The following is a 112410-nucleotide window of genomic DNA, read 5'->3' as shown; positions in this document are numbered from 1 at the left end:
GCTTCCGCGCCTTGAAGGAAATGTGGTACGAAGCCGGTGCCCAAGTCGCCCATTTCGCCGACGCCCGCTTTTGAGAACCGAGGTTGAACCATGACCATTTCTGCACTTGATCTCGCCGCCGAGACGAAAAAACTGCTCACGGAACTGGGCGTCAGCGCCGACCGCTATATCGGCGGCACGCTTCGCGTTACCTCTCCAGTCACCGGTAAGGAGATCGGTGCACTGAAGGAGCACTCTGCCTCAGAAGCAAAGGACGCCATCGAGGCGGCGCACAAGGCATTCCTCGAGTGGCGGGCCGTTCCGGCTCCGAAGCGCGGCGAACTCGTGCGCCTGCTCGGCGAAGAGCTCCGCGCGGCAAAAGCCGCTCTCGGCCGGCTCGTCTCGATCGAGGTTGGCAAGATCACCTCCGAGGGGCTCGGCGAAGTCCAGGAAATGATCGACATCTGCGACTTTGCCGTCGGCCTGTCGCGCCAGCTCTATGGTCTTACCATTGCAACGGAGCGCTCCGAGCACCGGATGATGGAAAGCTGGCACCCGCTGGGCGTCGTCGGCATTATCTCTGCCTTCAATTTTCCGGTCGCTGTCTGGTCGTGGAATGCTGCCTTGGCGCTGGTTTGCGGTAACTCAACAGTGTGGAAGCCTTCGGAGAAGACGCCGCTGACGGCGCTTGCCGTTCAGGCGCTGTTTGAGAAGGCATTGAAGCGGTTTGTCGCCGAAGGCGGGGCCGCGCCTGCGAACCTTTCGACGTTGCTCATCGGTGGACGCGATGTCGGGGAAGTGCTTGTCGACCATCCCAAGGTGCCGCTGGTCTCGGCGACGGGGTCGACGGCCATGGGCCGCGTTGTCGGTCCCCGCCTGTCACAGCGCTTTGCGCGATCGATCCTCGAACTCGGCGGCAACAATGCCGCGATCATCTGCCCGACGGCCGATCTTGACCTGACGCTGCGTGGCGTTGCCTTTTCCGCCATGGGGACCGCCGGTCAGCGCTGCACGACGCTGCGCCGCCTGTTCGTTCACGAGAGCGTCTACGACAAGCTCGTTCCGCGCCTGCAGAAGGCCTATGGCTCGGTTTCGATCGGCAACCCGCTGGAAACGGGGACGCTTGTCGGGCCTCTCATCGACAAGCATGCCTTTACGAACATGCAGTCGGCTCTCGAGCAAGCGAGGGCCGCCGGCGGCAAGGTTACCGGTGGCGAGCGCGTCGAAAACGGTGCCGGAGACGCTTTCTATGTCCGTCCGGCGCTCGTTGAAATGCCCGCACAGAGCGGTCCTGTCGAGCATGAGACATTTGCGCCAATTCTCTACGTGATGAAGTACACGGATTTCGATCAGGCGTTGGAGCTCCATAACGCGGTGCCGCAGGGGCTTTCTTCTTCGATCTTCACGAATGATATGCGTGAGGCTGAAACCTTTGTTTCGGCGCGCGGTTCCGATTGTGGCATTGCCAACGTCAACCTCGGTCCGTCGGGAGCCGAAATCGGTGGTGCGTTCGGCGGCGAGAAGGAAACCGGCGGTGGCCGCGAGTCCGGCTCGGATGCCTGGAAGGCCTATATGCGCAGGGCGACGAACACAGTCAATTACGGCAAGACACTGCCGCTTGCGCAGGGCGTAAAGTTCGACGTCGAATGATCATTGCCTGCATTGCAGCCGAACGGGTGATGACATAACACGTCATCACCCCTTTTCTTTTCTGCAGGTCGCCATGCATTTCACCCTAGCTGCGGCGGAAACGCTGGTTATCGAAGCCTTGACGCGCAATCGTGTGGACGAGGCCAATGCGCGATCGGTTGCCAGGGCTCTCGTTGCCGCCGAGGCGGCCGGACAAGGCGGCCATGGCCTGCGCCGCGTCGAGGCTTACGCGAAGCAGGCCAAGGCGGGCAAAGTCGACGGATTTGCCAAGCCGCGGCTCGAAAGGCTGTTTCCCGCGGTCGTGCGGATCGACGCCTGCCACGGCTACGCCTATCCGGCCTTCGATCTCGTAGCCTCGATTCTCCCGGAGATTGTCGGGCAGCAGGGCATCGCTTTAGCGGCGGTTCATCGTTCCCACCACGCCGGCGTCCTCGCCTTGACCGTCGAGCGGTTTGCGGAAATGGGGTTTGTCGCTCTGATGGTTGCCAATGCCACCGCGTCCATGGCCGCCTGGGGTGGGCGCAAGCCCGTCTTTGGAACGAATCCGATCGCGTTCGCCGCGCCGATCCCGGCAGCCGACCCCCTCGTCATTGATCTCGCGCTTTCGCGCGTTGCCCGTGGCAAGGTGATGGCAGCACGCCAAAAGGGTGTCGCTATTCCTGCGGATTGGGCTTTTGACCGAAATGGCCAGCCGACGACGGATGCGGCTGCGGCACTCGAGGGGACGATGGCACCATCGGGAGAAGCCAAGGGTGCCGCGTTGGCGATGATGGTCGAATTCCTTGCCGGCGCGCTGACAGGGGCCAATTTCTCCTTCGAGTCCTCCTCGCTTTTCGACGATAAGGGTTCGGCACCCGGCCTCGGGCAGATGCTTGTTGTCATCAACCCGACCGCCAGCGGTGGAAGTGGTGTGGCCGAACGATTGGCCGCACTTGTAGACGAGATCTCGTCAGACCCCGGCGTCCGGCTTCCCGGGCGTCGGGGTCAAACGGCACGGCAGCAGGCCCTGGAACACGGCATTGACGTGGAAGACGAGGTCATTGCCGCGATCTGCGCGCTCTAGAACGATTCTAATGTTGATGAACTGTTTCAAGTATTTGTGATGCTTGTGCCGTCACTAAAACTTGAAATACCAAATCAACAAAAATATACGGGCTCCAACATCCCGGGATCTCGGGTGAAACACCATGGAGGGCTTCATGAAAACTTCCCTTAACCGCCTTTCCGGCGCGCTGGCGTTTGCCGCTTCGCTCGTTGCCGCAACTTCGCTCGCCACTGGCACCGCTCTGGCGCAGGAATCTGAAGGCATTGTCGTCTACAATGCTCAGCATGAGAGCCTTGGGCGCGAGTGGATCGATGCCTTCACAAAGGCAACCGGCATCAAGGTAACGATGCGCCAAGGCGGCGACATGCAGCTCGCCAATCAGATCGTTCAGGAAGGTGATGCGTCGCCGGCCGACGTTTTCCTGACGGAGAACTCTCCAGCCATGACGCTGGTCGATGCAGCTGGCCTCTTTGCGCCGGTCGACAAGGAAACGCTGGCTCAGGTCCCCGAGCAGTATCGCCCGTCTGACGGCATGTGGACCGGCATTGCTGCTCGTTCAACGGTTTTTGCTTATGACAAGACGAAGCTGACTGAGGACAAGTTGCCGAAGTCGCTGCTCGACCTCGCGGATCCGGCCTGGAAGGGTCGTTGGGGCGCTTCGCCGGCGGGCGCTGACTTCCAGGCGATTGTCAGCGCTTTGCTCGAACTCAAGGGTGAGGAAGCAACGACGGCTTGGCTCAAGGCGCTCAAGGAAAACTCCACGCCCTACAAGGGCAATAGCGTCGCGATGAAGGCGGTCAACGCCGGCGAAGTCGAGGGCGCGGTCATCTATCACTATTACTGGTTCGGCGATCAGGCGAAGACTGGTGAAAACAGCAAGAACGTTGCCCTGCACTACTTCAAGAATCAGGATCCGGGTGCTTTCGTCAGCATCTCCGGCGGCGGCGTTCTGAAGTCGAGCCAGCATGCCAAGGAAGCTCAGGCCTTCCTGAAGTTCGTTACCGGCAAGCCCGGCCAGGACATCCTTAAGAACGGCACGTCCTATGAATATGCCATCGGCAAGGATGCGGCATCGAATGACAAGCTCGTTCCGCTGGCTGACCTCAATGCACCGAAGGTCGATGCGGCCAAGCTGAACAGCAAGAAGGTGACGGAATTGATGACAGCCGCTGGCATCATCTAGTCTTTCTGTCAGAGGCCCTGCGGGTCAAAACTGTTGCTTTTGGCTCAAGAAAAACGTAGGGCATGACGAAATCGGCAACCGCCTATCATAGGCGGTTGCCTTCCTTTTTCAGCGTATGAAGGCGCGGCCTTGCTGCAGGACAACAGATTGCTTGTTCCCGGTCATGAAAGGCCGATGGCGCGGTCGGTGGCGGGAATAGATCGGCTGCGTGCACGTCTGCCCCACGCTGCCGTCATCTTTTTTGCCTCCGTTGTGGCGCTGTTCAGTCTGGTGCCGCTCGGTTTCATAGGCTGGATAACCTTCGATGTCGGTTGGCAGACCGTCAAGGAATTGGTGTTCCGCGCGCGCGTTGGCGAGCTGCTCGTCAACACGGTGCTGCTGGAAGCATTTACCATTCCACTGTCGATCGCTCTTGCCGTGACACTGGCCTGGCTGGTCGAGCGGACGGATATACCCTTCGCGCGGCTGTGGTCGTGGCTGGCGGTTGCGCCGCTCGCGGTGCCGGCCTTCGTCCATAGCTACGCGTGGATCAGCCTCGCCCCCGGCATGCGCGGGCTGCAGAGCGGCGTCTTCGTTTCCGTGCTTGCGTACTTCCCGTTTCTCTATCTGCCGGTCGCCGCTGCCCTGCGCCGGCTTGACCCCGCGATTGAGGACGCCGCTTCTTCCCTTGGCCTCGGGCCTTGGCGTTTGTTCTTCCGCACCATCCTGCCACAATTGCGCTTCGCCATCTGCGGTGGTTCGCTGCTGATCGCGCTGCATCTGCTGTCGGAGTACGGTCTCTTCGTGATGATCCGTTTCGACACCTTCGCAACGGCGATCGTCGATCAGTTCCAATCCGCCTACAATAGCCCGGCTGCCAACATGCTGGGTGGTGTTCTTGTCGGCTGCTGCCTGTTTCTGCTCGGCTTGGAAATCCTGCTGCGCGGCAACGAGCGATATGCCCGTGTCGGATCCGGCTCGGCGCGGCCGGCGGATCGCCGTCGGCTTGGCTGGTTCATAGTGCCGGCGATCGTACTTCAGGTGGGTCTCGCGGCTTTGACGCTCGGCGTTCCCTTGGTGACGCTGGTGCGATGGCTCTATCTCGGTGGGCTCGGGGTCTGGCGCGTCGACGCGGTCGGCAATGCGTTTGTGCAAACTATCGTTCTCGCGCTTGCCGGCGGCGTGCTTGCGACGATTGCTGCCGCGCCAATGGCTTGGCTTTCCGTCCGCGCGCCGGGACGGCTGCAGCGCCTGCTCGAGGCTTGCCACTACTATGTGGGCTCGTTGCCGGGCGTAGTTGTCGCATTGGCGCTGGTGACGATTACGGTCCGTCTCGTTCTGCCCCTCTATCAGACCTTTGCGACCCTTGTTGCTGCCTACATCCTGCTGTTTCTGCCGCGTGCCATGGTGGGCCTGCGCGCCAGTATCGCGCAGGCGCCGGTGGAGCTGGAGCGTGCCGCAATGGGCCTTGGCCGCACGCCCGCCCAGGCAGTGAGGCAGATCACCATGCGGCTGGCCGCGCCGGGTGCGGCGGCCAGCGTCGCGCTTGTTGGTCTCGGCATCACCAACGAACTCACCGCGACGTTGATGCTGGCGCCGAATGGAGTGGAAACGCTTGCGACGAAGTTCTGGTCGCTGACCAGCGAGATCGACTACGTGGCAGCGGCGCCTTACGCATTCATGATGGTCGTGCTATCGCTGCCGCTCACCCTTCTCCTCTATGCCCAATCGAAACGGACTGCCGGACAATGACGCTGCTTACGATCGATCGCATCAGCAAGCGCTACGGACATGTTCAGGCATTGCAGAACATTTCACTCGATGTCGCCGCCGGGAGCCGCACGGCCGTGGTCGGGCCTTCGGGGTCGGGCAAGACGACGCTGCTGCGCATCATCGCCGGTTTCGAGCAGCCTGATGACGGCCGTGTGACGCTTAGCGGCGAGCTTCTGGCGGACGGTCCGGTGGTGGTGCCCGCGCACAAGCGAGGCATCGGTATCGTGTCGCAGGATGGCGCGCTGTTTCCGCATCTGAGCGTCGCCGACAATATCGGTTTCGGCTTCGAGCGCGGCGCGCCCGATCGCGAACGACGCATTATCGACCTGCTCGATATGGTCGAGCTTGACCGCAACATGCTCACCCGCCGGCCGCACCAGCTTTCCGGCGGCCAGCAGCAGCGCGTGGCGCTTGCCCGCGCGCTCGGTCGCAAGCCGCGCCTGATGCTGCTCGATGAACCGTTTTCGGCTCTCGATACCGGTCTGCGCGAGAGTATGCGCAAGGCCGTCGCGCGCGTTCTCCAGTCGGCGGGCATCACGACGATCCTCGTCACCCATGACCAGGCGGAAGCGCTGTCCTTTGCTGATCAGGTCGCCGTCCTGCGAGAAGGCCGGTTGATCCAGGCGGGTTCACCGCAATCGGTTTATTTGCAGCCCATTGATCGCGAGACAGCTCTTTTTCTCGGAGACGCGGTTATGCTTCCGGCCATTGTTCGCAATGGTTTTGCCGATTGTGCGCTCGGCCGCGTCGCTGTCGACGGCAGCCATAAAGGCAAGGTCGAGATCATGCTGCGGCCCGAACAGATCAGGGTCGTTCCCGATGAAAGCGCGCAGACCTATCGCGGACGGGTCGTGGAGGTCGAATTCGGCGGGGCGACCTGCACCGTCGCGGTGTCGCTTGAAGGCGTCGCCCTTCCGCCGATCATGGTCAAGACGTCGAGCGTGGCGCTTCCGGAGCGCGGAGATCATGTTCGTCTCGACATCGCCGGCAAGGCGCACGTTCTCGGAAGTCGCTGATCAGGCGATCTTCAGTTCGGAACTCTCATCTTCCGATAACCAGCCACCGCTAAATCCTGCTAGCTCAAGACCGCGTCGGATGACCGGTGAACGGCGCACAAGGCCCCAGATGAAGTCCGAGCGATCATTTTCGATCGTCATGACCAGAAGACCCTGATCGATGCCGACGCAGCGGTCGTCGACCCAGCCTTCAGGCCGCTTGGTCTTGACGGTCGGGTTGAATCCACCGGGGAAGCGATCCTCGTAGAGCAGGTTCGGATAGGTCGATATCAGGGCGCGAAGGCCATCGAGCGACGCTTGGCGGTCATATGGGAGCGATGCGAGTGCTGCCCAGGGTGCGATCGTGCCGTCATCTGGTCCGAGCGGTGCGCCACGCGCTGCATAGCCGAGTACGCGCGGATGGCGACCGCCACGCATGTTAGGGGTCGGAGGCGGGCCGTCCGAGGCAGACAGCCCCCAGATGTCCTTGCTGTAACCGACAAAATGGCCGGGATTGCGCTGCGCATAGTCCCGCTGCACGGCGATCGATACCTGCGTGTTGCGGAAATAATCCCAGTTGCGCTCGGCCATTGCCTTGTCCTGGATTCCGCGGAAATCGATCCAGGCATGCGAGAAAAGATGAATGAAGAGCGGGCCGGCATAGACATAAGGTTGATCGCCGAAAAGCATCCACGAATAGCTCGCGGTAAAGGCATCATAGCTCGACGCCGGGATTGGATGCGTCGGGGAAGCGAGCGCCAACGTATAAAGCAGGATCGCTTCGTCGTAGCCCTGCCAGCGCCAGCGCAGGAAGCCACTGCCCGGCTTCCAGCCCATGCAGACGGTCTGGCCTTTGTTCAGCGCCCAGTGCCAGTCGATTCTTTCGTAGACCAAACTCGCGAGCCTACGAATCTCCGTTTCGGCTTCGGTGTTGCGGTCGAAATAGGCCGCGGCGGTCAACATGCCTGCCACGAGAAGCGTGGTGTCGATCGTCGACAGCTCGCTGTTCCAGGCGCGGTGGCCGGTGTCCATATGCAGGAAGTGATAGAAGAAACCGCGATAGCCGATCGCGTGCCGCTCGCGACCTTGGTGGCCGTTGGCAAAGAAACAAAGCGTCTTCAGCGTGTAGTCGATCGCTTCGGAGCGCTGCATCCAGCCACGCTCGACAGCGACGGCATAGGACGACAGGGAAAAGCCGACCGCGGCGATGCTGCAGGGAACGCCCGCGATGGACGTGTCCGGGACCAAGCCGTTGTCCGGATTGTAGTGCTTCGGGAAATAATTAAATGCGCCTTGCTGAAGCCTGTCGATCAGCGCGGCGTCCGTTTCCTCGGTCCGTTGTAACATACGTGCCAAGCCCAACTTGTTGTCCAGTCCCCGGTTCAACATGGTGAAGCGCGATCCGCAAATCAATCATTTTTGAAGGCGTTGCGACTGAACGACCCATCAGGTCGTTCTGGTCTGCTACCGACCCAAGGGCATTTCCACCCCGCGCCAAGAAGCGGTGGCAGCAAGCCACTGCCGCGTTCGTGTCTCCGGATCGGGGCTCAGGGTAATATCCGTCACGACGGCAGCGCTGTCGGCGCCCCGAGACAAAACGCCCTCGATTCGATCGACGTTCAGCCCGCCGATAGCGACGAGCGGCAGGTCGCCGATGCGCGCTTTCCATATGCGGAGGCGCTCAAGTCCCTGCGGCGACCACTTCATTTGCTTGAGGATGGTCGGATAGATCGGACCGAGCGCGACATAGTCCGGCTTTGCCGCCATCGCTGTCTCGAGCTCGGCATCGTTGTGGGTGGACAGCCCGAGCTTCAGGCCGGCCGCTCGAATGGTGCCGAGATCGGCCGCTTCCAGATCCTCCTGACCGAGGTGGACGAAATCGCATCCTTCATTGATAGCAAGCTGCCAGTAGTCGTTGACGATCAGTTGGCAGCCATGTGCGGCGCAAATTGCCTTTGCGGTTCGGATTTCGGTGCGCAGCTCGGCCGGTTCCTTATCCTTGATCCGTAGCTGCACAAGCTTGACCCCGAGCGGCACTAGCCGCGCGATCCATTCGGCACTGTCGACGATAAGATAGAAGGGATCGAGCTTCATGCAAAGACGGCCTTTCCGATGATGGGTGTCGACGGAACAGCAACATCGCGTGGTTCGAGCATGCCCGCACCGAAAGCCTCGTGGCCGGAGTCGATCGCCTTGGCAAATGCATTGGCCATGGCAACAGGGTCGCCCGCACCGGCGACGGCGGTATTCAAGAGGACGGCATCGAAGCCGAGTTCCATGACTGATGTCGCGTGCGACGGCCGGCCGATGCCGGCGTCGACGATGAGCGGAACGTCAGGAAAATGTGCGCGCATGGAACGCAGAGCAGAGAGGTTCAGCGGTCCCGCGGCGCTGCCGATCGGGGCGCACCAGGGCATCAGCACCCGGCAACCCGCTTCGAGCAGCTTCTCCGCCACCACGAGGTCGTCAGTCGTGTAGGGGAAGACCTTAAAGCCTTCGGCTGAAAGGATGCGTGCGGCCTCCACCAGGCTGAAAACGTCTGGCTGAAGCGTATCGTGGTTGCCGATCACCTCCAGCTTGATCCAATTGGTGCCGAACAACTCGCGCGCCATCTTGGCTGTCAGCACGGCCTCTGAAACCCCATGACAGCCGGCTGTATTCGGCATAACGCGAACGCCAAGCGCGCGGATCATTTCGAAGAAGGCACCACCGCTTCGTCCGCCGGCGGTCTCGCGGCGAAGCGAGACGGTGACGATCTCCGTTCCTGACCGTTTGACGGCCCCTGCAAGGATCGCGGGTGATGGATATCGTGCGGTACCGAGAAGCAGACGGGAAGAGACTTCAGTGTCGTAAAGTGTCAACATGGTCAGCCCCCTTGCATCGGCGACAGGATTTCGATCCTGTCATTGTCGCTAAGCGCGTGGTCGGCACGATCCTCGCGGTGGACGATTTCGCCGTTTACGGCGGTCGCCAACCAGTCGCCTTCGTATTCCATCAGCGTCAGCAACTCCGACAACGTCGCGGCAATCAGGTCGTGTTGCTCGCCATTGACGATCAATCTCATCGGTTACTTCCTCCTATTTCGGTTCGGGAGAAGACAAGGTCCGCGGCCTCCTCCGCCATCGCGGGTGCCAGCAGGAAGCCGTGGCGATAGAGACCGTTGAGCACGACAGCATCACGCTCGCGGGTCGCTCGGGGAAAATTGTCGGCGAACGCCGGTCGGACGCCGACCCCGGTTTCGACGACGGCCGCGTCCGCAAAGGCGGGATGCACGGCATAGGCAGCGTTCAGCAGCTCCATCATTGAACGTGCCGAGATCGGGCCGCCGAACTCTGTCTCGATCATCGTGGCGCCCACCATGAAGAGGCCATCTCCACGAGGAACGATATAAACCGGGAAACGAGGGTGGAGCAGGCGGACCGGTCGGCTGAGGTGAACCTCAGGAGTCTCCAGATAGAGCATTTCGCCGCGAACGCCGCGAAGTCCGTTCGTTTGCCCGATGCGCGCTGCGCCTGTGCAATCGATGATATCATCATGGTCGGTGCTTTCGGTCACTTGGGCAATGAAAGTGACACGCCGGGCGGTGAGCTTTTCTCGCAGCAGACCCAGCACGCGCCTTGGATTGAGATGGCCCTCGAGCGGGAAGAAAAGCGCGCGCCGGAAGCGGCCTGCCAGAGCTGGCTCCAATGTGGCGATTTGCTCTTCGCCCAGCCATTCACGGCCGCTTGTGCGATCGGCGAAGCGATCGAGTTCGCCCTGGTCGCGTGCAGGGGCAATGACCAGCGTTCCGTTCCGGTGTACCTCGCCCGGCAGCATCACGTCCCACCGGTCGATGGCATCGCGGCCACGCAGCAACACGGCTTCGTCGGCGCTTTCTCGCTCACACCAGGGCGCGAGCATGCCGCCAGCGAGCCAGGAGGCTGTCTGGCTGGGGCCTTGACGCGGATCCACAACAGTGACGTCGGCACCGCGAACGCTGAGCTCGTGCGCGACCGCGAGGCCGGCAACGCCGGCCCCTTTGACAAGGACATGCATCTCAGTCACGCGACTGGTCGACGGTGTGGATCGGCATATAGAGATCGCCGCCCTCGCGGTATTTTGCCGCCATGGCGTCGAGTCCTTCCTTCTGTGCCTCGGCGCGGATGTCGTGCGAGATCCGCATCGAGCAGAATTTCGGGCCACACATCGAGCAGAAGTGCGCCACCTTGTGGGCTTCCTTCGGCAGCGTTTCGTCGTGGAAGCTGCGGGCCGTCTCCGGATCGAGCGACAGGTTGAACTGATCCTCCCAGCGGAATTCGAAGCGGGCGCGTGACAGGGCATCGTCGCGCACCTGAGCGGCCGGGTGCCCCTTTGCGAGATCGGCGGCATGGGCAGCGATCTTGTAGGTGATGACGCCGGTCTTCACATCATTGCGGTCCGGAAGGCCAAGGTGCTCTTTCGGGGTGACGTAGCAGAGCATTGCCGTGCCGAACCAACCGATCATCGCAGCCCCGATGCCCGAAGTGATGTGGTCGTAGCCCGGCGCGATATCTGTCGTGAGCGGCCCGAGCGTATAGAAGGGCGCCTCGCCACAGACGGCGAGCTGCTTGTCCATGTTTTCCTTGATCTTGTGCATCGGCACATGGCCGGGGCCTTCGATCATGACCTGGCAATCCTTGGCCCAGGCGATCTTTGTCAGTTCTCCGAGGGTCTCTAGTTCTGCGAATTGCGCGGCGTCGTTGGCATCGGCGATCGAACCCGGACGCAGGCCGTCGCCGAGCGAGAACGAGACATCATAGGCGCGGCAGATGTCGCATATCTCTTCGAAATGCTCGTAGAGGAAGCTTTCCCGATGGTGATGAAGACACCACTTCGCCATGATCGAGCCGCCGCGCGAGACGATACCGGTGACGCGGTTGACGGTCAGCGGGATATAGTGAAGCCGTACGCCGGCGTGAATGGTAAAGTAGTCGACGCCCTGCTCCGCCTGCTCGATGAGGGTATCGCGATAGACTTCCCAGGTCAGGTTCTCGGCAATGCCCTCGACCTTCTCCAGCGCCTGGTAGAGCGGAACGGTGCCGATCGGCAGCGGCGAGTTGCGGATAATCCATTCGCGGATGTTGTGGATGTTGCGGCCGGTGGAGAGATCCATGACGGTATCGGCGCCCCAACGAGCGGACCAGACCATCTTCTCGACCTCTTCCGCCATGGAAGAGGTGACCGCGGAGTTGCCGATATTGGCGTTGATCTTCACCAGGAAGTTCCGGCCGATGATCATCGGTTCGGATTCGGGGTGGTTGATGTTGGCGGGGATGATCGCCCGACCCGCAGCCACTTCCTGCCGGACGAATTCCGGGGTGACGTGATCCGGAATCCGGGCGCCGAAGCTCTCGCCGTCACGCGTGAGCTTTTCCGCCTGCGCCTTGCGGCCGAGATTTTCGCGGATTGCGATAAACTCCATCTCCGGCGTGATGATGCCGGCGCGGGCGTAGGCGAGCTGCGTGACGGCCTTGCCGTCCTTGGCGCGGAGTGGCTGGCGCTTGGCGGGGAATTCCGGCGTCAGCCGTTCGCCGCTGGCGAAGCCGTTATCCTCGGGGCGCACCTGGCGGCCTTGGTAGGCTTCGACATCGCCACGTGCGAGCACCCAATTCCGGCGCAGTTCCGGAAGCCCCTGCTCGATGCGGATGTCAGCGCCTTCAACCGTATAGATCCCTGAGGAATCGTAGACCGTAACCGGCGGTTCTCCTGATGTCGGGTGCACGCTGATCTCCCGCATCGGCACGCGGATATCGGGATGGATGTCCCCCGGGATGTAGAGCTTGCGGGATGCCGGCAGCGGGCCTGTTGTAACGGTCGGGGTGATGTTCTTTGCGGCAATATTCATGGTTTGAGGCTCCAAGTTTTAGGTTTGGAGACCCAGTCCTCAGCCGGAATGATGAAAAGACGCCGGCACCGATTCCACGCGAGAATCCAATGCCTTCGAGCGCTTGCACCGTCCCTACGCCAGTATGAACTGGATCAGGTTCAACGGGTCACTGCGCACGATAGCAGTATCTCAGCCCCTTGCCGGGACCCCCCTGGTGAATGTCAAAAGGTTAGAACCAGAGCAGCAAAGCTGTCAAGCCGACTGCCGCAACCTACATGGAAAGGTCCAGAGCGCGGCCTTCGAAGAGGCGGCTCTGCGAACCCTCAAGATGCGCCTTCATCAAAGCCCGCGCGTCTTCCGCACGGCCTTCGACGATGGCGAGGTAAATCTTGTTGTGCTCCTCGTAGACCTGCTCAAGGCCCTGACGCGGACCAAGGAGCGATAGGCCGTGAAGGTGCATGCCAACGGCGATATGAGCCTTCAGGGCGTCGATCGAGGCCGTGTAGTAGTGGTTATTGGCGGCTTCCGTGACGGCACGATGAAACGTGAAGTCGGCGTCGGTACGATGGAGCTGATGGCTGGTCGCCTCGCGCAGATCGGCGAGTGCAGCGGCAATTTTCTGGATCGCCGCTTCGTCACGACGCTTGGCCGCAAAATAAGCGGCAGCGGGCTCGATCGTCAGGCGAAACTCGTAGCAGCGCTGAATGTCGGCAATTGTCTTGACCGGCGAATACGAAAGCTGCGTCGTTGGTGAGCCGTGGGCGCTGACGAAGGTGCCTGCGCCCTGACGGGCATAGACGATCCCTTGATCGCGCAACCGCGCCAAGGCATCGCGCACGATTGGACGCGAGACGCCCAGCATCGATGCGAGCTCATGCTCGCCGGGCAGACGCGAATCCGGTGGATAGTTTCCGGAACGAATGCGCTCCTGCAACTGGTCGAAGACCCGATCGACCAGCTTGACGGCCTTGCCACGCTCCGGCTTGGCTGCCGGGGTCGTCTGGGCATTTGCCGATACACCGTTTGCTTCGTCCACTTTCATTCTCCCCGCCGGCATCGCCTATGCCGCCTGATTCTGTGCAATCAGTCTTAGCAAACTATCAGAATTCCCAAAGCCCCCCGACTTCACCGCACAGTGCAGATGCAGGCCGTCGGATGTGTTTACATCAAACCATGGAATCCCCGCTTCGATCTCGCCCTTCGGCCTCAGGGTTCGAATTCCAAGTTCGCGAAATACCGCCAGCGCCGTATCGCCCCCACCGACCATCAGCATCTCCGGGCTCGTTGCGTCTATGACTGATTTTACGCCTTTCGCGAAGCGGTCGGCAACTGCTGCCGCCTCGCTGGTGATTTCGCCTGTGCAGCGCAGAAGGATTGGCAAGCCAAATCGTGCTTCGGGAGGCAATGCTCCCATGGGCGCATCGATGGTCGAGACTAGGCCACCGGAACTTTCCAGTTTGGCCATCTGCGCCGCCGTGATGGGATCGCGCGAGCCGAAAGCAAAAACCGTCCGGGATGACGTCGCAAAGGGATTGTTTGCGCTATTCGGTTGGCCGATCTTGCGGGCAAGTGCACTGCCGATACCTCGGGCACCGACGGCTAGGGTCCTTCTCCAGTCATATGCATCAACCACCCGGTCGAGATCGCTGTCCGTTTCGGCGTCGCGGACGGTCACTTGATGGTCGCTCGTCTCGAAGAGAACGGAGATTGGCAGCGCCTCACCGACGCCACGGCCGACCACGTGGCCGCTGCGGGTCAACCGCTCCTGATCGGGAATGGCGGGTGACACGACGATCGCCTCGTGACCGAAGACGGCAGCCAAAGCTGCGCTTTCCGCTGCAACATTCCCCTTGAGCCGGGAGTCGATCTTTTTCAGAACGATCTGAGGCGAGGCGGCAAGAAGGGCCTTCGCCGCAGCGCTGACCTTTCTTGCCGCTTCCTCCTCCGGGAGAGCTCTTGAAGCCGTGTTGACGACCGCGACCTCGCAATCGGTCGCAAGCGTTTCCGGTATGGCTCCGACGTCGATCGCGACAGCGACGGAAAGTCCGGCGTCGACGAAGGGGGTTCCCGTGTCGAGCGCGCCGGTCAAATCGTCAGCGATGATCGCGACCTTTAGCGTCATACAGTCTGTCCTGTGTTGACGGCGTGGCAGGCGACAAGGTGGCCGGGTTTGGCTTCCTTCCACTCCGGCACGACCTTGCTGCACACGTCCATGGCGATCGGGCAGCGCGAATGGAAGCGGCAGCCGCTCGGTGGGTTGAGCGGGCTCGGCACGTCGCCCTGCAGGATCTGGCGCTTGCGCGTGCGTTCCAGCTCCGGATCCGTTTCCGGAACGGCAGAGAGCAGCGCCTTCGTGTAGGGATGCAAAGGGTTTTCGAACAGTTCCTCGCGCGTCGAAAGTTCCGCCAGGCGGCCGAGATACATGACACCGACGCGGGTGCTGATATGGCGCACGACGGCCAGATCATGGGCGATGAACAAATAGGTCAGGCCATATTTTTCCTGCAGATCGAGCAGGAGATTGATGATCTGCGCCTGGATCGAGACGTCGAGCGCCGAGATCGCCTCGTCGCAGACGATGAATTTCGGCTGGCAGGCGAGTGCGCGAGCGATGACGACACGCTGCCGCTGGCCGCCGGACAGCTCATGCGGATAGCGCTGTGCAAAGCGGGTGGGCAGGCCAACGTCGGTCAGCAGTGTGGCGATCTTGTCCTTGAGCTCCGCTTTGGTGCAAAGCTTGTGAAAGAGGATCGGCTCGCCGATCGCCTCACCGATCGTCATACGTGGATTGAGCGTTGAATAGGGATCCTGAAAGACGATCTGCAGGTCGCGGCGGAAGGGCCGCATTTGCTTTTCATCCATCGTCGCCAGATCCTGCCCCTTGTACAAGACCTTGCCTGATGTCGCCTTGTAGAGGTTGAGGATGGTGAAGCCGGTCGTCGACTTGCCGCAGCCGGATTCACCGACCAGCGAGAGCGTCTCGCCTTCCATGATGTCGAGATTGACGTTATCCAGCGCATAGACCGTCGCCGAGCGCTCGCCGAAGGCGCCGAGCTTGACGTGGAAATGCTTGACGAGGTTTTCGACCTTTAGCAGCGGTTGAGCACCCATCACGCAGCCTCCTGCATTTTCTGGACGACGAAGCAGGCCGTGCGGTGGTTTCCGGCGCCTGATAGCGGTTCGAGTTTCGGCACGCGCTCGTGGCAGACGGCTTCCGCCAGCGGACAGCGCGGTGCAAAGGGGCAGCCCTTGGGGCGGCGGCCCGGCTCCGGCGGCGTGCCGCCGATGGAGCTAAGCCGGCTTGCTGGCGCATCCGACAGCTTCGGGATCGAGGCCAAGAGGCCACGCGTATAGGGATGACTCGGCCGGGCATAGAGCTCGTCGACCGGTGCATCCTCGACCACGGTGCCGGCATAGAGCACGGCGACGCGATCGACGAGACCGGCGATCAGCGCCAGGTCATGGGTGATCCAGACAACCGACATACCGAGCTTGGCGCGCAGGTCCTTCACCAGGTCGACGATCTGCGCCTGGATGGTGACGTCAAGCGCCGTCGTCGGCTCGTCCGCGATCAGCAGTTTCGGATTGCAGGCAAGGCCGATCGCGATCATCACGCGCTGGCGCATGCCGCCGGAAAGTTCGTGCGGATAGGCCTGCAGACGCTCTTCCGGACCGGGAATACCGACGAGGCGCAGCAGTTCGACGGCGCGAACGCGAGCCTCTGCCTTCTTCATGCCGCGGTGATAGATCAGCGGTTCGCAGATCTGGTCGCCGATGCGCATGACTGGGTTGAGCGAGGTCATCGGATCCTGGAAGACGAAGCCGATATCGCCGCCGCGCACCTTGCGCAGTTCCTTATTCGACATCTTCTGCAGGTCCTGGCCGTCGAAGCTCGCCGACCCCTTGGTGACCTTGATCTTGTTCGGCAGTAGCCGCATCAGGCTCAGCATCGTCAGGCTCTTGCCGCAGCCGGACTCGCCGACGACGCCAAGCGTCTCGCCCTTGTTGACGTGAAGGTCGATGCCATCGACCACGACCGCCGGGCCGTTTCTGCCGTCGATTTCGACCGTCAGGCCGCGGACATCGAGCAGTTTCTCGTTGGATCGCGTCGTGTTCATCACTTGGAACCCCGCGGATTGAGTGCGTCGTTGAGGCCATCGCCGAGGAAGCTGAAGGCAACCGAGGCAAGGCCGAGAACGGCGGCCGGGGCGGCCAGCAGATGCGGGTAGTGCTGCCAGACGCGCAGGCCATCCGAGATCATGTTGCCCCAGCTTGGGGTCGGTGGGTTGACGCCGATGCCGAGGAAGCTGAAGGCGCTCTCCAGAACCATGGCAGTGCCAAGGCCGGCGCTGACGGAGACAATCAGCGGACCAAGCGCATTTGGAATGACGTAGCGCTTCATGATGATCCAGTTCGAAAGGCCGAGTGCCTGGGCGGCCGTGATATAGGGCCGGCTGCGGATCGACAGTACCTGGGCGCGAACGAGACGCGCATAGGGCGGCCAGGAAATCAAGGCCATCGAGCCGAAGACCAGAATGAAGTCGACCCAAATGGTCTGGCGATAGAAGGGATTGAGCGTCGCCAGATACTGCGCCTCCATCCATTTGGTGATCGGGGACTTCAACGATGCATTGATGACGACGACGAGGAGCAGGTTCGGCACGGACATGGTCATGTCGGTCAGCCACATGATGACGCGGTCGAACGGATTGCCGAAGAAGCCAGCGATGGCGCCGAGAATCGTGCCGATCAGAACCGCGATGACGGTGACAATGACCGCGACCAGGAAGGCCGTGCGGGTGCCGAAGACGACGCGGCTGAATACATCGCGGCCGAGATCGTCGGTGCCGAAGAGATGCTGCAGCGACGGCACGGCGTTGCGGGCCTGCAGATTCTGGCTCAGGTAGTCATAGGGCGTCAGATAGGGGCCAAAGATCGCGGTGAAAGCAAGGATTGCCACGACGATCAGGCCGAAGACGGCAAGCTTGTTGCGCTTCAGGCGATGCCAGGCGTCGCGCCAGAGGCTGACGGGTGCCTCTTCCTGAGCTGCGACGGGAGAGAGAGGGATGGCGGACATGGTCAGCGGCTCCTTCTTGCATCGTTGGCACGCGGATCAAGCAGCGGATAGAGAACGTCGACCAGAAGGTTCGAGATCATCACCAGGAAGGATCCGATGAGCGTGATCGCCAGAATGACGGGGTAGTCGGAATTGGTCAGTGCCTGCACGGTCAGGCGACCGAGGCCGGGAAGACCGAAGACGAGCTCCACGAAGATCGCGCCATTGACAATGGTAATCATGATCAGGCCGAGCTGGGTGACAACGGGAGTGAGCACCGGGCGCAGGATATGACGCAGTGCCACGACCATTTCAGGTACGCCCTTGGCGCGGGCCGTGCGGACGAAATCCTCCGACAGTACTTCGATGACGGCGGCGCGCGTTTGGCGGACGATCAGCGCGATCGGCTGAAATGAGAGCACGATGAGCGGCAACAGGATGCGCACATCGAAAACCCCACCCCAACCATACGGCACCTTGACCATCGGCAGCAGCACGATAAGGCCGACCATCAGCAGCGGGCCGGCGACATAGGCCGGGATCGCCCACAGAAAGAGCGCGCTGCCGAGGATCGTATAATCGAGGCGGCTGTTCTGGTTCATTGCGGCGATCATGCCGAGCGGAATGGCGATGATGGTCGTCAGGATGATGGAACAGAGCGCCAGCTTGAAAGAAACGGGGGCCGCAGCCGAAACCATTGCCCAGACCGAGCGACCGGAGGTCAGCGAATTGCCGAACTGGCCGTGCAACAGGTTCCAGATGTAAAGGGCGAACTGCTCGATGAAGGGCCTGTTCAGGCCGGCACTTTCGCGGATGGCTTCGATGCGCTGTGGATTATAGGCGACATCGCCGGGTGCGCGCAGAAAGATCAGCTTGATCGGGTCGCCGGCGCCGTAGAATGCCAGCGCGTAGACGGCCAGCATCACGATCAGAACGGACGGAATCCAGATGGCAAACCGGGTCAGCACGTAGCGTAACAAGGTCATCTCCCACCGGTTGGCAGACACCTTTCCGCATCAACGCGGACATGCGATGTCTTCTTGAAACTTGCGCGAAGGCCTTGCGGTCTTCGCGCGGTTGCTAATGTGCCCGAGGGCTATCTATTTCAGAGTTTCGGGCCGGCTCAGCCGATCGAAATGTCCCAGGGCGCCACGACCTGCCAGTCGAGGTTTTTTTCCATTCCCTTGACATCTTTGGTGGCCCAGCGGGACATCGCTTGAGAATACCATGGAATGAATGCCCAATCGTCGCGGAATGCCTTCTGAGCATCCTGGGCGAGCTTGACGCGCTGCGGATCATCGACGGCTTTCGTCGCGGCTTCGGCAAGTGCCGCATCGACCTTGTCGTTCTTGTAGCCGCCAAGCTTGTTCTGCGCGTTCGACGAGGTCGAGGCGATACAGCCGGCGAGATAGGAAACGGCATCGGGAACACGGGTGCCGACGTCATCGCGGAAGATCTGGACAGCATTCTGGTCCGGACCTGCATAGGAGTCCTGCTGCGGCTTCATGTCGACCGCCGTGATGCCAAGGTTCTGGCGCCACTGCTCGGCGATGAACTGGGCCGCAGCCTCGATGGCAGGGGCCGAAATGCCGACGAAGAGGATCTTCGGCAGCCGCTCGGGACCACCGTAGGTCGATTCGGCAAGCAGCTTCTTGGCGGCTGCAGGATCGTATGGATAGGGCTCGAAGCCGGAATTGTCGGCACCGGGCACAGAATTCAGGATCTGGTCGGCCTTCTTATGCGGGCCATCCGGATAGGAAGCCTTGAAGAGGCCGTCGCGATCGATCGCCATGATCAGCGCCTGGCGAACCTTTGGATCGTCCATCGGCGCGCGGGAAACGTTGAACCAGAAGTGCTGGCTGGTCGGGATCAGCGGGCCGGCGGAGAATTCAGGGCCGAGGTCCTGGATGATCGTCGAGGTGACCAATTCCGTGTGGGCGTTGAATTCGCCGGACTTGATCAGCGACGTCGCGGTGACGTTGTCTTCGATCGAGGTGATTTCGATGCGTGAGAGCTTCGGCTTCGGGCCAAAGAAGTTCTCGTTCGGCTCGAACACCAGCTTGCCGGCATCGATGTCGATGCTGGTCAGCTTGAACGGGCCGGAATAAACGGCGCTATTGTCGGGCTTGTACCAGTCGGTCACTTCCTCGCCGTCGCTGCCGCGCGACTGCGCGGCCTTGGTGATCGGGACAATGTGGTTGGCCAGGCGCATGAAGAAGATCGGATCGACGTCAGCCAGCGTCACGACGACAGTGCCTTCATCAGGCGTGGCGACCCCCGTCAGCTCGTTGCCGGAACCGGCGCCGATTTCCTTGTAGCCCTGAACCTTGCTCAGCACCTGGTCGGCGCGCTGGCTCTTGGTATTGGGCATGGAGGCGACTTCCCAGGATCCCTTGATGTCGGCCGAGGTGATCTTGCTGCCGTCGGAGAAGACAGCCTTGGGATCGATCTTGAAGGTCCAGACCTTGTTGTCTGATGATTCCCAGCTGCTGAAGACGTATGGCTTGATCTTGCCTTCGCTGTCGAAATACATCGGCGAGGCCCACCAGATCGAATTCCAGCGGAACGGAACGCCACCACCGCGCAATGGCGACCAATCCTGGTTGAACGCCGGATTAGCGACCTTCAGAACCTGGACGTCGTCGGCAAGCACGATGCGTGCGTTCATGCCGAAGACTGTAAGGCCGACGCCGGCGGCGAGGCCAAGCTTCAGCGCTTCGCGACGCGACATCTGCGCGTTCTGCGCAATATTCCCTTCATTGCGATCAGTCATCGTGTCCTCCCATGACAAAATCAGTGACGGCACCACTTTCACTCTGTTCCCGAAAGTGCGTCACGACATGGCGCAGACACTCGCGCGATAATGTAAATATGTCAACACAAATTAATGTTCTCTGCCTGCGTCAAAGGGAACGAAATATTTTCTGTAATTTTTTCAATATGTTAAAAAATCGCAACTGAAGCTCTCTGTATTGTCATATTGACAACACGGCTTCAGAGGATGAAGAAAACGCCAGCTTGCGGGTCGGATTTCCGGCCGTTGCCGCCTTTTTCGCGGCGTTCATCCGAGGAGGACGATATGAGCAATCACAAGATTACAGGCGTATTTAGCGCCGCCGCGACGCCACTCAATGCGGATGGCAGCCCCGATCTCAGCCTTTTCACCGAGCACTGCCAGCGACTGTTGCGGGAAGGGTGCCATGGCGTCGCCCTGCTTGGCACGACGGGTGAGGCAAATTCCTTCTCTTCCGCCGAGCGCCGGGCAATCCTCGAGGCGGCGCTCAAGGCAGGGGTGCCGGCCGACAGGTTGCTCCCCGGGACTGGTGTCGTTGCCATTCCTGAAACCGTCGAATTGACCAAGCACGCTCTTTCACTCGGTGTGACAAAGGTCGTGATGCTGCCGCCCTTCTATTATAAGGGCGTCTCCGACGACGGATTGTTTACCGCCTACTCGCAGGTTCTGGAAAAGATCGCCGACGCCCGGCTGCAGGTCATTCTCTATCACATCCCGCAAGTCTCGGGCGTTCCGCTTTCGATTCCGCTGATCGGCAGGTTGATAGAAGCCTTCCCCGACACGGTCGTTGGAATCAAGGAATCTGCTGGCGATTTCAATAACATGCAGGCGATCGTCGCAGCCTATCCGGGCTTCTCCGTGCTGGCGGGCGCCGATCCGCTGCTGTTGCCGCTGCTGAAGGCTGGAGGCGCGGGCTGCATCACGGCAACCTCCAATCTCGTCGCGGATTCGCTGCGCACCGTATACGACAAGGTGCATGACGAGACGCAGGCCGGCGCAGTCGAGGCCGCTCAGGCCCGCATCAACGCCTATAGAACGCTTTCCAATTCCTACGTGCAGATCCCGACCATCAAGGCCATGGTCAGCCTGAAGACCGGCAACGCTGCCTGGAAGCGCACGCGTGCGCCCCTGATGCCGATCAGTGATGCTGACTATGCCGCGCTTTCCGAAGCCTACGCCAAGCTGCCACAGGGAGCGCGACCATGAGCTCCACAGCTTTACCACCCGAGGCCGTTCCGGCGCTGATGACCGGAGAGATCGTCGCGAACGCGAACGGAAAGGGGCGCGCAGATGCCTATTTGCCCTCCCCTTGCATTCAGAACCATGCCGCCAACCTCGCCTTTCTGCCTGACGGCACGCTCACCTGCGTTTGGTTCGGTGGCACGATGGAGGGCATGGGCGACATTTCCATTTACATGTCGCGGCTTGCTGCGGATGCCAATGTTTGGTCGCAGCCGGAGAAAATGTCCGATGACCCGACCAAATCCGAGCAGAATCCTCTGATTTTCACGGCTCCCGATCAAAGAGTCTGGCTGCTTTACACCTCGCAGACCTCGGGGAATCAGGATGGTTCCATTGTCAAATGTCGGATCTCCGAGGACGGTGGCAAAACGTTTGGAGCGGTCCGTGTTCTCTGCGACATCCCAGGCACCTTCGTTCGCCAGCCGATCATCGTCAACGAGGCCGGCTCCTGGCTCCTGCCCGTCTTTCGCTGCATTGGAGTGCCCGGCGAACGCTGGACTGGCGACGTGGATACGGCAGGCGTGCTGATCTCCGGCGACCAAGGCGAGAGCTGGGACCTGACCGAGGTCCCGGACAGCATTGGGGCGGTCCACATGAACATCGTGCCGACCGACGACGACTGTCTTGTCGCCTTCTATCGCAATCGGTTCGCCGAATCGGTCTTGTCCAGCCGCTCGAGTGACGGTGGCGAGCATTGGAGCGCGCCGCAGCCGATCGATCTTCCGAACAACAACTCTTCAATCCAGGCGACAAGGCTTAAAAATGGCGTGATAGCAATGGTTTACAACCATTCCAATGCCTCGACGTCGGACGCCCGGCGCCAGTCGCTTTACGACGAGATCGAGGGCGACGAGGAGATCAAGGTGGCACCGGCGCCGGCTATCGAACGCCGCAAGGCCGTCTGGGGCGTTCCCCGCGCGCCGCTAAGCCTCGCCTTCTCCAACGACGGCGGCGCCAGCTTCCCACGTCGTATCGACCTCGATACCGGCGATGGATATTGCCTGAGCAACAACTCGAAAGACTCGGTGAACCGCGAGTTTTCCTACCCTTCGATTGTTCAGGGGGCCGATGGCAGCATGCATATTGCCTATACCTACTATCGCCGAGCCATAAAATACGTCCGGCTTTCGGCAGACGCGATCGCCTGAGGTCTTCACCAGGTTGTCAGTTGGGAACCTCATCGATCCGACGCGGCTTCCTCAGAGCATGAGGCGCGTCGGATTGGTGCCTGTTTTGACAACTTTCGTGGCATTCTTCCAAGGATTGAGTGTGGTCCCCGCCTTGGTGTCATCAAACAACGGATCGTATCCGTTTGTTTGATTATTTCAGTAAGTTAACTGATGCGCGAGCGTTGCTTTTGTGCGCGGTGATTAGCGAAAACGCAATTTATTTCGGCACTTGTGAATGTGGTCGCTTGCCAAATACAGGATCATTGTATAACAAATTTACATCTTGTGCGACCGAGGCGTCGCTAGCAATCGCAGGGGGAGGACTGGTCCGGTGGTTAGCTTGGATTCGCCTATCACAATCGTTCGACCGCATCTGATCGAGTTCGGCGTCGGTACGGCGGAGCGGCTCGGCAAGTGGGCGAACGACAGGGGCTATCATCGGATCCTCGTCATTTCCGATGCCTTCAATGCGACGCGTGTCGATGCGCTTGCCCTCAAGGGCAAGGTCACGGTCTTTGCCGATGTGACGCCCGAGCCTGACATTGCCAATCTCGACAAGGTGCTAGCGGCGGCGAATGCGGCAGATGCCCAGCTTGTTGTCGGCTTCGGCGGCGGGAGCGCGATGGATCTTGCCAAGCTCGCGGCAGTGCTTGCCGGCTCATCGCAAACGCTTCATGAAGTTGTCGGCCCGAACAAGGTCCAGGGGCCGCGCCGCGTTGCTCTTGCGCAAGTGCCGACCACATCAGGCACGGGAAGCGAAGCCGGTATCAGGGCTCTGGTCACCGACCCGAAGACGAAGGCCAAGCTCGCGGTCGAGAGCATGCACATGCTAGCCGATATCGCGGTTGTCGATCCAGCGTTGACCTTTAGCGTGCCAGCGCGCACGACCGCGGCGACGGGCGTTGATGCCATGGCGCATTGTGTCGAGGCGTTCACCAATCGCAAGGCGCATCCGATGATCGACCTTTATGCGATCGAGGGCACGCGGTTGGTCGGAAAGTATCTTGCCCGTGCGGTCAAGGACGGATCCGACGCCGAAGCACGTGCGGGTCTCTCACTTGCTTCGCTGTATGGCGGCTTCTGTCTCGGACCGGTCAACACAGCCGGTGGTCACGCGCTCGCCTATCCGCTCGGGACGCGCTGGCACGTGGCGCATGGCGCGGCAAACGCTCTGATCTTTCCGCATGTCCTCGCATTCAACACCCCGGCCGTGCCCGAAAAGACCCGTGCCGTCATGGACGCGCTTGGCCGCAGGACCTCCGACGAGATCGCGTCTGTGTTCGATGCCGCCTATTCCTTCTGTGCCGAACTCGGGATTGAGATGAAGCTCTCCGGCCTCGGCGTTCCGGAAAGCGATCTGGATGCGATGGCCGAAGATGCCTTTGCCATCCGTCGCCTGCTCGACAATAATCCGCGCGACCTGTCGCGCGCCGATATCCGCTCGATCTACGGAGCCGCCTTTTAAAGCGCGTTTCCATTCAAAGAGGACCGTGAGTGATGGACAGAAATGCGAAAGTCGCCGTGACGCTCGGCGATCCTGCGGGCGTCGGCCCCGAGGTGATCGTCAAGGCGCTCGCCACGATGCGGGAGCAGGAGCGACGTGATTTCGTCATCGTCGGCAATACAGAGGCGCTCGAGCGCGCCAATCGAACGGCAGCGACCGGACTTTCCTTTGCGCCGGTCGATGCAGTGAGTGCCGGCAAGATTGCAGTCGACGAAGTGGACCTCGGCGCACCGCTGCCCGAAATCGGCAAGGTCAGCCCGGTCGCAGGCGATGCCTCGGTTCGCTATATCAGCCGCGCGGTTGATCTTGCGATGTCAGGCGACGCCGATGTGATCGTCACCGCACCGATCAACAAGGAAGCAATGAATCTTGCCGGCCATCACTATGACGGTCATACCGGCCTGCTGGCGCACCTGACGGGCTCCAAGAGCTCGTTCATGTTGCTCGCCTCAGAGCGGTTGAACACCATCCACGTCTCTACCCATATCTCGCTGAAGGGCGCGATCGAGCGCGCGAAGACCGAGCGTGTGCTGGCAACGATCGAGGCAGGACACGATCACTTCATGCGCCTTGGCAAAAAGGCGCGCATCGCAGTCGCCGGCCTCAATCCGCATTGCGGCGAAAACGGTCTGTTTGGCACCGAGGATACCGAGTTCCTGGCCCCGGCCGTCGAGCTGGCGCGAGCGAAGGGGATCGATGTCGTTGGTCCGATCTCGGCGGACACGGTCTTTGCACGCGCCTATAGCGGCGCTTTCGATCTCGTCATCGCGCAGTATCACGACCAGGGCCATATCCCGATCAAGCTCATCGCCTTCGACACGGCGGTCAACGTCTCGCTCGGCTTGCCGATTGATCGCGTGTCGGTTGATCACGGCACGGCCTTCGATATTGCCGGCACGGGCAAGGCGAATCACGTGAACATGCTTTCGGCCATCGCCTATGCACGGCTGATGGCGCGGTCTCCACGCCAACGCGCGGCCTAACGCTTCGGGTGCTTGCCGCATTGTCAGCGGCACAAGCGTTGCGCCGCTGACAATTTGCTCGGTGGAGGAGATGAGCGATGGAAAAGACTGTTGTCATTCTCGGTGGCGAACTGGCGCCGGAAGGTCGGTCGCTTCTGGAAGAGGCCGGGGCAAGCGTCATTGCCACGCCGCCCTATATCGACCGGCAAGCTGTCATCGAAATAATGAAGACCCACCGACCGGATGCCGTCATCGTGCGATTGCTGACCGATCGTCTCGGGCCAGATGAAATGCAGGCGGGCGGAAAGCTCCGGCATATCGCCAAGCACGGCGTCGGAACGAATGACATCGATGTGAAGGCGGCCGCAGCGCTCGGCATTCCGGTGTCGATGACCACGGGCAGCAACGGGCACTCCGTCGCCGAGCACGCGCTTGCATTGATCATGGCGCTGGTGAAGGATCTGCCGCACCAGGATGCACTGATCCGGGACGGCATCTGGGACAAGAACCAGTACAAGGGGCGCGAGTTGCGTGGCCAGCGGCTTGGCCTCGTCGGTTTCGGCTTCATCGGCCGGGCGCTCGCGAAAATGGCTGGCGCGATCGGCATGACCGTCTCGGCCTTCGATCCGCACGCGCCAGACAGCGCTTTTGGCGATGAGGTCGGCCGCGAAACAGATCTCGATACGCTTCTTGCGAATTCCGATATCGTCAGTCTGCACTGTCCGTTGACACCTGAGACGCAAAATCTGATCGACGCCCGCGGCATCGGCTTGATGAAGCAGGGCGCATTCCTGATCAACACGGCGCGCGGCGAAGTCGTGGATGAGAAGGCATTGATTGCCGCCCTCGAAGAGGGGCGCCTCGCCGGAGCCGGCCTCGACAGTTTCGCCGTTGAACCGCCTGGTATCGACAATCCGCTGTTACAGCTCTCGAACACGCTCGTGACACCGCACGTCGCTGGCGTCACGCTCGATGCCAAACGCACCGTTTCGATCATGTCGGCCGAGAACGTGCTGACGGCGCTCGATGGTGGGACGCTTCACCCGCGCTTTCTGGCGCGCTGACCCGGTCTATTGCCGGCAACTGATGGAGAAAGCTATGGGCGAGACATCCGACCTCCGCTACGCACCAGATGGGCTGCGCCAGTTTGCGCTGGCACTGTTTGCTGCTGCCGGGCTCGAGGAAGAGAAAGCGGCCGCCGTTGCCCATTATCTCCTTGAAGCCGATCTGATGGGACACACGACGCATGGTCTGGCATTGGCAGGCTGGTATCTCCAAAGTATCGCCGATGGCGTGATGAAGAGTGAAGGCGTGCCTGAGGTGGTGTCCGACCGCGGGCCTGCCATCGCGTGGCAGGGACGCCGCCTTCCCGGTGCTTGGCTGACATCGGAGGCCGTGAAGCTTGCCTGCGAGCGCGCGGCGACTTACGGCACAGCGACGATCGCGATTGCGGACAGCCATCATATCGGTTGCCTTGCCGCCTATCTCACCATCGCCACCGATCGCGGCTATATGGTCAGCATCGCAAGCTCCAGCCCATCGGGGGCGCAGGTCGCTCCTTTCGGGGGACGAAAGGGTGTCTACACGCCGAACCCCGTCGCCCATGGTATTCCGACGCCTGGCGATCCGATCCTGATCGACATCAGCGCCTCGATCACAACGGTCAATATGGCGCAGCGTCTAGTTCGCGAGGGCCGGCAATATGATCATGAGTGGCTGATGGATGAAAACGGCGAGCCCAGCCGTGATCCGCGGGTGATTGAACGCGGCGGTACGCTCATGCCGGTCGGAGGGCTCGATCACGGCCAGAAGGGTTACGGTATGGCACTTCATGTCGAAGCCTTCACACAAGGCCTTGCCGGTCTTGGCCGTGTCGACGAGCTGAAGGGTACGAATGCCGCTGTCACCGTCCAGGTTTTTGATCCTGATGCCTTTGGCGGTCGCGATGCCTTTCTGCGGCAGACCGGCTGGCTCGCCGACGCATGCCGCAGCAATCCGCCCAGGACGGGCGTTGCCCGCGTTCGGCTGCCGGGTGAGAATGGATTGGCGCGCAAGCGCAGCGCCCTCGCTGAAGGGCTCGTGCTCCACCCTAGCATCATGACATCACTGGCGCCGCATGCCGAACGGCTCGGGCTGGCCATTCCCTAGTTCCGAGCGCTCATCCTAGCTGGACAAAAGCACGTGGAGAGTTCGATCGCATCGTTTCGATCGGCGCTGCAAGCCGCTAAATGTTTACAAACCGTAAACATCGCGAGGGATGAGATGAGAAGCTTTGCAGCAGGCCTGACCGCGGCTCATTTGGAGCAAATGCTGGCGCCCTACATTGCTGACCGGCAGGCGCAAGCGGATCGCGACAATGCCGAGCGCGGAGACGAGCGCGGCGCCGCTCCGACCAAGAAAACCGCGGAGAATGCCTGGACGTCGCCTCGCTATTGAAACCCCGCTGACCACTTTTTGGGGTCTCAAGAACCGACGATATTTGTCGTGCTATAAGCTGACCCGAGATTGCTGCCGCCGCATACCGCGCGCTTCATCCCGCGACGTCTGGCCACATCAAGCGCCCAGCGCTTCAGACTGGAAAAGCGCCCGCGTCAGCATTACGTGCACGGACTCGAACAATGCGGTTCTCACCATCGCATCGCCAACCTTGCGGGTTTCGCTCATACCTCCGTCACGCTATGTAGCTCTGCCCTTCTCTGGAATGGCCCCATCGGCGCCGCGGCCCAAACGTTCAAGCAACGCCTGCGCCTCCGCGATCTCGGGCATCTCCGCCGTTGGCGAAAAGCCTGCGAGTGCACACGCGAGGACCTCGCGTGTGCCGGCGGCGCGGGCGGTCGATTGGTAGAGCTTCGCCAGCCCTAGCGCCGCCTGCAGTTCCAAGCTCCGCGCCCCCTGGGCTTGGGCGACGGCGATGGCATCGCGAAACGCTTGCTCCGCCGCCCGATTGGCAGGGTCAAGCCTGAGCAGAATCTCGCCGCGGATGCGATGTAGCAAGCTGTCCGACCAATGCTCCCCCGTTTCGCGTGCAAGTGCTAGCGCGCCGTCGATTCGGCTCAATGCGCGCTCCCCCATCTCTGCCTCGATCTCGGCAAGCAGAGCTTGGTAGAGCGGTACATTGAACTTGCTTCCTTGGTCTGTTAGGTCCGTCAGGCCTTCCTGCAACTCGCTCACACCGGCCCCGCGATCTCCCAGCCGAGCAGTCGCCCATCCGTGATACATTTTCCCCCACGCCCCATATCGTGTGATCCCATGGTCTTGGCTGAGTTTGACCATGGTTTTTGTCAGCGACAGCACGGCTTCAACGTCGCCGCGAACGGCCTCAAGCAGAGCCCGGCGGCCGCAAATGAATCCTTCCGTTGTAGCATGTTGCGATTGAATTGCGCCGGCGACCGCCTGATCGATTAGCTCCTGCGCCTGCCCCACGTCGCCCAGCAACCAGCTTGCTTCTGCAAGATAGGACGTGGCGAGGACACCAACGTCCGAGCCGAACCGTAGCTTGGCCTCGCGATGCCAGCCGGGATCGTAAATTTTCAACGCCTCCTCAAGGTGCGCTCGCGCCCCAGCGGGATCGCCCTGCGTCGCTATAGTCGAGCCTAAGCAGACACAGGCTCGAGCCAAACTCGGCGCATAGGCCTCATCCCCTGCTTCCCGTCGGAACGTTTCGGCAATTTGCCGCGCCTGCGCCAGGTCACCTCGATCTAGGCTTCCGGCCCAAATTCCAAAGTAAGCATCAAATCGCCCCGCGGGATCCGCTGTCTCTACCGCGATCTTCAGGGCGTCGGCAAAAGCGGCCTGCGTTTCCTCGGCGCCGTAGCCTTTGGAAAACATCATTGCCTGGCCGTAGTCAATCTGCAGCTTCAGGCGGCTGCGGTTCAAGGCGGCGGCGTCTCCCGCAGCAGCCCACGCTACGCCCCCCGTCCTATCCGCCATCGCGATAGCCTTGCCGAGATGGGCGATTGCCTCCTGAAATGCAGAGCGGCGCAATGCCTCGTCGCCCGCCTTGCCCCACCATTCAATCGCCAGGTCGTCGAGCCCGGCCTGAGTGAAATGATGCGCGATGACCTCGTGCTCCACCGCCGCGCGCTCTGGATCGTCGCGCAGGATTTCCGCGGCGCGCCGGTGCAGCGCCTGCCGGCGGCTCCTGAGGAGGCTGTCGAAAGCCGCGTCCTGGATCAGCGCGTGCTTGAAGCGATACGTTGCGATAGGCGGCGCGCCCTCGACGAACAGAAGGTCGGCGTCGGCGAGCCGCTCCAACGAAGCTTGTAGCGCGGGCTCGCCGAGTTCGCCAACGTTACGCAGCAGCCCGTATGTGAAATCGCGTCCAAGCACTGCGCCGATCTGCGCGACCTCACGCGCCGGGCCGAGCCGATCCAGGCGCGCGGCGAGCGACTGCTGCAAGGTCGGCGGGATTGCCTGCGCACTGGCTTGCTCGCCCCGCTCGAGCAGCAGGCGCATCACTTCCTCGACGAACAGCGGCACGCCGCCTGTGCGCTCGTTCACTCCCTCGATCACATCTTTGGAGAGAGCATGCTGGGCAGAGATTTCGCCGATCATGCGCGCGACGCCAGCTCGGTCCAACGGCGACAGAGAGATTAGGCTGTGGTGCGAGCGCAGGCTCCAGGGCGGACGGAACCCGGGACGGGCCGTCGCCAGCAGAAGGAGCGGCGCCTGCGCACCGCGGTCGGCAAGAGCTCGCAACAGGTCGAGTGATGTAGGATCGGCCCAGTGGAGGTCCTCGAAAGCGATCACAACCGGCTGAGACCGCGCCCCAGCCAAAACGAAGGCGGTCATTGCCGCCAGTTGCCTTCGCCGCAACTCCTCGGGTGCGAAGTTTGCCGCGCGTTCCGGCAGCAACGCAATATCCACGAGCGGCGCGATCAGGGGCGCGTATTCCACAGGGTCGAGGCCGACCAGCCGCAGCGTGTTCTCAAGATCTGCGAGGCGCTGCTCGGCAGGAGCGTCCATCCCGAAGCGTTGCCTGCCCCATTCGGCGATTGGATGAAGCGGGGTATTCTGCAGAAGCTGTGAAGCGCTCCACTCGCTCCAGGTATGAGGCGTCTCCGTCAATTTCGAGCGGAATTCCTCGATGAGCCGCGACTTGCCAATCCCCGGTTCGCCCACAATGAGCACGAGCTGGCCTTCTCCTTTCCGTGCGCGCTCCCAGTGGCGAGCAAGCACGCTTAATTCCTCCTCGCGGCCAATGAAGGGCGTAAGCGCGCGAGCGCCGCCTCTTCTGCCGCCGCCACTGGCCCGAACAATGCGGAAGAGCTGGACGGGCTCAGGCAGGCCCTTGAGTTTCTTCGCGCCTTGCTCCTCGGCGACGAAGAGTCCAACAACCAGGCGCTGGACGTTCGTGGTGACAAGCACCGAGCCCGGCGTGGCGGCAGTCTGTACCCGCGCCGCAACGTTCGGCGCGTCGCCGAACACCTCTCCTGTAGCCTCCACGACCACAGGCCCGCACTCGAGGCCGATCCGCGCCGAAAGCTCTGGCACGCCCTTGCGGCAATTCTTGACGTTTATCTCCGCGAGCGCCCGCTGGATTGCGAGCGCCGCCCGCACCGCGCGTTCTGCGTCGTTCTCCTGCGCTTGGGGGTAGCCGAAGAGGGCCATCAGACCGTCGCCAAGCTTTTTCAGAACGTGGCCACCAAGCGCGGTCACCGCCGTCGAAGCCTCGTCGAGGTAGGAGTTGAGGAGGTTGCGCCAGTCTTCCGGGTCGAGCTTCGCGGCAAGTTCGGTCGATCCCACAAGATCGCAGAACATGACCGTGATCGGACGGCGTTCGGCCGACTCTTCGGCCTTGAGTGCCGCGGCCTTCGATGAAGAAGCAGCACCGTTGACAAGCGGATTTGCTTGAGCCAACGCAGCAATCGCATCGAGCAAGCGCAGCCGGTCGCCAAGAGCGGAGACGCCGATGTCCTTAAGGCCAGCGTCCGTCAGCCGCGGCAGCAGTTCCGCGTCGATTTTGTTGTCTCGGAAATTTGTCTCGTATTCGCCGAGCCCGAGACCGCGAAGCCATCCACCGAGATCCATGGCTGCGCCTCACATCGCTTGGCAGGATAATCCCCTAGTAGGGGCGTCGTGTCTAGTGGCGAAGCGTGGGCGTCAGATTAAGAGAATGAAGATCGCTTAGGAATGTTTGTGTGGTCCAGCGGACGAATCCACATGTTGAAGATTTTGGCCTCATGCGGGCCAGTTTTAGGCTCTGAGTAACGACCGCCGGGATCGTAGCGCGCGAAGTCTTGCAGGTTGCTGGCGTAACCACCGCGAAAGTGGTCGGAGTCCCTCCGGGCCTCTCACGCCAGCGGTTATCGTCGAAAAACGGGGTAGGACTAAACGATGAAAGATGCGGGAGGCCAGCCCATGCGCACAGCGGGCTTCATAGGCCCCAATATAGGCCATCGCTCTCTGAAGCGGAGCGAGTTAGCGAAATTTCTAGTAATGATTTCAATATGGTGCGGACGACGGGGTCGAACCCGTATGACCGAGGGATTTTAAGACCTCCGGCACTCTTGGTCGGGCAAGAGGATCATCCTTGACCGAAGTGGAATTGTCCCGGCGGTTCCTTCAGGGCAAATGGTAACGCGTCTAGCCCGTTTTTGCAGATAGCTTTGACTACACGGCTCAAAAGGCTTTTCGATGGTGGCGACACGCAGCTCAAACAACAACGCCGCCTTGCGGCGGGTATAATTATTCACTTGATTTCCTTAATAAAACTGGAGCGGGCGAAGGGATTTGAACCCTCGACCCCAACCTTGGCAAGGTTGTGCTCTACCCCTGAGCTACACCCGCTCAATCCGCATCGGTCCGGGGTAGTTGTGAGGACCGTGGGCGCCACCTTGCGGCGACGGGCGCTATATCGCCCAAACGATTTTCAAATGCAACAGGGAAATGACGGAAATTCGAAGAAAAATTTCCAGGCTTCGTTCGAAGGTATCGGAAGTGCCGCAAATGCAGGGCAAAGCGTCGACCACGAGCGTTGCAAAAGATAGTGGCGAGACGTAATCAGGCATCCTGTCACTCTCCCCACTGTATGGATTTTTATGATGACCGACGCGACGCCGAAGACCAGAGATGACCTTTTTGCCTTTCTCGATGGTCTTGAGATCAATCACAGCACCAAACACCATGCGCCCGTCTTCACGGTTGCCGAATCGGTCGCGCTGCGTGACGAGATTCCTGGAGGCCACACGAAAAATCTCTTCGTCAAAGACAAGAAAGATCAGTTCTTCCTGCTGACGGTGGAGGAAAACGCGACAGTGGACCTAAAGACCGTGCACACGCTGATTGGTGCAGCCAGCAAGGTCTCATTCGGAAAGCCGGAAAAGCTGATGGAGTATCTTGGTGTGGCTCCGGGTTCGGTCACGGCTTTCGGGGCGATCAATGATACGGGCCGAAACGTGACGTTCGTTCTTGACGCAAATCTGATGAAAGACGAGATCATCAATTGTCATCCGCTATCCAATGATGCCACGACGTCGATCGCGAGCGACGATCTCATTCGCTTTATGGAAGCGACAGGGCATAAGCCGCTTGTCTTGAAAGTGACGTCCTGACATACGATTTTAGCGCTAGAAAAGCCGGCTGACCGGCACGGCGGGAGATATCCATGAGCGGCAACGACAATCCTTACAGCAATTCCTTTGGTCAGATGACGGCAGCGGCGAGTTACGGGGCGGCCCCGGCTGCCGACGCGGGCAGTTATATCAAGGATACGACGACTGCGACTTTCGCGAAGGATGTCATCGAGGAATCGCGCAACCAGCCGGTTCTCGTCGATTTCTGGGCGCCCTGGTGCGGTCCCTGCAAGCAACTGACTCCGGTGCTCGAAAAGGTCGTCAATGAAGCGCAAGGGCGCGTCAAGCTGGTCAAGATGAACATTGATGACCATCCCTCGATCGCCGGGCAGCTCGGTATCCAGTCGATTCCGGCCGTGATCGCCTTCGTCGGTGGTCGTCCCGCCGATGGCTTCATGGGCGCCGTGCCGGAAAGCCAGATCAACCAGTTCATCGATCGCATCGCCGGTCCGGCCGGCGCCGATCAGGCGGCCGAAATCGAAGGCGTCCTCAAGGAAGCGGACGAGCTGTTGGCATCCGGTGATATCAACGGTGCCGCACAGCTTTACGGTGCCGTCATGCAGGCCGATCCGGAGAATGCAAAGGCATTGGCGGGAATGGCCGAATGCATGATTGCAGCAAACCAGCACGAGCGTGCGCGTGAGGCGCTTAAGGAATTGCCGGAGGAAATGGCGAAAGATCCAGCGATCCTGGCGGTTTCGAAGAAGCTCGATCAGATCGAGGAAGCGCGCAAGCTCGGTGATCCCGTCGCCCTGGAGCATGATCTGGCGCGCAATCCCGACGATCACGAAGCCCGTCTGAAGCTTGCCAAGATCCGCAACGTCGAAGGCCGGCGCGAAGAATCGGCGGAACACCTGCTTTACATTATGCGCAAGGACCGTGCTTTCGACGACGACGGCGCACGCCGGCAGTTGCTTCAATTCTTCGACGTCTGGGGCTTCAAGGATCCCGCGACGGTCTCGGCGCGGCGTAAGCTTTCCGCCATGCTGTTTTCGTGATTCGGATTTCAAGTTTCGGCCGGCCGCCCTTGCGTTTTTGGAGGGAGGCCCCACATTCCCGTTTGTGTGGGCGCATCGTGTCGCGCCTGCCGGCAATGCAGGACCAGTCTCTATGCAAGTGGGGAATGCACGATATCTGAAGCCCGGCGATCTGCCTGATACGATCGCGGTCTTTCCGCTTGGCGGCGCTCTGCTGCTGCCGACAGGGCAGTTGCCCCTCAATATTTTCGAGCCGCGCTATCTTGCGATGTTCGATGCCGCTCTGTCCGGCAATCGGTTGATCGGCATGGTCCAGCCGGCGCTTGGCGACCAGGAAGGGCAGGGTGAGGCTCACCTGGCCCCCGTTGGCTGCCTCGGGCGCATTACCTCGTTCGCTGAGACGGGCGATGGTCGCTATATCGTCTCCCTCACAGGGATTTGCCGTTTCCGCCTGCTTGAGGAGAAGGAAACACATCAACCCTTCCGAACCTTCCGTATCGCGCCCTTCATTGCCGATCTTTCCGCGCGCGACGAGGAGGATGCGGTTGATCGTGCGGCGCTTCTCGCTGCCTTCAAGTCCTATCTTGATGCAAACAAGCTGGAGGCTGATTGGGAGAGCGTCGAGCGTGCCAGCAACCTGACCCTTGTCAATTCGCTGGCGATGATGTCTCCCTTCGGACCGGCCGAGAAGCAGGCGCTTCTCGAGGCGCCCGATCTGAAGACGCGGGCCGAAACGCTGATCGCGATCACCGAGATCGTGCTGGCGCGCGTCTTCGGTGACTCCGACACCGTTCTGCAGTAAAACCGGTTCATGGACGAAAAACTCAGCCGCGTTGACCCGAAGCTTCTGGAGCTCTTGGTATGCCCCCTGACCAAGGGGCGGCTGACTTACGACCGCGAGCACAACGAACTCGTGTCGGAGAAGGCACGCCTCGCCTATCCGATCCGTGATGGCATTCCGATCATGCTGGTCTCGGAGGCACGCGAGCTGGACGACTGATTTAACCCTGAAAGCCTCTAGATCGTCTGCCCTGCCAGCAGGCGGGGATTGTCGCTGGCGGTCGTGCCGGCCGCCTGGCCGATGAAGTACGATTTGAGGCCGGGTAGCCGATCGACGATACCCAGGCCGAAATCGCGGGCGATGCGCAGCGGCGCCAGGTCGTTCGAGAAGAGCCGATTGAGCACATCAGTGGTGACGCCCATGCGGAAGGTATCGAAGCGGCGCCATGCCTGATAGCGCTCGAGAATATTGATCGAGCCGATATCAAGGCCAAGCCGATCAGCCTCGACAATGGTTTCGGCAAGGGCGGCAACATCCTTGAAGCCGAGGTTCAGGCCCTGACCGGAAATTGGATGGATGCCGTGAGCCGCATCACCGGCGAGCGCCACGCGCGGGGCCACAAAAGCCCGCGCAAGCGTCAGCCCGAGGGGGAAGGCGCGCTTGTCGCCGACCGTCCTCAACCTACCGAGCTTGTGACCAAAGCGACGCTCCAGCTCTTCTTCAAAGATGAGGTCGTCGGATGCGACAAGACGGTTCGCCTCCGGCGTCGGCTCCGTCCAGACGAGTGACGAGTGGTTCCCTTTCAGCGGCAAGATCGCAAAGGGTCCCGACGGAAGGAAATGCTCTTCCGCGCAGCCGTGATGCGGACGCTCGTGCTCGACCGTCGTGACAATCCCCGACTGACCGTAATCCCAGGACACGGTCTTGATGCCTGCCAAGTCCCTTAGGTGCGAACGGACGCCGTCGCAGGCGACGACGAGCCGAGCGTCCATCACGCTGCCATCAGAGGCAGTGACTGTCGCATGCGTATCGGCAACGGAAAGGCCGGTCGCGCCGAAGCCGTGACGAATCTCGATGCCAAGACGCTCGCATGCTCCACGCAGCGCCCGGACGAGCGTGACATTCGAAATCATATGCGCGAAAGGCCGTCCGTCCTCCACTTCGCCATCGAAGGTCAGGAAAACCGGCCGTACGGGATCCGCTGCCTTCGAATCGGTGACGATCATCTTCGTGATCGGCTGAGCGTCCGGCTCGATCTCGTCCCAGATGCCGAAAACCTCAAGCATCCTGGTGGCGGCAGCGATAATGGCCGAGGCGCGCATGTCCTTCTGCCATACGCCGGCAGGCGCTGCTTCCACGACTGCGATATCGAGATGAGGCGCCGCCTGCTTGACCGCCACGGCAGCGGAGAGCCCGACATAACCCGCGCCTACAACCAGCATGTCCCGCATGGAGTTCCGTTCCGTTTCTTGTGAATATCGTATTGATCTATATAGATCATCGCTGCCGCACTTCCTACCGTCCGGAGCTATACAAAATGACGCGTGACACCGAAAAACCGACTGCGATGGAGACGCTGCTTTCCACGCTGGATCTTGAAGCGATCGAGGTCGACATCTTTCGTGGGCGCAGCCCTCAGGTTGGCTGGCAGCGTGTCTTCGGCGGTCAGGTTATCGCGCAAGCGTTGATGGCGGCACAGCGCACGGTGGAGCGTGACCGTATCGTGCATTCGCTGCACGCCTATTTCATGCGCCCGGGCGATCCCTCGGTGCCGATCGTCTATCAGGTGGAGCGGATTCGCGATGGGTCGAGTTTCAACACGCGTCGCGCCGTCGCCATCCAGCATGGAAAGGCGATATTCGCTCTGTCGGCCTCCTTTCAGATCGAGGAGCCCGGCTTCTATCATCAGATCACCATGCCGGATGTTCCCGCTCCTGAAAAGCTGCTCGACGAACAGCAGATCGCGGCGCAGTTTCTTGCCAACGCGCCAGCGCCGATACGCAAATACTGGGAGCGCGAACGGCCGATCGAGATTCGGCCGATATCGCTCACGCACTATTTCTCGGACAAGAAGCTAGACCCGGTGCAGCATATCTGGGTGCGACCGACGGGACCGGTTCCCGACGATCGTTACTATCAGGCGGCCATTCTCGCCTATCTCTCGGACATGACGCTGCTCGATACCTCGCTCTATCCGCATGGAACGTCGATCTTCGACCAGACGATCCAGGTCGCCAGTCTCGATCACTCGATGTGGTTTCATCGGCCCTCGAAACTCAACGATTGGCTTCTTTACACACAGGATAGCCCTTCGGCTTCCGGCGCAAGGGGACTGACGCGCGGTAGCCTGTTTACGAGGGAAGGCGTCCTGATTGCGTCGGTAGCGCAGGAGGGTCTGATTCGTAAAACGGCAAATGAATAAATTGTAGGCATATTTATTCATTCGGATATTTTTTGAGCGATTATTAGGCAATCATTTGCCTGTTAATTAACGCAAATTTATATGATGCTTATTTTTCAAATAGTTAGCTTATCCCATCGAATCTGGCACGCCCCTTGAATGTATATCCTCGGTCGCTGTTCGGGAACGTCAGCGGCAAGGAGAGTCGGCTCCGTGCCGAGGATAACGAAGGATGGGAAACCAGATGAAAATTGTGATGGCCATTATCAAGCCGTTCAAGCTGGATGAGGTGCGCGAAGCCCTCACGGCGATCGGCATTCAGGGCCTGACCGTGACCGAAGTGAAGGGCTACGGGCGCCAGAAGGGGCATACTGAGATTTATCGCGGCACCGAATATGCGGTCAGCTTCCTGCCGAAGCTCAAGATCGAAATCGCGGTTGCTTCCGAACTCGTCGACAAGGCCGTCGAGGCCATCGCGTCATCCGCCAAGACCGGCCAGATCGGCGATGGCAAGATCTTCGTCTATTCGATCGACCATGCCGTGCGCATCCGCACCGGCGAAACCGACACAGAAGCGCTGTAAGGCGGCAGAGCAAGGGAGCCTCTTTCAATGTCAATTTCGAAGTTTTCTTCCAATTTTGCGCGGCTTGGCGCTGCTTCCGCTGCGCTGCTGGCGCCGGTCGCTGCCTTTGCCCAGGACGCTGCCACGACAGCTGCGCCTGCTGCTGCCGCGGCTGCTCCTGCGATGACGATGGACAAGGGCGACAACACCTGGATGCTCGTCTCGACGGTTCTCGTCCTGCTGATGACCATCCCGGGCCTGGCGCTATTCTACGGCGGCCTCGTTCGCGCCAAGAACATGCTCTCGGTTCTCATGCAGGTTTTCATGATCACGGCCGTGGTCATGATCATCTGGGTTACCTACGGCTATTCGCTGGCCTTCACGGACGGCGGTTCGCTCAACAGCTTCGTCGGCGGCTTCTCGAAGGCCTTCCTTGCCGGCGTCAACACGACGACCCTGTCTGAGACCTTCACAAAGGGCGTGGCCATTCCGGAACTGACCTTCGTCTGCTTCCAGATGACCTTCGCCTGCATCACGCCAGCCCTGATCGTCGGTGCCTTTGCCGAGCGCATCAAGTTCTCGGCTGTCATGCTTTTCGTCGTTCTGTGGGTCACCTTCGTCTATTTCCCGATGGCACACATGGTCTGGTTCTGGGGCGGTCCGAGCTCTTACACCTCTCCGTCGGGCCTGATCTTCTCCTATGGCGCACTTGACTTCGCCGGCGGCACGGTCGTCCACATCAACGCCGGCATTGCCGGTCTGATTGGTGCCATCATGCTCGGCAAGCGCACGGGCTATAAGAAGGAAATTATGGCTCCGCATTCGATGACGCTTACCATGGTCGGTGCATCGCTTCTGTGGGTTGGTTGGTTCGGCTTCAACGCTGGCTCCAACCTCGAAGCCAACTCCTTTGCTTCGCTCGCGATGATCAACACCTTTGTTGCAACGGCTGCTGCCGCTGTGTCCTGGTGCCTGGTCGAAAACTTCGCACGCGGTAAGGCTTCGATGCTCGGTGCAGCTTCGGGTGCCGTCGCTGGCCTCGTTGCCGTCACTCCGGCTGCTGGCTTCGCCGGCCCGATGGGTTCGATTGTTCTCGGCCTCATCGTTTCGCCGGTCTGCTACTTCTTCGTCGACGTCGTCAAGAACAAGTTCAACTACGACGACTCGCTCGACGTCTTCGGCGTACATTGCATCGGCGGTATCCTCGGCGCGATCGGCACCGGTATCCTGGTTAACCCGGCGCTCGGCGGCGCTGGCATTGTCGACTATTCGACGGCTGATTTCGCAGCCAGCTATCCGGGTACGGCGACCCAGGTTCTCGCTCAGCTGAAGGGCGTTCTGACAACGATCGCATGGTCGGGTATCGGTTCCGCGATCCTCTACAAGATCGTCGATGTCGTCATCGGCCTGCGCGTTACCGTCGAAGCCGAGCGCGAAGGTCTCGATCTTTCGACCCATGGCGAAGCCGCTTACCACGCGTAATCAAGGCATTGCGGCGCTTGCGTAAGCAGGCGCCGCTGAACAGCCCGTCGCGGCCTATTCGTTCGAATAGTCCGCTCTTGGCCCGGACCTCCATAGGTTCGGGCCTTTTTATTTTCCGGTGCAAGATGTGGGGGGGGGCGGCATGGTTAATACCGCTTTAACCGTCCTCTGATTAGGTGGGGCGAAGGTACTGGGTGCAGACGCTTGGCGATTCGCACGCTCTCACGCATTGAACGGGTACACACATGGCAAGAAGCACATCGCCAGCAATGGATGGCCGGCCGGACCGTTTTTCCCTTTCGGGTTTCATGTTCCGGCAGGCGCAGACCCTTGTTGGCTTCGCGATTTTTCTGCTGCTCGCATTGGCAGTCGCGGCGCTCGCGACGTGGAACGTTGCAGATCCAAGCTATTCCTATGCGACCGGGAACGAACCGACCAATGTTCTGGGCTATGGCGGGGCCGCGTTCGCCGACATCGCGATGCAGTTTTTCGGCCTTGCCAGTGTCGTGGCACTCCTGCCTGTTGTGGCGTGGGCTCTGGCATTGATCTCAGGTCGTCGCATCAGCCGCATCCCGGCGCGCGCTGCCGCGTGGGGGGCGGGTTCTGTGCTTTCCTCCGCCGTTATCGGCTGCTTCCCGCCGCCGCTCACCTGGCCGATCCCCAACGGCATCGGTGGCGTTGTCGGCGATATGATCTTGCGGTTTCCTGCGCTCTTTGTTGGCGCTTATCCGACCGGGGCCTTTGCGACCGCGGTGGGCTGCGTGTTTGCCATCCCGACAGTCTGGATGATGCTGTTTGCTGCCGGTCTCGTCGGCCGTAGCGAGGACGATGAAGACGAGGCCGAGGAGGAATATGCAAACACGCGTTCGAAGCTGCGCTCGGTTGGCGATGAAGACGAGGATGACGATGAAGGTGGCTGGCTTGCCGTCGGCGCGCTGACGCATGCCTGGTACATGAGCCAGGCTCGGATGCGGCGCTTGCTCGGCATGGGCCCCCGCAAACGACGGCAGGACGATTTCGAGTCACCTTACGATTTCAACGATGACGAGTTTGGCAAGCTGAACGAACCGGTGCGCGCAAAGGCGCCAGTCGCGCGCGGAGAGCGCATGGAACCATCGATGGACCCGCGCGCTGCCTCGCAGCGCCGTGTCGTTTCTGCGCCATCCATTTCGCTCAACGATGACGAGGATGACGACGATCTGCCGTTTGACGACATGCCGCCGCGTCCGGCCGATATCCTGCCCGACGACGATGACTGGATGATGCGTGCGCCAGCCAAACCGGCCGACCGCGCCGAGCCGCGCGTCGTGCAGCCTGCCGCCCGGCCGAAGCCCGGCGCGCGCATCGAACGCGAGCAACAGGGCTCCTTCATTCGTCCGGAAGGCTTCCAGCTTCCCTCGATGCACTTGCTGGCGGAACCGAAGAATGTTGTTCGTGATTCGACCCTTTCAGCTGATGCGCTGGAACAGAATGCACGTATGCTCGAGGGCGTGCTTGAGGATTTCGGCGTCAAGGGAGAGATTATCCACGTTCGGCCGGGTCCCGTCGTCACGCTTTATGAATTGGAGCCCGCTCCGGGCATCAAGTCGTCTCGCGTCATCGGCCTTGCCGACGACATTGCCCGTTCGATGAGCGCGATCGCTGCCCGCGTTGCCGTCGTGCCGGGTCGCAACGCGATCGGCATCGAACTGCCGAACTCCACGCGCGAAACGGTCTATCTGCGCGAGCTCATCGCCTCGCGCGACTTCGAAGGTTCGAAGGCAAAGCTTGCCATGGCGCTCGGCAAGACGATTGGCGGTGAGGCTGTGATCGCGGATCTGGCGAAGATGCCGCACTTGCTGGTCGCCGGTACGACCGGGTCCGGTAAGTCGGTCGCCATCAACACCATGATCCTGTCTCTGCTTTATCGCATGACGCCAGAGCAATGCCGTCTGATCATGATCGATCCGAAGATGCTTGAATTGTCGGTCTATGACGGTATTCCGCACCTTCTCTCGCCTGTCGTCACCGATCCCAAGAAGGCCGTCGTTGCGCTCAAGTGGACCGTCCGTGAGATGGAAGAGCGCTACAAGAAAATGTCGAAGATCGGCGTCCGCAACATCGACGGCTTCAACAGTCGCGTCGAGCAGGCGCTCGCCAAGGGCGAGGTGATTTCGCGTACCGTGCAAACGGGCTTCGACCGCCATACCGGCGAGGCGATGTATGAGACGGAAGAGTTTGATCTGCAGCCTATGCCTTACATCGTCGTCATCATCGACGAGATGGCTGACCTCATGATGGTCGCCGGCAAGGACATCGAAGGCGCGGTGCAGCGCCTGGCGCAGATGGCGCGTGCCGCCGGCATTCACGTCATCATGGCTACCCAGCGCCCGTCCGTCGACGTTATCACCGGCACGATCAAGGCAAACTTCCCGACGCGTATTTCCTTCCAGGTCACGTCGAAGATCGACAGTCGCACCATCCTTGGAGAACAAGGCGCCGAACAACTGCTCGGCATGGGCGACATGCTCTATATGGCTGGCGGCGGGCGCATTCAGCGTGTCCATGGCCCGTTCGTTGCAGATATGGAAGTGGAAGAGATCGTTTCCTATCTGAAAACGCAAGGCGCGCCGCAATATCTCGACGCGATCACGGCGGATGATGACGAAGATGGCGACTACGGCGGCGGTCCGGCCGGGACGTCCAATCTCTCAGATTCCGACGATCCGTACGATCAGGCTGTCGCGATCGTTCTGCGTGACGGAAAGGCATCGACGTCGTATATTCAGCGTAGACTTGGCATTGGGTACAACCGCGCCGCATCACTGATCGAGCGGATGGAGCAGGAAGGCATCATCGGTCCCGCCAACCATGCTGGAAAACGCGAGATCCTGGTTCCGACTGACGGTGATATTCTCGACCGCTGAAATGTCAGCAGCAATTGAATGACGCCGGCGTTCACGGAAACCTGATCGCACCGAAACCGTTAGTTTATGCAGGTCTGCGAACTACGCCATGAAGGCGCCGCGTTTCCGCAGCATTCAAATTGCATAAAGGAGACATAGATGAACAACTCCGACTCCATCCTGGACCGCATCTCGCTGACCCGGCGCCATCTGTTGGGTACGCTGGCCGTCGCTGCGGCATCTTCGGTCCCGATTGCTGCCTATGCGCAGGCGGCATCCGCAGCTTCAAGCGCGGCCACCGCGCAGGCGATCGCTGATCACTTCTCAAGTGTCGCCACCATGCAGGGCGAATTCGTTCAATTCGGCCCGCGCGGCGAGCAGACCGGCGGCAAGTTCTATATTCAGCGCCCCGGTAAGCTGCGCTTCAACTATGACAATCCGTCGCCGATCCGTGTCATCGCGGATGGTAAGAATGTCGCCGTCGGAAACATGAAGCTCAAGACCTGGGATCTTTACCCACTGTCGAAGACGCCGCTCAGCCTGCTGCTGGCACAGCATATCGATCTCTCGGCCGGATCAGTCAAAAGTGTGAAGCAGGAATCCGACCTGACAACGATTGCGCTCGGCAACAACACCGTCTTTGGCAACTCGACGATTACGATGATGTTCGATCCGAAGACCTATGATCTCCGCCAGTGGACGATTACCGACAATCAGGGCAAGGACACGTCCGTGATGGTCTTCAACGTCAAGACCGGCGTCCAGTTCGACGACAAGGTGTTCAAGGTGCCCTACGAGGTGATCCCGGGAACGGCCGCTTACCGAGATTGATTTCAGCTGCTTTGCAAGAACAACGCCCTGCGATCTGCGGGGCGTTTTTCTTTTGCGGCATCCGTTCCATCGGCACAGCCTTTGCTCTAAAGCCAGTTCGTCCGGTTTTGAAAGGCAATCGAATGGGCTTCTCGGTTACGACTTGGAATATCAACTCTCTGCGGCTTCGCATGCCGATCGTCGAGCAATTCGTCCTCAAGCATAAGCCTGACATCCTTTGCCTCCAGGAAACGAAAGTTCCGAACGACCTGTTTCCTGCCTCGCCGCTGCGCGCGATGGGCTACGAACACATTATCATCCATGGCCAGAAGGGCTATCACGGCGTTGCCATCGCGTCGCGCTTTCCGTTGGTCGAGGACCACCGCCAGGACTACTGCAACGTCGGCGACGCGCGCCATATCTCGGCCGTCTTCGAACGTGGTGGCCGGCGTATTCGCCTGCATAACTTCTACGTACCTGCCGGCGGAGACGAACCGGATCGGACGATCAATCCGAAGTTCGGGCACAAGCTCGATTTCATCGACGAGATGAAGCAACTCAAGGCAAATGGCGAAGCAAACACCTCGGCAATCCTCGTCGGCGACCTCAACATTGCGCCACTTGAGCATGATGTCTGGTCACACAAGCAGCTGCTCAAGATCGTCAGCCACACGCCTATAGAGACGGATGGTCTTCTCGAAGTGATGCAGCGCGGCGCCTGGCTTGACCTGATGCGGCAGCACGTTCCGGAGAACGAAAAGCTCTATACATGGTGGAGCTATCGCGCCAAGGACTGGGAAGCGGCTGATCGCGGCCGCCGCCTTGACCATATCTGGAGCTCAAAGGACCTTGGACCGCACCTGCAGCGCATCGACATTCTGAAGGAAGCGCGCGGTTGGGAACGGCCGTCCGACCACGTGCCGGTCACGGCGCACTTCAATCTCTGATCCGTCAGACGAAGCGGTGAAGTTGGGCCGCGGCCCTGGCTGCGAGCTCGGCAATGTTGTCGCGGATGCGGCTCTCGATCAGTCGAGCTGCATCCGGATATTCCTCGATCAGCCGATGGAAGAGCGAACGGGTGATGCGGATGATGCTCGTGTCTTCTGTCGCAACGGCCGTGTACTTGCGCTCGACGAGTGTGATCAGCGCAAGTTCGGATAGAAGGGTGCCAGGTCCGGCGGTATTCTGGACTTCTGGCTCGCCATCGCGGCCGATCCGGCTGAGATCCACGCCGCCACTAAGGATGACGTAGGCGCTTTCAGCCGGCGAGCCTTCCCGAAAGAGCATCTGACCGGCGGAAATGACTCGTCGATCTGCGCCGAAGGCGATCAGCCTTAATTGATCCTCCGACATATCGTGGAACAGCGGCAACTGCGACAGCAGTCGGATGTCGTCGTTCAGCGCCATCTTACGGGATGATCTTGTAGCCGCCGTTTTCCGTTACCAGAATTTCGGCGTTGGAGGGATCGCGTTCAATCTTCTGGCGCAAACGATAGACATGGGTTTCGAGCGTGTGCGTCGTCACACCGGAATTATAACCCCATACCTCTTCCAGCAGCACGTCACGAGTGACGACCTTCTGCTCGGCGCGGTAGAGGTAGCGAATGATTGCCGCTTCCTTCTCGGTCAGGCGGATCTTCTGGCCACTGTCCATCGTCAGCAGCTTTTGGCTCGGCTTGAAAACATAGGGGCCGACATTGAAGGTGGCGTCCTCGCTCTGCTCGTGCTGTCGCAGCTGCACGCGGATGCGCGCAAGCAGGACGGCAAAACGGAAGGGCTTGGTGATGTAGTCGTTGGCGCCGGCCTCAAGGCCAAGGATCGTATCCGAATCCGTGTCATGGCCGGTCAGCATGATGATCGGGGCTTTCAAACCACCCTTGCGCAGCAGCTTCACAGCCTCGCGACCGTCCATGTCAGGCAGGCCAACGTCCATGATGAGCAGGTCGATCGGCGTTGATCGTGCGCGCTCGACACCCTTGGCCGCCGTCGTTTCCTGGAGGACCGTGAATTCGTCATAGAGCGAAAGCTGCTCCGTGAGTGTCTCGCGGAGGTCGTCGTCGTCATCCACCAAGAGAATGGTGCGTGCGGTCATGCGGCTCTATCCCTCGCCTGCGGTCCCCCTCTCCTACGCCAATTTTTCAGCATTGGCAAAGATCGGGCGACCGAGCTGTTGTCGTATACGATGCTATATGATTTCAATCGTAATCCTAGCAATCGCAAACACATGTGAGAAAAATGGAGAAAACAAGGCGTCCGAGACCGATAAAGTCGACGACCCTCCTCGTTCGGCCTGCGCCAGGCAAAAAAAGCCGGGCCTTGGTTCAGTTCGGCGCAATTAGAGTGCCTGCCGCGATCGGCCGGGCCGGTCGAACGGTCCGCAAGCGTGAGGGTGATGGAGCTACCCCAATCGCTCCGATGAAGCTGCTTTACGGCTTTCGCCGCGGTGAACGTCCGATGCGTCTCGAGACATCGCTTGCGATTCGTCGCATTCGTACGGATATGCTCTGGTGCGACCAGGCTGAGGATCCGAACTACAATAGACTCGTCAAAGCGCCTTTCCGGCCGAGTCACGAGGAAATGAAGCGCAAGGACGGGCTTTATGACGTCTGTCTCGTCATGGACTGGAACATTACCTCACGAGCCCGCAATCGCGGTTCGGCAATCTTCTTCCATCTGATCAAGCCCGGTTACAAGCCGACCGCGGGATGTGTGGCGGTTCATCCGCGCGACATGCGGCGCCTTCTTCCCTTCCTGCGCAAGGGCACCGTCATACGCGTTCTTTGATGCCATGGGGGTGATAAACCGACCGCGCTGACCTATATGCCTTCTCGACCGGCGCGAGGGCTGAAATGCGCGCAGGGAAATCCGCGAGGCCGCGGGTTCAATCACGCCCCGTCCAATTCTTCAAACTTCCGGAGACATATTGTGGCACAGCAACCCATCATCACTTTCCATGACGGACATTCCATTCCCCAGGTGGGCCTTGGCGTATGGCAAACGCCCCAGGAGATTGCGGCACCGACGGTGCGCGCGGCCATTGCCGCCGGCTATCGTCACATTGATACGGCTTCCGGTTACGACAACGAGGAAGGCGTCGGCGAGGGCATCCGCTCATCCGGTCTCGATCGCAAGGACATTTTCGTCACCACCAAGCTCCGCAACACCGACCAGGGCTATGATGCGACCATGCGCGCCTTCGAGGGCAGCCTGAAGAAGCTCGGCACGGATTATGTCGACCTCTACCTCATCCACTGGCCATCGCCGCACCGCGGTCTGTATCGCGAAACCTGGAAGGCCTTCGTGACGATCAGGGAAGAAGGCCGCGCGCGTTCCATCGGTGTTTCGAACTTCTATCCCGACCATCTGGAACAGATCATCGGCGACACGGGCGTCGTTCCTGTTATCAACCAGATCGAGCTGCATCCGGATTTCCAACAGAGAGCGGCGCAGGAAGCACATAAGAGGCTGAACATCGTCACTGAATCCTGGAGCCCGCTCGGTCAGGGCAAGTTGATCGCCGATGCAACGATTGGCGAGATCGCCAAGAAGCACGGAAAGACGCCTGCGCAGGTCATCGTCCGCTGGCACATCGATAGTGGTCTCGTCGCCATACCGAAGTCGGTGACGCCATCGCGCATCGAGGAGAATTTCAAGGTCTTTGATTTCAAGCTGGATGCGGCCGACATGGCAGCGATTGCCAAGCTCGACGACAAGGGCGCCCGCATGGGACCGGATCCCTACACGGCCAACTTCTGATGTAGACTTCGCTCTCGCTCCTCTCATGCGGGGGAGGGAGAAGCGGCTGTCGTTCAGTCGAGCGAGCGCGGTGTGACGAATCGTTCCAGCGTGCCGCTTTTCGGTTTCAGCTGTTTCCAACGATCAGCATCGAATGCGATGACAGCAAGTGCGGCTGTCGGGAATTTCTGCCTGATGCCAGCACATGCCTCGGGATCGCCTGCGCCGATGAGGCCCTCTGCGAGATCCTGAAAGCCGGGATTGTGCCCTATCAGCATAAGCGTTCGAACCGATGGATCGACCGCCTGCACGACGGCAGCGATTTTCGCCGCGGAGGCTTCGTACAAGTCTTCCGTATCCAGCTTTTCGATCGAAGATGGGAGCTTTTTGGCGACGAGTTTCCACGTCTCCTGTGTGCGGCGAGCGGATGACACCAGCACAAGATCAGGAATAAGCTTTTCGCGCGCGAGATAGCGGCCCATCAGCGGTGCTGCCTTTTCTCCGCGACCCGCAAGCGGACGGTCGTGGTCGGCAACATCTGCCGGCCATGCGGATTTGGCGTGACGAAGAAGGAGAAGGCGTCGTTTTGCGGGCGGCTTCGCTGCGGCGTTCATGTTGCTCTCCAGAGAGCTAAGGTTCGAACGCGGCCATTGTCTCACCGAATGCGTCCGGTGTCTGCTGAGATAGCCTCCCCCTCGTTTCCAAGAGGGAGGCTTACGCGTCTTAGTTCCACTCGCGAATATCGACGAAGTGGCCGGCAATCGCGGCCGCGGCAGCCATGGCCGGGGAGACCAGGTGCGTGCGGCCCTTGAAGCCCTGGCGGCCTTCGAAGTTGCGGTTCGAGGTCGAGGCGCAGCGTTCGCCGGGCTTCAAGCGGTCGTCGTTCATGGCGAGGCACATGGAGCAGCCCGGCTCGCGCCAGTCAAAGCCGGCTGCCTTGAAGATCTTGTCGAGGCCTTCCTGCTCTGCCTGCTCCTTGACCAGGCCGGAGCCCGGAACGATCATGGCGTTGACGGTCGAGGCAACGGTCTTGCCTTCGACAACCTTGGCAACGGCGCGCAGGTCTTCGATGCGGCCGTTGGTGCAGGAGCCGATGAAGACGCGGTCGATGTTGATCTCGGTGATCGGGGTTCCAGGCTTCAGGCCCATGTAATCGAGCGCACGCCACTTGGAAGCACGCTTCGTCTCTTCCTGGATCTCGTCCGGATTCGGAACGACACCCTGAACGGAAATGACGTCCTCCGGCGAAGAGCCCCAGGACACGATCGGCGGCAGTTCAGCGGCGTTGAGCTTCACAACGCGGTCGAAATGGGCACCCTCGTCCGACTTCAGGGTCTTCCAGTAAGCGATCGCCTGCTCCAGCGCCTCGCCCTTCGGCGCGCGCGGCTTGCCCTTGATGTATTCGAAGGTGATCTCGTCAGGGGCGATCAGGCCTGCGCGGGCGCCGCCTTCGATCGACATGTTGCAGATCGTCATGCGGCCTTCCATCGACAGCGCGCGAATGGCTTCGCCGGCATATTCGATGACGTAGCCGGTGCCGCCGGCGGTGCCGATTTCTCCGATGATGGCGAGAACGATGTCCTTGGCGGTGACGCCAGCCGGCAGCTGACCATCGACCTGCACCAGCATGTTCTTCGCCTTCTTCTGGATCAGCGTCTGGGTCGCGAGCACGTGCTCGACCTCAGAGGTACCGATGCCGTGCGCGAGCGAGCCGAAGGCGCCATGCGTCGACGTGTGGCTGTCGCCGCAGACGATCGTCATGCCAGGCAGGGTAAAGCCCTGCTCCGGTCCGATGATGTGGACGATGCCCTGGCGCTTGTCGTTCTCGGAATAATACTCGACACCGAATTCGGCGGCGTTGATGGCGAGCTGCTCGACCTGGATCCGGCTTTCCTCGTTCTTGATGCCGAGATGACGATCAGGCGAAGTCGGGACGTTGTGATCGACGACGGCGAGGGTCTTTTCAGGCGCGCGGACCTTGCGGCCGGTCATGCGCAGGCCTTCGAAGGCCTGCGGCGAGGTGACTTCATGGACCAGGTGGCGGTCGATGTAGAGAAGACAGGTGCCGTCGTCCTGCTGATCGACCAGATGGTCGTCCCAGATCTTGTCGTAAAGGGTACGCGGTGCGCTCATGGCGTTAGGTCCGTTCTTGGATGCGTATGGAGAAATGGAGCTGGTGGCGGTGAGGCCCGCCGGCCGTCATTCGATCAACGAAGTCGGCTGTTGAGTGCACCGGAAACGGTCGCAAAGAAGCGTGCCGGCAGGCGGTAATGATCCTGCAGCACGAAAATATGCGCCCCAATGCAACTGAACTTGGATTCCATGGGCTGTCACATACCAATTTTTCACGACGGCGGCAATTCGAATCATTCGGACGCTAGCGTCGGTCTTTCCCGCGCATCCGTTTCTCCACTTGCCTCAGCGCAAGCGACAGACCGATCGTCAGGATGAGATAGATGTAGGTGACGATGGAGTAGGTTTCAAAGAAGCGAAACGAGCCGGAGGCATAGACCTTGCCCATCTGTGTGATGTCCGAGACGCCGAGGACGGAGACAAGCGAACTGTCCTTGACCATCGCCACGAAATCGTTCGACAGCGGCGGGAAGATCACCCTGATCGCCTGCGGAAAGACGACGAACCGAAACCGGTGGTAGCGCGAAAGACCGAGCGCCTTAGCCGCCTCGATCTGACCGTGATCGACAGACTGTATGCCGGCGCGGAAAACTTCGGCGATGAAGGAGGAATAACCGATCATCAGTGCGATGATCGCCCGCCACATCAGCGAGAAGTCGCGCACCATCACCGGTTCGCTCAAGCCGGCCTGGACCAGCGGGCTGGTCAGGAAGTTATAGGCCGCGACGATGCCGGGGGCGCCGACGAAGGCGACATAGAATAGCAGCACCAGCATCGGCACGCCGCGGATGACTTCGACGTAGAAACGAGAGATCTGGCGGAGCACGACGCTGTCGGATAGTCCGAGCAGCGCGATGCCGAGGCCGAGAAGGGTCGCCAACGCAAATCCCACCAGCGTCACGAAGATGGTGACGCCGACGCCGTTGAAGACGGTGCGGAAGACCTGCGCATAGATGTCGTTGGTGACAATGACGACGGCAAGGACGATGCCGATCGCGACAAGGGCGACCAGCCACCAGGGGTAGTCGCCCTTACTATGCCCACCTGGGGCCGGCTGAGAAGCCATCACGCGCTAACCGAAGACAGGATCATTCGCCCATCTTGTAGTCGAGGAACCACTTCTTGTTCAGCGCGTCGAAGGTGCCGTCGGCCTTCAGGCTCGCGATCGCGGCATTGACTGGGGCGACGAGATCGGAGCCCTTCGGGAAGATGAAACCGAAATCTTCCGTACCGAGCGGGCCGCCAATGACCTTCAGGCCGCCGCTGGACGCGTCGACATAGCCCTTGGCAGCGACGCTGTCCGTCAGCACGACATCAACGTCACCCGCCTTGAGGGCCTGAACGGTGGCGCCGAAGGTTTCGAAGAGCTTGATACGCGGGTTCTGTTCGTTGCCGTCAAGAATCTCGTACACGGCCGTGTAGAAAGGTGACGTGCCCGGCTGGGCACCGACGAGGCCTTCATTGAAGGCACCAAAGGTCTTGGCATCGGTAAAGCGTTTCTCATCTCCGCGCACCAGCATGAACTGCTGCGAGCGCATGTAGGGATCGGAGAAATCAACCTTGGCCTTGCGATCATCCTTGATGGTGATGCCGGTCATGCCGATGTTGTACTGGTTGTCGGAGACCGCCTGGATCATCGCGTCCCAGCTGGTGTTCTGGTACTCGACCTTGAAATTCAGCCGCTTGGCGATCTCGTTCATCGCATCATATTCCCAGCCAATCGCCTTGCCCGACTTCGGATCAACGAACTGCAGCGGCGGATAGGCATTCTCGGTGACGACGACCACCGACTTGCCGTTGAGGTCTGGAAGGTCGGCGGCAAGGGCGGCCAACGGCGACAGGATGAGGGCGGTCAGTCCAGCAAGGACGGCGCGGCGGAACGGCATTAAGTATCTCCCCGAAATATAGCTCGCGAAACTGTCACAGTTGCAAAGCGGATAGCAAGAGAATTGCTTGATAGCTGTGCGCAAAAACGGGAAAGGCGGTTCAAAAACTGTGGCTTTGATGGAAGGAATTTCGCAGAAATCGGTGTGATGGGTGCCTAGGTGGGTTGTGGGCTGGCGCAGGCTCCCGGATCCCAACGATTAATTTACGGGGCAACTGTAATTGCCTCGGATCAGGGTCGTCATCAAGTCGTCGCCTGTCGCATCGCGCACACCTGGATTCTGCTGTAGAAACGTACAGAGCATGTCGCCGATCACTTCGGGTTTCGTTCCGGCTGGCACGCAGAAGTTCACGCCGAAAGAGTTAGCGAGGAAAGCAGAGTTCACCAGTGCTTTTGAACTCTGAATGCTATCGGCGATATTACGGCGTGCGAGGTATTCGTCTCTGTTCCACTTATCCAGCCAGCCCGTGACGTAGCCCATCACGAACTGCCGCGAACCATAACAATCGGCAAAAAGCAGCTCGCCGGTTGAGAATCCTGCGGTCGCTTTCGTCGAGACGGTTGCCAGCAAAGTTGCAATGAGAATGCCTGATATTTGACCTCCAGCGGGTTCGCTAAGCGAACTTTCAAGGCGAAAGTGTCAGAAATTGGCTTGACGCGCTATTTCTTCAGCGCAACCAGAGGGGGAGAATTGGGCGCTGGCTTACCGTATCTCCCGAGTGTGGTTCAATGCGATTTGAGTTTCGATGACGAGCACTCGACAATGAGCACAACGGAAACCAGTTTTCCCCGTCGTGAATTCACGCGAGCCAGAGGCCCCGTCTACTTCGCGCTATTTGGGGGTGGTGTCATATCTCTGTATTTGATTGCAAAGGGCGCGGCGGCCATCTCGGGCTCTTGGTTTGGCCTGGTCGCCGGTATTCTCGCGGCAGCGGCACTCCTCGCCAGTTACGTCACCGGTGCTCTCAAGCTTTTGTCGCGAGTAGATTTCAGCAAGGTCACGTTAGCCATGGATCATGAGGGAATTCATGTCGCGCACCAAGCTGAGACAAGCATTCCTTGGACATCGATTGCTAAGATCAGATACTACGAAGTAGGGCGGTTCAAGCAGAGAAAAATCATCCTGATCGAGAGGTTGGATATGGGCAAAAGTGAGGTCCGTATTGATGCGGACTTCCTCAACTGTGGCAGCCCGCGCGACCTATACGAGACCATGAAGCGCTATCGTCGTTATTTCGCACCGATGAGCGAAAGTGACGATAATGGCAATGCGCTAGTCTATGGGTCATCGTCATGGACAGGGTTGGATGACGATTGACTGGATTTGAAGGCGAACGCCGCCAGCGGCGAAAGGCACAGTCGGCGCGCAACAAAAAAGGCGACCCGAAGGTCGCCTTTCCGACAATCCCTGAGGATTGAAACTTATTCTGCTGCCGGCTCTGCCGCTGCTGCAGCTTCTGCTGCTGCCTTGGCTTCTGCGGCTTCCTGTGCTGCCTTTTCGGCTGCGAGCGCCTGAGCTGCTGCAACCTTTTCGGCTTCCAGGCGTGCCTTTTCCTCGGCAACGGCCTGACGTTCAGCGTCGTTGAGCTTGCGGGCGCGGGTGCCGGTGTTTTCGACGATACGAGCCGACTTGCCGCGACGATCGCGCAGGTAGTAAAGCTTCGCGCGACGGACCTTACCGCGGCGTACGACTTCTACGCTTTCGATAGCCGGGGAGCAGACCGGGAATACGCGCTCGACGCCTTCGCCGTAGGAGATCTTGCGAACCGTGAAGTTCTCCTGCAGGCCGCCGCCGGAGCGAGCGATGCAGACGCCTTCGTAGGCCTGTACGCGGGTACGGTTGCCTTCCTTGACGCGGACGTTCACGCGAACGGTGTCGCCCGGGGAGAATTCCGGGAGCGTACGCTGGGCTTCGATCTTGGCGACCTGTTCGGCCTCAAGCTGCTGAATGATGTTCATGACTCAACCTCTTTGTTGGTTCAACAGCCAGAGCGCTCTGAACGATCTATCCTTGGTCGAGCCGCAGATATTTGCCGGTGAGGGCAGGAGCGAATTCGTCTGTTTTTCTTTACGTGGTTGATGGGAGTTTTCCCATTCCGGGCGTGCGCATAGCGTATTGCGCAGGCTTTGTCACCCCTTCGGCCCGGAAATTTTGTCTGCCCGACCGTTAATTGTGGATGCCTGGCCGCCGGTCATCTCTCATTTGTCCAGCAGGTCCGGGCGTCGTTCGCGGGTCAGCTGCAGTGCCTGCTCGCGGCGCCATTTGTCGATCGCGCCGTGATTGCCCGATGTGAGGACCGCCGGAATCTCGCGGCCCTCCCATTCCTGCGGCCGGGTATAGTGCGGATGCTCGAGCAGGCCGCCCTCGAAGCTCTCGTGCAGTCCGGAAAGATCATTGCCCATGACGCCCGGCAGAACACGGACGATTGCATCCAGTACGGTCAGTGCTGCCGGTTCGCCTCCCGACAGCACGTAGTCCCCGATTGAGACCTCTTCCAACTCGCGCGCATCGATCACTCGCTGATCGACGCCCTCGAAGCGACCGCAAACGATGATGACCCCTTTGCCGGACGCGAGTTCGCGCACGCGCTCCTGCGTCAGCGGCTTGCCGCGCGGGCTCATCAGCAGTCGAGGACGGCTGTCGTTCTCGGAGGCGCTGTCGATGGCGCGGGCGAGAACATCGGGCTTGAGCACCATGCCGGCGCCGCCGCCGGCGGGCGTGTCATCGACGGTCCGGTGCTTGTCGGTGGCGAAATCACGGATCTGCAGGGTATCGAGCGACCATTGGCCACGCTCCATCGCCTTGCCGGCGAGGGAATAGCCGAGATGGCCCGGAAACATTTCCGGGTAGAGGGTTAGCACGGTCGCGCGAAACGCCATCGACGGCCTCACTTCTTCTTTTTCGGCTTGTCGGGCGTGAAGTTCGGTCCGTCATCCTCGCTGTCGACGAGGCCGGCAGCCAGCGGATCGATTGTGATCCTGCCGCTTTCAAGGTCGATATCGAGAACCGAGGTTTCGGAGAAGGGGATCAGGACCGGGCGCTTGCCGGGACCTTTCAGCTCCAGGAGATCGCCGGCGCCGAAATCGAAAACGCCGGTCACCATGCCGTAGCTGATGCCCTGATCGTCGAGCGCTTCCAGGCCCTCCAGATCGGCGTAGAAGAATTCGTCTTCCTCTAGTTCCTCATCCGGCAAGTTCTCACGCTCGATGTAGAGCTCCAGTCCGTTCAGCGCCTCGGCGGCATTGCGATCGTTGATGCCGCGGAAGCGGACGACGACAACGTTCTTCATCTCCCGGATATCGAGAATCTCGAAGGTGCGGCCGTCCATGCTGTGCAGGTTGCCGTAGTCGCCGAGGGCCGTCGGGTCAGCGGTGTAGGCCTTGGCGCGCACTTCGCCGCGCAGCCCCTGGGCGCCACCGATCGTTGCCATCAGAACCGGATTTTCAAGCTTTGCCATGACGTCCTTCACATGAAGCCGCAAATCTGGGCTTCTCTTAAACGAAGTGCGGTGGAATGGAAACGAAAACGGGCGGCATGTCGCCATGCCGCCCGTTCGATAAGGGAAAGTCCCCGATTATTCTGCGGAAGCAGCAGCTTCGGCAGCGTCGGCGGCCTTCTGAGCCTTTTCAGCAGCGCGCTCCTGAGCCTTCTTGCCCGGCTTTGCCTTTTCCGGGTTGTTCTTGGCGTCACGCTTTGCGAGGCCAGCTTCGTTGAGGAAGCGCAGAACGCGGTCGGTCGGCTGTGCGCCCTGTTCAAGCCAGTGCTTGATGCGGTCGTTGTTCAGCGTAATGCGCGCGTCGTTGTCCTTGGCGAGCATCGGGTTCCAGGAACCGAGGTTCTCGAGGAAGCGGCCATCGCGCGGCGAACGGGCGTCGGCGAGAACGATGTGGTAGTACGGGCGCTTCTTGGAACCACCGCGTGCGAGACGAATTTTCAGTGCCATTTTCTTTACTCCTTGGACTTTTCTGGACCGCCTGATCCGGCGGTACGGTTCATTTTGCTGCGGCGCCGTTTTCGGCGTGGTCGGCAGCGATCTGCTCATGATGCCGGATGACTTCCTTGATGATGAAGTTCAGGAACTTCTCGGCGAAATCCGGATCCAGATTGGCATCCTTCGCCAGGTGGCGGAGGCGTTCGATCTGGTATTCTTCGCGCGCCGGGTCGGCCGGCGGCAACTTGTACTTGGCCTTTAGAACGCCGACCTCTTTGGTGCAGCGGAACCGTTCGGCCAGGATGTGGACCAGCGCCGCATCGATGTTGTCGATCGACTGGCGATAGTTCGAAAGCTGGGCTTTGATTTCAGGATCAATCATCGTTCACGCGACCCTTCACTTCTTCTTGGGCAAGCCGGGAAGCCCCGGGAAACCACCACCAAGGCCCGGCAGCTTTGCGCTGCCGAGACCCGGCAAACCACCGGACATGCCGCCAAGACCAGGTAGGCCACCGCCCGGCTTTCCGAGACCAGCAGCTTCAGCCTGCTTTTGGAGCGCTTCGAGCTGTTTGGGGTCGATATTCGAAAGATCGGGCATGCCGCCGCCGAGGCCACCAAGGCCCATCTTGCCGGCAAGGCCGCCCATCATCTGCTTCATCAGGCCGCCCTTGCCCTTGCCGCCCATCATCTTCATCATGTCCGCCATCTGGCGATGCATCTTCAGAAGCTTGTTGATGTCGGCGGCATCGGTGCCGGAGCCGGCGGCGATACGCTTCTTGCGGGAGTGCTTGAGAATATCGGGGTTGGCGCGCTCGGCCTTGGTCATCGAGGAGATGATAGCGAGCTGGCGGCCGAACAGACTGTCGTTCAGACCAGCGGAAGCCATCTTGTCCTTCATGCCGGCCATGCCGGGCATCATGCTCATGATGCCGCCCATGCCGCCCATCTTCTGCATCTGGCGCAGCTGGTCGGCGAGGTCGTTCAGGTCAAACTTGCCCTTGGCCATCTTGGCGGCCATGGCAGCCGCCTTCTCGGCGTCGATGTTTTCGGCGGCGCGCTCGACCAGCGAAACGATGTCGCCCATGCCGAGAATGCGGTCAGCAATACGGCGGGGATGGAACTCCTCGAGCTCGCCCATGCGCTCGCCGACACCGATGAGCTTGATCGGCTTGCCGGTTACGGCTCGCATCGAGAGCGCCGCACCGCCACGGCCGTCGCCGTCCATGCGGGTCAGCACGAGGCCGGTGATGCCGACGCGTTCATCGAAGTTGCGGGCCAGATTGACGGCGTCCTGACCAGTCAGCGAGTCCGCGACCAGCAGGATTTCGTGCGGGTTCGACTTCTTCTTGATGTCGGCCATTTCGACCATCAAGGGTTCGTCGATATGCGTGCGGCCGGCGGTGTCGAGGATGACGACGTCATGGCCGCCGAGCTTGGCGGCCTGCACGGCGCGCGCGGCGATATCGGTCGGCGACTGGCCTGCAATCACGGGCAGCGTGTCGACATTGGTCTGCACACCGAGCTGGCGCAGCTGCTCCTGGGCGGCCGGACGTCGCGTATCGAGCGACGCCATCAGCACCTTCTTCCTTTCACGATCGGTGAGACGCTTTGCGATCTTCGCCGTCGTGGTCGTCTTACCTGAGCCCTGCAGACCGACCATCATGATAACGACGGGGGCTACCGCATGCAGATCGACACCGACACCTTCGCCGCCGAGCATCTCGATCAGCTCGTCATGGACGATCTTGACGACCATCTGGCCGGGCTTGATCGACTTCAGGATTTCCGCACCGACGGCCTTTTCGCGGACGCGATCGGTGAAGGAGCGCACGACATCGAGCGCCACGTCTGCTTCAAGCAACGCACGGCGCACCTCGCGCAGCGCTGCGGAAACATCGCTTTCCGAAAGCGCGCCACGGCCTGTCAGTCCATTCAGAATGGATCCAAGACGGTCCTGGAGGTTTTCAAACATCGGCTCTTCCTTGTGATTTCCGGGATGGCGGAAACCTTGTGCTTTTCCTTGACGAAAACAAGACGCAAAGCCAAAAAGCACCCGAGGGCGCATCGCGCTGTCGGGTGTGGACCTCCGGGATCTTTTTATACCTTTGCGGGTCCCGGTCGGTGGCTCGAGTCTTGAAGCTCGTCGCAGATTGAGCGGCGGTAAACAGGAAAACGGGCCGGGAGTCAAGGGAAAGCCGAGAAAAGACGGCGTTTCAACCTTTCAAAAGCACACGCCCGATCCCAGATCTGTTTTTCCTTCAAACGGAATAGTTCTGTATGCCCACTGCCAAGCGACGCAATCCTTACTATGAAGGGCCTGTCTCCGACCATTTTGATGGCACGCATTTTTTCAATCCGGATGGTATCGAGCCTCTCGGTTTTCGAGATTTAATGCGATGGCAGTTTGGCGGCGGCCGCGATCGTTGGCCGAAGTCGGTTCCGAGCCCCTTCGTACCGGCCAAGCCGGATGCGCGCGTTGATGGCGACGATCTGCGGGTGACCATGGTCGGCCACGCGACGATGCTGGTGCAGGTTGCGGGGCTCAATATCCTGACCGATCCTGTATGGTCCGACCGCGCCAGCCCGTTCGCCTTCGCCGGACCCAAGCGCGTCGTGGCGCCCGGGATCGCGTTCGACGACCTGCCGCCGGTCGATCTCGTTCTCGTTTCGCATAACCATTACGATCACCTCGATATCGCGACACTTAAGCGGTTGCAGGCGAGACATCGGCCGCATGTCGTAACGCCGCTTGGCAACGATACGATCATTCGTCGCGCGGTTCCCACCATGCAGGTGACGGCGATGGATTGGGGCGAGTGTATCCCGTTTGCCGGCATCAGGATCGACGCCGAGCCGGCGCATCATTGGTCGGCGCGTGGCACCGGCGATCGTCGCATGGCGCTATGGGCGGCCTTCGTCCTGTCGACACCGGCAGGGAAGATCTACCATGTCGGCGACACGGGCTTTCATGGCGGCGTCAACTACAGGGCTGCCCAGCAGAAGCATGGTGCCTTTCGCCTCGCTGTCCTGCCGTTCGGAGCCTATGAACCGCGCTGGTTCATGAAGGGACAGCATCAGAACCCTAAGGAAGCGGTGACAGGCATGCAGTTGGCCAACGCGGCCTATGTGGCAGGGCATCACTTTGCCACCTTCCAACTCACCGACGAGGCGATTGATGCGCCGATCAAGGCGCTGGATGCAGCCATGACCGACCATGGGGTACCGCCAGAGCGGTTCCGGCCGCTTAGGGCAGGCGAGGTCTTTGACGTGCCGGTCGCATGAGAATCAGTGCGACTGAGCCCCTGAACCATGCGTATTGATGATGGTGTCGGCCTCCTTGCCGTAAAGCTCCTCGAAATGATCAAAGGTCTTGGAGAAATGGCCGATGCCTTGGGTCGCGGATTTCAGTGATCGTGCCAGCTCTTCCAGGACACCACCCGGTACTAATGCCCGGAATATGTCCCAGCCCTTCGCGTTCTCGTCTCGGTCGAAGCCGAGCACCTGTCCTTTGAGTGAGGAAACGAGCGTCACCATGCCGCCGGAATAGACCGAGGGGATATGGATATCGACCCGCACGACAGGCTGCATGAGCACGGCGGATGCCTGTGACAGCGCCTGCTTGACGCCCATCTTCCCGGCCGCACGGAAGGCGAAATCGGAGCTGTCGACCGAGTGATACTGGCCGTCGGTCAATGTCACATCGACGTCGATGACCTGGAAGCCGAGCGGCCCCTTTTCCATGGCTTCGCGTGCACCGGCCTCGACTGCCGGTATGTAGTTTCGCGGTACGGTACCACCCTTGACATTTTCGCCGAAGGTAAAGCCCTGGCCGCGCTCGTTCGGCCGCACGCTGAGCTGCACATCGGCGAACTGGCCGGCGCCCCCCGTTTGCTTGCGGTGCCGGTAGCGCACGTCCGAGGGCTTGGAGATTGTTTCCCGGTAGATCGGGTTCGGTGCGCGGTCCGAAACTTCGACCCGAAAAACCTCCGACAGCGTCTTGCGTAGATCGCGCAGATGGACCGGTCCCTGAGCGCAGATCAATGCTGCGCCCGTGCCTTCTTCCTGCATCACCTTCAGGCCGCGATCGGTTTCCACCAGTTTCGCCAGTGTTGCAGAGAGCTTGGTTTCGTCACGCTCACTGCCGGGAACGAGAATTCGTTCCAGCATCGGTGTCGGCGGTGTCGTCCAGTCGGGCGGTTCGACGCTGGCCGTCTGCGTTAGCAGGGCGGGCGCGGGCAGATGCTCCGACTTCAGGGCGGCAAAAACACTGCCTGCCTGCACTGTGCCGCTGATTGGCTTTCCGCTACCGGCTTCCTGCAAGGGACCCAGAGTAGCGCCACCCAAAGAGGCGCCCTGCTTCAAGCCGTCTGCCAGCGCCCGTACGAGGACCGTCTTGCCGACATTGGCCTTGTGATAGGCGTGGAAACTAATGGCGGAAAGTTCCGCCTCTTGCGCGCCGGAACTTCCAGATAGCCTCGTTCGCAACGCTGCTGCCGGCGGCGCTTCGTGGCGAAGAGCCTTCATCAGGCGCATGATGCCGTTGCTGTGCGAGGCGGCGCCGAACAGCACGGGGATGACTCGATTCTCCTTAAGGATGCGCGAGGAGATCGCAAAAATTGTATCACTTGCCGGTTCCCGGTCCTCGATCAGCTCCTCGAGCAGCCAGTCGTCGAACTCCGAAAGCTGCTCGAGCATCTCTGCCCGCGCCTCGTGCTCGCGCTCGACAGCATCCTGCGGCAGTTCGATGAGTGCGGAGGGCTGCCCCTCCCGGTAGCGCCAGGCGCGCTCGGAAATGAGGTCGCAGCTGCCGACAATCGTATCACCCTCGCGGATCGGGACCTGCCGCAGGACGAGGGGGTGGTTGGAATAAGTCTGAAGCGAGGCAATGACATCGCGCAGTCGACCGCGCGGCTCGTCCATCCGGTTGATGAAGACGAGGCAGGGGGTGCCGGAGGCCTCGATGGCGCGCAGATAAGGTGCGGCAAGAACGGCGTCATCCGGCGTCGGCGATATGCAGAGAATGCAGGCGTCGCTGACGAGCAGCGCATCCTGCGCCAGGGCAAGCGCCTCATTTGCCCCGGGGGTGTCGATCGCACACCACGCTTCGTCCTTGAAATCGAACTCTGTAAGGCTTGATCCGTATGGAGAGGCTGACTTTCTGGGCATTCCCTCGAGCGAGGCCAGCTTTGCGACGAGTGTCGTTTTTCCCGTCTGCGAGGGCCCAAGTACCGTGAAGCAGCGCATCGGCGATCCTCCCTGCCAAAAGCACGCATCCGAGACCAAGAATGCCTCGAAGCGGTGAAAAGCGCTAGATATTTGCAGTCATTCTTAAATATGAGGTCTCGATATGGCTCTCCCATGAATGTGTCGCGGTGCTCGGGTCCGTCAAGCCACTGGTAATTCCTCGGCATTTCCGCCATATACAGCCCAAACAGAGACGGACATGACAGCTATGAGCGCAACGGTCGAATTCGCGAAGATGAACGGGCTTGGCAACAAGATCCTGGTCGTTGACATGCGCGGCCGCGCCGACAAGGTGACGCCCTCCGCAGCAATCGCGCTGAACGCAGCATCGGACACGCAGTTCGACCAGATCATGGCGATCCACGACCCGAAAGCAGCGGGCACGGATGCCTGGATCGATATCCTGAACTCCGACGGCACGAAGGCGCAGGCCTGCGGTAATGGCACGCGCTGCGTTGTGCAGGCGCTTGCTTCGGAAACCGGCAAGAGGGTGTTCACCTTCCAGACGGTGGCAGGCATTCTCAATGCTGTTGAGCACGAGGATGGGACGATCTCCGTCGATATGGGCAAGCCGGTCTTCGACTGGGACAAGATCCCGCTCGCGGAAGAATTTCACGATACCAGCCGCATCGAACTGCAGATCGGGCCGATCGACAATCCCGTGCTGCATTCGCCCTCCGTCGCTTCGATGGGCAATCCGCATGCGATCTTCTGGGTCGACCGCGATCCGATGTCGTTCGATCTCGGCCGTTTTGGACCGCTGCTTGAAAACCATCCGATGTTCCCCGAGCGCGCCAACATCACGCTGGCGCAAGTAATTTCTCCCAGCTCGATCACGACGCGCACCTGGGAGCGGGGCGCGGGACTGACGCTGGCCTGCGGTTCTGCCGCTTGTGCGACCGCCGTTTCCGCCGCTCGCACCGGACGGACCGGGCGCGAAGTCGCGGTGAAGGTTGCAAGCAGCCCCAATCAGGGCGTGCTGACGATCGAATGGCGCGAACGCGACGGTCACGTCATCATGACGGGTCCGGCCGAATGGGAATGGTCGGGCACGCTCGATCCGTCGACGGGTGCGTGGTCGCGCGATGCGGCGCCGGGAGCGGAAGCGCGGTGAGCGGCGTCGAGGTCATCACCTTCGGCTGTCGTCTCAACACCTACGAATCCGAAGTGATGCGGGCGGAGGCCGAGAAGGCCGGGCTCAACAATGCCATCCTCGTCAATACTTGTGCGGTTACCGGCGAAGCTGTGCGCCAGGCTCGCCAGGCGATCCGACGCGCCCGGCGCGACAATCCGCATGCCCGCATCATCGTGACCGGCTGCGCGGCCCAGACGGAAAAAGAGACCTTCGCCGACATGGCCGAGGTCGATGCCGTCCTCGGCAACGAGGAGAAACTGAAGAGCGCTTCCTATCGCGCCCTGCCGGATTTTGGCGTTTCGGCGGAAGAGAAGCTGCGCGTCAACGACATCATGAGCGTGCGCCGGACGGCGCCGCAGATGGTCAAGCACATCGATGGTCATGTGCGGGCCTTCATCCAAGTCCAGAACGGCTGCGACCACCGCTGCACTTTCTGCATCATCCCCTATGGTCGTGGCAATTCGCGTTCCGTGCCGATGGGGGCGGTTGTCGATCAGGCGCGCAAGCTCGTCGAAAGCGGTTACCGGGAGATCGTGCTGACCGGGGTCGACGCGACCAGCTATGGCGCCGACCTGCCCGGCGAGCCGACGCTCGGGCTGCTTGCGAAAACGCTTCTGAAACAGGTGCCCGATATTCGCCGCCTGAGGCTTTCATCGATCGATAGCATCGAGGCGGACAAACATCTGCTCGATCTGATCGCCGATGAGGCGCGGTTCATGCCGCATCTTCATCTTTCGCTTCAGCATGGCGACGACATGATCCTGAAGCGGATGAAGCGCCGCCATTCGAGCGCGGACGCCTTGGCTTTCGTCAACGACGTGCGCCACCTGCGCCCGGACATGAGCTTCGGTGCTGATATGATTGCCGGCTTTCCGACCGAGAGCGAAGAGATGTTCGCCAATGCCGTGCGGCTGGCGGAAGAGGCCAATATCGCGCATCTCCACGTCTTTCCCTATAGCCCACGGCCGGGGACGCCCGCCGCGCGAATGCCGCAGCTTGATCGCGCTCTGGTCAAGGAGCGGGCAGCGCGGCTTCGCGCTACTGGACATCGCCTGCATCAGTCCCATCTCGACGAGATGGTCGGAACGCAGCAATGGCTGCTGGTGGAAAACAACGGTTTGGCGCATACGGAGAACTTCACGCTTGTCGCAGCGGCGGGACTTGCGGCTCGCAGCTTCGTGCAGGCTGTCATCACCGGGCACAACGGCAAACACCTCGACATGCAATTGACGGCCGCCGACGCGGCCTGAGTTTACGGAATCCTCATGGCGTTCAGTTTCATTAAAAAGGTCTTCACCTTCGGCCCGAAGCCGGAGGAAGAGCAGGCGCCGGAGCCGGTCGAGACGAAGGCGCTCGAATCCGAACTGGAGCCGCATTCGCGCGAAGAGAACCTTCCTGTTGCCGCCGATCCTGTTCTGGCGGAGGAGATGGATACGGCCGGCGGTCCCGCCGATGATGCCCCGATCGAGGAGCTTGCCGAGCGGGCCGAAGCGCTCGCGGATGAGGACGACGTTTCCGAGGCCCTGCCGTCTGAGGTGCAGGCGAGCGATATAGGCGTTGTGCCGCTCTCGCTGCTTGAAGCCGAAGCCGAGGTCGATACTCCTGCTGAGAGCACGCTGGAACCGACGGTTCCTGTTGCGTCTTCCCTGCGGCCGGAAATCGGCGACCGGGCAGAGGAAGAAGTCGCGGAAGCAGCATCCGCTGGCGAAACCGAAGAGACGTCGGCTGCAGAGCTCGCAGCGGAAGCCGATGCGGCACAGCAGCCCGTGACCGATCGGGCCTCTCCTGCCGAGCAAGAAATATCTACGCCGGCGGAGTACGACGACGCTTCCAGCGATTCCCCCGCCGCTCCCGTCCTTCCGAAGGGATTCGCCACCGGTCCCGCGGCTTCCGAAGCCACACCTCTGGTGCCTGCGCCAAAACTTTCCTGGTTTCAGCGCCTGCGCGCTGGCCTCGCCCGCACCTCGTCTCAGCTCACCGGCCAGATCGCCGCCCTCTTCACCAAGCGCAAGCTCGATGACGATACGCTGCAGGATCTCGAGGATCTGCTGATCCAGGCCGATCTCGGTGTCGAGACGGCGATGCGCGTCACCGATACGCTCGCCTCCGAGCGCTACGGCAAGGACGTGACCGGCGAGGACGTCAGCCGCATCATGGCAAGCGAAATTGCCAAGGTGCTGAAGCCTGTCGCCAAGCCGCTGCAGCTCGATCTCAGCCACAAACCACACGTCATCCTCGTTGTCGGTGTCAACGGTACGGGCAAGACGACGACGATCGGCAAGCTGGCGGCAAAACTCTCGAGCGCCGGCCTCAAGGTAATGGTGGCTGCCGGCGACACGTTCCGCGCCGCTGCCATCGAGCAGCTGAAGATCTGGGCCGACCGCACCAAGTCGGAGTTCATCGGGACCAAGCTCGGCGCCGATGCGGCGGGTCTCGCCTATGATGCCTTCGAGCAGGCCAAGGCGAAGAAATGCGATGTGTTGATCATCGATACCGCCGGTCGCCTGCAGAACAAGGCGGAGCTGATGGCCGAGCTTGAGAAGATCGTTCGTGTTCTCGGCAAACTCGATCCGGATGCGCCGCATACGGTGCTGCAGACACTTGATGCAACGACAGGGCAAAACGCGCTTTCGCAGGTCGAAATCTTCCGCAACGTGGCTGGCGTCAACGGGCTGATTATGACGAAGCTCGATGGCACGGCCCGCGGCGGCATTCTCGTGGCGATCTCCGCCAAGCACAAGCTGCCGGTCTATTTCATCGGCGTTGGGGAAGGCGTCGACGATCTCGAACCTTTCGAGGCTGAGGATTTCGCGCACGCCATTGCCGGGCTCGGCCAATAATGCCACAGATATGCCGACAAACACGGGCAAGCGTCTCGTGTGGCACAAACGGATTTGAGATAGAATGACGACAGAGAGCGATATTACCCCAAGCGCGGCCGACCGGCATCACCCGATGCTGAAGCTGGCGCTGGAACTTGGCCCGCTGCTGATCTTCTTCTTCGCCAACCTGCGCGGCGCGTGGCTTGTCGAGCGGTTTCCGGCTCTCTCGGAGCTCGGCGGACCGCTGTTCGTGGCAACGGCCCTCTTCATGGGGGCGACGGTGATCTCGCTGATCGTATCGAAGGTCGTGCTCGGGCATCTGCCGATCATGCCGTTCGTGTCGGGCATCGTCGTCGTCATCTTCGGATCGTTGTCGATCTACCTGCAGAACGAGACCTTCATCAAGATGAAGCCGACCATCGTGAACGCGCTCTTCGGCGTTGCGCTGCTTGGCGGCCTGGCTTTCGGCAAGTCGTTGCTCGGCTACGTCTTCAATGCGGCCTTCCAGCTCGATGCCGAGGGATGGCGCAAGCTGACGATCCGCTGGGGCATCTTCTTCCTGTTCCTCGCGGTGCTGAACGAGGTCATTTGGCGCAATTTCTCCGATGATTTCTGGGTTGCCTTCAAGGTCTGGGGTACGATGCCAATCACCATCATCTTCACGATGGCGCAGATGCCGCTCATCATGAAGCACACGGTGACGCCGGCCGGAGAGGCTGAGAAGTGACAGTCGCAGAGGCGCAGACAAGGGTTCGCCATCAGACGTTCTGGTTTGCAGCCTGTCTGCTGGTTCTGCTGACGCAGGTGGTGGTTGAGTATCTGATGGGCCGTACGCCGATCTGCACCTGCGGCTATGTCAAACTGTGGGAAGGCGTCGTCAAATCAAGCGGCAATTCCCAGCACCTGTCGGACTGGTACACGCCGTCGCATATCATCCACGGGTTCATCTTCTACGGCGTTGCCCATCTCGTCCTGCGCGGAAAGCCGTTTGCGGCACGCCTGCTGTTGGCGTTGGTTATTGAGTCGGGCTGGGAGCTGCTGGAGAATTCGCCCATCATCATCGATCGCTACCGCTCGGCGACGATCTCGCTGGACTACTACGGCGACAGCATCATCAATTCGCTGATGGACACGGTGTTCATGATGGTCGGCTTCGTCTTCGCCTCGCGGGCTCCGGTGGCGTTGACGGTGGCGATAGCGATCCTCTTCGAGCTTTTGACCGGCTACCTTATTCGCGATAACCTGACGCTTAACGTGCTGATGCTGATCTGGCCTGTCGAGGCGATCAAGACCTGGCAAAGCGCGATCTGATCAGGAAACAGGCTTGCCCAGCGCCTTTTCCATGGCAGGGAAAAGGCCTTCCTTCAAACTGATATCGTCGAACGGGCCGACTCGCTTGTAGAGGATCGTGCCATCAGGGGCGACGAGATAGCTTTCGGGGATGCCGTAGACACCCCAATCGATGGCGGCCTGCCCCTTGGGATCGACCCCGATGGCCGCAAACGGATTGCCGAGTTCGCCGAGGAAGCGGAGCGCGTTGTCGTTCTTGTCCTTGTAGTTGATTGCAACCACGTTAAGGCGGCTGTCCTTTGCCAGTTCCATCAGGATCGGATGCTCTTCACGACAGGGGATACACCAGGAGGCGAAGACGTTGACGAGCGTCAGCTTGCCCTTGATGGCCCTGTCTGTCAGGGCCGGCCGGTTGGCGCCTTCGAGCGGCGGCAGGTTCAGCGCCGGCGCCTTCGTGCCGATCAGGGCCGAGGGTATTTCCGAGATATCCTTGCCATGGACGCCCTGATCGTAAAGCATCTTTGCCGCTGTGGCGGCGATCCCGGCAAAAACAACCAAGGGGATCAAGGCGACGGCATAGCGTCCAAATCCGCGCTTGGCGGGGCTCGTTTCAGGCGCGGGGCTCATTCGCCATCCTTTGCTCGTGCCGAACGGCGGCGGATCCCGGAAGCCTCAAGGGCTGCAAGTTCCTTGCGGCGAGCGCGGCCGTCGGCCCAGGTCCAAAGGGTCACCGCTGTTGTAACAAGCGCAGCAAAACCGTAGGAGCCGTAGACATAGAAAGCGTGTGCCATGGCTATCCCTCGCGGCTCGCCAGGCGGGCAGCCATGCGGCGTTGCGCCGCAACGCGGCGACGCCAGATTTCGTTGCGCATGGCCATGATGTGCAGGGTGAAGAAGAGCGCGGTGAATGCGACGGCCATCACCAGCAGCGGCCGCAGGAATTCCGGATCGATGGCCGGGCCGTCGAGGCGCAGGACGCTTGCGGATTGATGTAGCGTGTTCCACCAGTCAACCGAGAACTTGATGATCGGGATGTTGACGAAGCCAACAAGGATCAGGACGGCGCTGACGCGGGCGGCCTTGGACGGGTCGTCGATGGCGCGATTGAGGGCGATAAGCCCGAGATACATCAGGAACAGGATGAAGACGGATGTGAGTCTGGCATCCCAGACCCACCAGGTGCCCCACATCGGCTTGCCCCAGAGGGAGCCGGTAACGAGGGCAATCAGCGTGAAGGCGGCGCCGAGCGGGGCTGCTGCCTTTGCCGATACATCCGCCAGCGGATGGCGCCAGACGAGTGTGCCGATCGCCGAGAGGCTCATGATCGTATAGCCCATCATGGACAGCCAGGCGGCCGGCACGTGGATATACATGATGCGAACTGTTTCGCCCTGCTGGTAGTCGCCTTCGGTCGTGAAGCTGAGATACAGCCCCACGATAAAACAGAGAGTCGTGAACCCGGCCATCCAGGGCAGGATGCGCGCGGCCAGCGCCAGAAACCGCGTCGGGTTGGCGAGATCGCTGAATTTCGTGATGGCAAGGCTCGTTTCGCTCATGCCGTTTCCTTACCTCGATATGCCTTATGCCGCAATCGAGCGCTCCATCAATCCGACGTGTTGCGGAGCGCCAGTGCCGCCGCCGCCGGGCCGATGACGGCGAAGAACAGCGTGAGCGCGATGAGGATCAGGAAGGGCGGCAGGAAGGGAGAGGGTCCTTCCACCGCCGCATAGGTGGCGCTGACGCCGAAGATCAGCACGGGGATGGTCAGCGGCAGCACTAGGATCGAGACCAGCAGTCCGCCGCGCGGCAGGGCGACGGCAACGGCTGCGCCGACAGCGCCAATGAAGGTAATCGCAGGCGAACCGACGAGCAGTGTCAGCATCGTCGCGCCGATCGCCGTCTCGCTCATGTTCATGAAGAGGCCAAGCAGCGGTGAGGCGATGACCAGCGGCAGGCTGGTGGCGACCCAGTGTGCCAGGCACTTGACCAGCACCGTCAGGACCAGTGGGGTTTCCTGCATCAGCATGAGGTCGAGCGAGCCATCGTCACGTTCGGCCTGAAACAGGCGGTCAAGGCCGAGGAGCGCTGCAAGCAGTGCGCCGATCCAAACGATGGCCGGGCCGATGCGGGACAGCAGTGCGAGATCGGGCCCAACGCCGAAGGGGATGACCGCGACGACGGTCAGGAAGAAGAGGACGCCGATCAGCGCGCCGCCGCCGGCGCGGATGGAGAGTCTGAGGTCGCGCAGCAGAAGTGCGGTCATGCCCATACTCCAGGTCCGGAATGGTCAAATCCCGCCATCCGCAATTCCTGCGCGCCTTCCAGGCCGAGTGGCTGGTGGGTTGCCGCAAGCACGATCCCGCCCTTGTGGCGATGGGTCTCGATCAGTTCGGCAAAGAGGCGGTCGCCGCTTGTGTCCAGCGCTGCGGTCGGTTCGTCAAGAATCCATACCGGCCGGTAGGCGATAAGCAGCTTGGCAAAGGCGAAGCGGCGTTGCTGCCCAGCGGAGAGGTAGCCGAACGGAAGGTGCGTGATCCCCTCAAGCCCTACCGCCTCGGCAGCCTCATCGATGGAAACGGTCGAAGCGCCGTGCGCTTCTCCAAGAAAGCGGCGCCAGAAGTCGAGGTTTTCGGCGACTGTCAGCTCGCTTTTCATTGCATTGCGGTGGCCGAGGTAGTGGCTGATTTCGCCGACGCGTCCGTGAGTGTTGCCATGCGAATCGGTGAAGCTCACCGAGCCTCTTTCCTGACGCAGCAGACCGGCGACGACACGGAGCAAAGTTGACTTTCCGGATCCATTTTTGCCTGTCAAAACCAGCGCTTCGCCCGATTCCAGACGAAAGGACACGCCTTCGAAAATCAGGTCTTCCCCCCGGCGCGCGGCCAGATTGGCGATCTCCAGATGCATGACTTTTCCGTGGTTTAATTTTTCAGTCATCGCAATGCAAAAAAATCCGAAATGGGTCACGCACTCTCTGGCACCTTTCTTAGAAATTATCTATAAGACCCGCAACCACGCCAGCGGTCGGCGTGAATTTCATCCTTGCGCCGAACATGGGGCTTCGCTCCACGTGCGGACAGCGGAAATGGCCGTACCCGCATCCTGATGTGCATAAAGTGCATAGGCGTCCGCACGATTGTGTTCGCTATCAGAAACGGGGTCTCTCGTGTCTAAATCTCTTGACAGCTTCAATTGTCGTTCCACGCTCACCGTGAACGGTAAGGACTACGTCTATTACAGCCTTCCCAAGGCTGAGGCGAATGGCCTTCCGGGCGTTTCGAAGCTTCCCTATTCGATGAAGGTTCTGCTCGAGAACCTGCTGCGCTTCGAAGACGGCCAGTCGGTGACCAAGGAGCACATTTTGGCCGTTGCTGAATGGCTCAACAACAAGGGTGCTGTCGAAAACGAAATCGCTTACCGCCCGGCGCGCGTCCTGATGCAGGACTTCACCGGCGTTCCCGCCGTCGTCGACCTCGCCGCGATGCGCGATGCGATGGTTTCGCTCGGTGGCGACCCCGAGAAGATCAACCCGCTGGTTCCCGTCGATCTCGTCATCGACCACTCTGTTATCGTCGATGAATTCGGCACGCCGCAGGCCTTTGCCAAGAACGTTGAGTTGGAATATCAGCGCAACGGCGAGCGCTACCGCTTCCTGAAGTGGGGCCAGCAGGCATTCAAGAACTTCCGCGTCGTTCCTCCGGGCACCGGCATCTGTCACCAGGTCAACCTCGAATATCTCGGCCAGACCGTCTGGACGAAGGAAGAGGATGGCGAGACCATCGCTTATCCGGATACATGCGTTGGCACCGATTCGCACACCACGATGATCAACGGTCTCGGCGTTCTCGGCTGGGGTGTCGGCGGTATCGAAGCCGAAGCGGCCATGCTTGGTCAGCCGGTCTCGATGCTCCTGCCTGAAGTCATCGGCTTCAAGCTCACCGGCAAGCTCAAGGAAGGGGTCACGGCGACCGACCTCGTGCTGATGGTCGTGCAGATGTTGCGCAAGAAGGGCGTTGTTTCCAAGTTCGTCGAATTCTTCGGCCCCGGTCTGGACAACATGCCGCTCGCAGACCGTGCGACGATCGGCAACATGGGTCCGGAATATGGCGCGACCTGCGGCTTCTTCCCGGTTGACGGCGAAACCATCAACTACCTCAACATGTCGGGCCGCACCAAGGACCGCATTGCGCTAGTTGAAGCCTACTCCAAGGCGCAGGGCATGTGGCGCGAAGGCGACGGCTCCGATCTGGTCTTCACCGACACGCTGGAACTTGACCTCGGCGACGTCGTGCCCGCCATGGCCGGTCCGAAGCGTCCCGAAGGCCGCATCCCGCTGGAAAACATCGCCTCCGGTTTCGCCGGCTCGATGGATACCGACTACAGGAAGCCCGGCCAGCTCGCCAACCGTTACGAGGTCGAAGGCACCGACTTCGACCTCGGTCACGGCGACGTGGCGATTGCCGCGATCACGTCCTGCACCAACACCTCCAATCCGTCGGTGCTGATCGCCGCCGGCCTTCTCGCTCGCAACGCCGTCGCCAAGGGCCTGAAGTCCAAGCCGTGGGTCAAGACCTCGCTGGCGCCCGGATCGCAGGTCGTCGGCGAATACCTCACAAAGTCCGGCCTCCAGGCGGACCTCGACAAGCTCGGCTTCAACCTCGTCGGCTTCGGCTGCACCACCTGCATCGGCAACTCCGGCCCGCTGCCGGCGCCGATCTCGAAGACGATCAACGACAAGGGTCTCATCGTTTCAGGCGTTCTGTCCGGTAACCGTAACTTCGAAGGCCGCATCTCGCCTGATGTCCAGGCGAACTACCTGGCATCCCCGCCGCTCGTCGTCGCTTACGCGCTCGCAGGCTCTGTCCAGAAGGATCTGACCAAGGAACCGATCGGCGAAGACCAGAACGGCAACCCGGTCTACCTTAAGGACATCTGGCCGACCTCGCATGAGGTTCAGGACTTCATCCAGAAGTATGTCACTCGCGAGCTCTATGAGACCAAGTATGCCGACGTCTTCAAGGGCGACGAAAACTGGCAGGCCGTCAACGTGCCGGCCGGGCAGACCTACGCCTGGGACGACAAGTCGACCTACGTGCAGAACCCACCCTATTTCGTGGGCATGGGCAAGAAGGGCACGGGCATTTCCGACATCAAGGGCGCGCGCGTTCTCGGCCTCTTCGGCGACAAGATCACTACCGACCACATTTCCCCGGCCGGTTCGATCAAGGCTGCGTCTCCGGCCGGTTCTTACCTGCTCGAGAACAATGTCGGCGTCGCTGACTTCAACCAGTACGGCACGCGTCGCGGCAACCATGAAGTGATGATGCGCGGCACCTTTGCCAACATCCGCATCCGCAATCACATGCTCGGCCCGAACGGCAAGGAAGGTGGCTACACCATCCACTATCCGTCGAAGGAAGAGGAATCGATCTACGACGCGGCCATGCAGTACAAGGCCGAGGGCGTCCCGCTCGTCATCTTCGCTGGTGTCGAATACGGCAACGGTTCGTCCCGCGACTGGGCTGCGAAGGGCACCAATCTGCTCGGCGTGAAGGCGGTCATCGCACAGTCCTTCGAGCGTATTCACCGCTCGAACTTGGTCGGCATGGGCGTCATCCCCTTCGTCTTCGAAGAGGGCACAACCTGGGCAAGCCTCGGCCTGAAGGGCGACGAACTTGTCACCATTGAAGGTCTCGAAAACATCAAGCCGCGTGAAAAGAAGATCGCCAAGATCACCTACGGTGACGGCACGGTGAAGGAAGTTCCGCTGCTGTCGCGGGTCGATACGCTCGACGAAGTGATCTACCTCAACAACGGCGGCATCCTGCAGACGGTTCTGCGCGATCTCGCTGCCTGATTGTTAACAGACTTCCATGACAATGGCCGCCGGAAAGAGATTTCCGGCGGTTTTTGTTTGACCGCGAGGTATCGAATGCCTGCTCACGACGATGTGTTTCGGCTTGGCTTCCACGAAGCTTGGTCTCACCCCTTCGTGACTTTCCGTTTCGATTTAGAACCATTATCTCTACGTTCAGACATCGGAACCTGCGGCGAAGCGAGGCAGTAGGTGCTGAAGAAAAGGTGCATGAATGTCTCCGCGGTTTCTGATTTCTCTGGTTGCAAGTGTGGCGCTTGCCAGCCCACTTTTTGCCCAGGACGCGCCGAAAGGTGTGGTTGAACTCTTCACCTCACAGGGATGTTCTTCTTGTCCTCCAGCCGATGCAGCTTTCCGTAAGCTCGTCGAGGCGGGGGGCGTTATCGCTCTCGCCTATCACGTTGATTACTGGAACTACATGGGATGGGCCGACACGCTGAGTTCCAAGGAAAATACCGAGCGGCAGTATGGTTATGCGCAGTCGATGGGCCGTGCCAACGTCTATACGCCTCAGGTCATCATCAATGGCCGCGACCACGTTGCAGGCGCCGATCTCGGTGCGATCAATAAGAAGATCGATGGCTATGCAGCCGAAGGCATGGGCCTGACAGTGCCGGTGAAGGCTGAGGTGCGCGGCGACCAGCTCGAGATAAAGATCGGGGCAGGACAAGGCAAAGCCAATGTCGTCATGGTCTATTTCAACCGCGAGAAAACCATCGACGTGGAGAAGGGCGAAAACAGCGGCCAGAAGATTGCCTATCTCAACAGCGTTGCCGATGTGGAGACCGTCGGTATGTGGGAGGGCAAGGAAACGAGCTTGACGCTGCCGGCAAGCGTAATGCAGAAGCCGGATCTCGAGGGCTGTGCGATTCTACTTCAATCCTCCACCGCTGATGGTAATCCGTCAGCGATTCTCGGAGCGACGGTTGTCATGGCCGGGAAGAACATCTGACGTTTCATCCGCGTTAGCGGATGGAAAACGGGGCGGCCCGGCTGATCGTATTCGGGGCTGGGGTTAAGGTCGATACGGTCAGCCGGGCCCTTTGGCGCGCTGGCGCCAAACTCGCACACGACCCCTTTGGCAGACCGAATCTGGCAAAAAGATCATGCGTAATTCGTGTGCAACGCGGATCCGAACGGCCCCGCGGCGCAGTCGTGAGGGAATTTCCCTTGCAAATGAGGCGCTGTTTTGACTGAATTGAGGCACGCGGGAGATTGCACAGACTATGATTAATGTGACTGATCGCCTGCTTGCAATTTATATACGCTAAGGCAAACTGTCATTCACCTGTCACAAGCGGAGGCACAGGGAGACTGATGACAGATCAGCAGGATTTGCGGCACGGCGAGAGCCGGTTAGCCGACAGCAGTTCCTCAGTCGTCGTAGATCTCAAGGAATATAAGCAGAGTAGGGACCCAGCGCCGGTCACGTTCCACCGACGCGAGCTCGACGCGATTTTGTGGATTTATGGCCGGATGGTCGGCGAGGGTGACTGGCGTGACTATGCGATCGATCACCTGAAAGACCGTGCCGTCTTCTCGATTTTCAAACGATCGGGCGAACTGCCGCTCTTTCGTATCGAGAAGAATCCGAAGCTCGCCGCCAAGCAGGGTGCCTACTCCGTTATCAATACGCACGGCGTCATCCTGAAGCGCGGGCACGAGTTGCAGCAGGTCTTGAAGGTCTTCAACAAGGTTTTGAAGCTGGTCGAGAAGTAGCTCGGCTCAGGCCTTGAACAGGGTGCCTGGATAGGTCGAGGTGTCGGGGTCCGTCGCAGACCCATCACCCAAGGCGCGCTGCATGATCATCGTATCGAGCCAGCGGCCGTGCTTGTAGCCCGTTCCTTTCAGGCGGCCGGTTTCCTCGAAGCCGAGTGCCTGATGCAAGGCGATCGACGCCGGATGTGCGCCACCGATCACGGCCACCATCTGGCGAAAGCCAAGATCCGTGCAACGTCGGATCAGTTCGGCGAGCAGCAGCCTTCCAATTCCCCTGCCACGTGCTTCTGGCCCCAGGTAGATCGAATCCTCGACCATCCAACGATAGGCCGGCCTCGTGCGGAAGGCCGAGGCATAGGCGTAGCCAAGCAGGCTACCATCCTCATCGATCGCGGCGATATACGGATAGCCCTGGCCGGTGATTGCGGAAAATCGTGCCGCCATCTCGCCCTGTTCAGGCGGGACGATCTCATAGCTTGCGACACCATTCTGAACGGATTCTCGATAGATTGCGGTGATGGTGGGGAGGTCGAATGAAGAAGCGTCGCGGAGGGAGATGGGCATTCAGGCAGCCGGTCGGAAATGACAATGGACTCCTCCAGAAATCACTCTCCGCGTAACCAGGCAACAAAAAAGGCGGCCGAAGCCGCCTTTTTCGATGGCGTTCCTGTTCCTTACTTGCGGTCGCCCATGAACTGCAGGAGGAACATGAAGAGGTTGATGAAGTCGAGATACAGTGTCAGTGCACCCATGATAGCCTTGCGGCCGGCAACATCCGCACCATCGGCTTCGTAGTACAGTTCCTTGATGCGCTGCGTATCGTAGGCGGTAAGGCCTGCGAAGATCAGAACGCCGATCACCGAAACCGCGAACTGAAGCGCGGACGATGCCAGGAAGATGTTCACGATCGACGCGATGATCAGGCCGAAAAGACCCATGATCAGGAACGAGCCCATCGCAGAGAGATCGCGCTTGGTCGTGTAGCCGTACAGCGAGAGCGCGCCAAAGGAGGCCGCGGTCACGAAGAACGTCTGCGTGATGCTCGACTGCGTGTAGACCAGGAAGATGGACGCGAGCGATAGTCCCACCAGCGCGGCGTAGACCCAGAAGGTCGTTTGCGCGGCGGCAACGCTCATCCGGTTAATCCTGAAGCTCAGGAAGAACACGGCGGCCAGCGGTGCAAGAATCACCACCCAACGGAGCGGCGACTGGAAAAGCAATACGCCAAACTGCGTCAGTTGGCCGTCCTGAACGGCGAAATTGAAGCCCAGATAGGCGGCTACACCCGTGATCGCCAGACCCAGCGCCATCAGGTTGTAGACCTTGAGCATATAGCTGCGTAGGCCCTGGTCGATCATCTCGCCAGTCTGTACGCGGCCTTGGTAATTACGAAGGTCAGCCATAGTTTCCTCTTACAAGCTCCGGTGTGGACACGGTGTCGGGCGCAAAAACCCGGGCGCCGCTGCGGAGCCCAGCATGCCTGCAGACAATATGAGCCTTTCGGCTTTCGCAAACAAGGCCCTTGCAACCCGAGATCGGGTTAAATCGCCGTAAGGTGAAGGGAATTTCTCCGTTCGGTCCATCAGAGTTCGCGCAAAACGGGTGCCGCCTTCTGCCCCAGGATGCGCCAAGTGCCGATGAGTCCAATACCGACGGTCAGCACCAGGGCCGTCACGAGCGTCAGGCCGGCGACATCGGGCAGGAAGTGCGAGGAGATGCGCATGATCCGGGTGGTGATGAACCAGGCCGCGACGCCACCGGCAAAGAGCGCAAAGACCGCGGTCGCAGCGCCGAGGATGAGGTACTCGTAGCAGAAGGCACGGATCAGCATTCGCCGCGTCGCGCCCAGTGTCTTGAGGACGACCGCATCGTGGGTACGAGCGCGGTTGCCGGCCGCCAGAGCGCCAGCAAGGACGAGGACCGATGCGATGAGTGCGACCGAGGCGGCGGCGCGGATCGCCGTTGCCAACTGCGCCACCAGGGTATTGACGATGTCGATCGCATCCTTGACCCGCACGCTGGTGATCGTCGGATAGGTGTTTGTCACGGACTTGAGGATCGCGGCCTCCTGGCTGGAGGTCGCCGTCGGGTCGGTGAGCGTCGCCAACCAGGCATGGGGGGCGCCGCGGAACGTATTCGGCGAGAACACCATCACGAAGTTGATGGAAAGCGATTCCCACTCGACCTTGCGCAGGTTTGCGATCCTGGCGGTGATGTTCCGCCCTAGCACGTTGACGGTGACGGTATCGCCGATCTTCAGGCCGAGTTCCTTTGCCTCCTCGGCAGAGAAGGAGACGAGTGGTTCACCGCTGTAATCCTTCGGCCACCACGAACCATCGGTCAAAGATGCATTTTCTGGGATTGCTTCCGAATAGGTGATGCCTCGGTCGCCTCGCAGCACCCATTGGCCGGCCGGCGGCACCTTCCGCTTCGCTACATCCTCGCCGTTAAGCGCGAGGATTCGGCCGCGCAGCATCGGCACCTCGACCAGCTTGCCATCCGGCGAACTGGCTTTGACGACGCTGCGGAATTTCTCGAGTTCCGATCCCTGAATGTCGACGAAGAAGAAGTTCGGCGCCCCAGCAGACATGCGTCCAGTCAATTGTTGCCGCATATTGCCGTCGATCAAGGTAAGGGTCACGAGAAGGGCCAGGCCAAGGCCGAGAGACAGGACGACGGAGGGCGTCAGAGCGCCCGGCCTGTGGATGTTGCCGATTGCGAGCCGCAGGGCTGGCGAATTCACCCGTGGGCTGCGGCGCGCGAGCCAAGCAATGCCGGCTGCGACGAGCCGCAGGATCACGAAGGCAAAGACGATTGCCCCGACAAAGACGATTGCAATGAAGCGATCATAGGCAGTTGCGATCGCGAGCCCGGCGAGGGCAAGCAGAAAGACTGCGGCAAGAAGGATATACGGCCAGGAGGGTAGCCCCCGCGCTTCGAAACCCTGCTCGCGGAAGAGCGCTGTCGCCGGAACCTCGCGGGAGTGTCCGAGCGGCATGATGGCAAAGGCCAGCGTTGTCAAAATGCCAAACAGGACTGCGAGGGCCAAGGCCCCGGGGTAGAATGTCAGGGCGGTGGAAACAGGCAGAAATTGCGCCAGGAATTGTGATGCCACGATTGGTGCCAGCGCGCCGATGACCAAGCCTGCGACCATGCCGCCGAGAGCAATGATTGCGATCTGAAAGAGATAGATCAGCACGACGGTTGCTGCCGGTGCGCCGAGACATTTGAACGTCGCTATCGTTGTGCGCTTGGAATCGAGGAAGGCTCGCACGGCATTGGCGACGCCGACTCCACCGACGATCAGCGCTGTCAGTCCGACCAGAGTCAGGAACTGCGAAAACCGCTCAATGTTCTCGGTTAGCGACGGGGCTGCCCGGTCGCTGGTGCGGATTGACCAGCCGGCCGACGGAAATTCCTTCGCGGCCCGATCGCCGATCATAGATCTCTCGGCGGGGTCGTCCATGCGGATCTTGTAGGCGTGTTCGACCAGACTGCCGGTCTGGATGAGGCCGGACGCCTTCAGCGCCTCCCTGCTCACAAGAAGGCGCGGCGCGAAACCGAAGCCTTCCGAAACCGCGTCCGGTTCGGTCTTGATCGTTCCGGTGACGTTCAGAATGACGTTGCCGAGGAGGATTTCGTCACCAATGGAGAGGCCGAGCCGCTCCAAAAGAAGCGGCGCTGCAACTGCACCGTAGGTGCCGCTCTGCCCGGAAAGGAGCGTGTGCAAAGGATAGTTCGGTTGGGCTTGGAAGGTGCCGTATAGCGGATAGGCGCCATCGACCGCCTTGACTTCGACGAGAGCCTGGTCCGAGCCGTCCGGTTTGCGCGCCATCGAGCGCAGGCCTGTTGATACGGACACCTTTCCTAAGCCACGCAGGAAGTCCATCTCCGCTTCGGTGGCCTCGCGGTTGTTGAGCTCGAAGCGTGCATCGCCGGCCAGAATCTCCTGACCTTGCGTCGCGATCGTGTCGGTGATGGACTGCGAAACCGAATTGACTGCCGCAATGGCACCGGTCCCGAGAGCGATGCAGGCCAGAAAAATGTAGAAGCCGCCTAGCCCGCCGCGCAACTCGCGAAGCGCGAGACGGAAGGCGAGGGAGACGCGCGGGCTCAGCAATGTCATGCAATCGCCGCCTCAGGCTGCACTGGCGCGCTATCGCCCTCGATCTGGCCGGAACGAACTCTGATCTGCCTGGAGCAACGCTTAGCGAGTGCAGTGTCATGGGTAACGAGCAGCAGCGTCATGTCGCGCTCGGCCTGTTTGGAAAAAAGGAGATCGGCAATCTGACGGCCGGTGTCGGTGTCGAGATTGCCGGTCGGTTCGTCGGCAATCAGCAACGCCGGCGAGGGCGCAAGGGCGCGCGCAATTGCTACACGCTGCTGTTCGCCGCCGGACAACTGGCCGGGATAGTGGTTCAATCGATCGCCAAGGCCGACAGATTTTAGCTCGCGGCGCGCAATCTCAAAGGGATTGGGAAGGTTGGCGAGTTCCAACGGCACAGCGACGTTTTCCAGCGCCGTCATGTTGGCAATCAAGTGGAAGGATTGGAAAACGATGCCGATGTTGCGGCCACGGAAGTCGGCCACCTCGTCTTCGCTCAGGGCATGCAATGGGGTGCCGCTGACGTTGATTTCGCCACTATCGAGTTTTTCCAACCCGGCGAGCACCATAAGCAGGGTGGATTTTCCGGAGCCCGACGGTCCCACGATGCCGACCGACTCCCCGGCGGCAATCGTCAGGTCAATGCCTTTCAGCACATGGACGGACGCAGCGGCGTTGCCAAGCGTCAAATCGGCGCGCTTCAACTCGATGATGGTTTTTGCCAACAGTATTCGCCCTATATAGATGCCGATCGTCCTGCCAATCTAGGGAAAGCGGAATGAGTTTTAAAGTTGCCGGCCTTCACATCGCCGTCATTGTTGCTTCGCTGACCTTTGCGGTCGCGGCCAGTGCAAGGACAATCAGCCTGGTCGGTTTTGGAGACAGCCTGATGGCGGGCTATCAGCTTCCTCCCGGTGACGGCTTTCCGGAAAAACTGCAAGCAGCCCTGAAAGCCAAAGGGGTGGATATATCAATCGCCAATGCTGGCGTGTCGGGCGACACGACGACAGGCGGTCTTGCGCGAATCGACTGGTCGGTTCCAGACGGCACTGACGGCGTAATCCTCGAACTCGGCGCCAATGATGCGCTGCGTGGCATTCCTCCTGAAGAAAGCGAGAAGAATCTCGAGCAGATGATTGCCCGGCTAAAGGAACGCGGGATAGCCGTTCTCCTTGTCGGTATGCTGGCACCGCCCAACATGGGCGATGACTATGCCGCACGCTTCAACTCGATATACCAGAAACTCGCACAAAAACATGGTGTTGCGCTCTATCCATTCTTTCTGGACGGCGTCGCTCTTGAGGCTGGTTTAAAGCTCGAGGACGGGATGCATCCCAACAGCAAGGGTGTCGATGTGATGGTCGAAAAGATGGAGCCGGCTATCACGCAATTCTTGGGAACGATTTCTACTGTGAAGAATTAGGGGCTTGCACAGGTGCCCAATGCGTGATTCCGTGTGAGCACCTGCAAAAGATTCGGGGAGTGCTCGTTATGCCGAGACTGTTTACCGCCCTCGAAATTCCGCGCAATGCCGCGATGAGCCTTTCATTGCTGCGCGGTGGTCTCCCTGGTGCAAGATGGATCGATGTGGAGAATTACCACATCACTTTGCGGTTCATCGGCGATGTCGATGGACGGACGGCAGACGAAATTGTCGATCGGCTAGACCGCATCGACCGCCCGGAATTCCAGATTCGTCTTGATGGTATCGGCGCATTCGGATCCAAGAAGCCGCATTCGGTTTGGGCTGGTGTCTCGCCTTCACCCGAGATGTACGCCCTCCAGGCGGAAATTGAGCGGATCTGCCAGCGTATCGGATTGCCGCCGGATCCCCGCAAGTTCACGCCTCATGTCACGCTGGCGCGGTTGAAATCGTCGCGAGTCGACGATGTCGTGCACTATCTCGCCGGACGTGGAAATTTCCAGACTTCGGCCTTCACGGTTCCGCGCTTCGTTCTGCTGTCGTCGAGGGAATCGGTCGGCGGTGGGCCTTATCTGACGGAAGAGATCTTCCCGCTCCACGAGGCATTGTCGGTGCCCAGCGTCTCGAGCAGCTTCCTGCAGCCAGCAAAGAGCCTGGCGTAGACGAGTTCGAAGCCGTCGCTGCTGCCGAAATAGGGGTCGGGTATATCCTCGCCGCTTGCCAATGCGAAATCGCCGAACAGGCGGATGTTTGCGGCTCCGGGGCTCATCCGATGCAACTCGGCGATATTCGCGCGATCCATCGCGAGTATCAGGTCGAAGTCGCTGAAATCCTTCGTCCTGATCTGGCGGGCGCGTTGCTGAGAAATATCGATCCCGTGGCCTTTGGCTGTTGCGATCGAACGCCGATCCGGATGATCGCCCTCTTGCCAACCGCCCGTGCCGGCCGAGTCGATCTCGAAACGATCGGCAAAGCCGGACTCATCGACGAGATGCGAGAAGATCCCCTCGGCAAGAGGAGAACGGCAGATATTGCCCATGCAAACAAACAGGATGCTAATGCGTTTCATCTGTGGTCCATGACGGAAGAGAAGGGACAATCGCATGAAACGGGAAAAACTGGAACGGCAAGCCATCGCTACCGAACTCGCCAAGCTTGACGGCTGGTCGCTCGACGACACTGGCACGTCGATATCGCGAAGCTTCAAGTTTCGCAATTTCGTCGAGGCTTTCGGCTTCATGACGGAAGCGGCGCTCGCAGCAGAACGGCTCAATCATCATCCGGAATGGTTCAATGTCTATTCGCGCGTCGACGTGAAGCTCAATACCCATGATGCGGGCGGGCTTACCGAGCTTGACTTCAGACTGGCTGCGGCAATGGAGAAGGCGGCAGCGCCCCGGCTTGATTGAATCCGTTGCCACCATCACCATATGTGCGCATGAATGAGAGGACCGATCGGAATGGACGACGTCAAATTCGGTGAGATCCTGCTGCCGGGCGATGATGATACACAGAGCCGGCGCGAAGAGACCGTGCGCAAGAAATTCTGGCCGACCTTCAAGAAGGCGGTCCGCCAGATCCCGTTCTCACGCGACGTCGTCGCCGCTTTCTATTGCGCCATGGATCCGCAGACGCCGACAAGGGTCCGCGGCGTGCTCCTGGCCGCACTTGCCTATTTCGTCATGCCGGTCGACATGATTCCCGATGTTTTTGCCGTGATCGGGTTTTCGGACGACGTGGCAGTCCTTTCCGCCGCTTTTGCCATGGTCAGCCGGCACCTGCAGCCGAAGCACTATGAAGCTGCCGACCGCGCGCTCGCCGACAAGCCTGAAGGCATGAAGACAATCTAGCCCGGTCTCGGTCAGGCGCTTTCGGCCTCAAGAACCTTCCGGAGCTTTCCGAAGGCAAGCCGGATCCGCGACTTTACGGTGCCGAGCGGCAAGCCCGTTGCCTCGGCGATCTGCGAATGGGATTGGCCGAGAAAAAATGCGGCGCGGAGCATTTCCTGCTGCTCTTCCGGAAGTTGGCTGACAGCGGCGCGTACATGTGCGTCGCGATCGTCATTTGCGAGGATCTCGTCTGCGCCGTTTTCCGCGACCGGCTGCAATGCCGGGTCTGCCTCATCCAGGGTGCGCGTTCTGGCCCGGCGCTGAAGATCGATCCGGCGGTTGCGGGCTATGCGAAAAAGCCAGGTGGAAAGAGACGATCTCGCCGCATCGTAAAATTCAGCCTTGTGCCAGAGCACGATCAGTACTTCCTGGACCAGTTCCTCGGCTTCGCCACTCGACATTCTTTGGCGCAGAAGCCAGGATTTGAGGCGCGGCGCGAAGTAGTCGAACAGCACGGCGAATGCCTCTTGGTCGCGGCGTTCCGCAACGGCCTTGGCGAGGTCGGCGAAGCGCTGTTTCTCCTCGGCATTCATATCCCGTCCAAAGTCCCCTAGCTCGGCGAATTCTCCAACGGATTTCCAACGCTTATTGACGTACAACGGTTTCTAAAAACGTCAAACTCTTGCCTGAATCTTTATGTCTTAGATTCATCCGTGACGATGGTCTGTGTGCGCACGCAGTATCACGTCATCACGGGCGAGGCGCCAGCGCCCGACGTTGACACTTGGGCGAAAATGGCACAGGCAGGGACTTCTCGCAGTCCCTGTTGACGCTTTGGTAACCTGAATTAAGTCAAAATAAAGCAGATCGTGATTATGCGCCGCCCGTTCGCTTCGGGCTCGAATCGCAAGAACCGGCAGGATATCCATGTTTCTTAGAAGTACCGCAATCGCCCTTTCCCTCGTTCTCGCCGGCGCCGGCATTGCATCCGCTCAGTCCAAGAAGTCGCAGCCTGCAGCGCCCGCAGCGCAGCAGCAGGCCACCCCGGCTTCGACAGCGCCGACACGCATCCAGCAGTTCCAGGCCTGGGGCGCCTATTCCTACAAGTCCGGCGCGAACACCGTCTGCTACGTTCTGTCGGTGCCGACGGAGAAGAAGCCCGCCGGCATTGATCATGGTGATAACTTCTTCATCGTTTCGCAGCGCCCCGGTCAGAACATTTCCTACGAGCCGCAGGCAATGATGGGCTACACCGTCAAGGAGAACTCGAAGATCGACGTCGTCATCGACAACAAGACCTTCGTGATGTTCACCAAGGACAAGGCCGGCTGGGTCGAGAATGCAGCTCAGGAGCCGGCGCTCGTCGCGGCCATGAAGACCGGCCACTCGATGACCGTCAACGCGACATCGCGCAAGGGCACATCGACGTCGTACAGCTACTCGCTGTCTGGCATTTCCGCTGCACTGAAGCAGGTTGAAGGCTGCAAGTAAGCTTCCTGCTGCGGTGACGAAATTTCAGAAGGCCGGCCTTGTGCCGGCCTTCGCCGTTTCCATCCATAGTGACGCGGGGCTAAAATGATGCTAAAGGCCCGCGCAACAGCGGATAGATCGCGGTCCTTGCCGTATGCTCCGCATTCAATTTCTGCCACATGCCCTTCGTACCGCAAGTCATCCGGCTTTCCGGGGCGGTAGCATGTTGAATTCGGGATTAGAGCCTATGTCCGTCATGGATGAGATGACTGTTACCAAGCCCTTGGGCGCAGCGACCAGCGGTGTTGACGCTGGATTGAAGCCTTCGCTGATCGGCCTCAGCCGCGAAGAGATGGGCGCTGCGCTGCGTGAAAAAGGCGTGCCGGACAAGCAGATCAAGATGCGTGTCGCGCAGCTCTGGAACTGGATCTACGTGCGCGGCGTCTCCGATTTCGATCACATGACGAATGTCGCCAAGGACATGCGCGAGATGCTGAAGCAGCATTTCACGATTGCGCGCCCTGAAATCGTCGAGGAGCAGGTTTCCAACGATGGCACCCGCAAGTGGCTGCTGCGCTTTCCGGCGCGCGGTGCGGGCCGGCCAGTCGAGATCGAAGCAGTCTACATCCCGGAGGAGGGGCGCGGCACACTCTGCATCTCGAGCCAGGTCGGCTGCACGCTGACCTGTTCTTTCTGTCACACCGGCACGCAACGGCTGGTCCGCAACCTAACTGCGGAAGAAATCCTCTCGCAGCTTCTGCTCGCCCGCGATCGGCTGGGCGATTTCCCAGACCGTGAAGCGCCGCAGGGCACCATCATGCCGGCGGAAGGCCGCAAGGTCAGCAACATCGTCATGATGGGCATGGGCGAGCCGCTCTACAATTTCGATGCCGTGAAACAGGCGTTGCTGATCGCCACCGATGGCGACGGCCTGTCGCTCTCCAAGCGCCGCGTAACACTCTCCACCTCGGGCGTCGTGCCTGAAATCTTCCGCACTGGCGATGAAATCGGCGTGATGCTGGCAATCTCGCTGCACGCCGTGCGCGACGACCTGCGCGACATCCTCGTGCCGATCAACAAGAAGTACCCGCTGAAGGAACTGATCGACGCCTGCCGGAAGTATCCCGGTCTATCGAACGCCCGTCGCATCACCTTTGAATACGTGATGCTGAAGGACGTCAACGACAGCCTTGAGGACGCCAAGGGTCTCGTTCAGCTGCTGAAAGGCGTGCCGGCGAAGATCAACCTCATTCCGTTCAACCCGTGGCCGGGCACAAACTACCAGTGTTCCGACTGGGCACAGATCGAGAAGTTCGCCGATTTCATCAATTCGGCCGGCTATGCCTCGCCGATCCGAACGCCGCGCGGCCGCGACATCCTGGCTGCCTGCGGTCAGCTGAAGTCGGAATCGGAGCGGATGCGCAAGACTGAGCGGCTGGCCTTCGAGGCGATGATGATCGCCAACCATGGCGCCGACGACTGATCAGCAAGTTTGATCCGTTCAGTGTTTTCTAATGATTGATTTCATGGCCTGCTTTTCCTAGAAGCAGGCCAAAATCATGTCTGGAGGATACCCCAATGCGTTCAATTCTGCTTGCTGTCGCGGCCACGCTGGCCCTGACCCTGCCTGCAAAGGCCGAAGACGTAACCGTCGCGGTCACGGCGATCGTCGAGCATCCGGCGCTTGACGCCGCACGCAAGGGCGTCCTCGATGTGCTGACAGCCGCAGGCTATAAGGAAGGCGAGAACCTGAAGTTCATGTTCGAGTCTGCGCAAGGCAACCCGGCAACGGCTGCGCAGATCGCCCGACAGTTCGCAGGCGATGGCCCGAACGTTATCGTGCCGATCTCCACGCCATCAGCGCAAGCCGTCGTTTCCGCAACGCGCGACATTCCAGTCGTCTTCACGGCCGTTTCCGATCCGCTCGGCGCCCAGCTCGTGAAGAACATGGACAAGCCAGGCGGCAACGTCACCGGTCTGTCCGACATGTCACCGGTTGCCGAGCACGTTGCGCTCATCAAGGAAATCCTGCCGAACGCCAAGTCGATCGGCTACCTCTACAATTCCGGCGAAGCCAATTCGGTGTCTTTGCTCGCCGTCCTGAAGACGGAAGCCGAGAAGGCTGGCCTGAAGGTCGTTGAATCGGCGGCCACCAAGTCTGCGGAAGTGCAGGGTGCGGCCCGCGCGCTCGTCGGCCGTGCCGATGCCATTTACATCCCGACCGACAACACGATCATTTCCGCACTGGAAGGTGCGGTTGCCGTCGCCGAGGAAAGCAAGCTGCCGCTCTTCACGGCCGACACGGACTCTGTTTCGCGCGGTGCGCTTGCAGCGCTCGGCTTCAACTACTACGACGTCGGCAAGCAGACCGGCGAAATTGTCGTCCGTATCCTTAAGGGTGAAAACCCCGGCGATATTCCGGTGAAGGTTGCTGCCGGTAGCGATCTCGTCGTCAATAAGGGTGCGGCCACACGCATGGGCGTCACGCTACCCGAAAGCGTCTTGAAGCGCGCGACGAAGACCATCGACTGATCGAAGTAGATTTCAGAACCACCCGTTCAGCCGCTCCCGTTTTACGCGGGGGCGGCTGATGGTATTAGAAGCTTGGGTCCGCTAGAGGCGGGACAAGTCAGAAGAAAGGGCAGGAGCCTTGAGTCAGATCGCATTTTGGGGAGCTGTGGAACTGGGGCTGGTTTATGCCTTCGTTGCCATCGGCGTGTACCTCGCATTTCGTGTGCTGGATTTTCCGGATCTGACGGTTGACGGCTCCTTTCCGCTGGGTGCTGCGGTAACGGCGGTTCTCATCATCGCCGGGGTCAATGCCTGGCTTGCGGCGCTCGTCGCCATGGTTGCGGGTGCTGCGGCCGGCATCGTTACGGCGATGCTCAATGTACGGTTCAAGATCCTCAACCTGCTTGCCTCGATCCTGACGATGATCGCGCTCTTTTCGGTGAACCTGCGCGTCATGGGCAAGCCGAACGTCGCACTGATCAATGCGGATACGATGATCAGCCCGTTCTTTGGTCATGGCCTGCGCGACTTCTACGTTCGGCCACTCTTCGTCGGCGTCCTCGTCGGCGTCGCAGTCATCCTCGTCTGGCGCTTCCTCGAGAGCGACTCGGGTCTGGCAATGCGCGCGACGGGTGCGAATGCCCGCATGGCCCGCGCACAGGGCGTCGACACCAGCCGCCAGATTTATCTCGGCATGGCGATCTCCAACGCCTTGGTTGCCTTCGGTGGCGCGCTGTTTGCGCAGACGAACGGCTTTGCTGATGTCACCTCTGGCGTCGGTACGATCGTTGTCGGCCTCGCGGCCGTCATTATCGGTGAAACGCTGCTCGGTCGGCGCGGGCTGCTGATCGCGCTGATCGGCTGTGTGCTCGGCTCGATCCTCTATCGCATCGCCATCCAGCTCGCTCTCTCGACTGATGTCATCGGGCTGCAGGCGTCGGACCTCAATTTCGTGACGGCGGTGCTGGTGACGATCGCGCTCATCCTTCCCCGCCTTCGCCGCGGAGGCGCTGCATCGTGATTACGCTCAAGGATATCAAGGTCGTTTTCGGCAAGGGTACGCCGCTACAGAAGCAGGCGCTGAACGGCGTCAGCCTGACAATCGAGGAAGGTTCGTTCGTCACCGTCATCGGCTCGAACGGCGCCGGCAAGTCGACACTGCTCGGCGTTCTCGCCGGCGATGTGCTCGCCGGCGAAGGCCAGGTTCTGATCGGCCATACCGACGTCACACGCAAATCGACGGCCGCTCGCGCCGGACTGGTCGCCCGCGTCTTCCAGGATCCTCTGACGGGAAGCTGCGGCTCGCTGTCGATCGAGGAAAACCTTGCACTTGCGGCGCGTCGCGGTGAAATGCGGGGGCTGGTCTCGGCGCTTGGCCCGAAGCGGCGCGAGCATTTCCGCGAGCGGATCGCCGAGCTCAATCTCGGCCTTGAGAACCGCATGCGGGACCGTATGGACCTGCTTTCCGGCGGTCAGCGTCAGGCGGTTTCGCTTGTGATGGCGACGCTTGCCGGCTCCGAAGTGCTACTGCTCGACGAGCACACGGCGGCGCTCGATCCTGGGATGGCCGAGTTCGTCATGGGGCTCACGCAGAAGATCGTTTCGGAACGCAAGCTGACAACGCTGATGGTCACGCACTCCATGCGGCAGGCGCTCGATTATGGCCACCGTACGATCATGCTACACAGTGGCGAGATCGTTCTCGACGTCAGCGGCGACAGCCGCAAGACGCTGCAGGTCGAAGACCTGATCGCGATGTTCCGCAAGATGCGCGGCCAGACGCTGGACGATGACGCACTGCTGATCGGCTGAGGCTAGGCATTCCGGGAAGCCAGCTTCCCGGAGGTCGCTTAACGCGCCTGCGTCAGCAGGATCTTTGCCGCGAAGACGGAGAAGACGCCGGCAAAGGTAAAGTCCATGCCGCGCAAAACCTTTTTGTTGTTCTGCAGCCAGCCGGCCAGCCAGTCGGCCGCAAAGACCACAGCAGCGTTCACAGGCATGCCGATCAGGATGAAGCAGAAGCCGAGAAACAGCAGCTTCTGCGTCACCGTCGGGTCGCCAGCACTGACGAACTGCGGCAGGAAGGTCATGAAGAAGATGATGACCTTCGGGTTCAGTAGGTTGACCCAGAAGCCCGAGGAGACGTTGGCAAGCGGCGTGCCTGTTGCCGCTTCCACCTTGTTGACCGAAAACTTCGAGCCGTAGCGGATCGCCTGGACGGCAAGCCAAAGGAGATAGGCGGCACCGCCGGTCTTCAGGATCAGGAAGGCGGTCGGTGATGCGGTGATCAGCGCTGAGACACCGAAAGCAACCAGCATGGTATGAACGACAATCCCGAGACTGGTGCCGAGGACGACGAAGAGTGCAGCCTTCTTGCCTTGTGCCAGCGCACGGCTGATGGAAAGCGTCATGTCTGGGCCAGGCGTTGCCGCAAGCAGAAGAGTCGCAGCAGCAAAGGCAAGAAGCGTGGCAATGCTGGGCAGAAAATCCATGTTACACTCTGAAAGCCGGAAGAACGTTGGTTGCTTTTATCCGGCTCTCAGAAAATGTCTAATCAAACCTTCTAATACGACCTATTCCTTCTGTTCGAGATAGGCCTTGAACTTGTCGGCATAATCCTTGTGCCAGCGCGACAACGGCGGGCGGTTCTCGATGATGTCCCCCATTGCCCAGGCCAGGCGGCGTTCGTCCACCGGACGGGCGACGTCGTTGTCGGGGCAGAGGATGTAGAAGTCGCCGCGTTCCAGGCTTTCGATCATGAAATCGACGGTCTGTTCCGCAGTCCATGCGGCAGCCGGCTTCTCGGTGCGGTCGCCCTTCGTGAGGCCGGTGAAGACGAAGCCGGGGATCAGCAGGTGGGCGGAAATCTTCGAGCCCTCGGTGTTGCGCAGTTCGTGCTCGAGCGCTTCGGTAAACACCTTCACGCCGGCTTTCGAGACATTGTAGGCCGGATTGCCAGGGGGCGTAGTGATGCCCTGCTTGGAGCCGGTGTTGATGATCAGGCCCGGTTCGCCATGCGAGAGCATGTGCTGGCCGAAGGTCCGGGTGCCGTTGATGACGCCGAGCAAGTTGACGCCGAGGATGCTGTCCCAATTGGCCTGGGCGCTGAAGATCGACGTCTCGGGGCCGATGCCGGCGTTGTTCATGAGAATATGCACGCGACCGAAGCGTTGAATCACGGTCCGTTCAAGCGCTTCCAGGGACTCCTTCTGCCCAACGTCGGTTTCGACGGCGAGCACATACTCCTCTCCCGAGATCGCCTTCAGTTCGTCTGCAGAGGCTGCCAGCCGGTCGCCGCCGAGATCGGCGATAGCAACGCTCATGCCCGCACGAGCGAAATGTTTTGCCGCGGCAAGCCCGATGCCGGAAGCACCGCCGGTGATGACGGCGACATTGGATTTCTTGATGATGTCTTGAATTTTCGTCACGGCCAGCCTCTCCTCAGCATTGTCAGGACGCTGGCAGATATGGGTTGCGCTTTCGGCCTGTCAAACATTATCCGAGCCGCCTATGGTCGCCGTTGCCCTTGCGTCCTGCGCCGATCTCGCTAAAAGTGCCCAGCCATACCGGGCTTGGCGGGTTTGCCGCCGCCCTTTTGCAACGGACCTCATCATCATGGCATCGCACAAAGACGTAAAGAAAGTCGTCCTCGCCTATTCCGGCGGTCTCGACACCTCGATCATCCTGAAGTGGCTGCAGACCGAGCTCGGCGCAGAAGTCGTAACCTTCACGGCCGACCTCGGCCAGGGCGAAGAGCTGGAGCCGGCGCGCAAGAAGGCCGAAATGCTCGGCATCAAGGAGATCTACATCGAGGACGTCCGCGAAGAGTTCGTCAAGGACTTCGTCTTCCCGATGTTCCGCGCCAACGCCGTCTATGAGGGTGTCTATCTGCTGGGCACCTCGATCGCCCGTCCGCTGATCTCCAAGCACCTGATCGATATCGCCCGCAAGACCGGCGCCGATGCGATCGCGCATGGCGCCACCGGCAAGGGCAACGACCAGGTTCGTTTCGAGCTCTCCGCCTATGCCCTGAACCCCGATATCAAGATCATCGCGCCGTGGCGCGACTGGTCGTTCAAGAGCCGTACCGATCTGCTCGCGTTTGCCGAAGCCCACCAGATCCCGGTCGCCAAGGACAAGAAGGGCGAAGCGCCGTTCTCCGTCGACGCCAACCTGCTGCACTCCTCGTCCGAGGGCAAGGTTCTCGAAGATCCGGCACAGGAAGCACCTGAGTACGTGCATATGCGCACGATTTCTCCGGAAGCAGCTCCCGACAAGGCAACCATCATCAAGGTTGGCTTCGAGAAGGGTGATGCCGTTTCGATTAATGGCGTACGCATGAGCCCGGCAACGCTGCTCGCAGCCCTCAACAACTACGGTCGCGACAACGGCATCGGTCGCCTCGACCTCGTCGAAAACCGCTTCGTCGGCATGAAGTCGCGCGGCGTCTACGAGACGCCCGGCGGCACGATCCTGCTTGCCGCGCACCGCGCCATCGAATCCATCACCCTCGACCGCGGTGCCGCGCACCTCAAGGACGAGCTGATGCCGCGTTACGCCGAGTTGATCTACTACGGCTTCTGGTTCTCGCCGGAACGCGAAATGCTGCAGGCTCTGATCGACAAGAGCCAGGAGCATGTCGAAGGCGAAGTGACGCTGAAGCTCTACAAGGGCAACGTCATGGTCACCGGCCGCGAGAGCCCGAAGTCGCTCTATTCCGACAAGCTGGTTACCTTCGAAGACGACCAGGGCGCCTACGACCAGAAGGACGCCGCCGGCTTCATCAAGCTCAACGCGCTGCGTCTGCGCACACTCGCCAAGCGCAACCTCTCGAAGTAACCGAGAGCAGTCGCAAGAGATCGAAGGCCCGCCTCGTGCGGGCCTTTTTCATTCGCCCGCCGTGGCGTGGGAGAGTTCCGCTGCGCGTTGCGAGGCGCGCACGAACCAGACGTAGCTGGTGATCGAAATCAGCGCCATGATCGGGATCACCGTACCGAAGGCGAGCAGCGGCATACCGATCAGCGAACCCGCAACGCCGCCGGCAAAGCCGCCACCCATCTGAATAAAGCCCATCATCGCGGACGCCGAGCCGGCGATATGCGGGAAGGGGTAGAGGCCCGATGTCGTCATATGCGGCGTCAGGAACGCCAATCCGAAGGCCAGGAACGCGATCGGCCCCATGATCGAGAGATACGAGGGCGTGACGAAGTGGACTGACAGCGCGATCATGATGCCAGCGAGCCCGAGGAGGCCAAGCCCGACACGCACCGAGCCGTCACCGCCCAGGCGCGGCGCCGCATAGCGAAGGCAGACGGAGCCGAGGAAGTAGGACCCTGATTGCATCAGCATGCCCAAGCCGAAAGCGGTCGGTGAAAGGCCGACGACCTTGATGAGGATGAAGGGTAGCAGCGTCGCCTGCGCGTAAAGCGCGCCGATCGAACCGCCGAGGACGAGCGAGGCAGAGACGAAGCGGCTTTCCCGGGCAAGCTCCAGATAGGCGCGAAGCAGCGGAACCGGGAGCGCGCGGCGCGGATCCGGCACGCTTGTTTCGCGCATGAAGACGATCACCCCGAGACAGATCAGCAGCCCGAAGCCGATCAGCAGAAAGAAGACCGACTGCCAGCCGAAGGCCGCCAGCGCAAGTCCGCCGATCGTTGGTGCAGCGGCCGGTCCGATGGCGATCATGATGCCGATCAGGTTGATGATGCGGGAGGCTTCCGTCCCGGTGAACTGGTCACGCACGATGGCGCGCGCCACCGTAATCCCGACGGAGGCGCCGATGCCCTGGATCAGGCGGCCGGCGAGCAGCCACTCGATGCCGGGCGCAAAGGCGGCAAGCAGGCTGCCGACGACATAGATGCCGATGAAGAGGAGCGTCGCCGCGCGGCGGCCGAAGGCGTCCGAGAGCGGGCCGGCAAGCAATTGCGCAACCGAGAAGCCGGCGAAATAGACGGAAAGCGTCATCTTGATCGCGGAGTCGGAGGTCCGGAACGCGTGGACGAGTTCCGGCATTGCCGGCGTGTAGATCGACATCGAGATCGGGCCGATGGTTGCGAGAAGCGCTCCGAGCATGCTCGTTCGCCGTTGGCTCATCCGGAATGGGGGCATAGGGTACTCGGTCTTTGGTGACATGCGCGATCCGCGCGAGGGCGGCCGCTCCCCTTCTGTCGGAAGCCGCGTGATACGGCAATTCAAAAATCTGATGGATCGCCATGACAGCTTGACGCCTTTCGATTGGCGCATAAGCTGCGGCTGTCCTTTCCGGAGTTTGTCGATGACGCAATCCTTGCTCGCGGGCGCCTTTCTGGCAGCTCTTCTTTACGTGCTCATTCCAGGGCCTGCTTTCCTTGCGTTGCTTGGCATCGGCGCAGGGCAGGGCCGCCGTGCCGGCGCAATGTTCGTCAGCGGTCATCTGGTCGGCGATCTTCTGTGGGCATCGTTGGCGCTGATCGCGATCATCGGGGCGAAGACGATCGGGACCTTCGTGTTCGACGCGCTTGGTCTTCTCTGTGGCTTCTATCTTGCCTGGATCGGCTGGAATGCCGTGCGGGCAAAGCCGAAGGGTGAGGGGCAGGCGTTGATGGTGGTGGAGCGGCCGTTCCGTCGCGGTCTGATCTTCGGCGTCACCAATCCGAAGGGATATCCAGTCGCGCTTGCGACGTTCACCGCGCTTGTTGCGGGTTCGGCGAGCGCGTTGCAGTTTCACACGCTGCCGGTCCTGCTGGCGGTTTCGTTTTTGGGCTTTATCGTGGCGGACATGATCCTGATCACGATCATTGGCGCGGGAACGGTCCGACGTTTCTATCGTTCGCACGAACGGCTGATCGTGCGCTGCTCCGGTGTTCTCTTCATGGGCTTTGCAGCACAGGCGCTCTGGCATGCGACGCCCGGCCTGCTTGGATGGCGGAAAGCCTGAGATCAGACGTTAAGGAAGCTGACGACGGAATCGAGCCGTGCCACCGTTTGCGGGTCGCCGATCGATGTCGCGATCTGGAGCTGGCCCTTGTAGTAATCCCGGAAATTGAAGCTCGTCGCGTCGGCAATATCGGACAGATCGAGGATGTTGCCTGACGGATCGACCGTCCGCATCGGCAGCGGCTCGGAGATCGCGGCAAACGTATCCTGATCGATCGCGCCAGCATCGAAGCTCTGCCTCGCATATTGGCGCAGTTCGCTGGCGCTGATGGCGGAAAAATCAGGCGTATCCCCGTTCGTTTCATCGATGTGAAATGCCGTCGAGGCCTTCGTCGCCGTGCCGAATTGTGCTTCTAATTCGTTGTAATTGCTAGAATTATCGGAGTTTCTTCTGAAAAGAAAATTCGGCGAAGACCGCACAGAAAGGATTTCCATGACGCCTATCCCCTTGCAAAAGGATGATGCGTGAAGCTACCGCGCATGGCGAACGTACGTCAATCGTTAACGATTAGTTAATTCTTATGCATCATTTCTTGCCATGAACTTTTCGCGGTCCGGCCGGGAGATGAGCGTTTGATCGGCGATACCAATTGCGGATGCGCATCCCTATATTGCCTGTTCAGTTGCCTGCCACAAAGGATCCCCGCATGCCTTCCACACCAGAATTCAACCCGGCACTTATCGAATGGAATGGTCTCCACGGTCTGCCGCGTTTCGATGCCCTCAATGATGGCGACTTCGCTCCGGCCTTTGATGCAGCGCTCGCAGCGCACGAGAAAGAGATCGACGCGATCGCGGATAATCCCGAGGCGCCGACATTCGAAAATACCGTGGTTGCTCTCGAGATCGCGGGCGATGAGCTGTCGCGCGTTTCGGCATTGTTCTGGAACCGGGCGGGCGCGCATACCAATGATATGATCCAGGCGCTGGAGCGGGATATCTCGCCGAAGATGTCGCGCCACTATTCCAAGATCGGCATGAATGCGGCGCTGTTTGCGCGCATCGACGCCTTGTGGGAAGCGCGCGAAAGCCTCGGTTTGACGCTGGAGCAGACGCGGGTGCTGGAGCGGCACTGGAAGGGCTTCGTCAAATCGGGCGCGAAGCTGCCGAAGCCCGAGCAGGAGAAGCTTGCGGGGATCAACGAGAAGCTTGCTGGCCTTGGTACCCAGTTCGGTCAGAACGTGCTTGCCGACGAGAAGAGCTGGGCGATGATCCTTTCCGACGGTCCGGATCTCGACGGCATTCCGGAATTTCTGAAGGATGCGATGGCGGCGGCTGCGCGCGAGCGTGGCGAAGAGGGCAAGTTTGCCGTGACCCTGTCACGCTCGATCATCGAACCGTTCCTAACCTTCTCGGAGCGGCGGGACCTGCGGGAACAGGCCTTTAAGGCCTGGGTTGCGCGCGGCGAGAACGATGGCGCCACTGACAATCGCGGCATTATCAGGGATACGCTTGCGCTCCGCGACGAGGTGGCAAAGCTCCTCGGTTACGGCAACTTCGCTGAATTGAAGCTCGACAATACAATGGCAAAGACGCCTGAAGCCGTGAACCACCTGCTTCGGGAGGTATGGGCGAAGGCGGTCAAGCGTGCCGGCGAGGAAGAGGCGGATATCGCCAATTTGATCGCCGACGAAGGCAAGAACCACGACGTCATGCCCTGGGATTGGCGGCATTATGCCGAGAAGATCCGGGCGCAGCGGTTCAATTTCTCCGAGGCGGAGCTGAAGCCTTATCTGCAGCTTGAGAAGATCATCGATGCCTGCTTCGATGTCGCTGGCCGGCTATTCGGCATTCGCGCCGTCGAGAAGAAGGGCGTTCCAGCCTACCATCCCGATGTCCGCGTCTTCGAGATCCGCGATCGCGAAGACAGGCTGGTCGCGCTCTTCCTCGGCGATTATTTCGCCCGCAGCTCGAAGCGCTCGGGCGCCTGGATGAGCTCTTTCCAGTCGCAGCACAAGCTGCCGTTGAAGAACGGCCGCAATGGCGAATTGCCGATCATCTACAATGTCTGCAACTTCGCGAAGCCCGCCGAGGGCAAGCCGGCGCTACTGTCGCTCGATGACGCGCGCACGCTGTTCCACGAGTTCGGCCATGCGCTGCACGGGATGCTGTCAAACGTCACCTACCCCTCGGTTTCGGGCACGGGTGTCTCACGCGATTTCGTTGAGCTGCCGTCGCAGCTTTACGAGCACTGGCTGACGGTGCCTGCGATCCTGAAGCAATATGCCGTGCACTTTGAAACCGGCGAGCCAATGCCGCAGGCCCTGCTCGACAAGGTTCTGGCGGCGCGGACGTTCAATTCCGGCTTCAATACGGTCGAGTTTACCTCGTCCGCGGTCGTCGACATGGCGTTCCACACTCGCGACAAGGTCGAGGATCCGATGGCGGTACAGGCCGAGGTGTTGTCGGAGCTCGGCATGCCGAAGTCGATCGTCATGCGTCATGCCTCGCCGCACTTCCAGCACATCTTCTCCGGCGGTTATTCAGCCGGCTACTATTCCTACATGTGGTCCGAGGTTCTCGATGCCGATGCCTTTGCCGCCTTTGAGGAAACTGGTGACGCGTTCCATCGCGAGATGGCCGGCAAGCTCAAGGATAACATCTATTCCGTCGGCGGCGCGGTCGATCCCGAGGACGCCTACAAGGCTTTCCGAGGCAAGCTGCCGAGCCCGGATGCCATGCTGGTGAAGAAGGGTCTAGCGACCTTCGAAGAACTGTCCGGCAGTGATGCTTGAGGCGATCGCAACAAAACTGTCGTCGAAGTTTCGAAAAACCGTCATGCCATCTTCAAGATGATGACATGACGGCCGCGGTAGGGTCGGTGCGGGAGAATCTCTTCCATTCCCGCAAGCCGGATACGCCATGGCATGAAATTGACCGAGACGACGACCCGCCGATGCTTTCTCTCATCAATGGGCGCGGTCGGCGGATTTGCGGTGGCAGGGCTGGCGATGCCCTATTATGCGCGGGGCTCTTCCGGCCGACCGCTCTTCACGTATGGTGTGCAATCCGGCGACGTCGATGCGAGTTCCGGCGTGATTTGGACGCAGGTGGACCGGCCGGCGCGACTCGCTGTCGAGTATTCAACGAGCGACAGGTTCGCCAATGCGGTGCGCATAGCGCCGATAGACGTCACGCCGCAAACCGGTCTTGCCGGAAAGCTGCTGCTTCGGGATCTCCCGCCCGATCAGGAGATATTTTACCGCTTCTGTGCGGCTAACCTGCAGGACATCAATGATTTGTCCGAGCCAATCCAAGGGCAGTTTCGCACGGCATCGGTGGGCAAGCGTAGCATCCGGTTCGCGTGGTCGGGCGATACGGCCGGGCAGGGATGGGGCATCGACGATGACGGCATGCGCACCTATGCGACGATCGCCTACCATCGCCCGGACTTCATGATCCATTCCGGTGACACGATCTATGCCGACAATCCCATGCCCGACGAGATCAGGTTGCGAGACGGGGGAGTTTGGAAGAACAGGATCGTCACCGACGCAAAGCGCGAGATCGCCCAGACGCTGGAGCAGTTTCGCGGGCAATGGTCCTATAACCTGCTCGATGAGCATGTGAAGGCGCTCAATGCCGTCTGTCCGGTCTTTTATCAATGGGATGACCACGAGGTCTTGAACAACTGGTCGCCCTCGACGGACCTGCGCGACGACGACCGCTACACCGAAAAGTCCGTTTCGGCGCTCGCTGGTCACGCCAGCCGGGCGTTTCACGAGATGACTCCCATCCGCTATGTCGCCGATGAGCCGGGCCGGATCTACCGCAAGGTTTCATACGGGCCGCTGCTCGACCTCTTCTTCGTCGACCTGCGCTCTTATCGCGGACCCAACGGCCATGGCGGTGATGCCACCGTCTCCGATGCCTCCCGTCTGTTGGGCGAGCGTCAAGTGGCGTGGCTGAAGCGCGAGCTGGTGCGCTCGACGGCGACCTGGAAGGTGATTGCCTGCGATTTGCCGATCGGGCTGGTGATCTGGGATGATTACGGCCACCGGACCGGCAGCGAGTCGATCTCCAACGGCGACAATGGCGCCCCGCTTGGCCGCGAATTGGAATTTGCCGATCTGCTACGCTTCATCCGCGATGCCGGCATCTTCAACATGATCTGGCTGACAGCTGATGTGCACTATACGGCCGCGCACTACTACGACCCCGAAAAGGCCAAATTCCACGAATTCCTGCCGTTCTGGGAATTCGTTGCCGGTCCCCTTCATTCCGGTACCTACGGTCCGCAGCAACTCGACATGACCTTCGGGCCACAGGTGAAGTTCATGGAAGCAGCGCCCGGTGGCGCGGAGCAGAACTTGCCGCCGTCGGCCGGCATGCAGTTCTTTGGGCTCGTCGACATCGATGGGCAGACCGAGCAACTGACCGTGAGGCTGATGGACCGGAACGATACTGAACTGTGGCGGATGACGCTTGACCCGCAGATATCGAGTTGACGTCATGCATGGCAGGCAATCCGGCTTTCCCCCTTTCGCAAACGCGAAAAACACTGTATGAGCCGCCCAAATGAAATTGGCGCCTTCTCCCAGCGCGGCGCCCCAGCCTCAGAGATACAGACATATGGCACTTCGCAATATCGCGATTATCGCGCACGTTGACCATGGCAAGACGACACTGGTTGACGAGCTCCTGAAACAGTCCGGCTCGTTCCGCGAGAACCAGCGCGTCGCAGAACGCGTCATGGACTCCAACGATCTGGAAAAGGAACGCGGCATCACGATTCTTGCCAAGGCGACCTCGGTCGAGTGGAAGGGTGTCCGCATCAACATCGTCGACACCCCTGGCCACGCCGATTTCGGTGGCGAAGTCGAGCGTATTCTCTCGATGGTGGACGGTGCGATCGTTCTGGTCGACTCGTCGGAAGGCCCGATGCCGCAGACGAAGTTCGTCGTGTCGAAGGCGCTGAAGGTCGGCCTCCGCCCGATCGTCGCGATCAACAAGATCGACCGTCCGGATGGTCGCCACGAAGAGGTCATTAACGAGGTCTTCGACCTCTTCGCGAACCTCGACGCAACAGACGAACAGCTCGATTTCCCGATCCTCTACGGTTCGGGCCGCGATGGTTGGATGAACGTCAATCCGGAGGGCCCGAAGGATCAGGGTCTTACGCCGCTTCTCGACCTCGTGCTCAAGCATGTTCCCGAGCCGACCGTCCACGAGGGCCCGTTCACGATGATCGGCACGATCCTCGAAGCCAACCCATTCCTCGGCCGCATTATCACCGGCCGCATTAATTCCGGCTCGATCAAGCCGAACCAGGCCGTTAAGGTTCTTGGCCAGGATGGCAAGTTGATCGAAAACGGCCGCATCTCGAAGATCCTCGCGTTCCGCGGCATCGAACGCACCTCGATCGACGAAGCGCATGCAGGTGATATCGTCGCGATCGCCGGCCTCTCCAAGGGCACGGTTGCCGACACCTTCTGTGATCCGGCCGTGACAGAGGCACTGACCGCGCAGCCGATCGACCCGCCGACCGTCACCATGTCCTTCATCGTCAACGACAGCCCGCTGGCCGGTACCGAAGGCGACAAGGTCACCTCGCGCGTCATCCGCGACCGTCTCTACAAGGAAGCCGAAGGCAACGTCGCTCTCAAGATCGAAGAAGCCGAAGGCAAGGATTCGTTCTACGTCTCCGGCCGCGGCGAATTGCAGCTTGCGGTTCTGATCGAAACCATGCGCCGCGAAGGCTTCGAACTGGCCGTGTCGCGTCCGCGCGTCGTCATGCACCGAGACGAGAACGACCAGCTGATGGAGCCGATCGAAGAAGTCGTCATCGACGTTGATGAAGAGCATTCCGGCGTCGTCGTGCAGAAGATGTCCGAGCGCAAGGCTGAGATGACCGAGCTGCGTCCTTCGGGCGGCAACCGCGTTCGCCTGGTGTTCAACGCACCGACCCGCGGCCTGATCGGCTACCAGTCGGAACTGCTGACCGATACGCGCGGCACCGCCGTGATGAACCGTCTGTTCAAGGACTACCAGCCCTACAAGGGTGAAATCGGCGGCCGTACGAACGGCGTTCTCTTGGCAAACGCTGCTGGCGAAGCCGTGGCCTATGCCATGTTCAACCTGGAAGATCGCGGCCCGATGATGATCGAGCCCGGCGAAAAGGTCTACATGGGCATGATCATCGGCATCCACTCCCGCGACAACGACCTCGAGGTCAACGTCTTGAAGGGCAAGCAGCTGACCAACATCCGCGCCGCCGGCAAGGACGAAGCCGTCAAGCTGACGCCGCCGATCCGCATGACGCTCGACCGCGCGCTCTCCTGGATCCAGGACGACGAGTTGATGGAAGTGACGCCGAAGTCGATCCGTCTGCGCAAGATGTATCTTGACGCGAATGACCGCAAGCGCTTCGCCAAGGCGAAAATGGCCTGAGCATCCAAGCGTCTTGAAGTCCCTTAACCCCGGCCATCGTGCCGGGGTTTTTTATTGTGTGCCGCGTCGAATCCGGCTTGTCGCAATAGTTAAATAAGCGTTAAATTTCAGCTGTCGTCCACATGTTAAGTCTGTGGGCAAAAGGCCTGAATGCGCCGTGCGTGTATGGTTAATTGCCGACAATGGGACCAGAGTAAGCGCTATGAAGACGTTGTCGATCGATGTTCGGCGGGCCGAACCGCACGATTCCCGAGCCATATCGGAAGTGCATCGGCTTGCGTGGCAGCACACCTATGCGGGGATCATTCCGCATCGTGCATTGCGGCAGATGATCGAGCGTCGCGGCGAGAATTGGTGGCGCAAGGCTACCCGCGGGCCCGCTACGCTGCTCGTTCTCGACGTCGCTGGTACGGTCGCAGGCTATGCAACGCTCGGCCTCAATCGCGCCCGTGCCCTGCCGCAGGAAGGCGAGATCTACGAGCTCTATCTTCGGCCGGAATACCAAGGGATTGGCCTCGGACACATGCTTTTTGGTGAGGCCAGACGGCTTTTGAAGTCGCTCGGCTGCAACGGACTGGTTGTCTGGTGCCTCGAGGAAAACGAGACTGGCGCGCAGTTCTATCGCAGCCACGGCGGCGTCGACTATTGCGAGGGCATGGAAACTTTCGACCAAAAGCAGCTGAAGAAAATCGGTTTCATCTGGGGTTGAAGCGCCGAGCTTTGAGCTAGGTTTTTTCACCGGAATTGGCTTGCCTGACAGCGTTTTGTCTGTCGCGAAAACTTGCAAATCATATTCAACTTATATAAGTCGCGCCTCATGCTTTTGATCCGCGTGGGGGAACAAGTATGTTGGACGGCTTTTGGACGCGTATCGACCGCATGGGCGATAGGCCGGCCCTGTTGCTGCCGTTTCGACCTTCAATCACGTACAGTGAACTCGCCGATCGTGTTGCGTCGCTAAGCGGTGCGTTGGGCACGAGCAAGAGACTCGTCGCGATCGAGGCCGCACAATCCGAGCATCCGATCATTGCCTATCTCGCAGCCTTTGCTGGCGGGCACGCCGTCGCGTTGCTGCCGCCCGAGGATGGCATGGCGTGGTCGTCCTTCATGGAGCGATTTGCGCCTGAGATCGTCTACCGCCGCGAAGGCGGGCGCTGGCGGTTGATGGAAGCAAACCACAGTTCCAGTGACGCGGCCGTGCATCCTGACCTCGCCCTGATGCTGGTAACATCAGGCAGCACGGGCAGCGGCAAGGCCGTGAGACTGTCGAAGACGGCCGTCGCCGCCAATGCAGAGCAGATCGCCGGCTATCTTGGCCTGCACGCGGGCGATATCGGCGCGCTGGTCCTGCCGCTTCATTACTCCTACGGATTGTCGGTGCTCAATTCCCACCTAGCGGTCGGTGCCGCCGTCTGGATGCCCGGGACATCGGTCCTCGAGCCGACATTCCTGGATGATTTCCGGGCGGCGCGATGCACGAATTTCGCAGGTGTTCCGCATTCCTACGAGCTTCTGGAGCAACGTGGATTTCGCGAACAGAGCTATCCTGATCTTCGCTTCATGACAGTTGCCGGAGGACGCATGGAGCCGGAGACCGTCCGACGCTATCATGGCTGGCTGCAGGGCGAAGGACAGCGCTTCTTTGCGATGTACGGGCAGACAGAGGCCACGGCGCGAATTGCCTATGTCCCCCCTGAGCACCTGCCAGGGAGTGCTGATCGGATCGGGGTTGCGGTGCCGGGCGGTGAACTGTGGTTGGTTGACGACGAGGGCATGAGGATCACGGGCTCGGATATTGCCGGTGAACTCGTCTATCGCGGACCAAACGTGATGCTCGGTTACGCCGAGACGCGCCAAGATCTGGCGGGGGGCGCTGATATCGAGGAGCTTCGGACCGGCGATCTGGCCACGCACGATAAGAACGGGCTGTTTCGAATCACGGGCCGCCTGCGACGGATGTCTAAGATTGGCGGTGTCCGTCTCGGTCACGATGCGTTGGAAACGGCGCTGGGTGTGAAGGGTATTACAGCCGCTGTCGTTGGCAATGACCAGCAACTGCTTGTGGCCTTTGCGGGTCCGCAAGCTGAGGAAGACGTTCGTGAGGCGCTGGCGGTGCTTGCGGGTATCGGCTTGCCGCAGGTGCGCGCAATCGCCACTAAGGAACTGCCACGGCTGACCAACGGCAAGATCGACTACGAACAACTCCGCTTGCGCATGGAAGAGGAGCCGGCGCGCGCGAAAGCAACGGTCATCAGCCTGTTTCGCGAGGTGTTTTTCCCCCAGCAAGTGTCGCCCCAGGACAGCTTTGCAGAGCTTGGCGGAGATTCGCTGCGTTATCTCGAGCTTACGGTCGGTCTCGAGCGGCTGCTCGGCACGGTACCGGATGGTTGGGAAAAGATGAGTGTCGGTGCTCTTTCGGCTCGATCGCATTCGACGAGCGCCCAGCGAACGATCGCCAGCGATATTCTCTTGAAATCGATCGCCATTCTATTGGTCGTGCTGCACCATGCGACGCCGTGGCCCATTCCGGGTGGTGCCGGAACAATGCTCGTGCTGTGCGGATACGGGCTCGCACGCTTTCAATCCCGTGCGCTTTTCGCCGGTGACCTCAGGCGCTTTTTGCGACCGCTTGGTCTCGTTCTCTGGCCCTACTACCTGGTCATTTTCGGTTTCAGTGTTGCCTGGGGCGCAATGCCGTGGGCCTCCGTGTTTCTTGTTGGAAACCTCGGCTTCGCGCAGCCAGAGCGGCACGAGATGCTGCCTTATCTTTACTGGTTCGTGGAAGCCTTTGCGCAGTTGTTGCTGCTTTGGGGCGCTCTGTTTGTCGTGCCGCCCGTTCGGCGTTTCGCCGGGAAGGATCCGTTCCGCTTCGGCATGCTGCTGCTGGCTCTTGCAGTGCTCGCACACTTTGTTATCCCAGCGCTTTGGCCAGTTGGCCAAAGGCAGATATTCACTCTTGCCTGGGTGCTGCACCTTGCGGTTTTCGGATGGTGCACGGCTTTTGCGAATTCCGCGGGAAGACGGCTTGCCGTAATCGCCGCTGGATGCGTGGTCATGCCGCTCATGGCCTATACAGGCGGAAACTGGGCGGGTTCATGGATCCTTTACAGCATGCAGGTGCCGGTGCTTGCGGTACTTCTCTATCTGCCTCGGGTGAGGCTGCCGGCGCCGCTGGCTGCCGTCCTCGTTTCGATCGCAACCGCGAGCTATCACATCTACCTGCTGCATCGCATCCTGCCTGAAGCCTTGTTTGATACCGGTAATCCCGAGACCTTCACGGCGCCGCTGCCGGTCGCGATCTCGGTAGCATCCGGCTTGGTGACCGGCATACTTACCTACCGGCTGCAGCGTCGAATGATGCTTGGCCACCACTTGTGGAAAGGGCTGAGGCAACTCGGTCGTCACCTCCGCCACATTCCCTTGAGCCAACAAGTGACGCTGCTCGGGTCCGGCACGACCCTTGCTCACGACCAACACGGAAGTCGTGTGTCGTCTTGAGGGGTGGCTTGTCGACGCCCGCAGGCGGACCTGAAATCCGCACTGGCGTGTTGCGTTGCGGGATGATTCCCAGTATCTGGCAACCATCGACTTAACCTTAGAGGGAAGCTCTATGCGCATTGACGCGATTTCCATCGGCAAGAACCCGCCGGAAGATGTCAACGTAATCGTTGAGGTGCCCGTTGGCGGCCACCCGATCAAGTACGAGATGGACAAGGAAGCCGGTACGCTCGTTGTCGATCGTTTCCTCTATACGCCGATGACCTATCCGGGCAATTACGGCTTCGTGCCGCACACGCTTTCCGAAGACGGCGATCCGATCGACGTCCTGATCGCCAGCACGCGTCCGCTGGTTCCGGGCTGCGTTATCAACGTGCGCCCGATCGGCGTTCTCAAGATGGAAGACAATTCCGGCAAGGACGAGAAGATCATCGCCGTGCCGTCGCCAAAGCTGACGCTGCGCTATGAGAAGGTGAAGGACCACACCGATCTTCCGGAGATCACGCTGAAGCAGATCGAGCACTTCTTCGAACACTATAAGGATCTCGAGCCCGGCAAGTGGGTGAAGATCTACGGTTGGGGTGACTCAAAGGAAGCCGGACAGCTGATCCTTGAGGCGATCGAACGCTACAAGAAGGACAAGGCCTGATCAGTTCTCGATAAGGGCTTTCAGTTTCCTGATCAAATCCTCCGGGTCGCCATCGATCCGGAGGATTTTTTTACGCGAGGTTTCGCCTGAGGCGAGGCTGACCGACGACTTTGCGACGCCAAGCGACTTGGCCAGCAGTGTTACCAACGCCTTGTTCGCCTTGCCCTTCTCAGGAACGGCAGTCACTCTGACTTTGAGGTGGGGCTTGCCCTCGGCGTCCGTCTCCACGCTGTCGATTGCATCGCGTCCGCCATTTGGCGTCAAACGAACCGTCAGAGCTATATGGTCGGTGAATGCGGCCCAGGGCCAGTTCATGCCACCAGCGGGAAGATCGAATTCCACATCAGCGAGCGCACGAAGAAGATGATCAGCAGCAGGATGATTGGCGAGATATCGATGCCGCCGAGGTTCGGCAGCACGCGGCGGATCGGTCGCAGCAGCGGTTCGGTCACGTTGTAGAGGAACATGCCGACCGAATTGACGAACTGATTGCTGGAGTTGATTACGTTGAACGCGTACAGCCAAGAAAAGATGGCGCTGGCGATCAGCACCCAAGTGTAGAGATTCAACGCCAAATCAATGGTTTGAAAAAGCGCAAGCATTGCCGTCTCCAGTTCGTTGTTGACAGACATGTAGACATTGGCGACTAAACGGGCAAGTGCTCTCTCGAAACGCGTTGTAAATCATGTTTAACAGCGGCGTCGTGCGTTGGCGTCTGGCTTGTTGTCCTGGAAAACTTCCATGTCCTTTTCGCCAACCGGAGATCGTTTTGCCGCGTTCCGGCATCCGTCTTACACCCGGTTCTTTTTCGCGCGATTTCTCCTATCCTTTTCGCAGCAGATCGTCAGTGTCGCGGTTGGCTGGCAGATGTACGACCAGACTGGCAGCGCGATCTATCTCGGCCTGATTGGCCTCGTGCAATTTCTGCCGTCGCTGGTCCTGATTCTTGTTACGGGGTCCGTTGCCGACCGGCATAACCGACGTGTGATCGCCGCCATCTGCTCGCTCGTCAGCGCCTTGTGTACGCTGGCCCTGCTGTTGATGACGATAACGGGCACGTTCTCGCCGTTACCTGTATTTGCCGTTCTGCTGGTTTTCGGCATCGAGCGCGCCTTCATGTCGCCCGCAGTGCAATCGCTGGCGCCGAACCTGGTGCCGCCGCAGGATTTGTCGAATGCCATCGCCTGGAATTCGTCTTCGTGGCAGCTCGCGGCGATCACAGGGCCCGTTCTTGGTGGTCTCCTCTATGGCGTCAGCCCGCATGCGGCTTACACCGTCGCTGTCGTCTTCGCCGCCCTTGGCGCCGCACTGCTCTATATGATCCCCAAGCCGCCGCAGAAGACGACCGGCGAAGCCAAGAGCTGGGATATGATCCTCGGTGGCTTCCGCTTCATCCGTGTCGAAAAAGTCGTGCTCGGCGCCATCTCGCTCGATCTCTTCGCGGTGCTGCTTGGTGGGGCGACGGCACTGATGCCGATCTTCGCGCGCGATATCCTGACGCTCGGCCCCTGGGGGCTCGGCCTACTACGCTCGGCGCCGGGCGTCGGCGCGATCGCCATGGCGATTTTTCTCGCTGCCTATCCCCTCAAGCATAGTGCGGGCATTGCGATGTTCATCGGCGTCGCCCTGTTCGGCATCGGCACGATCGTATTCGGGTTCTCGACCAGCACGGAACTGTCAATCGCAGCTCTGGCCATCATGGGTGCGGCCGATATGATATCCGTCTATGTGCGGGAGAGCCTGATCGCCCTTTGGACGCCGGACGAATTGCGTGGCCGGGTCAATGCCGTCAACATGGTCTTCGTGGGTGCTTCCAACGAACTCGGCGAATTTCGAGCGGGCACGATGGCTTCCATTTTCGGTGCCGTGCCTGCTGTTGTCATCGGCGGCATCGGAACACTTGCCGTGGCGGCGATCTGGGCAACGAGCTTCCCGAAGCTGCGCAGAATCGACACGCTTGCTGCGCCGGAGCGCCGAGAGCCGGTGTAACGGCCTTCAGGTAGAGACGATGAGCTCCGCTTCGATTTCGACTGGAAAGTTCAGCGGCAGACCGGCAACGCCGATCGCGGATCGGGAGTGACTGCCAACCTCCGGTCCGAACACCTCAATGATCAGTTCGGTGAAACCGTTGATTACGGCTGGCGGATTGGCAAAGCGCGGCGCGCAATTCACCATACCGAACACGCGGCACCAACCGGTAATGCGATCGAGACTGCCCAACTCCCGCTTCAGGCTGCCCAACATGGAAAGAGCTACTTTCCGAGCAGATGCCTTGGCCTCCTCAATGGAGATGTTCTCGCCGACGGCTCCAAACGGGCCGGCGGGCGTGCCATCGGTATTTTGCGGACCATGGCCGGACACGAATGCGCGATTGCCGCGCACATTCACCCAGGGAAATGGAAGGACCATGTTGGAAGGCAGTTTCAGGGGTTGCGGTAGAACCAATCCCATCGCGGCAAGTCTCTGCTCGTAGTTAGCCATGGAACTCCTCCGGAAATAGCTTTGGTCGTCACTGTTCGGGCACGGCAATTCCAAGATCTCATCTCGGATCGGAACGCATTCTTGCTGGTGAGTATCGCCAGAGTGGCAGTGCATGCGATTCTAGCACGACGCGGTGCAGGGCGCACGTTGCTAAGCGGGAAGGGCGGCTTTGGATGTTGCGAAGGATTTGGACGTCTTGCCCTCGAAAACAATATCGAGGAACTCGTTCAACCATGCTTTCAGCGGCGCGTCGAATAGCATGCGCCCTTCCAGATGTTCGCGACCCTGCTGCGCGTTCGGAAGGATGAAGCGATGCGCGCCATGAACCACCCAGCGGTGCATCATCGCGCGTGTCAGCTCGGCATGGAACTGCAGACCCCAGGCATGGCCGTCATAGCGAAAGGCCTGATTGGGATAGGTGTCGCCTTCCGCCAGCAACTCCGCGCCATGCGGCAGGTCAAAGCCTTCGCGGTGAAAATGATAAACCATCCTCGGCCAGTGCATCAGCAGACGGCCTTTCTCGGTCGGGCGTAGCGGATACCAACCGATCTCGGTGGAACCATCGGCATTCGCCTGAACCTTGCCGCCGAGTTGCCTGACCAGCATCTGTGCGCCAAGGCAGATGCCGAGCAGCGGGCGTTTTTCCCTTAGCGGCACATCGAGCCAATTGATCTCCGTCTTGACGAAATCATCCGTATCATTGGCGCTCATTGGTCCGCCGAAGACGACGGCGCCCGCATGTTCGGCAAGCGTCGAGGGAAGCTTATCGCCAAGAACCGGGCGCCGGATATCGAGCCGATACCCCTTCTCGACCAGCAGTTGACCGACCCGGCCAGGGCTCGAGTGCTCCTGATGCAGAACAATCAGGACCGGAGGTTGGCCGGGCTCTGGCAAGCGGTCAGTCGGCATCGTCCTGTACCACCTCGACGTCTGTGACTCGGCGGGCTGCTTCCTGCCGCTTCTGGATCCGCTCGCGCGCGGAAACACCGAGAAGTTCGGCGATGCGCCAGATCGCGTCATCCTCCATCTCGCTGCGCTCGCCATCGGCATACACGATGTCCCAGAGGATCCCGATCAGTTCGAGCCTCTGTTCCGTGTTGAGGTGGCGCTTGAGATCCGAGGTGAAGCGGTAGTAGTCGACAGCATCGCTTTCCGCCTCCTGGCCAGCGGCCATCAGTGCATCGAGTTGCTTGCGGTCGAGCCCGTACTGGTCTTTCAGCAGCTTGCGAAGCCGCTTTGTCTCGCTGTCCTTGACCTGCCCGTCCGCCTCCATGACCTGCATGCAGAGCGCGGCCACCGCGATGCGTGGATCGTCGGGCGCGAAACCTTTCTTTGCATTGTCGGAAGTCAGATTCTGAAAGAATTCCTGGAAGCGTTCGAACATTTAGATCCTGTTTGTCTAGAAAAGGCGAAGCCGTGTCTTGGGTTCTGGCTCTGCCGCTGGATTGCGAACACCGGGATCGTCCGGCAGGCCGCCAAAGAAGGGGCGCGGTTCGGGTGAAGTTGCTGCGTCCGCCGCTTGCTTGCTGGGCGCCGGCGGTTTCGAAGATGGACGCACTGCCTCGGCTATCGTGGCAGCTCGCTCCAGTTCGATGATGCGGTGATCGCTGGCCATGCGTTCGGTGCGACCATCGCGGACGGGCGGCAGTGTTTTCAATGCGCTGTCGATGGAGATCGTTGTGCTCTCATCGACCGTCTTATCGACATGGTCGAACGGTGCCTTCCAGACAAAGGCATCCAATCGACCGGTGACCGGCGAGAGCGGTAACCATTTGTCGGAAACGAAGCCATCCGCCACCCATGCCGGATCGCGCGGCGCCTTGAGCGCCTGCGCTAGCCAATGGCGAATGCGGCCCTGATCGCCGGTTTCGGCCTCCTCGATATCGGCCAGCAGCAGGAAGGCGGCTTCGCGTGGCTCGATACGGGCAGCGGCTTCCGCCTTGGCGCGGGCCTTGGCAAAATCCTGAGTGTCGAGAGCGGCCTGCGCCACGAGAAGCAGGGATTCGACGTTGTTTGGCCGCATTCCCTCCAGACGCTCGGCGCGCTTGAGGCGGTCGGCAGCAGAATCGCCGCTGCGGGCGCGAACATAGGTGCGGCCGATGTCCGGGTGCGGCGCGGACTTCCACGCCTGTTCAAGGACGGATGCCGCCTTGCGCAGCTTGTCTTCGCGGAACAGCGCCTTGGCGGCGATGATTGCGGCGGGTTCGAAGTCGGCGGCGAGCTTGAGGGCATACGTGGCATCATCGCGCGCGCCTGCCGGATCGCTCTCGAGTTTCTCGGTGGCGCGAGCCGTCAGCAAAACGGCACGAAGCCTGTCAGCCTCGGCCTTTTCGATGACACGACCCGCCTTTTGCTGCTCCAGCAGGCGGATCGCATCATCCCAGCGACCGGCCTGACTGCGATACTCGAGCGTTGCCTGGGCGGCCCACGGCAAATAGGGTGCGTTGTCCGCGGCCTTTTCCGCATATTGGCGCGCGGCCTCATTGGCGCCCAGCCGCTTGGCTTCGAGATACAGGCCGCGCAAACCCAGTTCACGAGTTTCCGGATCGTTGGTCATCTCTTCGAACTTGGCGCGGGCTTCGTCGTGACGGCCCTCGATCAACGCGGCCTGTGCCTCGAGGAGCGCGATCAGTGGCTCCTGGTCGGCGCGAATCAAGCCGCGCGAGCGGGCGGCCATCTTGCGGGCCAACAGTGCATTGCCGGCGCCTGCTGCAATCAGGCCGGTCGACAGCGCCTGATAGCCGCGATCGCGCTTGCGGGCACGAAAATAGCGGCTAACCGAATAGGGCGAATTCCAGATTGTCCGCAGCAGCCACCACAGGATCATCACGACCGCAATGAGTGCGATCAGGGCGCTTGCGGCCACGATCAGACGGGTTTGGTAGAGTTGCCCTTCCCAGATCAATGAAAGATCGCCCGGGCGATCGGCCAGCCAAGAAAATCCATAGCCAAGTACGAGGACGAGGACGGCGAATATGACGAGCCTGATCATGCCTCAGCCCTCCTTGCCGGCATTGGAAACGGCCTTGGATAGGGCACTGCCCACGAGATCCTCGACGCGGATGCGGGCTTCCAGCGATTGCTTGAAGGCGGCGGATGCCTGTTTCGCCTGAGCCGGCAGATCGGCCCATTCGGCTGCGGCGCCCGGCAAGTCGCCATTCTTCACCTTGTCTTCCATGCGTGCGGCGATCGCCTCGACGCTCTCACCCTCAATGTTACCAACGGGGCGGACCGTCACCAGCGACTTGGCGCTCGCCATCAACCGGTCGGACCAACTCTGGTTGGCATCGGTCTGATTGATGGAATCGACGATAGCCGTTGCGACGTCCGGCACCTGTCGGACAAGCTCGGCGCGCGAGGGAACGCCGGTCTCCGCGAAATTGCGCAGATCCGCGGTGGCAGGATCATCGGGCGAGACCCCCGCAAAGGTGTCGAGCTCGGCAACGAACGGCCCGCCGCGATCGATCGCCGCCTTCAACGCGGCGGCGGCGATGGCCTTGGCGACGGCGACGTCCTGCCGCGGTTCGTTGAGCTTCTTTTCCGCTTCAGCCAGACGTTGCTCGATATCCGCGTTATTGGAGGTTTTTTGCTCCGAGGCTTGCGTGACGGCGCCACGCAACTGATCGATCTGGGCGGTCAGGTCGGCAATCTTCTGATTGAGAGCGTCGACCGAGGTTGTGTCGGCGGGCACAGCGGGCGAGGTCTTTGCCGTCGCCTCCAACGCTGCAATGCGCTGTTCCAGCGCACCGTTATCGGACGTAGCGGGGGTAGCGGCGAGATTGGCGACCGATTGCTTGAGGCCGTCGATCTCGGCGGAGAAATTGGCGATCTCGGCGGATGGTGTCTCGGGCGTGGACGAACCCGGCAGGTAGCCCGCATATTGAATGGCGCCTGCACCGACAAGCGCGATCAAGCCGCCGACAATACCGGCGGCGATCAGGCCCGATGTGTTGCTGCGCTGCGGGGCGGGCGACGCTGGCAAAACCGACTCATTCGTCGCGAGCTCGGGTTCGGCAGCAGCCTTTGGCGTTTCGTTAGGCAACGGCTCGCTGGTCAATTCGGGTTGCGCCGGAGGCTCATCCGCAGGGCTCACATCCGATGCGCCAGTCGGCTCCTCGGCTTTCGTTTCGGTATCCTTGGCAGAAGCAAATTCCTGCGTATCCAGATCGATTGTGACCGGCTCTTCGGTGTTCTTCGAGTGGCGAGGCGGATTTCCTGGTGCCATGAGATCCTCTTACTTATGCATTGCAACGAAACTAGTCAGTGATGCCAGTCAAGAAAAGAGGTTAGATAAAATTTGGGCGCACAAGGCGTTCAAAGGAGCGACAAAAGGCTGCTCTCCTCCGGCATCACAGCGATGCTGACGGTGCCCCGCAGCGATGCCGGGACCCCTTCGGCAACCGATTTGCTGAGGCAGAGAAGACGTATTCCATCTGTCCGGCCTGACCGCATCCGCACTTCGGCCGCGCGGAAGAAATTTTCGGCTGTTTGGCGTGAATAAAAGAGGATTGCATCCGGCGGTTGCTGCTCAAAGATCGTGTCCAGCGTTTGTGGGGCGATCGGTGTCGGCTCCATCCGGTAGCATTCCGAGACGGTGATCTTCAGGCCGATTTCGTGCGCGCGCTTCTCGAAGGTCTCCGCTCTCGGCGAGCCGGCGAGATAGAGAACCGGGCCGCCTGCCTTTTTCGCGATCGTCTCGGCAAGCTCGGTGCCGCTGCCGCCCGATGCCGTGACGGAGATAAAACCGATCGCTCGCGCTTCTTCGGCCGTCGCATCCCCGACCGCAAAGACCGGGCGTTTGAGATGGGTAGCTAGCTCGACGTCAGGCTTTGCGAGTGCCCTGATCGCTTCGGCGCTGGTGATCGCGATAGTGCCCTTGGTCATACGCAAACCGCGCAACGCCGCATTTGCATCGTGAACCGGTCGTGACAGGGGCAGCAATATCGGTTCGTGTCCCAGGTCGCGAAGACGCCTGGCGGTGCGCTCGCCCGAATGTCGAGGACGGGTCACGAGCACGCGCATCGAGACATCAACTCCAGTCGTCGAAGAAGCTGCTGCCGGCGCGCGCGCGGATCTCCTGCCCGGCACGGGTTCCCAATGCCGCCGCATCGCGCCTGTGGCCATCGACGGTAACGGCATGCTGGTTACGGCCGTCCGGCGTGATGATCAAACCAGAGAAGCGCACCTGGTCACCTTCGCAGACGGCGTAACCGGCGATCGGCGTGCGGCAGGAGCCGTCCAAGGCGGCGAGGAAGGCCCGCTCGCAGGAAACGGCATCGAAGGTTGCGGTATCATTGATGGGAGCAAGGAGCGCGTCGATGCGGGCATCACCAATACGGCTTTCTATGCAGATCGCACCTTGAGCGGGTGCGGGCGGAAAGGTTTCCGCGGCGAGGATATCGGTTATCACCTCGACCTTGCCGAGCCGTTTCAATCCGGCGAGCGCAAGCAGCGTCGCATCGACCTGGCCTTCCTGCAGCTTTCTAAGCCGCGTATCGACGAGGCCACGGAAGGTAATGACGTTGATATCAGGACGCATCCGGCGGATCAGCGCCTGGCGGCGAAGCGACGAGGAGCCGACAGTCGCGCCATGAGGCAGGTCGATCAGCTTTGGCGCTGTGCGCCCGATCACCGCGTCGCGGACATCCTCGCGCGGCAGGTAGGCGGACAGACAGAGCCCCTCGGGAAGCTGTGTCGGCATGTCCTTGGCGGAATGCACGGCAATGTCGAGGTCGCCGCTCGCAAGCTGCTGCTCCAACTCTTCCGTGAAAAGTCCCTTGCCGCCGATCTCGGCCAGTGAGCGGTCGGTGATACGATCGCCCTTGGTGCTCAGCACGACGACTTCGAACATCTCTTCCGGCAGCCCATGCGCCGCCATCAGCCTGTCACGTGCTTCGTGAGCCTGAGCGAGCGCCAGCGGGCTGCCTCGAGTGCCGATCCGGAAAGGTTTTGTTTGCATCCGCATTGATCCGTTGTTACCGGAGTTCCTCGTAAACAGGTTTAAGACCCATCGCAATCAACGATCAGGTTTCATGGCGCCCTTTCTACGCATCCTCGGCATCGAAACAAGCTGCGACGAAACCGCAGCGGCAGTGGTCGAGCGAGCTGTCGACGGGCAGCCGACGGTGCGTTCGGACGTCGTCTTGAGCCAGCTCGAGGAGCACAGCGCTTATGGCGGTGTTGTACCCGAGATCGCCGCCCGCGCCCATGTCGAGGCTCTCGACACGCTGATCGATGAAGCCTTGAAACGCGCCAATGTGTCGCTCTCCGATATCGATGCCATCGCGGCAACCTCGGGGCCGGGCCTTATCGGTGGCCTGCTCGTCGGCCTGATGACCGGTAAGGCGATCGCCAAGGCGTCCGGAAAACCGCTCTATGCCGTCAACCACCTCGAAGGGCACGCGTTGACGGCGCGGCTGACGGATGGGCTTGCATTTCCCTACCTGATGCTACTCGTGTCCGGCGGCCACACCCAGCTTATTCTCGTGCGCGGCGTCGGGCAATACGAGCGTTGGGGTACGACGATCGACGATGCGCTCGGCGAAGCCTTCGACAAGACGGCGAAATTGCTGAGCTTGCCTTATCCTGGCGGGCCGGCGGTTGAGCGCGCGGCCAAGAGCGGTAACCCGGACCGCTTCAATTTTCCGCGACCTCTGGTCGGGGAGGCGAAGCTCAATTTCTCGTTTTCCGGTCTGAAGACAGCCGTGCGTCAGGCGGCAACCGAGATCGCGCCATTGACCGAGCAGGATGTCGCGGACATCTGCGCCTCCTTCCAGAAGGCGATCTCACGAACGCTGAAGGATCGCATCGGTCGCGGGCTCGCGCGCTTCAAGGCGGAGTTCCGAAATGTCGAAGGCGGACCGGCCCTGGTGGTTGCCGGTGGGGTCGCGGCCAATCTGGAGGTTCGCAGTACCTTGCAGTCGCTGTGCGACAAGCATGGCTTTCGTTTCGTAGCGCCGCCGCTGCATTTGTGCACGGATAACGCTGTGATGATTGCCTGGGCAGGTCTGGAGCGAATGGCAACCGACGTCGAGCCGGATGACCTCGATGTGCAGCCGCGCTCGCGCTGGCCACTGGATTCCAATGCCGAGACGTTGCTTGGCTTCGGCAAGCGTGGAGCGAAAGCATGAGCGAAAAGATTGCCGTCGTCGGAGCTGGAGCTTTCGGAACGGCGCTTGCCGCAGTGATTGCCCTGACGGAGAGCAATGCGGTAACGCTTATCGGCCGAGACCCGGAGCTGATCGCCGACCTGAAGGCCGAGCATCGGCATGGCGCCGCCTTGCCGGGCATTGCGTTGCCGGAGTCGCTAGACTTTTCCGCCGAACCGGACGCGATCGGTGATGCCGACATCGTGCTCTTCGCGATGCCCTCGCAGGCGCAAGCGGACGCAGCGAGGCAGTACCAGCCTTATCTCGCAAGCAATGCCATTGTTGTCACCTGTGCCAAGGGCATCGAGCGGGCAACCGGCAACCTGCTGACCGACATGCTGGAGCGCGAAATACCCGGCCACGCGATCGCTGTGTTGTCCGGACCCGGCTTTGCTGCCGATATCGCGAAGGGATTGCCGACGGCGATGGCAATCGCCGCGGCGGATATGGATGTCGCCGAAAGGCTGGCCCATGCGATTTCCGGGCGGACGTTCCGGCTCTATGCCTCGTCTGACCGGATCGGCGTCCAGCTCGGCGGAGCGCTGAAGAACGTTTTGGCGATTGCCTGCGGCATCGTCGAGGGGGCCGGTATCGGCGACTCTGCACGAGCGGCGCTGATTGCGCGCGGACTTGCCGAAATGTCGCGCTTTGTCGTCGCCAAAGGCGGGCAGGCGGATACGGTGCGAGGGCTCTCTGGCCTCGGCGACCTAGTGTTGACGGCGACCAGCCATCAGTCGCGCAACCTGCGCTTCGGCATTGCGCTCGGTCGCGGCGAGACCGTCAATCCCGCCCATGGCGACCTCGTCGAGGGCGCTTTTGCGGCAGCAGTGGCGTCACGTCTGGCGCAGTCGCTCAACGTCAGCATGCCGATTACCGATGCAGTTTCGGCTATCATCGAAGGTAAGCTCGGTATTGCCGAAGCCATCGATCAGCTCATGACGCGTCCGATTACGACTGAATAGGAGTTCCGATATGCTTTTTGCTCTCCTCTGCAAGGATAAGCCCGATCACCTCAATGTCCGCATGGAGGCACGGCCCGCCCACGTGGAACATCTCAACAAGCTCAATGCCGAGGGTGTGCTGAAGATGGCCGGACCGTTTCTCGATGGCGAGGGCAAGCCGTGCGGCAGCCTCGTCATCATTCATGCCGATACGATCGAAGCAGCCAAAGCGCTGGCGGACAACGATCCCTACACCAAGGCCGGGCTTTTCGAGAGCGTCGACATCAAGCCCTTCAATTGGGTCTTCAACAATCCGGAGGCATGAGCGTGGCGCATTGGCTCTACAAATCTGAACCGTCTGCCTGGTCCTGGGAGCAGCAAAAGGCGGCCGGCGAGAAGGGCACGGAATGGACCGGTGTCCGGAACTATCTTGCCCGCAACAACATGCGGGCGATGCAGCTGGGCGACAAGGGGTTTTTCTACCACTCCAATGAGGGTCTCGAGATCGTCGGTATCGTCGAGGTCTGCGCTCTGTCGCATCCGGACTCGACCGCCAAGGGCGACGACCGCTGGGACTGTGTCGATATACGTGCCGTCTGCGACGTGCCCAAGCCGGTTTCATTGAAGGACATC

General features: G+C 60.5%; 110 protein-coding genes, 1 tRNA gene, 1 pseudogene and 1 riboswitch (2 of these 113 running past the window's edge). Of the genes and pseudogenes, 57 read left to right on the top strand and 55 right to left on the bottom strand.

What is annotated here, in order from left to right:
- From ATY80_RS14255 to ATY80_RS14230, 6 genes are all read left to right on the top strand, one after another.
- Positions 1-74 carry the 3' portion of an FAD-binding oxidoreductase gene (locus ATY80_RS14255; protein ID WP_088693238.1) on the top strand. The gene continues 1210 nt to the left of window position 1, outside the view, so 74 of the gene's 1284 nt are visible here — the last part of the coding sequence; its start codon lies off the left edge, out of view; it ends in the stop codon at positions 72-74.
- A gap of 16 nt (positions 75-90) precedes the next feature.
- Positions 91-1629: an aldehyde dehydrogenase family protein gene (locus tag ATY80_RS14250; protein ID WP_088693046.1), complete on the top strand. Its 1539-nt coding sequence runs from the start codon at positions 91-93 to the stop codon at positions 1627-1629.
- 73 nt (positions 1630-1702) lie between these two features.
- Complete coding sequence (locus ATY80_RS14245) at positions 1703-2692, top strand: Ldh family oxidoreductase (protein WP_088693045.1); 990 nt, start codon at positions 1703-1705, stop codon at positions 2690-2692.
- Between the two features lie 136 nt (positions 2693-2828).
- Entirely contained in the window at positions 2829-3857 is a 1029-nt protein-coding gene (locus tag ATY80_RS14240) for an iron ABC transporter substrate-binding protein (RefSeq protein WP_088693237.1), read from the top strand.
- Between the two features lie 174 nt (positions 3858-4031).
- Entirely contained in the window at positions 4032-5588 is a 1557-nt protein-coding gene (locus ATY80_RS14235; protein WP_088693044.1) for an iron ABC transporter permease, read from the top strand.
- Positions 5585-6625, top strand: a complete 1041-nt coding sequence (locus ATY80_RS14230) for an ABC transporter ATP-binding protein (RefSeq protein WP_088693043.1) — start codon at positions 5585-5587, stop codon at positions 6623-6625. The genes ATY80_RS14235 and ATY80_RS14230 overlap by 4 nt, the downstream gene beginning before the upstream one ends.
- Here the strand turns inward: ATY80_RS14230 and ATY80_RS14225 are convergent, their stop codons facing one another.
- From ATY80_RS14225 to ATY80_RS14165, 13 genes are all read right to left on the bottom strand, one after another.
- Positions 6626-7951, bottom strand: a complete 1326-nt coding sequence (locus ATY80_RS14225; RefSeq protein WP_088693236.1) for a glucoamylase family protein — start codon at positions 7949-7951, stop codon at positions 6626-6628.
- Positions 7952-8068: 117 nt separating this feature from the next.
- Entirely contained in the window at positions 8069-8698 is a 630-nt protein-coding gene (locus tag ATY80_RS14220; protein WP_088693042.1) for a thiamine phosphate synthase, read from the bottom strand.
- Positions 8695-9468, bottom strand: coding sequence for a thiazole synthase (locus ATY80_RS14215; RefSeq protein WP_088693041.1), 774 nt, complete (start codon positions 9466-9468; stop codon positions 8695-8697). The genes ATY80_RS14220 and ATY80_RS14215 overlap by 4 nt, the downstream gene beginning before the upstream one ends.
- Positions 9469-9470: 2 nt before the next feature.
- On the bottom strand, positions 9471-9668 hold the full coding sequence (gene thiS, locus ATY80_RS14210) for a sulfur carrier protein ThiS (protein WP_088693040.1): 198 nt from the start codon (positions 9666-9668) through the stop codon (positions 9471-9473).
- Positions 9665-10639 (bottom strand): glycine oxidase ThiO, encoded by a 975-nt coding sequence (gene thiO / locus ATY80_RS14205; RefSeq protein ID WP_088693039.1) that lies wholly within the window; start codon positions 10637-10639, stop codon positions 9665-9667. Before thiO ends, thiS begins: the two co-directional genes overlap by 4 nt.
- A gap of 1 nt (position 10640) precedes the next feature.
- Positions 10641-12467 carry a phosphomethylpyrimidine synthase ThiC gene (gene thiC, locus ATY80_RS14200; protein ID WP_088693038.1) on the bottom strand — a complete coding sequence of 609 codons (1827 nt, stop codon included), beginning with the start codon at positions 12465-12467 and terminating at the stop codon, positions 10641-10643.
- Between the two features lie 93 nt (positions 12468-12560).
- Positions 12561-12672: riboswitch (TPP riboswitch) on the bottom strand.
- 48 nt (positions 12673-12720) lie between these two features.
- Positions 12721-13485, bottom strand: a complete 765-nt coding sequence (locus ATY80_RS14195; protein ID WP_189637151.1) for a FadR/GntR family transcriptional regulator — start codon at positions 13483-13485, stop codon at positions 12721-12723.
- Positions 13486-13509: 24 nt separating this feature from the next.
- Positions 13510-14571 carry a four-carbon acid sugar kinase family protein gene (locus ATY80_RS14190; RefSeq protein ID WP_088693036.1) on the bottom strand — a complete coding sequence of 354 codons (1062 nt, stop codon included), beginning with the start codon at positions 14569-14571 and terminating at the stop codon, positions 13510-13512.
- Positions 14568-15560 (bottom strand): oligopeptide/dipeptide ABC transporter ATP-binding protein, encoded by a 993-nt coding sequence (locus tag ATY80_RS14185; protein WP_088693035.1) that lies wholly within the window; start codon positions 15558-15560, stop codon positions 14568-14570. The genes ATY80_RS14190 and ATY80_RS14185 overlap by 4 nt, the downstream gene beginning before the upstream one ends.
- Positions 15560-16567 carry an ABC transporter ATP-binding protein gene (locus tag ATY80_RS14180; RefSeq protein ID WP_088693034.1) on the bottom strand — a complete coding sequence of 336 codons (1008 nt, stop codon included), beginning with the start codon at positions 16565-16567 and terminating at the stop codon, positions 15560-15562. Before ATY80_RS14180 ends, ATY80_RS14185 begins: the two co-directional genes overlap by 1 nt.
- Complete coding sequence (locus tag ATY80_RS14175; protein ID WP_088693033.1) at positions 16567-17526, bottom strand: ABC transporter permease; 960 nt, start codon at positions 17524-17526, stop codon at positions 16567-16569. Before ATY80_RS14175 ends, ATY80_RS14180 begins: the two co-directional genes overlap by 1 nt.
- Positions 17527-17528: 2 nt before the next feature.
- On the bottom strand, positions 17529-18485 hold the full coding sequence (locus ATY80_RS14170) for an ABC transporter permease (protein ID WP_088693235.1): 957 nt from the start codon (positions 18483-18485) through the stop codon (positions 17529-17531).
- A gap of 143 nt (positions 18486-18628) precedes the next feature.
- Positions 18629-20278: an ABC transporter substrate-binding protein gene (locus tag ATY80_RS14165; RefSeq protein WP_088693032.1), complete on the bottom strand. Its 1650-nt coding sequence runs from the start codon at positions 20276-20278 to the stop codon at positions 18629-18631.
- Positions 20279-20584: 306 nt separating this feature from the next.
- On the opposite strand from ATY80_RS14165, the gene ATY80_RS14160 reads away from it, so the two are divergent.
- The 7 genes from ATY80_RS14160 to ATY80_RS28945 all read left to right on the top strand — a co-directional run bounded on the left by ATY80_RS14160 (position 20585) and on the right by ATY80_RS28945 (position 27612).
- Complete coding sequence (locus tag ATY80_RS14160; RefSeq protein ID WP_088693031.1) at positions 20585-21505, top strand: dihydrodipicolinate synthase family protein; 921 nt, start codon at positions 20585-20587, stop codon at positions 21503-21505.
- Positions 21502-22689, top strand: coding sequence for an exo-alpha-sialidase (locus ATY80_RS14155; protein ID WP_088693030.1), 1188 nt, complete (start codon positions 21502-21504; stop codon positions 22687-22689). The genes ATY80_RS14160 and ATY80_RS14155 overlap by 4 nt, the downstream gene beginning before the upstream one ends.
- 352 nt (positions 22690-23041) lie before the next feature.
- Positions 23042-24175, top strand: a complete 1134-nt coding sequence (locus ATY80_RS14150) for an iron-containing alcohol dehydrogenase (RefSeq protein ID WP_088693029.1) — start codon at positions 23042-23044, stop codon at positions 24173-24175.
- A gap of 32 nt (positions 24176-24207) precedes the next feature.
- On the top strand, positions 24208-25197 hold the full coding sequence (gene pdxA / locus ATY80_RS14145; protein ID WP_088693028.1) for a 4-hydroxythreonine-4-phosphate dehydrogenase PdxA: 990 nt from the start codon (positions 24208-24210) through the stop codon (positions 25195-25197).
- 77 nt (positions 25198-25274) lie between these two features.
- Positions 25275-26240, top strand: a complete 966-nt coding sequence (locus ATY80_RS14140; RefSeq protein ID WP_088693027.1) for a hydroxyacid dehydrogenase — start codon at positions 25275-25277, stop codon at positions 26238-26240.
- A 34-nt stretch (positions 26241-26274) separates the two neighbouring features.
- A complete protein-coding gene (locus ATY80_RS14135; protein WP_088693026.1) occupies positions 26275-27324 on the top strand; it encodes an Ldh family oxidoreductase in 1050 nt (349 codons plus the stop codon).
- Positions 27325-27438: 114 nt separating this feature from the next.
- Entirely contained in the window at positions 27439-27612 is a 174-nt protein-coding gene (locus tag ATY80_RS28945; protein WP_189637150.1) for a hypothetical protein, read from the top strand.
- 86 nt (positions 27613-27698) lie between these two features.
- Here ATY80_RS28945 and ATY80_RS14130 read toward each other — a convergent pair.
- From ATY80_RS14130 to ATY80_RS14120, 3 genes and pseudogenes are all read right to left on the bottom strand, one after another.
- A pseudogene (locus tag ATY80_RS14130) lies at positions 27699-27825 on the bottom strand (IS110 family transposase); the annotation flags it as partial.
- A gap of 27 nt (positions 27826-27852) precedes the next feature.
- Positions 27853-31206: an AAA family ATPase gene (locus tag ATY80_RS14125; RefSeq protein ID WP_088693025.1), complete on the bottom strand. Its 3354-nt coding sequence runs from the start codon at positions 31204-31206 to the stop codon at positions 27853-27855.
- A gap of 684 nt (positions 31207-31890) precedes the next feature.
- A tRNA-Gly gene (locus ATY80_RS14120) sits at positions 31891-31965 on the bottom strand.
- Positions 31966-32219: 254 nt separating this feature from the next.
- Between ATY80_RS14120 and ATY80_RS14115 the strand changes: the two genes are divergently transcribed.
- The 4 genes from ATY80_RS14115 to ATY80_RS14100 all read left to right on the top strand — a co-directional run bounded on the left by ATY80_RS14115 (position 32220) and on the right by ATY80_RS14100 (position 34727).
- Positions 32220-32729 carry a prolyl-tRNA synthetase associated domain-containing protein gene (locus ATY80_RS14115; protein ID WP_088693234.1) on the top strand — a complete coding sequence of 170 codons (510 nt, stop codon included), beginning with the start codon at positions 32220-32222 and terminating at the stop codon, positions 32727-32729.
- Positions 32730-32782: 53 nt separating this feature from the next.
- Positions 32783-33748 carry a thioredoxin gene (trxA, locus tag ATY80_RS14110; protein ID WP_088693024.1) on the top strand — a complete coding sequence of 322 codons (966 nt, stop codon included), beginning with the start codon at positions 32783-32785 and terminating at the stop codon, positions 33746-33748.
- Positions 33749-33860: 112 nt separating this feature from the next.
- On the top strand, positions 33861-34529 hold the full coding sequence (locus ATY80_RS14105) for an LON peptidase substrate-binding domain-containing protein (protein ID WP_088693023.1): 669 nt from the start codon (positions 33861-33863) through the stop codon (positions 34527-34529).
- 9 nt (positions 34530-34538) lie between these two features.
- Positions 34539-34727, top strand: coding sequence for a Trm112 family protein (locus tag ATY80_RS14100; RefSeq protein ID WP_007528286.1), 189 nt, complete (start codon positions 34539-34541; stop codon positions 34725-34727).
- 17 nt (positions 34728-34744) lie between these two features.
- Here ATY80_RS14100 and ATY80_RS14095 read toward each other — a convergent pair whose 3' ends face one another.
- Positions 34745-35992, bottom strand: coding sequence for a ubiquinone biosynthesis hydroxylase (locus ATY80_RS14095; RefSeq protein ID WP_280950687.1), 1248 nt, complete (start codon positions 35990-35992; stop codon positions 34745-34747).
- Positions 35993-36045: 53 nt separating this feature from the next.
- Between ATY80_RS14095 and tesB the strand changes: the two genes are divergently transcribed.
- The 6 genes from tesB (at position 36046) to ATY80_RS14065 (ending at position 43595) form a co-directional block, all read left to right on the top strand.
- On the top strand, positions 36046-36930 hold the full coding sequence (tesB, locus tag ATY80_RS14090; protein ID WP_088693021.1) for an acyl-CoA thioesterase II: 885 nt from the start codon (positions 36046-36048) through the stop codon (positions 36928-36930).
- 211 nt (positions 36931-37141) lie between these two features.
- Positions 37142-37492, top strand: a complete 351-nt coding sequence (locus tag ATY80_RS14085) for a P-II family nitrogen regulator (protein WP_019280527.1) — start codon at positions 37142-37144, stop codon at positions 37490-37492.
- Positions 37493-37519: 27 nt separating this feature from the next.
- The gene (locus ATY80_RS14080; RefSeq protein WP_088693020.1) at positions 37520-38953 is read left to right on the top strand and encodes an ammonium transporter; all 1434 of its coding nucleotides are present in this window, start codon (positions 37520-37522) and stop codon (positions 38951-38953) included.
- A gap of 245 nt (positions 38954-39198) precedes the next feature.
- The gene (locus tag ATY80_RS14075) at positions 39199-41859 is read left to right on the top strand and encodes a DNA translocase FtsK (RefSeq protein ID WP_088693019.1); all 2661 of its coding nucleotides are present in this window, start codon (positions 39199-39201) and stop codon (positions 41857-41859) included.
- 138 nt (positions 41860-41997) lie between these two features.
- The gene (locus ATY80_RS14070; protein WP_088693018.1) at positions 41998-42669 is read left to right on the top strand and encodes an outer membrane lipoprotein carrier protein LolA; all 672 of its coding nucleotides are present in this window, start codon (positions 41998-42000) and stop codon (positions 42667-42669) included.
- A 122-nt stretch (positions 42670-42791) separates the two neighbouring features.
- A complete protein-coding gene (locus ATY80_RS14065) occupies positions 42792-43595 on the top strand; it encodes an exodeoxyribonuclease III (protein WP_088693017.1) in 804 nt (267 codons plus the stop codon).
- 4 nt (positions 43596-43599) lie between these two features.
- On the opposite strand, the gene ATY80_RS14060 is transcribed toward ATY80_RS14065, so the two are convergent.
- Both ATY80_RS14060 and ATY80_RS14055 read right to left on the bottom strand, forming a co-directional pair.
- Entirely contained in the window at positions 43600-44055 is a 456-nt protein-coding gene (locus ATY80_RS14060) for a cyclic nucleotide-binding domain-containing protein (protein WP_088693016.1), read from the bottom strand.
- Between the two features lies 1 nt (position 44056).
- The gene (locus ATY80_RS14055; protein WP_007528266.1) at positions 44057-44740 is read right to left on the bottom strand and encodes a response regulator transcription factor; all 684 of its coding nucleotides are present in this window, start codon (positions 44738-44740) and stop codon (positions 44057-44059) included.
- Positions 44741-44910: 170 nt separating this feature from the next.
- Here ATY80_RS14055 and ATY80_RS14050 point away from each other — a divergent pair, with 170 nt between their 5' ends.
- Both ATY80_RS14050 and ATY80_RS14045 read left to right on the top strand, forming a co-directional pair.
- Complete coding sequence (locus tag ATY80_RS14050) at positions 44911-45432, top strand: L,D-transpeptidase family protein (protein WP_088693233.1); 522 nt, start codon at positions 44911-44913, stop codon at positions 45430-45432.
- A 141-nt stretch (positions 45433-45573) separates the two neighbouring features.
- Positions 45574-46404, top strand: a complete 831-nt coding sequence (locus ATY80_RS14045; protein WP_088693015.1) for an aldo/keto reductase — start codon at positions 45574-45576, stop codon at positions 46402-46404.
- Between the two features lie 53 nt (positions 46405-46457).
- On the opposite strand, the gene ATY80_RS14040 is transcribed toward ATY80_RS14045, so the two are convergent.
- The 5 genes from ATY80_RS14040 to ATY80_RS14015 all read right to left on the bottom strand — a co-directional run bounded on the left by ATY80_RS14040 (position 46458) and on the right by ATY80_RS14015 (position 50996).
- Positions 46458-46997 carry a histidine phosphatase family protein gene (locus tag ATY80_RS14040; protein WP_088693014.1) on the bottom strand — a complete coding sequence of 180 codons (540 nt, stop codon included), beginning with the start codon at positions 46995-46997 and terminating at the stop codon, positions 46458-46460.
- Between the two features lie 109 nt (positions 46998-47106).
- A complete protein-coding gene (leuC, locus tag ATY80_RS14035; RefSeq protein WP_088693013.1) occupies positions 47107-48516 on the bottom strand; it encodes a 3-isopropylmalate dehydratase large subunit in 1410 nt (469 codons plus the stop codon).
- A 244-nt stretch (positions 48517-48760) separates the two neighbouring features.
- Positions 48761-49582, bottom strand: a complete 822-nt coding sequence (locus ATY80_RS14025; RefSeq protein WP_088693012.1) for an amino acid ABC transporter permease — start codon at positions 49580-49582, stop codon at positions 48761-48763.
- Positions 49583-49604: 22 nt separating this feature from the next.
- On the bottom strand, positions 49605-50402 hold the full coding sequence (locus tag ATY80_RS14020; protein ID WP_088693011.1) for a transporter substrate-binding domain-containing protein: 798 nt from the start codon (positions 50400-50402) through the stop codon (positions 49605-49607).
- Positions 50403-50600: 198 nt separating this feature from the next.
- Positions 50601-50996 carry a hypothetical protein gene (locus ATY80_RS14015; RefSeq protein WP_088693010.1) on the bottom strand — a complete coding sequence of 132 codons (396 nt, stop codon included), beginning with the start codon at positions 50994-50996 and terminating at the stop codon, positions 50601-50603.
- 168 nt (positions 50997-51164) lie between these two features.
- Between ATY80_RS14015 and ATY80_RS14010 the strand changes: the two genes are divergently transcribed.
- Positions 51165-51719: a hypothetical protein gene (locus ATY80_RS14010; protein WP_141105560.1), complete on the top strand. Its 555-nt coding sequence runs from the start codon at positions 51165-51167 to the stop codon at positions 51717-51719.
- Positions 51720-51823: 104 nt separating this feature from the next.
- Here the strand turns inward: ATY80_RS14010 and rplS are convergent, their stop codons facing one another.
- The 6 genes from rplS to ffh form a co-directional block, all read right to left on the bottom strand.
- Positions 51824-52360: a 50S ribosomal protein L19 gene (rplS, locus tag ATY80_RS14005; protein ID WP_018855826.1), complete on the bottom strand. Its 537-nt coding sequence runs from the start codon at positions 52358-52360 to the stop codon at positions 51824-51826.
- Between the two features lie 240 nt (positions 52361-52600).
- Positions 52601-53281: a tRNA (guanosine(37)-N1)-methyltransferase TrmD gene (gene trmD / locus ATY80_RS14000; RefSeq protein ID WP_088693008.1), complete on the bottom strand. Its 681-nt coding sequence runs from the start codon at positions 53279-53281 to the stop codon at positions 52601-52603.
- 8 nt (positions 53282-53289) lie between these two features.
- Positions 53290-53859, bottom strand: a complete 570-nt coding sequence (gene rimM / locus ATY80_RS13995; protein ID WP_088693007.1) for a ribosome maturation factor RimM — start codon at positions 53857-53859, stop codon at positions 53290-53292.
- Positions 53860-53976: 117 nt separating this feature from the next.
- On the bottom strand, positions 53977-54345 hold the full coding sequence (rpsP, locus tag ATY80_RS13990) for a 30S ribosomal protein S16 (RefSeq protein WP_088693006.1): 369 nt from the start codon (positions 54343-54345) through the stop codon (positions 53977-53979).
- Positions 54346-54394: 49 nt separating this feature from the next.
- Positions 54395-54715 carry a chorismate mutase gene (locus ATY80_RS13985; RefSeq protein WP_016556656.1) on the bottom strand — a complete coding sequence of 107 codons (321 nt, stop codon included), beginning with the start codon at positions 54713-54715 and terminating at the stop codon, positions 54395-54397.
- Positions 54716-54730: 15 nt separating this feature from the next.
- Positions 54731-56305, bottom strand: a complete 1575-nt coding sequence (gene ffh, locus ATY80_RS13980; RefSeq protein ID WP_088693005.1) for a signal recognition particle protein — start codon at positions 56303-56305, stop codon at positions 54731-54733.
- A gap of 305 nt (positions 56306-56610) precedes the next feature.
- Here ffh and ATY80_RS13975 point away from each other — a divergent pair, with 305 nt between their 5' ends.
- A complete protein-coding gene (locus ATY80_RS13975; RefSeq protein WP_088693004.1) occupies positions 56611-57615 on the top strand; it encodes an MBL fold metallo-hydrolase in 1005 nt (334 codons plus the stop codon).
- Positions 57616-57618: 3 nt separating this feature from the next.
- On the opposite strand, the gene ATY80_RS13970 is transcribed toward ATY80_RS13975, so the two are convergent.
- Positions 57619-59577 (bottom strand): elongation factor G, encoded by a 1959-nt coding sequence (locus ATY80_RS13970; RefSeq protein ID WP_088693003.1) that lies wholly within the window; start codon positions 59575-59577, stop codon positions 57619-57621.
- Between the two features lie 208 nt (positions 59578-59785).
- On the opposite strand from ATY80_RS13970, the gene dapF reads away from it, so the two are divergent.
- The 5 genes from dapF (at position 59786) to ATY80_RS13945 (ending at position 64845) form a co-directional block, all read left to right on the top strand.
- Complete coding sequence (dapF, locus tag ATY80_RS13965) at positions 59786-60691, top strand: diaminopimelate epimerase (protein WP_088693002.1); 906 nt, start codon at positions 59786-59788, stop codon at positions 60689-60691.
- Positions 60688-61962 carry a tRNA (N(6)-L-threonylcarbamoyladenosine(37)-C(2))-methylthiotransferase MtaB gene (mtaB, locus tag ATY80_RS13960; RefSeq protein ID WP_088693001.1) on the top strand — a complete coding sequence of 425 codons (1275 nt, stop codon included), beginning with the start codon at positions 60688-60690 and terminating at the stop codon, positions 61960-61962. The genes dapF and mtaB overlap by 4 nt, the downstream gene beginning before the upstream one ends.
- A gap of 15 nt (positions 61963-61977) precedes the next feature.
- A complete protein-coding gene (gene ftsY / locus ATY80_RS13955) occupies positions 61978-63552 on the top strand; it encodes a signal recognition particle-docking protein FtsY (RefSeq protein WP_088693000.1) in 1575 nt (524 codons plus the stop codon).
- A gap of 64 nt (positions 63553-63616) precedes the next feature.
- Positions 63617-64261, top strand: a complete 645-nt coding sequence (locus ATY80_RS13950) for a septation protein A (RefSeq protein ID WP_088692999.1) — start codon at positions 63617-63619, stop codon at positions 64259-64261.
- Entirely contained in the window at positions 64258-64845 is a 588-nt protein-coding gene (locus ATY80_RS13945) for a DUF2585 domain-containing protein (protein ID WP_088692998.1), read from the top strand. The genes ATY80_RS13950 and ATY80_RS13945 overlap by 4 nt, the downstream gene beginning before the upstream one ends.
- Here ATY80_RS13945 and ATY80_RS13940 read toward each other — a convergent pair whose 3' ends face one another.
- The 5 genes from ATY80_RS13940 to ccmA are packed head-to-tail and all read right to left on the bottom strand — an operon-like array spanning position 64846 to position 67730.
- Positions 64846-65451 (bottom strand): DsbE family thiol:disulfide interchange protein, encoded by a 606-nt coding sequence (locus ATY80_RS13940; RefSeq protein ID WP_088692997.1) that lies wholly within the window; start codon positions 65449-65451, stop codon positions 64846-64848.
- On the bottom strand, positions 65448-65615 hold the full coding sequence (gene ccmD, locus ATY80_RS13935) for a heme exporter protein CcmD (protein ID WP_088692996.1): 168 nt from the start codon (positions 65613-65615) through the stop codon (positions 65448-65450). The genes ATY80_RS13940 and ccmD overlap by 4 nt, the downstream gene beginning before the upstream one ends.
- Before the next feature lie 2 nt (positions 65616-65617).
- Positions 65618-66379 (bottom strand): heme ABC transporter permease, encoded by a 762-nt coding sequence (locus ATY80_RS13930; RefSeq protein WP_088692995.1) that lies wholly within the window; start codon positions 66377-66379, stop codon positions 65618-65620.
- 47 nt (positions 66380-66426) lie between these two features.
- On the bottom strand, positions 66427-67086 hold the full coding sequence (ccmB, locus tag ATY80_RS13925; protein WP_088692994.1) for a heme exporter protein CcmB: 660 nt from the start codon (positions 67084-67086) through the stop codon (positions 66427-66429).
- Positions 67083-67730, bottom strand: coding sequence for a heme ABC exporter ATP-binding protein CcmA (gene ccmA, locus ATY80_RS13920; RefSeq protein WP_088692993.1), 648 nt, complete (start codon positions 67728-67730; stop codon positions 67083-67085). The genes ccmB and ccmA overlap by 4 nt, the downstream gene beginning before the upstream one ends.
- Positions 67731-67989: 259 nt before the next feature.
- Here ccmA and acnA point away from each other — a divergent pair, with 259 nt between their 5' ends.
- The 3 genes from acnA (at position 67990) to ATY80_RS13905 (ending at position 72417) form a co-directional block, all read left to right on the top strand.
- Positions 67990-70680: an aconitate hydratase AcnA gene (acnA, locus tag ATY80_RS13915; protein ID WP_088692992.1), complete on the top strand. Its 2691-nt coding sequence runs from the start codon at positions 67990-67992 to the stop codon at positions 70678-70680.
- Between the two features lie 232 nt (positions 70681-70912).
- Complete coding sequence (locus ATY80_RS13910; RefSeq protein WP_088692991.1) at positions 70913-71650, top strand: thioredoxin family protein; 738 nt, start codon at positions 70913-70915, stop codon at positions 71648-71650.
- 365 nt (positions 71651-72015) lie between these two features.
- On the top strand, positions 72016-72417 hold the full coding sequence (locus ATY80_RS13905) for a DUF2794 domain-containing protein (RefSeq protein WP_088692990.1): 402 nt from the start codon (positions 72016-72018) through the stop codon (positions 72415-72417).
- 6 nt (positions 72418-72423) lie between these two features.
- On the opposite strand, the gene ATY80_RS13900 is transcribed toward ATY80_RS13905, so the two are convergent.
- The 4 genes from ATY80_RS13900 to ATY80_RS13885 all read right to left on the bottom strand — a co-directional run bounded on the left by ATY80_RS13900 (position 72424) and on the right by ATY80_RS13885 (position 77247).
- On the bottom strand, positions 72424-72981 hold the full coding sequence (locus tag ATY80_RS13900) for a GNAT family N-acetyltransferase (RefSeq protein WP_088692989.1): 558 nt from the start codon (positions 72979-72981) through the stop codon (positions 72424-72426).
- Positions 72982-73091: 110 nt separating this feature from the next.
- Positions 73092-73820, bottom strand: coding sequence for a Bax inhibitor-1/YccA family protein (locus ATY80_RS13895; protein ID WP_088692988.1), 729 nt, complete (start codon positions 73818-73820; stop codon positions 73092-73094).
- A gap of 179 nt (positions 73821-73999) precedes the next feature.
- On the bottom strand, positions 74000-76543 hold the full coding sequence (locus ATY80_RS13890) for an ABC transporter permease (RefSeq protein ID WP_088692987.1): 2544 nt from the start codon (positions 76541-76543) through the stop codon (positions 74000-74002).
- Positions 76540-77247, bottom strand: coding sequence for an ABC transporter ATP-binding protein (locus ATY80_RS13885; RefSeq protein ID WP_088692986.1), 708 nt, complete (start codon positions 77245-77247; stop codon positions 76540-76542). Before ATY80_RS13885 ends, ATY80_RS13890 begins: the two co-directional genes overlap by 4 nt.
- Positions 77248-77300: 53 nt before the next feature.
- Here ATY80_RS13885 and ATY80_RS13880 point away from each other — a divergent pair, with 53 nt between their 5' ends.
- The gene (locus ATY80_RS13880; RefSeq protein ID WP_088692985.1) at positions 77301-77945 is read left to right on the top strand and encodes an arylesterase; all 645 of its coding nucleotides are present in this window, start codon (positions 77301-77303) and stop codon (positions 77943-77945) included.
- Positions 77946-78013: 68 nt separating this feature from the next.
- Positions 78014-78607: an RNA 2',3'-cyclic phosphodiesterase gene (gene thpR, locus ATY80_RS13875; protein ID WP_083929825.1), complete on the top strand. Its 594-nt coding sequence runs from the start codon at positions 78014-78016 to the stop codon at positions 78605-78607.
- Here thpR and ATY80_RS13870 read toward each other — a convergent pair.
- Positions 78514-79014 carry a low molecular weight protein-tyrosine-phosphatase gene (locus tag ATY80_RS13870; protein WP_088692984.1) on the bottom strand — a complete coding sequence of 167 codons (501 nt, stop codon included), beginning with the start codon at positions 79012-79014 and terminating at the stop codon, positions 78514-78516. The genes thpR and ATY80_RS13870 overlap by 94 nt on opposite strands.
- A gap of 34 nt (positions 79015-79048) precedes the next feature.
- Between ATY80_RS13870 and ATY80_RS13865 the strand changes: the two genes are divergently transcribed.
- Both ATY80_RS13865 and ATY80_RS13860 read left to right on the top strand, forming a co-directional pair.
- The gene (locus ATY80_RS13865) at positions 79049-79354 is read left to right on the top strand and encodes a 4a-hydroxytetrahydrobiopterin dehydratase (protein WP_088692983.1); all 306 of its coding nucleotides are present in this window, start codon (positions 79049-79051) and stop codon (positions 79352-79354) included.
- Between the two features lie 51 nt (positions 79355-79405).
- Positions 79406-79795 (top strand): YkvA family protein, encoded by a 390-nt coding sequence (locus ATY80_RS13860; protein WP_088692982.1) that lies wholly within the window; start codon positions 79406-79408, stop codon positions 79793-79795.
- An 11-nt stretch (positions 79796-79806) separates the two neighbouring features.
- Here the strand turns inward: ATY80_RS13860 and ATY80_RS13855 are convergent, their stop codons facing one another.
- Positions 79807-80367 carry a sigma-70 family RNA polymerase sigma factor gene (locus ATY80_RS13855; protein ID WP_088692981.1) on the bottom strand — a complete coding sequence of 187 codons (561 nt, stop codon included), beginning with the start codon at positions 80365-80367 and terminating at the stop codon, positions 79807-79809.
- Between the two features lie 334 nt (positions 80368-80701).
- Between ATY80_RS13855 and ATY80_RS13850 the strand changes: the two genes are divergently transcribed.
- From ATY80_RS13850 to ATY80_RS13830, 5 genes are all read left to right on the top strand, one after another.
- The gene (locus ATY80_RS13850) at positions 80702-81265 is read left to right on the top strand and encodes an invasion associated locus B family protein (RefSeq protein ID WP_088692980.1); all 564 of its coding nucleotides are present in this window, start codon (positions 80702-80704) and stop codon (positions 81263-81265) included.
- A 226-nt stretch (positions 81266-81491) separates the two neighbouring features.
- Complete coding sequence (rlmN, locus tag ATY80_RS13845) at positions 81492-82727, top strand: 23S rRNA (adenine(2503)-C(2))-methyltransferase RlmN (RefSeq protein ID WP_088692979.1); 1236 nt, start codon at positions 81492-81494, stop codon at positions 82725-82727.
- A 95-nt stretch (positions 82728-82822) separates the two neighbouring features.
- Entirely contained in the window at positions 82823-83776 is a 954-nt protein-coding gene (locus ATY80_RS13840) for an ABC transporter substrate-binding protein (protein WP_088692978.1), read from the top strand.
- Positions 83777-83894: 118 nt separating this feature from the next.
- A complete protein-coding gene (locus ATY80_RS13835; RefSeq protein WP_088692977.1) occupies positions 83895-84776 on the top strand; it encodes an ABC transporter permease in 882 nt (293 codons plus the stop codon).
- Positions 84773-85567 carry an ABC transporter ATP-binding protein gene (locus tag ATY80_RS13830; RefSeq protein ID WP_088692976.1) on the top strand — a complete coding sequence of 265 codons (795 nt, stop codon included), beginning with the start codon at positions 84773-84775 and terminating at the stop codon, positions 85565-85567. Before ATY80_RS13835 ends, ATY80_RS13830 begins: the two co-directional genes overlap by 4 nt.
- Before the next feature lie 38 nt (positions 85568-85605).
- Here the strand turns inward: ATY80_RS13830 and ATY80_RS13825 are convergent, their stop codons facing one another.
- Complete coding sequence (locus ATY80_RS13825) at positions 85606-86247, bottom strand: LysE family translocator (RefSeq protein ID WP_088692975.1); 642 nt, start codon at positions 86245-86247, stop codon at positions 85606-85608.
- A gap of 81 nt (positions 86248-86328) precedes the next feature.
- On the bottom strand, positions 86329-87183 hold the full coding sequence (locus ATY80_RS13820; RefSeq protein ID WP_088692974.1) for an SDR family NAD(P)-dependent oxidoreductase: 855 nt from the start codon (positions 87181-87183) through the stop codon (positions 86329-86331).
- A gap of 187 nt (positions 87184-87370) precedes the next feature.
- Between ATY80_RS13820 and ATY80_RS13815 the strand changes: the two genes are divergently transcribed.
- Positions 87371-88594 carry an argininosuccinate synthase gene (locus ATY80_RS13815; RefSeq protein WP_088693232.1) on the top strand — a complete coding sequence of 408 codons (1224 nt, stop codon included), beginning with the start codon at positions 87371-87373 and terminating at the stop codon, positions 88592-88594.
- Positions 88595-88642: 48 nt separating this feature from the next.
- Here the strand turns inward: ATY80_RS13815 and ATY80_RS13810 are convergent, their stop codons facing one another.
- Positions 88643-89827, bottom strand: a complete 1185-nt coding sequence (locus ATY80_RS13810; RefSeq protein ID WP_088692973.1) for a multidrug effflux MFS transporter — start codon at positions 89825-89827, stop codon at positions 88643-88645.
- A gap of 202 nt (positions 89828-90029) precedes the next feature.
- Here ATY80_RS13810 and ATY80_RS13805 point away from each other — a divergent pair, with 202 nt between their 5' ends.
- On the top strand, positions 90030-90671 hold the full coding sequence (locus tag ATY80_RS13805; protein ID WP_088693231.1) for a LysE family translocator: 642 nt from the start codon (positions 90030-90032) through the stop codon (positions 90669-90671).
- Positions 90672-90673: 2 nt separating this feature from the next.
- Here the strand turns inward: ATY80_RS13805 and ATY80_RS13800 are convergent, their stop codons facing one another.
- Positions 90674-91105, bottom strand: a complete 432-nt coding sequence (locus tag ATY80_RS13800) for a hypothetical protein (RefSeq protein WP_088692972.1) — start codon at positions 91103-91105, stop codon at positions 90674-90676.
- 212 nt (positions 91106-91317) lie between these two features.
- On the opposite strand from ATY80_RS13800, the gene ATY80_RS13795 reads away from it, so the two are divergent.
- The 6 genes from ATY80_RS13795 to ppa all read left to right on the top strand — a co-directional run bounded on the left by ATY80_RS13795 (position 91318) and on the right by ppa (position 101207).
- On the top strand, positions 91318-93405 hold the full coding sequence (locus ATY80_RS13795) for a M3 family metallopeptidase (RefSeq protein ID WP_088693230.1): 2088 nt from the start codon (positions 91318-91320) through the stop codon (positions 93403-93405).
- 132 nt (positions 93406-93537) lie between these two features.
- On the top strand, positions 93538-95118 hold the full coding sequence (locus tag ATY80_RS13790; RefSeq protein ID WP_088692971.1) for an alkaline phosphatase D family protein: 1581 nt from the start codon (positions 93538-93540) through the stop codon (positions 95116-95118).
- A gap of 124 nt (positions 95119-95242) precedes the next feature.
- Entirely contained in the window at positions 95243-97060 is a 1818-nt protein-coding gene (typA, locus tag ATY80_RS13785; protein ID WP_088692970.1) for a translational GTPase TypA, read from the top strand.
- Between the two features lie 202 nt (positions 97061-97262).
- Positions 97263-97769, top strand: coding sequence for a GNAT family N-acetyltransferase (locus ATY80_RS13780; protein ID WP_088692969.1), 507 nt, complete (start codon positions 97263-97265; stop codon positions 97767-97769).
- A gap of 137 nt (positions 97770-97906) precedes the next feature.
- Positions 97907-100558, top strand: coding sequence for an AMP-binding protein (locus ATY80_RS13775; RefSeq protein WP_088692968.1), 2652 nt, complete (start codon positions 97907-97909; stop codon positions 100556-100558).
- 112 nt (positions 100559-100670) lie between these two features.
- Positions 100671-101207: an inorganic diphosphatase gene (ppa, locus tag ATY80_RS13770; RefSeq protein WP_088692967.1), complete on the top strand. Its 537-nt coding sequence runs from the start codon at positions 100671-100673 to the stop codon at positions 101205-101207.
- Here the strand turns inward: ppa and ATY80_RS13765 are convergent, their stop codons facing one another.
- Together ATY80_RS13765 and ATY80_RS13760 are read right to left on the bottom strand one after the other, a co-directional pair.
- A complete protein-coding gene (locus tag ATY80_RS13765; protein WP_088692966.1) occupies positions 101208-101522 on the bottom strand; it encodes a DUF167 domain-containing protein in 315 nt (104 codons plus the stop codon).
- A complete protein-coding gene (locus tag ATY80_RS13760) occupies positions 101519-101809 on the bottom strand; it encodes a YggT family protein (protein ID WP_016556606.1) in 291 nt (96 codons plus the stop codon). The genes ATY80_RS13765 and ATY80_RS13760 overlap by 4 nt, the downstream gene beginning before the upstream one ends.
- A gap of 139 nt (positions 101810-101948) precedes the next feature.
- Between ATY80_RS13760 and ATY80_RS13755 the strand changes: the two genes are divergently transcribed.
- Positions 101949-103196 (top strand): MFS transporter, encoded by a 1248-nt coding sequence (locus ATY80_RS13755; RefSeq protein ID WP_088692965.1) that lies wholly within the window; start codon positions 101949-101951, stop codon positions 103194-103196.
- Between the two features lie 6 nt (positions 103197-103202).
- On the opposite strand, the gene ATY80_RS13750 is transcribed toward ATY80_RS13755, so the two are convergent.
- The 7 genes from ATY80_RS13750 to hemC form a co-directional block, all read right to left on the bottom strand.
- Positions 103203-103688 (bottom strand): RidA family protein, encoded by a 486-nt coding sequence (locus tag ATY80_RS13750; RefSeq protein WP_088692964.1) that lies wholly within the window; start codon positions 103686-103688, stop codon positions 103203-103205.
- 150 nt (positions 103689-103838) lie between these two features.
- On the bottom strand, positions 103839-104597 hold the full coding sequence (locus ATY80_RS13745) for a glutamine amidotransferase (RefSeq protein WP_088692963.1): 759 nt from the start codon (positions 104595-104597) through the stop codon (positions 103839-103841).
- The gene (locus ATY80_RS13740; RefSeq protein ID WP_088692962.1) at positions 104587-105072 is read right to left on the bottom strand and encodes a TerB family tellurite resistance protein; all 486 of its coding nucleotides are present in this window, start codon (positions 105070-105072) and stop codon (positions 104587-104589) included. The genes ATY80_RS13745 and ATY80_RS13740 overlap by 11 nt, the downstream gene beginning before the upstream one ends.
- A gap of 15 nt (positions 105073-105087) precedes the next feature.
- Positions 105088-106680, bottom strand: a complete 1593-nt coding sequence (locus ATY80_RS13735; RefSeq protein WP_088692961.1) for a heme biosynthesis protein HemY — start codon at positions 106678-106680, stop codon at positions 105088-105090.
- A gap of 3 nt (positions 106681-106683) precedes the next feature.
- Positions 106684-107913, bottom strand: coding sequence for a COG4223 family protein (locus tag ATY80_RS13730; RefSeq protein WP_088692960.1), 1230 nt, complete (start codon positions 107911-107913; stop codon positions 106684-106686).
- Positions 107914-108002: 89 nt separating this feature from the next.
- Positions 108003-108710, bottom strand: coding sequence for a uroporphyrinogen-III synthase (locus ATY80_RS13725; RefSeq protein WP_088692959.1), 708 nt, complete (start codon positions 108708-108710; stop codon positions 108003-108005).
- 7 nt (positions 108711-108717) lie between these two features.
- Positions 108718-109647, bottom strand: a complete 930-nt coding sequence (gene hemC, locus ATY80_RS13720; RefSeq protein ID WP_088692958.1) for a hydroxymethylbilane synthase — start codon at positions 109645-109647, stop codon at positions 108718-108720.
- A 73-nt stretch (positions 109648-109720) separates the two neighbouring features.
- On the opposite strand from hemC, the gene tsaD reads away from it, so the two are divergent.
- The 4 genes in view from tsaD to ATY80_RS13700 are tightly spaced (at most 10 nt apart) and all read left to right on the top strand, a layout consistent with a single transcriptional unit that may run on beyond the window.
- Positions 109721-110818: a tRNA (adenosine(37)-N6)-threonylcarbamoyltransferase complex transferase subunit TsaD gene (tsaD, locus tag ATY80_RS13715; protein WP_088692957.1), complete on the top strand. Its 1098-nt coding sequence runs from the start codon at positions 109721-109723 to the stop codon at positions 110816-110818.
- Positions 110815-111798, top strand: a complete 984-nt coding sequence (locus ATY80_RS13710; protein ID WP_088692956.1) for an NAD(P)H-dependent glycerol-3-phosphate dehydrogenase — start codon at positions 110815-110817, stop codon at positions 111796-111798. Before tsaD ends, ATY80_RS13710 begins: the two co-directional genes overlap by 4 nt.
- Positions 111799-111808: 10 nt before the next feature.
- Positions 111809-112102 (top strand): YciI-like protein, encoded by a 294-nt coding sequence (locus tag ATY80_RS13705; RefSeq protein WP_088692955.1) that lies wholly within the window; start codon positions 111809-111811, stop codon positions 112100-112102.
- Positions 112103-112104: 2 nt separating this feature from the next.
- A protein-coding gene (locus ATY80_RS13700; RefSeq protein ID WP_088693229.1) for an EVE domain-containing protein crosses the window boundary here: on the top strand, positions 112105-112410 show its 5' portion. Its footprint extends 126 nt past the window's final position; only the first 306 of its 432 coding nucleotides appear in the window; the start codon lies at positions 112105-112107; its stop codon lies beyond the right edge, outside the window.

Origin of the sequence: Rhizobium sp. R711, assembly GCF_002211365.1 — a bacterium.
Lineage (GTDB): Bacteria > Pseudomonadota > Alphaproteobacteria > Rhizobiales > Rhizobiaceae > Rhizobium.
This window is presented reverse-complemented; position numbering and strand designations above follow the sequence as displayed.

What these genes read in the sequence shown, in the direction of transcription:
- ATY80_RS13850 (WP_088692980.1), top strand. Translation starts at nt 80,702, where the DNA reads ATGTTTCTTAGAAGTACCGCAATCGCCCTTTCCCTCGTTCTCGCCGGC.
- ATY80_RS14040 (WP_088693014.1), bottom strand. Translation starts at nt 46,997, where the DNA reads ATGAACGCCGCAGCGAAGCCGCCCGCAAAACGACGCCTTCTCCTTCTT.
- ATY80_RS14215 (WP_088693041.1), bottom strand. Translation starts at nt 9,468, where the DNA reads ATGTTGACACTTTACGACACTGAAGTCTCTTCCCGTCTGCTTCTCGGT.
- ATY80_RS13745 (WP_088692963.1), bottom strand. Translation starts at nt 104,597, where the DNA reads ATGCCGACTGACCGCTTGCCAGAGCCCGGCCAACCTCCGGTCCTGATT.
- typA (WP_088692970.1), top strand. Translation starts at nt 95,243, where the DNA reads ATGGCACTTCGCAATATCGCGATTATCGCGCACGTTGACCATGGCAAG.
- ATY80_RS13750 (WP_088692964.1), bottom strand. Translation starts at nt 103,688, where the DNA reads ATGGCTAACTACGAGCAGAGACTTGCCGCGATGGGATTGGTTCTACCG.
- ATY80_RS14245 (WP_088693045.1), top strand. Translation starts at nt 1,703, where the DNA reads ATGCATTTCACCCTAGCTGCGGCGGAAACGCTGGTTATCGAAGCCTTG.
- ATY80_RS13930 (WP_088692995.1), bottom strand. Translation starts at nt 66,379, where the DNA reads ATGAGCGAAACGAGCCTTGCCATCACGAAATTCAGCGATCTCGCCAAC.
- ATY80_RS13795 (WP_088693230.1), top strand. Translation starts at nt 91,318, where the DNA reads ATGCCTTCCACACCAGAATTCAACCCGGCACTTATCGAATGGAATGGT.
- ATY80_RS14135 (WP_088693026.1), top strand. Translation starts at nt 26,275, where the DNA reads ATGGGCGAGACATCCGACCTCCGCTACGCACCAGATGGGCTGCGCCAG.
- trxA (WP_088693024.1), top strand. Translation starts at nt 32,783, where the DNA reads ATGAGCGGCAACGACAATCCTTACAGCAATTCCTTTGGTCAGATGACG.
- ATY80_RS13755 (WP_088692965.1), top strand. Translation starts at nt 101,949, where the DNA reads ATGTCCTTTTCGCCAACCGGAGATCGTTTTGCCGCGTTCCGGCATCCG.
- ATY80_RS13730 (WP_088692960.1), bottom strand. Translation starts at nt 107,913, where the DNA reads ATGGCACCAGGAAATCCGCCTCGCCACTCGAAGAACACCGAAGAGCCG.
- ATY80_RS13780 (WP_088692969.1), top strand. Translation starts at nt 97,263, where the DNA reads ATGAAGACGTTGTCGATCGATGTTCGGCGGGCCGAACCGCACGATTCC.
- rimM (WP_088693007.1), bottom strand. Translation starts at nt 53,859, where the DNA reads ATGGCAAAGCTTGAAAATCCGGTTCTGATGGCAACGATCGGTGGCGCC.
- ATY80_RS13900 (WP_088692989.1), bottom strand. Translation starts at nt 72,981, where the DNA reads ATGCCCATCTCCCTCCGCGACGCTTCTTCATTCGACCTCCCCACCATC.
- hemC (WP_088692958.1), bottom strand. Translation starts at nt 109,647, where the DNA reads ATGCAAACAAAACCTTTCCGGATCGGCACTCGAGGCAGCCCGCTGGCG.
- rpsP (WP_088693006.1), bottom strand. Translation starts at nt 54,345, where the DNA reads ATGGCACTGAAAATTCGTCTCGCACGCGGTGGTTCCAAGAAGCGCCCG.
- ATY80_RS14080 (WP_088693020.1), top strand. Translation starts at nt 37,520, where the DNA reads ATGTCAATTTCGAAGTTTTCTTCCAATTTTGCGCGGCTTGGCGCTGCT.
- rlmN (WP_088692979.1), top strand. Translation starts at nt 81,492, where the DNA reads ATGTCCGTCATGGATGAGATGACTGTTACCAAGCCCTTGGGCGCAGCG.
- ATY80_RS13910 (WP_088692991.1), top strand. Translation starts at nt 70,913, where the DNA reads ATGTCTCCGCGGTTTCTGATTTCTCTGGTTGCAAGTGTGGCGCTTGCC.
- ATY80_RS13860 (WP_088692982.1), top strand. Translation starts at nt 79,406, where the DNA reads ATGGACGACGTCAAATTCGGTGAGATCCTGCTGCCGGGCGATGATGAT.
- thpR (WP_083929825.1), top strand. Translation starts at nt 78,014, where the DNA reads ATGCCGAGACTGTTTACCGCCCTCGAAATTCCGCGCAATGCCGCGATG.
- ATY80_RS14185 (WP_088693035.1), bottom strand. Translation starts at nt 15,560, where the DNA reads ATGGGTGCTCAACCGCTGCTAAAGGTCGAAAACCTCGTCAAGCATTTC.
- ATY80_RS13710 (WP_088692956.1), top strand. Translation starts at nt 110,815, where the DNA reads ATGAGCGAAAAGATTGCCGTCGTCGGAGCTGGAGCTTTCGGAACGGCG.
- tsaD (WP_088692957.1), top strand. Translation starts at nt 109,721, where the DNA reads ATGGCGCCCTTTCTACGCATCCTCGGCATCGAAACAAGCTGCGACGAA.
- ATY80_RS14020 (WP_088693011.1), bottom strand. Translation starts at nt 50,402, where the DNA reads ATGCCGTTCCGCCGCGCCGTCCTTGCTGGACTGACCGCCCTCATCCTG.
- ATY80_RS13840 (WP_088692978.1), top strand. Translation starts at nt 82,823, where the DNA reads ATGCGTTCAATTCTGCTTGCTGTCGCGGCCACGCTGGCCCTGACCCTG.
- ATY80_RS14010 (WP_141105560.1), top strand. Translation starts at nt 51,165, where the DNA reads ATGAGCACAACGGAAACCAGTTTTCCCCGTCGTGAATTCACGCGAGCC.
- ATY80_RS14165 (WP_088693032.1), bottom strand. Translation starts at nt 20,278, where the DNA reads ATGACTGATCGCAATGAAGGGAATATTGCGCAGAACGCGCAGATGTCG.
- ATY80_RS14140 (WP_088693027.1), top strand. Translation starts at nt 25,275, where the DNA reads ATGGAAAAGACTGTTGTCATTCTCGGTGGCGAACTGGCGCCGGAAGGT.
- ATY80_RS14180 (WP_088693034.1), bottom strand. Translation starts at nt 16,567, where the DNA reads ATGAACACGACGCGATCCAACGAGAAACTGCTCGATGTCCGCGGCCTG.
- ATY80_RS13940 (WP_088692997.1), bottom strand. Translation starts at nt 65,451, where the DNA reads ATGAGCCCCGCGCCTGAAACGAGCCCCGCCAAGCGCGGATTTGGACGC.
- ATY80_RS13775 (WP_088692968.1), top strand. Translation starts at nt 97,907, where the DNA reads ATGTTGGACGGCTTTTGGACGCGTATCGACCGCATGGGCGATAGGCCG.
- ffh (WP_088693005.1), bottom strand. Translation starts at nt 56,305, where the DNA reads ATGTTTGAAAACCTCCAGGACCGTCTTGGATCCATTCTGAATGGACTG.
- ATY80_RS13765 (WP_088692966.1), bottom strand. Translation starts at nt 101,522, where the DNA reads ATGAACTGGCCCTGGGCCGCATTCACCGACCATATAGCTCTGACGGTT.
- ATY80_RS13865 (WP_088692983.1), top strand. Translation starts at nt 79,049, where the DNA reads ATGAAACGGGAAAAACTGGAACGGCAAGCCATCGCTACCGAACTCGCC.
- ATY80_RS14060 (WP_088693016.1), bottom strand. Translation starts at nt 44,055, where the DNA reads ATGGCGCTGAACGACGACATCCGACTGCTGTCGCAGTTGCCGCTGTTC.
- ATY80_RS14230 (WP_088693043.1), top strand. Translation starts at nt 5,585, where the DNA reads ATGACGCTGCTTACGATCGATCGCATCAGCAAGCGCTACGGACATGTT.
- pdxA (WP_088693028.1), top strand. Translation starts at nt 24,208, where the DNA reads ATGGACAGAAATGCGAAAGTCGCCGTGACGCTCGGCGATCCTGCGGGC.
- tesB (WP_088693021.1), top strand. Translation starts at nt 36,046, where the DNA reads ATGACGCGTGACACCGAAAAACCGACTGCGATGGAGACGCTGCTTTCC.
- ATY80_RS14085 (WP_019280527.1), top strand. Translation starts at nt 37,142, where the DNA reads ATGGGAAACCAGATGAAAATTGTGATGGCCATTATCAAGCCGTTCAAG.
- ftsY (WP_088693000.1), top strand. Translation starts at nt 61,978, where the DNA reads ATGGCGTTCAGTTTCATTAAAAAGGTCTTCACCTTCGGCCCGAAGCCG.
- ATY80_RS14125 (WP_088693025.1), bottom strand. Translation starts at nt 31,206, where the DNA reads ATGGATCTCGGTGGATGGCTTCGCGGTCTCGGGCTCGGCGAATACGAG.
- leuC (WP_088693013.1), bottom strand. Translation starts at nt 48,516, where the DNA reads ATGAGCGCACCGCGTACCCTTTACGACAAGATCTGGGACGACCATCTG.
- ATY80_RS14235 (WP_088693044.1), top strand. Translation starts at nt 4,032, where the DNA reads ATGGCGCGGTCGGTGGCGGGAATAGATCGGCTGCGTGCACGTCTGCCC.
- ccmD (WP_088692996.1), bottom strand. Translation starts at nt 65,615, where the DNA reads ATGGCACACGCTTTCTATGTCTACGGCTCCTACGGTTTTGCTGCGCTT.
- rplS (WP_018855826.1), bottom strand. Translation starts at nt 52,360, where the DNA reads ATGAACATCATTCAGCAGCTTGAGGCCGAACAGGTCGCCAAGATCGAA.
- ATY80_RS13970 (WP_088693003.1), bottom strand. Translation starts at nt 59,577, where the DNA reads ATGCGCTGCTTCACGGTACTTGGGCCCTCGCAGACGGGAAAAACGACA.
- ppa (WP_088692967.1), top strand. Translation starts at nt 100,671, where the DNA reads ATGCGCATTGACGCGATTTCCATCGGCAAGAACCCGCCGGAAGATGTC.
- ATY80_RS13870 (WP_088692984.1), bottom strand. Translation starts at nt 79,014, where the DNA reads ATGAAACGCATTAGCATCCTGTTTGTTTGCATGGGCAATATCTGCCGT.
- ATY80_RS28945 (WP_189637150.1), top strand. Translation starts at nt 27,439, where the DNA reads ATGAGAAGCTTTGCAGCAGGCCTGACCGCGGCTCATTTGGAGCAAATG.
- ATY80_RS13825 (WP_088692975.1), bottom strand. Translation starts at nt 86,247, where the DNA reads ATGGATTTTCTGCCCAGCATTGCCACGCTTCTTGCCTTTGCTGCTGCG.
- ATY80_RS14250 (WP_088693046.1), top strand. Translation starts at nt 91, where the DNA reads ATGACCATTTCTGCACTTGATCTCGCCGCCGAGACGAAAAAACTGCTC.
- ATY80_RS14075 (WP_088693019.1), top strand. Translation starts at nt 39,199, where the DNA reads ATGGCAAGAAGCACATCGCCAGCAATGGATGGCCGGCCGGACCGTTTT.
- ATY80_RS13725 (WP_088692959.1), bottom strand. Translation starts at nt 108,710, where the DNA reads ATGCGCGTGCTCGTGACCCGTCCTCGACATTCGGGCGAGCGCACCGCC.
- thiO (WP_088693039.1), bottom strand. Translation starts at nt 10,639, where the DNA reads ATGCATGTCCTTGTCAAAGGGGCCGGCGTTGCCGGCCTCGCGGTCGCG.
- ATY80_RS14105 (WP_088693023.1), top strand. Translation starts at nt 33,861, where the DNA reads ATGCAAGTGGGGAATGCACGATATCTGAAGCCCGGCGATCTGCCTGAT.
- ATY80_RS14100 (WP_007528286.1), top strand. Translation starts at nt 34,539, where the DNA reads ATGGACGAAAAACTCAGCCGCGTTGACCCGAAGCTTCTGGAGCTCTTG.
- ATY80_RS14025 (WP_088693012.1), bottom strand. Translation starts at nt 49,582, where the DNA reads ATGGCTTCTCAGCCGGCCCCAGGTGGGCATAGTAAGGGCGACTACCCC.
- ATY80_RS13740 (WP_088692962.1), bottom strand. Translation starts at nt 105,072, where the DNA reads ATGTTCGAACGCTTCCAGGAATTCTTTCAGAATCTGACTTCCGACAAT.
- ATY80_RS14065 (WP_088693017.1), top strand. Translation starts at nt 42,792, where the DNA reads ATGGGCTTCTCGGTTACGACTTGGAATATCAACTCTCTGCGGCTTCGC.
- ATY80_RS13905 (WP_088692990.1), top strand. Translation starts at nt 72,016, where the DNA reads ATGACAGATCAGCAGGATTTGCGGCACGGCGAGAGCCGGTTAGCCGAC.
- ATY80_RS14175 (WP_088693033.1), bottom strand. Translation starts at nt 17,526, where the DNA reads ATGTCCGCCATCCCTCTCTCTCCCGTCGCAGCTCAGGAAGAGGCACCC.
- ATY80_RS13895 (WP_088692988.1), bottom strand. Translation starts at nt 73,820, where the DNA reads ATGGCTGACCTTCGTAATTACCAAGGCCGCGTACAGACTGGCGAGATG.
- ATY80_RS13810 (WP_088692973.1), bottom strand. Translation starts at nt 89,827, where the DNA reads ATGCTCGGAGCGCTTCTCGCAACCATCGGCCCGATCTCGATGTCGATC.
- ATY80_RS13880 (WP_088692985.1), top strand. Translation starts at nt 77,301, where the DNA reads ATGAGTTTTAAAGTTGCCGGCCTTCACATCGCCGTCATTGTTGCTTCG.
- ATY80_RS14070 (WP_088693018.1), top strand. Translation starts at nt 41,998, where the DNA reads ATGAACAACTCCGACTCCATCCTGGACCGCATCTCGCTGACCCGGCGC.
- thiS (WP_088693040.1), bottom strand. Translation starts at nt 9,668, where the DNA reads ATGAGATTGATCGTCAATGGCGAGCAACACGACCTGATTGCCGCGACG.
- ATY80_RS14155 (WP_088693030.1), top strand. Translation starts at nt 21,502, where the DNA reads ATGAGCTCCACAGCTTTACCACCCGAGGCCGTTCCGGCGCTGATGACC.
- ATY80_RS13805 (WP_088693231.1), top strand. Translation starts at nt 90,030, where the DNA reads ATGACGCAATCCTTGCTCGCGGGCGCCTTTCTGGCAGCTCTTCTTTAC.
- ATY80_RS13760 (WP_016556606.1), bottom strand. Translation starts at nt 101,809, where the DNA reads ATGCTTGCGCTTTTTCAAACCATTGATTTGGCGTTGAATCTCTACACT.
- trmD (WP_088693008.1), bottom strand. Translation starts at nt 53,281, where the DNA reads ATGGCGTTTCGCGCGACCGTGCTAACCCTCTACCCGGAAATGTTTCCG.
- thiC (WP_088693038.1), bottom strand. Translation starts at nt 12,467, where the DNA reads ATGAATATTGCCGCAAAGAACATCACCCCGACCGTTACAACAGGCCCG.
- ATY80_RS13950 (WP_088692999.1), top strand. Translation starts at nt 63,617, where the DNA reads ATGACGACAGAGAGCGATATTACCCCAAGCGCGGCCGACCGGCATCAC.
- ATY80_RS14055 (WP_007528266.1), bottom strand. Translation starts at nt 44,740, where the DNA reads ATGACCGCACGCACCATTCTCTTGGTGGATGACGACGACGACCTCCGC.
- ATY80_RS13855 (WP_088692981.1), bottom strand. Translation starts at nt 80,367, where the DNA reads ATGAATGCCGAGGAGAAACAGCGCTTCGCCGACCTCGCCAAGGCCGTT.
- ccmA (WP_088692993.1), bottom strand. Translation starts at nt 67,730, where the DNA reads ATGCATCTGGAGATCGCCAATCTGGCCGCGCGCCGGGGGGAAGACCTG.
- ATY80_RS14190 (WP_088693036.1), bottom strand. Translation starts at nt 14,571, where the DNA reads ATGACGCTAAAGGTCGCGATCATCGCTGACGATTTGACCGGCGCGCTC.
- ATY80_RS13790 (WP_088692971.1), top strand. Translation starts at nt 93,538, where the DNA reads ATGAAATTGACCGAGACGACGACCCGCCGATGCTTTCTCTCATCAATG.
- ATY80_RS13800 (WP_088692972.1), bottom strand. Translation starts at nt 91,105, where the DNA reads ATGGAAATCCTTTCTGTGCGGTCTTCGCCGAATTTTCTTTTCAGAAGA.
- ATY80_RS14225 (WP_088693236.1), bottom strand. Translation starts at nt 7,951, where the DNA reads ATGTTACAACGGACCGAGGAAACGGACGCCGCGCTGATCGACAGGCTT.
- ATY80_RS13735 (WP_088692961.1), bottom strand. Translation starts at nt 106,680, where the DNA reads ATGATCAGGCTCGTCATATTCGCCGTCCTCGTCCTCGTACTTGGCTAT.
- ATY80_RS13985 (WP_016556656.1), bottom strand. Translation starts at nt 54,715, where the DNA reads ATGATTGATCCTGAAATCAAAGCCCAGCTTTCGAACTATCGCCAGTCG.
- ATY80_RS14115 (WP_088693234.1), top strand. Translation starts at nt 32,220, where the DNA reads ATGACCGACGCGACGCCGAAGACCAGAGATGACCTTTTTGCCTTTCTC.
- ATY80_RS13890 (WP_088692987.1), bottom strand. Translation starts at nt 76,543, where the DNA reads ATGACATTGCTGAGCCCGCGCGTCTCCCTCGCCTTCCGTCTCGCGCTT.
- ATY80_RS13815 (WP_088693232.1), top strand. Translation starts at nt 87,371, where the DNA reads ATGGCATCGCACAAAGACGTAAAGAAAGTCGTCCTCGCCTATTCCGGC.
- ATY80_RS13705 (WP_088692955.1), top strand. Translation starts at nt 111,809, where the DNA reads ATGCTTTTTGCTCTCCTCTGCAAGGATAAGCCCGATCACCTCAATGTC.
- dapF (WP_088693002.1), top strand. Translation starts at nt 59,786, where the DNA reads ATGAGCGCAACGGTCGAATTCGCGAAGATGAACGGGCTTGGCAACAAG.
- ccmB (WP_088692994.1), bottom strand. Translation starts at nt 67,086, where the DNA reads ATGACCGCACTTCTGCTGCGCGACCTCAGACTCTCCATCCGCGCCGGC.
- ATY80_RS14240 (WP_088693237.1), top strand. Translation starts at nt 2,829, where the DNA reads ATGAAAACTTCCCTTAACCGCCTTTCCGGCGCGCTGGCGTTTGCCGCT.
- ATY80_RS14160 (WP_088693031.1), top strand. Translation starts at nt 20,585, where the DNA reads ATGAGCAATCACAAGATTACAGGCGTATTTAGCGCCGCCGCGACGCCA.
- ATY80_RS14220 (WP_088693042.1), bottom strand. Translation starts at nt 8,698, where the DNA reads ATGAAGCTCGATCCCTTCTATCTTATCGTCGACAGTGCCGAATGGATC.
- ATY80_RS13975 (WP_088693004.1), top strand. Translation starts at nt 56,611, where the DNA reads ATGCCCACTGCCAAGCGACGCAATCCTTACTATGAAGGGCCTGTCTCC.